Source organism: Tropicimonas sediminicola, from assembly GCF_900188335.1.
GTDB classification, from domain to species: Bacteria; Pseudomonadota; Alphaproteobacteria; order Rhodobacterales; family Rhodobacteraceae; genus Tropicimonas; species Tropicimonas sediminicola.
On sequence record NZ_FZOY01000002.1, the window covers coordinates 727390 to 839789 of the forward strand.

A 112400-nucleotide genomic window follows, 5' to 3' on the forward strand; every position below is an offset into this window, starting at 1 on the left:
TGCTCTGCTCACGGTGGCCACGTTCGTGACCGACCCGATCCTGTCCGCCCGCTTCGGTCTGCGATTGGGATGGAATGTCTTCGGGGCGCGCGAACTGACCACCCATTTCGTCATCTTCTGCGCCGGGCTGCTCGCCTCGCTTGTCCCGGCAGTCCGGGTCTATCGCATGACGCTGGCCGACGGGCTGTCGGTTCGGCTATGACAAACCAAGGGGAAGTCTCCATGCCCATGTTTGCTCGTCTCGTCTTGATGCTCTCGCTTGCCGTTCCTCCGGGGCTGGCGCAGGCGGCAGACCCTCAGGAGATCTCCTGGGAGACGCTCGCGCCTCCGGCCGCCGTGATCGAGAACCCGTTCGAGACCATCACCTACCACCAGATGGACACCCTCCGCCAGATCCTGCGGTTCGAGACAGGAGCCGAGCAAAGCGATGACGCAGAGGCGCGCGCCAAGGCGCAAGCGTTACGCGAACAACTGTCCAAGGACGGCCTCGATGTCGACGGATTGTTCGCTGCGCGTGTGGCGATCATGGAGAAACGTGAAGCGGCAGCCTCAGCGGTGAACGAGGACATCGTCGGCACGAGTGTCCGCCTACCGGGATATATGCTGCCCTTGAAATTCAAGGATCGAAAGGCGGTTGAGTTCCTTCTCGTGCCCACCGTCGGCGCCTGCATCCACACCCCACCACCGCCCGCCAACCAGATCGTCCATGTCGTGTATCCCGAGGGCATCGAGGTGGACGTACTTTTCAGGCCCGTCTGGATCACCGGGACCATGGTCGCCCAGAGTTCGGTTCAGGACGTCGGGTACGTCGATGGACGGGCCCCGGTCTCCGTGAGCTATTCGATGCAGCCGGTGCTGGTCGAGAAATATGGCGGGTGAACGACGAGGCATGGGACAGATCGGTATCTCGGCATGGCGGGTTGTACGTGTCGGCGAAGGCGTCGCGTCCACGAGACCTCAGAACGAAATGGGTCGGATGCTGCCCACCCAAGAAGGCATCGTGCGGTGCCAGACGAGTGCGTCCGAAACGCCCACCGACTGAGGGCATGCCCTCAAAAAACACACAATATCAATATATTAAGAGTCTGATGGGGTTAGACGTCAGGCCCACCCCCTCCGGCACCTGGAAGGTTAGCGGTTAGGGGCATCATCCACCTCTAGCCCAGATTCCCAAACGCCTTTCTGAAGGACTCGCCAAACGTTGATGTGGCGTTGATGTAAAACGCGACATCAAAAAACTTGATCGGCCGAATCCGACTTCAGGTCTTTGATATTGTTTTTTATTTTTGGTTGCGGGGGTAGGATTTGAACCTAAGACCTTCAGGTTTTGAGCCAACGGGAGTTTAGCTATGTCCGCCTTGTCAGAGCAGAGACAGTTCTTTCGATCCCCCTCGGGATCGATACACGTTCACAGTGATTGTCTTGGCAATTTGGAGTCTTTGCAACAAACGGGAGGCGGTCGTTCGTACTGGAGCTACCAAAAAACAGCAAACGGCCGCTCTAGCGTTCCTAGGGTTGGCTTGGTTTGCCGGTCGTGTCACCTAAGCGGCGGTTCGGGGTTGTTTTTCATAGGTCGGATGGCCGGATCATTAGTGGCGCAAGACGATCGCCAATGAAAGTGACCTTGGTAGCGTCGGTCATGTTGCCTTGGTACGCCGTGTTGGACCACCGCGATCCCGCCATGCTATCAATTTGCTACCAAACTGGAGGCGAAAAGGATGACATGGGTGAAGGGCCAGAGCGGCAACCCGAGCGGACGCCCGCGCATGGACCCGCAGGTACGCGAGGCGATCCGCCAGAACGGCGTCGCAGGCGTGGAGCGGATGCGTGAGCTGCTGGACGACGACACCGCGTGGGGACCGGACGGGTGGCTCGACCCAAAGGTGCAGGTCCAACTGGCGGAAACCGCAATCGTTCGGGCGTTCGGCAGCCATGGGCTGGCGAACGACGAACACGGACCGACCGGAATGGAACTGGGTCAGTTGATGAGGTCTGTGTATGAAACGATGCGAGAGGACGGAGTGCTGCCCGAACTCCTGAACGCGGAGAAGGCAACCGATGCAAACTGACGGCACGCAGGAGGGTCAATCGACCCTCTCACTGCAATCCGTTCGCTGTCTGCCCGCCCAAAGAGCGGATTGTGACGCGATATCTACCGATCAGCCCCCCTTACCACGCCAGCGTGCGGGAAGACGCCGTAATCCGCCCAAATGTGGCCCCACCGCTTTGAGGGCAGGTCGGCCCTTTTGGGGCCAACAACGATCAGACCCCGGCCAAGCAATGCTGAGCAGAGCTGCCGGGCTGCTCGCGACGAGATGAATGCGGACGTTGTAGTGCCCCAGCTGATTACTCCGGCTTCAGCAACCGACCGGTATCGACGCGACGCAAGCAGATCAACTGAGCCATCTGTGAGCCGACTTCAAGTTTGGAATAAGGTCAGCTTGGAAGCAGGACGGGCGAAGCATGCGTGTAAGCAGCGACAGCTTCCTGCGCAAAGCTGCCGGTCACGGCGCATCAGCGCTTCGCTAGTGCAGCTTCTTCAATTGAACCGGGAGCCGCCATACGCGTCCAGAGCAGCATAGGGGCGGGAAGACGACCTTCGCGGCAGCCGCGAAAGCCGGACTTGGTTTTAATGAAAGCGAACAACCGCCGCTCCGACGTGCGCAGGTTCTCACTTCTATCAAAGGTCTATCGGCGCGCCTGCGTAGACGATGTGTTACGCAGGGTTATCGTACGGGGAAGGTGGGCTGGGTGTCAGACGAATTAGGTGGCGGTTGTTGAGGGTGCCAAGGTCCAGCCAAGGTCGATTTCCGTTTCGCACGTTGGTTCGGCGAAGAGACCTCTCAATCTCGCTTTCTCAAGCCTGTCGTCGACCAATCGATCAATTCCCTTTATCAACCCACGCAGTTGAGCCTTTCGCGGCATGATCGGCTCATCATCCATCTTGACAGAAAGCCTATTTGCAACGCTTTGCCACCAGGGGCCTTCGGTCAAAATCAACTCTGGCACTTGATCATATCGGTCTTCGAAACAACCCGCAAGCGCGCGCTCATATTCCCTGTCCAACGACAACCATGCATTCACGAAATCATCCTCTTCAATGGTTTGAAGAATTGGCTCTCGGAGAAACCTCTGAGTACCCTTACCATTGACAATTTTAAGCTCACCGAGAAACTCGAAGTAATCTGACTTCAAAGCCTCGATTAAGTGCTTAGCCACTGATTGTGCCTTCCATTGGGAGTACCAATCATGTGCAGCTTGCTGCAGATGAGAAAGCACTTCCATAAAATCCTCTTTCTCGCGGCGAATATAGCCGAGTCCTTCATAGCCTGAGTCAAAACTCCAACGTGTTGCACCAAAGCTGTCGAGATCAAGCGAGGGGATTACAATCTCATCAATATAGCGCTTGAACCTCTGAACCCAGCCGCTCTCGACGTCCTCGATCAACCCTTCGTCAAGTAGCATCAATACGACGCCAACAACGTGCATCACAACAAGAGGATTCTCATAACGGCCCTCTTCAATTCCGTTGCGAATATCGGCAATGTCGGCATCAAACTCTGTCACCGAACCGTCTGAAAAATCCCAGCTCGAAATATGCCAGAGCCGTTTCCAAGAAGGCCAGCTATCCGGGCCGTTGACTTCTGGGGCGCCAGCCAGTTCAGCGTTGAACCGCTTCGCATCGACGACTCCGCTATTGAGGATGTCAACCCATTGACGAAGTGTGATTGCCGTCCGGATGCCATGGATGAGGTTGTATTTCAGAATTACTTTCCGAGTGGGAGTGTCAGGATCGTCTTTATTCATCTTGAAGGCATAGAATGTTCGTCGTTCAGGGTCGTCGCGCCCGATTTCCGGCACTAGATCTGAAGGGGTCAGAGGATTTTCTGGGCCGCCAAGGTTCAGTCTGAATTCTATGAAGAAAATGAAAGCCTGAGTGATGAGGCTATCTATCAGCTCACTATTTTCCCGAAATCTCCGATCTGTAGCTTCAAGCATGCCTGCCAGGAACCACAAGAACTGTCGGATAGCACGGAGATTATTGAATCCAGAGAGACGATAGAGTTCTTCAATCCTATCGCTTCTAGAAGCGATTAATGTTCTTGCAACGCCCTCCGATATCTCCGCAATGAACGCATCGACCGCAGCCTTGGGGTCAGGTGGAATCTCGAAAGTTTGGCCGATAACCTTCTCCCGAAACTCTCCAAACTTTTCGTCGTTAATCCGTTGTGTGTTTGCCACTAGAATGATACGACAGTTGCCATGCTCGATGTAGCGGTTAAGGACGCCGAGTAGTTCAGATTGATTAAAGCCGCACCGTTCGAGGTCGTCAATTATAACCAAAGCCTCATTGATTGCATCAGACGCTTTGGTCACTTGCTTCAAAGTGCTTTCAACGGCTTGTCCGATGTCTGCCGATCCTGAAAACACACCTCCAGAGCCAACCGAGATAGCACCAGAGAAAAGGGAGGAGGCGAAGCCAAGCCCTTGATGCATAATCTTGATGGCTTTGGACGATGCGGCATAAAACAGCTGCCTTTCAAAATCTTGCAAGTTGCTGATGCCGAACAACGATAGATATATGGTCTTTCGCATTGTAAAGTCATCTTCACTCACGAGGCTTTGAATAAAGTGCGTCTTGCCGCAACCCCATCGACCTTCAATCATTACCGCGAACTTTGGATTGTCAGGAGAATTGACCCAACGCAATAGGAATTGTCGAATTTGATTTCGGGCCGCGTCGTGCATGAAAAAAAAATTTCCGCCTAGATGCTCTTCGTTGCGACCATAGTCGATAGGGCGGCATCGTCTATCTGATTTTCGGGAATGTCTGACCGCACCATACACGCGGGGTGGCCGCTTAGGGGCTCGGTGTGTGTTCGAAGTGGACTAAGGTTACCGCGTGATGGCTGCAAAATTTGCACACGTAGCGAAAGGCAGGTTCAACGGGAGAACTGCAGCATCCCAGAACACCGAAGAGTGGCCGCAACCGGCCGGTTGCGCGCCTTCGAGCGATCTGGCCGATGGCCCGTTTTGTCCCGCTGACTTGACGTTGATGTGAGCCACCGCGAACGTCCGGTCCGTTCCCGCTTCATCGATGGTCTGGTGAGCGCAACGTTCGATGTTTCGGCCGCAGCCAAGGTTCGGCAAGTCGGCAAAGTACCCGCCTAGGAGGTCTACTTGTCTTCGTCGCCGGTTCGGGCGGTACTGAAGCTGCAATTTCCTTCTGCCTAAGGACCAGAACCTTGGCTGCCTAGCGGCATCAGCACTGCGGTGTGTCGGCGCCCCCTTGGGGGACACAGGAGCGGTTGGTGGCCAGGAGTTGGCGCGACGGCACCCCTTACCAAGCCGTAACTCTGAAAGTCTCTGCAAACCGCTCTTTCCGGTCCTACGGCTGCCCGACAAGACGGAGGCAGAGACGCTGTTGGGTCGCTTGATCCGGAGGAAGGATGTTTGGCGTTCTGGGAGTGGGCGACGACTGAGTTCCGCTGCCACGCAACGGGCTAGGGCTTGCCGCGCCGTCGAAAAAAATCTCGAAAAAAACTTGAGGGGTCGGCTGTGTATGGCTCTGCCTCGTCCGCCGCCCCCGAGAGCCTCATGGGTAGGGGGTGGGGGGTGTTTCGCTTCCGGCGCGACCCGACTAGGCCAACCGCAGCCCAGCGCCGCGAGGTATCACTTGCATCCTCCGCCGTCTGGCGGCACAACCCAGTTCCGAAAATAAATCCACCCCGCTGAGCATTTCAGTGACGACCACTGAAAGAATGAAATGTTTTCAATGGGGGCATCGCAACCGGGCGTTCCGTGGGCGCCGAACCGACGAGGAGAGCCGACATGGCCGATATTTCCCTCACATTCCCCGATGGCGCGAGCCGAGACTTCCCGCGGGGCGTTACGCCCGCCGAAGTTGCCGCCGCCATTTCCACCTCGCTGGCCAAGAAGGCGATCTCCGCAACCGTGGACGGCCAGCACTGGGACCTGCAATGGCCGGTCGAAGGCGACGCCACCATCGCCATCAACACGATGAAGGACGAGGCCCCTGCCCTTGAGCTGATCCGGCACGACCTCGCCCATATCATGGCGCGCGCCGTGCAGGAAATCTGGCCCGAGGTTAAGGTCACCATCGGCCCGGTGATCAAGGATGGCTGGTATTACGACTTCGACCGCGAGGAGCCCTTCACGCCGGAGGACCTCGGCGCCATCGAGGCCAAGATGAAGGAGATCATCAACCGCCGCGATCCGGTGACCACCGAGGTCTGGGAGCGCGACCGCGCGGTGAAGTATTACGAGGCCAACAACGAGCCTTACAAGGTGGAGCTGATCGACGCCATTCCGGGCAGCGAGCCGATCCGCATGTACTGGCACGGCCATTGGCAGGATCTCTGCCGCGGCCCGCATCTCCAGCACACGGGCCAGGTGCCCGCCGACGCCTTCAAGTTGATGAAGGTGGCAGGCGCCTACTGGCGCGGCGACAGCGACCGCCCGATGCTGCAGCGGATCTACGGCGTGGCGTTCCAGAACCGCCAGCAGCTCAAGGATTACCTGACCTTCCTCGAGGAGGCCGAGAAGCGCGACCACCGGCGGCTGGGCCGCGAGATGGAGCTGTTCCACTTCCAGGAGGAAGCGCCGGGCATGGTGTTCTGGCATCCCAACGGCTGGACCATCTATCGCGAGATGGAAGACTACATGCGGCGCAAGCTCGACCGCGCGGGCTATCGCGAGATCAAGACGCCGCAGGTGGTCGACCGAAAGCTCTGGGAAGCCTCGGGTCACTGGGACAAGTACCGCGAGAACATGTTCATCACCGAGATCGATGAAGAACATGCCAACGAAAAGCGGATGAACGCGCTGAAGCCGATGAACTGCCCCTGCCACGTGCAGGTGTTCAACCAGGGCATCAAGTCCTACCGCGACCTGCCGCTGCGGCTGGCCGAATTCGGTTCCTGCCACCGCTACGAGGCGCATGGTGCGCTGCATGGCCTGATGCGGGTGCGCGGCTTCACGCAGGATGACGCGCATATCTTCTGTACCGAGGACCAGATCGAGCAGGAATGCGCGAGCTTCATCGAACTGCTGTCTGACATCTACCGCGACACGGGCTTCTCGAAGTTCGACATCAAGCTCAGCACCCGCCCCGAGGTGCGCGTGGGTTCCGACGAGGTTTGGGACAAGGCCGAGGCGGCGCTGGAGAAGGCGATCCTCAACGTCCGCAACGACTTCGAGATCGACCCGGGCGAAGGCGCCTTCTACGGACCGAAACTCGACTTCAAGCTGACCGACGCGATCGGCCGCGAATGGCAGTGCGGCACCTTCCAGGCCGACTTCAACCTGCCGGAACGGCTGGATGCGAGCTACATCGGCGCCGACGGCGAAAAGCACCGCCCGGTCATGCTGCACCGTGCGATCCTTGGCTCCTTCGAGCGGTTCATCGGCATCCTGATCGAGAACTATGCCGGCCGGATGCCGATGTGGCTGGCGCCGCGGCAGGTCGTGGTGGCCTCGATCGTCTCGGATGCGGATGAGTTCGTGCTGGAGGCGACGAAGACCCTGCAGGACGCCGGGTTGCGCGCCGAGGCCGATATCCGCAACGAGAAGATCAACTACAAGGTGCGGGAGCACTCCGTGGGCAAGGTGCCGGTGATCCTCGCCATCGGGCAGCGCGAGGTGGAGAACCGCACCGTCACCGTGCGACGGCTGGGCGAGAAACAGACGGCGACCGTGCCGCTCGACGAACTCGTCGCACAGCTCGCCGACGAGGCCCTCCCCCCCGATCTGCGCTGACCGGAGCAACGGCCGACAGAAACGCGACGGGCGCCCGAAGGCGCCCGTAAGCATCTGGGAAGAATGCTTTACCAGCGCAAGAGCCGGTTCCCGAGGACGGCGCCGAGCCCGGTGACGATCAGGATTCCGAGGCTGTACCAGACGCCATAGAAGAGCGGCGTATCCTCGATGCAGAACAGCGAGTAGATCGCCGTCGCAAGGCCGGCCGACGCCAGGCCGGCCAGCGCGCCGCAGCGCACCGGGTTCACCGGGGCGCCCTGGCGCAGGGCCATCAGCAGTCCACCGAGGATCGGGAGCGACAGCGCCGTGATCGACGGCAGGCAGACGTGGATCGAATGCCCAACGAAGTCTGCCAGCCGCTGACCGGCAGGGGTCGTGACAAACGCCCAGACGAAGAGCCCAAAAACAGCCGCCGGCACCGCCCAGATGATCCTGGAAGCCGCCCCGGACGGCACGGCCGGGCGCGATGCGCGCAGCACCAAGCCAAGACTCAATACGGCCAGAACGAGCGGCAGCACCGTCTTGGCAAGGGTCACCGGATCCGACACGGCGATGCCCAGCCCGGGCCGGGGGCCCAGGACGACGGCAAAGAGCGCCAGCGTCACGAACGCGCCCGCCGCCAGGCCCCCTGCCGCCCGCCGCTCCAGCGACGGGCCGGCGGGCGGCAGGGGCTCCGCGGCCAATGAGGCTATCAGGTCTTCGGTCTTCATTTCCTCGTCTCGTCCTCTTTCTCGTCTCCTGCCGCCAGCCGGCGCAGGCGGGCCAGCGCACGGTGATAGGCTACCCGCACGGCCCCTTCGCTCATTCCGAGCCCGCCAGCGACATCGCCGGCACTTTGTCCTTCCAGACCGACGGCGCGCACGATCTGCGCGGAACGGTCATCTATTCCGTCCAGCAGGCGTCCAAGGTCGCGCGCGGCGGTCGGGTCGACCTGCGCTTCGTCCGGCAACTGCTCGGCCAGATCCTCGATCGGGACCTGGTGTCCACCGCGCTTCATGCGGCGGAATGCGTCGGCGGTCTTGTATCGCGCAATGGCATAGAGCCACGGCGCCACCGGGTCGGTCTCTCGCCAGGTATGCCGCCTGGCGTGAACCGCCAGCAACACCTCCTGCACGATGTCCTCGCTCCCCGCATCCCTTCCGGAACGCCCGAGAACGATGGTTCGTATCGCCGGTGTGACCTCGGTGAGGAACTGCGCGTAGGCCTTTGCCTCGCCCCTGTTCGCCCTCCGAAGGAGATCTCTCCACCGGTCGTTGCGATCCGTCATTGATCCTCCATTCGCGCGAAACAGCGAAACGTTACAGCCGGGCGGCGATTTTGGCGATTTCAGTAACCTGTTCGTGAGGTCCGTAACATCCATGCCCGGAGCGACGAACAGGTATGCACGGACGCCAAGACGGCGCCGATCAACCGAAGGATACAGTCATATGAAATCGACCAACAAGACCGTTCTCGTCTCTGCCATGACCGCCGCGCTCGTCAGCATCAGCGCCGGCCACGCCACCGCGCAGGAAGCCGGCAAGGAGAAGTGCTTCGGCGTTTCGCTCGCCGGTCAGAACGACTGCGCGGCCGGCCCCGGCACCACCTGCGCCGGCACCTCGACGGTCGATTACCAGGGCAACGCCTGGACGCTCGTCGACGCCGGCACCTGCGAGAGCATGGAACTGCCCGACGGCCGCATGGGCTCGCTCGAAGCCCTCGACCGCGACCTGCCGGCGTAAGCCGCCCCGCCAGGTGCCCGGCGCGCGAACCGCCGGGCACGCCCCCTGCCCATGACCGCTCCGGAGACCTGACATGCTCGACAGCACCGCCCACGAGACCCTGCCACTGGCGCCCGGGGTCGGTTACAAGCCGCAGCATTTCGCAGCGATCATGGCGGATCCGGGCCCGGTCCGCTGGCTGGAGATCCACGCCGAGAACTACATGGGCGACGGTGGCCGCCCGCTGGCGCAGCTGCGTCACCTGGCCGAACGCTTCCCGATCTCGGTGCACGGCGTCGGGCTTTCGATCGGCGGCGAGGCGCCGCTCGACAGGGACCACCTCGCCCGCCTTGCTCACCTGGTGGGCTGGCTGAACCCCGCAAGCTTTTCCGAACACCTGGCCTGGTCGACGCACGACACGGCCTTCCTGAACGACCTGCTTCCCCTGCCATATACCGAGGCCACCCTGGCCCGCGTCGCCTCCCATATCGACCAGGTGCAGGAGGCGCTCGGCCGGCGGATGCTGCTGGAGAACCCCTCGACCTATCTCGCCTTTGCCGAAAGCGAGATGTCGGAGACCGATTTCCTGCGGGAGATTGCCCGCCGCACCGGCTGCGGCCTGCTGCTCGACGTCAACAACGTCTTCGTTTCCGCGACCAACCAGAAGACCGACCCGCGCGACTATATCGCCGAGTTCCCGCTGGAGCACGTGGGCGAGGTGCACCTGGGCGGACATGACGAACAGGAGGACGAGCATGGCGCGCCCTTGCTGATCGACAGCCACGGCGCCGAGGTCGTGGACCCCGTCTGGACGCTCTATGCCGAGACCATCGCCGCCATGGGCCCGCGCCCGAGCCTGATAGAATGGGACACCGACGTGCCCGAGTGGCCGGTACTGGCCGCCGAGGCCGAGCGCGCCGCCGCCATTCTCACCCCGGCGCGGCAGGCGGTGTTGTCATGACCGTGAGCCAGACAGATTTTCGCGCCGCGGTCCTCGATCCGGTCCGCCCGGTCCCGGAGGGGCTGGTCGACCCGGAGGGCCGTGCGGCGGGCAAACGCTTCGACGTTTACCGCAACAACGTGGTCGTCAGCCTGTCGAACGCCCTCGGCGAGGCCTTCCCGGTGATCCGCAAGCTGCTGGGAGAGAACAACTTCCGCATCCTTGCCGGGCATTTCGTCCGGGCGCATCCGCCCGTCTCTCCGCTGATCGCGCTCTACGGCGAGGCCCTGCCCGGCTTTCTCGAGCAGTTCGAACCGGTGCGCTCACTCGGCTACCTGCCCGACGTGGCGCGCCTCGAACTTGCGCTGCGCCGCGCCTATCATGCGGCCGACACCCTGTCGCTGCCGCCCGCGGAACTGCAGGCGCTGCCGCCCGACGCGCTGGCGGAAGCCCGGTTCCGCCTCGCGCCCGCGCTGCAGCTTGTCGAGTCCGACTGGCCGATCGTGTCTATCTGGCGCTTCAACATGGAAGACGGCCCCAAGCCGCGCCCGGTACCGGAAACGGCCCTGATCACCCGGCCGCAGTTCGACCCCGAAATCGCCGCGCTGACACCCGCAGCCGGCACCTTCGTTTCCGCCATCGCTGCCGGTGGCAGCCTGGGCGAGGCATTGTCCTGCGCGTCCGAAATCGACGCCGGTTTCGACCTGACGCCGACCCTTGGCGCCCTGATCTCGGGCGGCGCCCTTATCGCCATCGAGGAGGACTGACCCGATGACCGCCACCACAACAGACACCGCAACCTCGCAGAAGCGCGCCGTATTCAACCGCATCGTCGCGATCCACGACCGGGTGTTCTCCGCCCTCGAAACCGCCCTTGCCGGCTGGGCCATCCCGACCCTGGCGCGGTTCGCCTTTGCCGCCGTGCTACTGATGTATTTCTGGGCGTCCGCGATGACGAAGCTCGGCGATGGGATCTTCGGCATCTTCGTGCCCTCCACCGGCGCCTATGCCCAGATCTTCCCGCAAAAGGCCGAGGCCGTTCTCTACGACCCGAGCCAGTTCTCGATCTTCGAGAAACTGGTGATCCTCGCCGGCACCTGGGCCGAGTTCCTGCTGCCCCTGCTCATCGTGATCGGGCTGTTCACACGCCTCGCCGCGCTCGGCATGATCGGTTTCGTCACCGTCCAGAGCCTGACCGACATTCACGGACACCACGCCGACGCTACAACCATCGGCGCCTGGTTCGACCGCGCCTCGGATTCGCTGATCATGGACCAGCGGGCATTCTGGATGCTGCTTCTGATCACGCTGGTGCTGCGCGGGGCAGGTCCGCTGTCGATTGACCGTTTGATCGGCATCGGACAGCCCCACAAACAATGATTTTTCAAAGAGGGTTGTTTTATTTCACAAGTGAGGCACCCTCTAGGCGTGACGACGCCACTACGACTCACTGGCCCTGCCCCCAAGAGAAAGTCCGGCTGCGTGACCACGCCGCCGCAATCTCGCGGGCGGATCAAGTTGAGACGAAGGAGACGCGGGATATGCCGACCGGCACCGTGAAATGGTTTAACACCACCAAGGGTTACGGGTTCATTGCCCCCGATGACGGCGGAAAGGACATTTTCGTTCACATCAGCGCGGTTGAGCGCGCTGGAATGACGGGCCTCGCCGACAACATGAAGATCGAATACGAGCTGCGCGAAGGTCGTGACGGGCGGTCTTCGGCAACAGACCTCAAAGCATTGTAAAAATTATCATTTTCCGACAGCCACGCGCCTCAGGACGCGTGGCTGTCATTTGCGGCACACGCATTTCCGCATTGCAGCAACGAAGGTTTCCCTTGTGCTGCTCCGTGCTATCATTCCCGAAACAACGCCAATTGGGAGGAGGCGCGGCACCGTCAGCTGCATCCTGCCATGACGACGCGTCTCCTTGCACAACTTGCAGGTACGCACGCATCATGCCCGATCTCGTCGCCATTCTCTCGTTCTACAGAGCCCTCGCCCGGTTTGCCGTCAGCGGTGCCCTTCCAGACGAGGCGGCGATGATGGCCCAACCCGAACGAGAGATCGTGCTGCGCCGATTCCTGAGCCCGGCTGAACGGGATGCGCTGGCAAAGGTGCCGGCCTGCGACCGCCAGCTCCGACTTCGAAAGGGCGCGCTGCGCTTCCAGGCCTGGGAAGCCGCCAACCCGGATATCGCCGCCCTGCTCCGCCGGAAAGCCGAGCGCCAGGTGTTCGACCGGGCGAGCTACGCCTGATTATCGGACAACAGCGGTCTCGCGACGCTCAAATCCCCGGCCCCGCTGCACGAGCGCCGGGCGGCCACCGGTTCGGGATGAACGATCGCTCGATTCGTGGTATACTTGCTCAAGCGTTGCCGGAGGGCACGCATCTTGATGGGAGGCAGTGACGCAGTGGCGCTCCGCTTCCCCGTGCGCGACTGACAAGGTTCTGCGTCCACTGTCTCCATGCATTTTTGGAGGCGTTACCATGACCGAATTTCTCGCGATCCTGGCAGTTCTTTACACGTGCAATGCAGCGGCCGAAGTGCGGGTCCTGTCCTCGGACGAGGCGGTCGCCTGCAGTGGGGTGTTCGAAGTCGTGAAGGCCCAGTTCATGGACGATCCCGAGGCAGGAAGCAGCGATCCGATGTCCGGCACGCGGCAGAACGTCGACGCCTATCTCGCCTTCAAGCAGTGGGAGGCAGACAACCCTGACCTGGTGGACGAGATGCAACGCGCCGCCCGCCATGAGCTTCTGGAAACGCCGGCCTAGCCTACGCTGTCGAACGGCCGCCCTAGACGTTCCACTCCGCGCGAGTCGCCTCATCCCATCCCAGCGTCAGCCGGTTCCCCTCCTGCACCACCGGGCGCTTCATCAGCGTCGGATGGGCGGCCAGAAGTTCGGAAACGCCGCACGCCCTTTCCGCCTCCGAAAGCTCCCGCCAAGTGGTCGAGCGCCGGTTGATCAGGGCATCGCCGAAGGCCGTGATGAGCGGCTCCCACTCATCGGATGTCAGCGGCTCCTGCCGGATATCGCGGAAGGTCACCGCATGGCCCGCCGCCTCGAGCGCCTTGCGCGCCTTGCGGCAGGTGTCGCAGGTGGGAATGCCGAAAAGGATCATCGCTCTACTCCGGGTTCGCTCCAGTCACCCCCTCGCTTCGCATGGCGACCCGTGAACGGCAAGCGTCAGCCGATGGCGCGAGCCGCCATCACCCCGCACCAGGCCGAGACCCCGGTGAGCACCGCGCCCCAGCACATGTCCACCGCCGCCATGGAGACATGCCAGTCCCGCATCACCGCATAGCTGGTCAGCTCATAGGTGCCATAGGCGACGAGGCCGAGGATCGCGCCGTTGATCAGCGCCTGGGTCGGCGCATCCGCTCGCAACGCGGGGAGCGATACGAAGTACATCACGCCCCCCATGTAGAGCAGGTAGAACAGGATCGCGGGCCCGAGCCGCAACCCGTCGAGCAGCCCCTCGCCCAGATGGCGTTCGAAGAGCGGGCGCATCACCGTGCTCAGCATCACCGCATCTAGCGCGAGAAAGACCAGTCCAGTGGTCAGCAAAAGAACGAGAAAGGGCATCGTCACCTCCGGTTGGGGCGGAGGTAGCGCCGGGGCATGGCCCGGCAAGGGGTCAGGCGCCGCGTGTGCATTCCGCGCACCGGGCAAGGGCCGGGTCCAGTTCCAGCCGCTCCGCCGGGATCGGCTCGCCGCAATCGGTGCAATAGCCGTATTCCCCCTCGTCGAGGCGCGCGAGCGCCGCACGGATCCGAACCCGCTCAGCCGCGCGCCGGCGGGCCTGTGCCTGCGCCATCGCCTGGTGTTGCAGCGCGTCCATCCGGGACAGGCGGCCTGTGGCGGCCTGGTCGAGCTCCACGACCGAACGCGCCCCGGCCGAGGCGGCATCCTCCTCATCGAGGGTCTGCAGGCGCTCCATCAAGCGCTTTCGGATCGCGGGCTCCTCCATGAGCCGAGCGTGGCAGGCAGCGGGCGCGGGCGCAAGCGCGGGGCGTTGCGATCCCGCGCGCCGCCACCGAACGCTGCCCGCCTGTTTACGCAACGGTGACGAATTCGGCGTTATACCGGCAACGCAGCGGGGCGCGAGGTGTATCAGTTGGCTCCTGACCGTCACGCGTCCCGCCTGCAATCCCCCTGATTATCGGCACAGAACGGCATCGCGAACGGGCGATGTCTGCGCGAGGCAAACGCCCCGAACCGGACCGGATGACCGCCGTTCCACATGCACATTTTGATCTGGGAAGGTTGCCATTCCGGGGCGCCGGACGGCGGCCCCTAGGGGATCTGGTGCGGTCGAGAAGACTCGAACTTCCACGGGAGTTACCCCACAGCGACCTCAACGCTGCGCGTCTACCAATTCCGCCACGACCGCACGTGATCAGGTAGGCTCGGCGCTTCTAGCGAAGCCGCGCGGGGATGAAAAGGGGTTTTTTCGGCTTTCGCAAAGCTTCTTTCACAAATCGCGCGGGCGGGCGCCCGAGGGATACTCCGGGCGCCCGCACCACCCCTGGTTTGCAAGGGTCACTGGCTGATCTGGAAGCTCGGCATCGCCGTCGAGGAGGCCGCCTGCGGCTGCATCGCCCTCGGGGCGCCTCCGGTTCCGTTGATCTCGGACGCCGCCGTAAGGATCAGCTCGTTGCGACCCTCCTGCCCCGGCGCAAAGACCGGCGTGGTCCCCCGGGCGATCGCGTCTGCGCTGGACTGGTACCAGGCCAGCGAGAGATCCGGACGTTTCGACGCGCCGAATCCCTGCGAGAGGTGATGGCCGAGCAGCTCGCCATAGACCGGCTCGCCCAGCACGACGAGAATCAGCGCCGAGCCCAGAGCGACGTTCAGATCATCGACCCGGTAGCCGTCGCCGAGGCAGATTTTGGCCGTCTGCACCATCTGGGCCGGCGACATTCCCGTCGAGAGCACGAATTGCGAGACCTGCTGGACGACCGCCTCCTTGTCGTTCACCGACATCGCGGCAACCTGGTCCTTCAGAAGCGGCGCAAGCTGCTTGCACTGCGCGGTGATCTCGGCCGCCGAGACACCCTGCACCTTGCCGATCAATTGCTCGCTCTGGGCGATGGCATAGGTCCGCGCGAGGCAGAACTGTTCGTTCAGCGCAACCGCGGGATCGGACATGGAGGCGAGGGTCGCAAAGCCGCCGTTGGCGTTGGTCATCAGGTTGACCGCGTTGCAATGCGAGGCGAGCGAGGCCTCGCTGGCTTCGCCGAGGAAGCTGGGCATCTTCGGCCCCTCGTCCACGGCTGCCTCGGTCACGGGCGCGGCAGGCTCCGCGGCCGCCGGGACCGGCGCCGGCGCGGCAGGTTGCGCGACGGCGGGGTTTACGACAACGGTTGTGGTTGCCGGCGGCACGACGCCCGCCATGGCCCCGCCCGCCAATTGGTCGCGATAGGTGATCAGCAGCCCCTTGGGCCCCATCGGGTTCGCCGCGATGAGCTGGTTCGTCGTCGGCCCGCCGGCGAGCACACGGTTGTGCGAGGTCAGCAGGAAGTCCTTCTCGTACTGGGTCAGCTGGCCCGTCGCCGGGTAGCCCATATGCGCCTGGTAACCGGAAATGGCTGCACGGGAATTGCGCCCGAGCACGCCATCGGCGCCGCCGGCGTTGAACCCGAAATAGTTGAGCGCGTGCTGAACCGAGCGGTTCTCGGCCCGTTGCGCCGAGGATATGCCGGAACTGTACGTCTTCTTGGAAGGCGCCGCCTGGCGGTAGACGGTGGTGGTCCGGCGCTGCTGATCGCGGGCGATGGCGTTGCCGATGATGCCGCCGACGATCGCGCCGGCGATGGCGTCCCCCGCATCTGCGGCCGCCCGGTGGGCCGGGCCGATGGCGAGGTTTCCTGCAAGCAAGGTCGAGACGAGGATGCGTCCTTTCATGTCAATCTCCTGATGTATTCACGGTCGAAAAAAGAGGCTTGGGCCATGGCGGCCCCAATAACGTTTGGCTAATGGTCATGGCCGACACCGATTCGAGTCAAGCTTGGGGGCCAGCATGGTTGAGTGGATCACGTCCGACGGGCTCGTCCCCTACGAGACGGCCGTATCCGAGATGGAGCGGCGCGTGGCGGAGATCACGGCCGGAACGGCTGGCGAAGCGGTCTGGCTGCTCGAGCATCCGCCGCTCTACACCGCCGGCACGTCGGCCCGGCCCGACGACCTCAAGCAGCCGGACCGGTTTCCGGTCCACGAAAGCAAGCGGGGTGGCCAGTACACCTACCACGGCCCCGGTCAGCGGGTGGTCTACGTGATGCTCGACCTCAACCGGCGCGGGCGGGACGTGCGCGCCTTTGTCGAGCAGCTCGAGACCTGGGTCATCGACACCCTCGACACGTTCAACGTGAAGGGCGAGATCCGTCCCGGCCGCGTCGGCGTCTGGGTGACGCGCCCCGAGAAGCCCCCCCTGCCCGACGGCTCGCCGCGGGAAGACAAGATCGCCGCGATCGGCATTAGGCTCCGGAAATGGGTGAGCTTCCACGGCATCTCGATCAACGTGGAGCCGGACCTGAGCCATTTCGATGGAATCGTGCCCTGCGGCATCACCGGCCACGGGGTTACCAGCCTTGTCGACCTCGGGCTCCCGGTGACGATGAACGACCTCGACGTCGCGCTCCGCAGCACCTTCGAGGACGCGCTGCCACTTCGCTGAGCGTTCCACAGGCAGCCCTCGACACGCCCCCGCCCAGCCATAGCGCGATTCGTGGCCGAGGGGGCTCGCATGGGGCACTCCCCGCCGCCTCGTCCCGCTTCGGGACAGACTGCCGCAGTATGGACCCGGAATTGCATTCCGCAAACTGCATATAGCCCATGTTCTGAGCGCATTGCTGGTTGCTGGCGCCCACCTAACACCCTAATGTGAGCGTCGGACGCGGGGGGCGCCGATCCAACGATGCTGCCCCCGGAAAACAGGACACACTTCATCCGGAGGGAATGCATGGCCGATGCAGCCATTCACGGGCATGACCATGAGGACAATCGGGGTTTCTTCACCCGTTGGTTCATGTCCACCAACCACAAGGACATCGGGATTCTCTACCTGGTGACCGCGGCCGCCATGGGCTTCATTGCGGTCTTCTTCACCGTTCTGATGCGCATCGAGCTGATGACGCCGGGCGTGCAGCACATGTGCATGGAGGGCTTCCGGCTCTTCGCCAGCTCGACCGATGGCTGTACGCCGAACGGCCATATCTGGAACGTGCTGATCACCGCCCACGGCATCCTGATGATGTTCTTCGTGGTGATTCCGGCGCTCTTCGGGGGCTTCGGCAACTACTTCATGCCGCTGCAGATCGGCGCGCCGGACATGGCGTTCCCGCGGCTGAACAACCTCAGCTACTGGATGTATTTCGCCGGCTGCTGCCTTGCGGTGGCCTCGGTGTTCAGCCCGGGCGGCAACGGCCAGCTGGGTTCGGGCGTGGGTTGGGTGCTCTATCCGCCGCTGTCGACCAATGAAGGCGGCTACTCGATGGACCTGGCGATCTTCGCCGTCCACGTCTCGGGCGCCTCGTCGATCCTCGGCGCGATCAACATGATCACCACCTTCCTGAACATGCGCGCCCCGGGCATGACCCTGCACAAGGTGCCGCTCTTCGCCTGGTCGATCTTCGTCACCGCCTGGCTGATCCTGCTCAGCCTGCCGGTTCTGGCCGGTGCGATCACCATGCTGCTGACCGACCGCAACTTCGGGACGACGTTCTTTGACCCGGCCGGCGGCGGCGACCCGGTGCTCTATCAGCACATCCTGTGGTTCTTTGGCCACCCGGAAGTCTACATCGTGATCGTGCCGGGCTTCGGCATCATCAGCCAGGTGATCGCGACCTTCTCGCGCAAGCCGATCTTCGGCTACCTGCCGATGGTCTATGCGATGGTCGCAATCGGCGCGCTCGGCTTCGTGGTCTGGGCCCACCACATGTACACCGTGGGCATGTCGCTCAGCCAGCAGAGCTACTTCATGCTGGCGACGATGGTGATCGCGGTGCCGACAGGCATCAAGATCTTCAGCTGGATCGCCACGATGTGGGGCGGCTCGATCGAATTCAAGACACCGATGCTGTTCGCCGCCGGCTTTGTGGCGCTGTTCACTTTGGGCGGTGTCACCGGCATCGTGCTGAGCCAGGCCGGCGTCGACCGGGCCTATCACGACACCTACTACGTGGTGGCACATTTCCACTATGTCATGAGCATCGGCGCGGCCTTCGCGATCTTTGCCGGGGTATACTTCTGGATCGGCAAGATGTCGGGCCGGCAATACCCGGAATTCCTCGGCAAGGTGCATTTCTGGCTGTTCTTCGTCGGCGTGAACGTGACGTTCTTCCCGCAGCACTTCCTTGGCCGCCAGGGCATGCCGCGCCGCTACATCGACTATCCGGAGGCCTTCGCCACCTGGAACTACGTCTCGTCGCTCGGTGCGTTCCTGTCTTTCGCCTCGTTCGTGCTGTTCTTCTACATCGTCTGGGTCACGCTCCGCCGGGGCGAGAAGATCGCAGAGGCGAACTACTGGAATGAATACGCGGACACGCTGGAGTGGACCCTGCCCTCGCCGCCGCCGGAGCATACCTTCGAGACGCTCCCCAAGCAGAGCGACTGGGACAAGGGCCACGCGCACTGATCCCGCTTCCGGCGCGGCGACGCCCGCATCGGAACACGGACGACATCGACCTGCCGCGCACCGCGCGGCAGGTTTTTTCTTGCCTGAAGGTTGGCTGGAGGCCCGAGCGATCGACGGTGGAAAAGAGCCCACCAGAGCCACGACCTGAAGCGCCCTTCGAGTCAGTGCATCGAGCAAAAAGAAAGACGGGCCGGCTGTGTCGGCCGGCCCGTCTTCGGGGGATTGTGTCGTCAGTGGCAGGCCGCTAGGCGCCCTGCGCCGCCTGCCCCTTCTCCAGTTCCAGCCGCTGGGCCGCCGCACCCGGTTCGCCGCCGAGCGGCGCGAGCAGGCGATAGAAGACCGGCGTGAGGAACAGGGTGAAGACGGTGGCAAATCCGAGCCCACCGACGATGACCCAGCCAACCGCCTCGCGCGCCTCAGCGCCCGCGCCGGAGGCCATCACCAGCGGCAGGCCACCGACCACGGTGGACACCGCCGTCATCATCACCGGCCGCACCCGCAGGCGCACCGCGTCGCGGATCGCCGTGTCGATGTCGAGCCCGCGCTCCCGGAGCTGGTTGGCGAACTCGACGATCAGGATGCCATTCTTGGCCATGATGCCGATCAGGATCACCAGGCCGATCTGGCTGTAGTAGTTGAGCGTGCCGCCCGTCAGCCAGATCGCCATCACAGCCGCGCCGAGCCCGAAGGGCACGGTCAGCATGATCACCACCGCCGAAGCGAAGCTCTCGAACTGCGCCGCCAGCACCAGCAGGACCACCAGCAGCGCCACGCCGAACACCAGCGCGGTGCCTGACTGGCTTTCCTCCAGCGTCGCCGCCTCGCCCATGAAGATCAGGCGTGCGTCGTCCGACAGGATCTCCGCGGCCAGTTCCTCGGCCCGCGCGGCTGCCTCGCCGAGGCTCACGCCGTCGCCGAGGTTGGCCTCTCCCGGCACGGCGCGAGAGCGCTCCTCGCGGGACAGCCGGGAAGCTGTCGAGGAGGAGGACAGCGTCACCACCGAGGAGAGCGGCACGAAGACGCCGTCCCGGCTCAGCGACCATACGTTCTCGATATCGGACGGGTCCTGGATCGGCTTGCCGCCGGGCACCATTCGCACATCCGTCTCCTCGCCATTGGCGAAGACTTCCGTCGCGACGACGCCCTGGGTCAGGGTGTTGATCGTGGTGGCGATGCTTTCCGGCGAAAGGCCAAGCTGGGTCGCCATTTCCCGGTCGATATCCACCGAAAGGAGCGGTGTGGTCGTGTCGTAGGACAGCCGCGGGTTGGCAAAGGTCGGGTCCTGCTCCATCGCCGCGATCAGCGCGTCGCCCTCAGCGGCCAGCGCGGTGTAGTCGTTGCCGAGAAGCGCGAACTGAAGCCCGCGCCCGGCGCCGCGGATCCCGAGACTGTTGGGCGAGACCGCAAAGACCGAGATGCCGGGAACGTTGCGCAGCAGACGATTCAGCTCGCCTAGCAGTTCCTGGGCCGTCCGATCGCGCTCTTCCCAATCCGACAGGCGCACGATCACCGCCGCCCCGGAGGAACCGCCCCGACCGATCAGCGACTGCACGGCGGCGATCTCGCCACTCTCCACGTACGGCTCGATCAGTTCTTCGATCTTGCTGACCTGTGCATCGGTGAAGCTCAGGCTCGCCCCGGACGGCGCCGAGCCGACGATGAAGAACGCGCCCCTGTCCTCGGACGGTGTGAGGGCCGACGAGAGGTTGGTGAAGGTCCCGTAGCCGACGATCGCAAAGGCAATGGCGACCCCGATCGCGATGGCCGGCGCGGCCAGCGTGCCGTCCACGATCCGCAGGTAGAGCCCGGAGAGCCCGCGGCGGCTGCGCGCCTCTTCCTCGGCCTCCGTGACGTGCTTGTCTCCGCCCGGATCCAGCTTCGAGGCCAGCATCGGGGCGAGCGTCAGCGCCACGACCGAGGACAGCATCACGCAGAAGGCCAGCACAAACCCGAACTCGGCAAAGATTCCACCCGCCTGCCCCGGCAAAAAGGAGATCGGCACGAAGACCGCGGCCAGCGTCGCCGTGGTGGAGACCACGGCAAAGAACACCTCGTTGGTGCCGGTCGCGGCGGAAACGCGCGCGCCCATGCCCTGGTGGCGGCGGCGCACGATGTTCTCGACCACGACGATGGCATCGTCGACCACCATGCCGGTGGCCAGCACCAGCGCCAGGAGCGTGATCGTGTTGATGGAGAAGCCCGCAAGCCAGATCGCCGCCACCGAGCCGAGCAGCGAGACCGGAATGGTCACCGCCGGGATCAGGACCGCCCGCCAGGACCGCAGGAAGGCAAAGATCACCGCAACGACGATCAGCACGGCCATGCCGATGGTCATCGACACTTCCTCGATAGATTTCTCGATGAAGACGCCGTCGTCCGACACCACGATCAGCCGCACGTCGTCCGGCAAATCGGATTCGAGCTCCGCCACGGCGGCCCGGACGCCCTGCGAGATCGCAAGCGTGTTGCCAAGCGACTGGCGCACCACCGACATGCCGACCGAGCTCTGCCCGTCGACGCGGGAGAAGATCTCGCGTTCCTTGGCCGTGAGCTGAACCAGAGCGACATCGCCCACGCGGGTATGCGCATTGACCCGGAGATCGGCGATGGTCTCGGCGGTGATCTCGGGGTTCGCGCTGCGCAGGAGCACGGACTGGCTGCCCGAATCGAGGTCCCCAAGGGCCGTGTCGATCCGGAGCGTGCTGAGCGCGTCGCCGATATCGTCGAGTTCGAGGCCGCGGCCCACCAGTGCCGTCAGGAAGACCTCCACGCGGAACTCGTTCTCCTGCCCGCCCATGACCTCGATCTCGGCAATGCCGTCGATCGAGGACAGCCGGTCGGTCACCAGCCCCTCGGCCAGTTCGGTCATCTCCGCCATCGGCGCTTCGCCGATCAGGGCGAGACGGATGATCGGGTCGGAATCCGAATCGTTCTTGGCGATGGTGGGATCGTCGATGCCGTCAGGGAGCTGGCGTTCGGTCTGGCTGATGATCTCACGCGCCTCGTTGGCGGCGGTATCGACATCGGTGCCGTCATTGAGCTCCAGCGTCAGCCGGCTGCTGCCGTAGCCGGAGTAGGAGGAGATCGATTTCAGCCCGTCGAGCTGCGCCAGCGCGTCCTCGACGACCGAGGTCACCTCGGCATCGACCGTCTCCGGCGCGGCGCCGTCCCAGTTGATGCGGACCGACACCACCGGCTGGTCTACATCGGGCATCTCGCGAATCTCGACGCTCGTCAGGGCGGCGAGACCGGCGATGGCGATCAGCAGGTTGAGCACGATGGCGAGGATGGGGCGCGACACGAAGAGATCGGCGAACCCGGAACGGATCAGACGGTGCGCCATCAGTTGGCGCTCCCCTCGGCGGAGGCGCCCGGCGCGGCCTCGGCGGAGGCGACCCTGGCCGGTCGCGGGCTTTCAGCGGCGGACGCCGCCCCTGCCCCGGCCTCGCCCGCGCTGCCCGTCGGCGCCTCGCGGCGCGGGGCCGCCATGTCCGCGGCGGTGCCGACCTCGGCCCCTTCACGCATCTTCTGGACGCCCTCGACCACGATCTGCTGTCCGGCCACAAGCTCGGCGTCGAGCCAGACCCGGTCCTCGCTCCGGTGGCGAATGGCGACGCTCTGCGAACGCGCCACGCCGTTCTCGACCACCCAGACGGAGGCCCCGTCCCGGCCCCAGGTGATGGCATTTGCCGACACGCTCGGCAGCGGTTCGTTCTGGGTGTCGAGGATCACGTTGAAGATCATCCCCGGCAGCATGTAGCCGTCCGGGTTCTCGACCCGCGCGCGCACCTTGATGGTGCGGGTGGTGCTGTCGATCTGCCGGTCGAAGCCCTCGATCACGCCCTGGAATACCCGGCCGGGAAGCGATCCGGTGGTCAGGCGCACGGTCTGGCCGACCTCGACGATCCCCGCCGCACGGTCCGGCAGGCCGAACTCGATGGTCAGGACCGACTGGTCGGTGATCGTCACGATGGACGTGCCGGCCCCGAGAAAGGCGCCGGGCTCGACATCGGTGAGGCCGAGCATGCCGGAGATCGGGGCCCGGATCGTCTTTTGCTCGAGATCGTATTCGGCGCGGGCGAGGTTGGCTTCCGCGATCTCCAGTTGCGTGCTGGCCTCGGTCTCCGCCACGGCCGAGACCACGCCGCTGTTGGCCTGCCGCAGGGTGGTGTAGCGCTCCAGCGTGGAGCGCGCCTCCGAGAGGCTCGCCATCGCCGAACGCAGGGCGATCTGCTCCACCCGGTCATCGAGCGAAATCAGGGGATCGCCGGCCGCAACCTCCTCGTTCGCCCCGAAATGGACCTGCCGCACCTGGCCGGAAACCTCGCTTTCGACCCGGACGTTCGCCTTGGCCTTCGCGGTGCCGACGGAGCGGAAGGTATCGACGAAGGGCGACACCTCCACATCCGCAAGGGTCACCACGGTCGGACCGCCACCGCCCCGCGGACCGCCACCACCGGACCGCGCGCCCGCGGCCTGCTGGCTGCCCGCGCCCGCAACGCGCTCGGCGTCGGTCTCTACGGGCAGGCCAAAGGTGTAGATCCAGGCCGCAGCCACGATGGCCACCCCCAGCAAAAGGGAAAGAATCCGTTTCACGCGTCGTTCTCCGTGGATTGTCGCCGGCAGAGAATCCTGCCGTCCTGTCGCCTCGCTTCCAGGTTCAACGAAGCACTACCGCGTTTCCGTCGCGGGAAATCAGAATTTCCGCCGGTCTCGCGGATGCGTGATCCAACCCGCACTCAAGGCTGCGAAATCAGCTGGTTCGGAAGGCAGCACGAGGGGCCGCCGCGCAGTCATTGTGCGCCTGTGAGCTCAGGTCTCCTGCGGGGGCGCTTCCGGGACCACGCCGCCGTCCGGACCGATGGTCCAGAACGGATTGTGCGCAACTTCCCACGCATGACCGTCGGGATCCCGGAAATAGCCGGAATAGCCGCCCCAGAACACCTCCTGGGGCTCCTTCAGGATGTCCGTTCCGGCCGCGCGCAGCTTTTCGAAGATCGCATCGACCTCGGCACGGCTGTTGGTGTTGTGCGCCAAGGTCACACCGCGGTAGGCGGGCAAGGCACCGTCGAATGGCAACGTGGCATCCTCGGCCAACGCCTCGAGACCGTAGAGCGAGAGCACGACCCCGCCGAGGTCGTAAAACACGATCTCGCCCTGATCGCTCATCGGCGTCCAGCCCAGCACGCCGTTATAGAATGCACGCGCGGCATCGAGGTCCCGCACGCCGAGGCCGACCATGGTCATATGCTGCTTCATCCCGCTCTCCCGAGGCATAGGTGCAGGGACACCATGGACCGGGGCGCGGGTGGCGTCACCGGGAAATCTGCCGCCCGAGGGTTCCGGCCGCTTTCGGCAGCCGATAAGATCGGCCGATCGGATCTTGGATGCCTGACTTGCCTTACGAATGGATCACCCCGGACCTCGGCGACGCGACGTCTCCGCAGCACGAGCTTCACCTCTGGCCGCACCGCTCGCTGCCCAAACGCGGCTTTGCAGGCTTTATCGGCGGGACCTTCCTGCTGCTGCTCCTGCCGCTCTACCCGGCCATCGGCTCGCCGGTGCTCTGGGGGCTGTTGCCGTTCCTGATGGGCACGCTCTGGTTGCTCTACTGGGCGATCCAGCGCAGCTATCGCGACGGCGACGTGCTGGAGGAGCTGCGGATCTGGGAGGACCGGGTGCGGCTGGAACGGCATGCACGCCACCGGGCCACGCAGGACTGGGAGGCCAACCCGCACTGGATCGAGGTCGTACTGCATGCGACGGACGGCCCGGTTCCGAACTACGTCACCCTGCGCGGCGCCGGGCGCGAGGTGGAGATCGGCGCCTTCCTCAGCGACGAAGAGCGCGTTGACCTCTACCACGATCTGTCGCGATATCTGCCCGCAAGGGGGTAGTCTCATGGCCCAGGTACCGGCAACACCCAAAACGCGGCGGCTGCTGCGGCGGCTGGCAGCATCGACCCTCGGGGCCCGCTGGACCTTTGACCATTGTGTCCTCCAACCCTCCGAGCAGGAGGCACTGGAACGGCGCGTCAACGGCCGCCCCAGCCCGATCGAGCGTCCCACGGTCGTGTTCCTCCTTCCCCTCGTCGGGCGCCACCATGTCGGCAACTGGCACGAGGTGGAGGCCCGGCTCGCCGATACCGTGGCCAGCTTCCGTGGGCAGACATCGGATCGGTGGATGGCCGTGATCTGTGGGCAGGACCGTCCGGAGAGTATCGATTTCGACGGCCAGGTCCGCTTCCTGCCCTTCACCCGCGTGGTCGAGGGCAACGACAAGTGGTCCAAGCTCGACATGCTTTGCCGCCACCTGCCGGAGCTTGGGATCAGCACCGGCTATGCGATGAGCTTCGATGCCGACGACCTGCTGAACCGTCGCGCCGTGGCCGAGATGGTCTCGCGGCGGGAGCCCAACGGGTACCTCGTGACACGGGGGCTGGTCTTCGACGCCAAGAGCCGGGAGGTTGGTCTCTGCGCACCGCAGAGCCTGCTGCATCCCGGGCGCAAGCCATTCTGGAAGATGTGCGGCAGCTGTGCGGCCTTCCGTTTCGACCTGAGCGTGGAGGCGCATCGCGACGCGGAATTCCTCGCCGCCGCCACAGCGCACGAGCACCGCATGTTTCCCTATCTCGCTTCGCTGGCGGGCAGACCGCTGGCTCCACTCCGGCAGGAGGCGGCGATGTATATCGTCAACCACGGCGAGAATTTCGGGGTCCGGCGTGGCCGCGTGGGCTTCAAGACCCGCTACGTCGCCCGCTTCAAGGTGACCGACGACGCCGCCCTGGCGCGAATCGAGGCCGATTTCCCCATGGCATGAGCGACCGGCCCCGGGATGCGAGACAGGCGCTCAGCCCAGGCGGTTCTTCACCGCCGGTCCGACGGCGCCGAAATCCATCTGGCCGGTGTAGCGGGACTTGAGCGCTCCCATCACCTTGCCCATGTCGCGGATCCCCTGCGCGCCGGTCTCGGAAATGGCCGCATCAATCGCCTTCTCGACCTCTTCGTCGCTCAGCTGCCGCGGCAGGAACTCCTCGAGGATCACGATTTCCGCGCGTTCCTTCTCGGCCAGTTCAAGCCGGCCGCCCTCTTCGTAGGCGCGGGCGCTTTCCTGGCGTTGCTTCACCATCTTTCCGAGGATCTGCAGCACGTCCGCATCGGTCGCGCCTTCGGTCGAACCCTCCCCCCGGGTCGCGATGTCCCGGTCCTTGATCGCGGCATTGATGAGCCGCAGGGTCGAAAGGCGGTCTGCCTGCTTGTTGCGCATGGCATCCTTAAGACCCGCGTTCACACGTTCTCTCAGCTGCGTCATCGATTTTCCTTCGGGTTCCCCAAACTCGAACGCGCAACTTAGTGCGTGTGCCCGGGCCTGACAAGCTTGGCTTGACGCCCCCTCTCCTCCCCCATAGTTTGCCGCCGATTTGCCCGCAGGAGTTGACCGATGCCCCAGCCCACCCCCACCGCATGCCTCGCCCTCGCAGATGGCACGCTGTTCTACGGCACAGGTTTCGGAGCGACCGGCCAGACGGTGGCGGAGCTTTGCTTCAACACCGCGATGACGGGCTACCAGGAGATCATGACGGACCCGTCCTACGCGGGACAGGTCGTGACCTTCACCTTCCCGCATGTCGGCAACGTCGGTGTGAACCCCGAGGATGACGAGACGGCAGACCCGGTCGCCGCCGGCATGGTGGTGAAGTGGGATCCGACCACGCCGTCCAACTGGCGTGCCGCCGAGCCGCTGAAGACCTGGCTGGAGCGGCGCGGCCGGATCGGCATCGGTGGCATCGACACCCGCCGCCTGACCCGGGCGATCCGCCGGCAGGGCGCGCCGCACGTGGCCATCGCCCATGATCCGGAGGGCAAGTTCGACATCGAGGCGCTGATCGAGTCGGCCCGGGGCTTCTCCGGCCTCGTCGGCCTCGACCTTGCCCGCGACGTGACCTGCGCCCAATCCTACCGCTGGGACGAGATGCGGTGGGCCTGGCCGGAGGGTTATGCCCGGCAGGAGGCCCCCAAGCACAAGGTCGTGGCGCTGGACTACGGCGCCAAGCGCAACATCCTGCGCTGCCTCGCCTCCGCCGGCTGCGATGTGACCGTCCTGCCCGCCACCGCGACCGCCGAGGAAGTCCTCGCGCACAATCCCGACGGCGTGTTCCTGTCGAACGGTCCGGGCGATCCGGCCGCGACCGGCCAGTACGCCGTGCCGATGATCCGCGAGATCCTCGACAGGACCGAGTTGCCGCTGTTCGGGATTTGCCTCGGCCACCAGATGCTGGCGCTGGCACTTGGCGCCAAGACGATCAAGATGAACCACGGGCATCACGGCGCGAACCACCCCGTGAAGGACCTCGAGACGGGGAAGGTCGAGATCACCTCGATGAACCACGGCTTCACGGTCGACAGCCAGACCCTGCCCAAGGGCGTCAAGGAAACCCACGTCTCGCTCTTCGACGGGTCTAACTGCGGTATCCGGATGTCCGAACGCCCGGTCTTCTCGGTGCAATATCACCCCGAGGCAAGCCCGGGCCCGCAGGACAGCTACTACCTGTTCGAGCGCTTCGCTGCGGCCATGGCGGCACGGACGGAGCTCGCCTGACACTCTCGCTCCGCCGGTTAACGTACTGTTAACCAAGGACTAGGCAATGTTGCCCCCAATTCCAGTGGGGGCAGCTTGCCAGTTACATGACCGCGCCGACACGACAGCCGCTCAAGCCCGTCCCGGCGCAGTCCTTTCTGCGGCGCGCCCGCACCCTGCCCGACAGCGGGCCGCAGCTCGTCCGCGTCAATCCCGCACCGCATGTCCTGATCGGGCAACGCCTCGTCGATCGCGGCGCGCTCGATCCCGGCGATCTCGTCAAGGCGCTGGCCATGCAGGCCCGGCAGGACGCGCGGCTTGGCGACATCCTGCTCTGCAATCGGATGGTCAGCGAATCGGAGCTGATGGAGGCGCTGTCGGAGCAATGGTCCGCCGCCATCGCCGATCTGGATGCCACGGCGCCGGATGCCCGGCTGATCGACGCGCTCGGTGCGGCGCAATGCCTGCGCGACCGGTTGCTGCCCTGGCGTCGCAGCGGCAGCGCCGTGGTTGTCGCCACCACCCACCCCGAACGCTTCGCCGCAATGCGACCGGACCTGGAGGCCCGGCTCGGCCCCGTGGTCATGGCACTGACCACGGAGGCGGCACTGCACCGCGCCTTGATGCAGGTGCGCAACCCGACCTTGGCCATGCGCGCCGAACATCGCGTGCCGTCCTTCTATTCCTGCCGTGGCTGGGGAACGCCGGCGGCGGCCAGGCTGATGCTCGCCGGTGTCCTCGCCGTGACCGCCGCCGCGCTGGTGTTTCCCGCCACGATCTTCTCGGTTCTCGCCAGCTGGGCCGTGTTCACGCTGGTCGCCACGGCGTCCCTCAAGGGCGCGGCGCTCGTCACCACGGCCCGGCACCTGCGGGGAATGCGCCGGGCGCTCTTTTCCCCCGCGCCGGACACCCGCCCGGCGATTGCCCGGCTGCCGACCGTTTCGGTCATGGTGCCACTGTTCCACGAAGAGGACATCGCCGGCCGCCTGATCCAGCGCCTGACCCGGCTGGCCTATCCCAAGGAGCTGATGGACATCCTGCTCGTCGTCGAGGAATCCGACGAGGTCACCACGGAGGTGCTGTCCCGCACCAGCCTGCCGGTCTGGATGCGGGTCGTCACCGTCCCGTGCGGCGGCGTCCAGACCAAGCCGCGCGCGCTGAACTACGCACTCGACTTCTGCCGCGGGCAGATCGTCGGCGTGTGGGACGCAGAGGACGCCCCGGAGCCGGACCAACTGCACAAGGTGGTGCGTCATTTCCACGAGCGCGGGCCGGAAGTCGCCTGCCTGCAAGGCGTTCTCGACTACTACAACCACAGCACCAACTGGCTCAGCCGCATGTTCACCATCGAATACGCGAGCTGGTTCGGCGTGGTCCTTCCCGGCCTGCAACGCCTCAACCTCGCGCTGCCGCTCGGCGGCACGACGCTCTACTTCCGGCGCGAGGCCCTGGAAAAGATGGGCGGCTGGGATGCGCATAACGTGACCGAGGATGCCGACCTCGGCATGCGGGTCGTGCGTCATGGCTACCGGACCGAGATGGTCGAGACCGTGACACAGGAGGAGGCGAACTGCCGCGTCGTGCCCTGGATCAAGCAGCGCTCCCGCTGGCTCAAGGGCTATGCAATCACATGGGCGGTCCACATGCGCTCGCCCAGGCGCCTCTGGCGCGACCTCGGTCCCTGGAAATTCCTCGGCTTCCAGATCCTGTTCCTCGGCACCCTCACCCAGTTCATCCTCGCGCCGGTGCTCTGGTCCTTCTGGCTCCTCACCCTCGGCTTGCCCCACCCGTTGACCGGCCTGATCCCGGTGCCGCTCTACTGGGGCCTGATGGCCATCTTCGCGATCTCGGAACTGGTCAACCTGTCCGTCAGCGCCTTCGCGGTCCGCAAGCCGGGACGTCGGTTCCTCATGCTCTGGTTGCCGACGCAGCACTTCTACTATCCCCTTGCCGCCGCCGCGTCCTACAAGGCCGTCTACGAAATCCTTGCCCGACCCTTCTATTGGGACAAGACGCAGCACGGCCTGCACGACGAACCCGAAGAACTGGAAACCGAGGAGGCGCCGGCGCCACTGCAAGAGGATCTGGCAGTCACGCCTTGCGAATAGCGGGGCAGCCTGACGGGACCGAAGCCGGCTGCGCTCCACTGGCCTTCGCAGCGACTGACGCCTTGCGCCGGCGTCAGGGGGAGGTGTTGGCCGCGCTGTCCTGGGTAAGGCGCTGCACGAAAGCGCTGGAGATATGGGCCTTGAGCGCGTCGTAGGCCTCCTGCTCCTTGTGTCCCCGGATCGCGTCCACGATCACCTGGTGCTCGTTGAGCGCCGCGGCGCCCCGGCCCTCGGCGGCCAGCGAGGTCGTCGCCATCAGCGCCATGGAGCGGTAGACGAGGTCGAGCTGCTGCACGAGGTAACGGTTGTGCGAGGCCAGGTGGATCTGCCGGTGAAAGCGCCGGTTGGCGCGGGCCAGCGCGGCGGGATCCTCGACCAGCTTGCGATCGGCGTCGATCATGTTCTGGAGAACCTGCACCTCCTCGACCGCCGCATGCCTGGCCGCGAGCCGCGCCGCGAGTCCCTCGAGTTCGGAGCGCACCACGTAGAGTTCGGCCAGCTGGTTATGGTCGAGCGAGGCCACGATCAGGCTGCGTCCGTCACGGGCCAGAAGCGATTGGGTCTCGAGCCGCTGCAAGGCCTCCCGCACCGGCGTCCGGGACACGCCGAACCGGTCCGCCAGCTCGCTCTCCACGAGGCGATCGCCCGGCTTGTAGATCCCCACGTCGATCGCCTCGAGAATCATCTCGTAGGCATCTTTCTGGGCAGGCTTGTCGCTGGGCATCGGTCATTCCTCGGTTCGCGGCAGGTCGCGGGGGAACACGCTACCCGATACCGACCGAAACTCAAGAAGTTGGGCGCCACGGCGAACGGCCGGAACGTCGCATGGCCCTGCTTGCACGCCAGCCGGCACCGCCCTAGGGTCCGCGCATGATCCATTCCAGCTTCTCCCACGTCCAGACCTGGGTCTTCGACCTCGACAACACGCTCTATCCGCCGGAGATGCGCCTGTTCGATCAGATCGAGGTCCGCATGACGGCCTGGGTGATGCGCGAGCTGGGGGTCGAGCGCGACGAGGCGGACCGGCTGCGGCAGCACTACTGGAGCCTCTACGGCACCACGCTGGCCGGGCTGATGCGCGAGCACGGCACCGACCCGTCGGGATACCTGCACGAGGTGCATGACATCGACTTCGGGCACCTGGTTCCGGATCCGGACCTGGCGCGCGGCATCGAGGCGCTGCCCGGGCGGCGCATCGTCTACACCAACGGGTCGCGGCCCTATGCCGAGCGGGTGATCGCGGCACGCGGGCTGGAGGGGCTGTTCGACGCCGTCTATGGCGTCGAACACGCGCAGTTTCATCCCAAGCCGGAACGCATCGCCTTCGAGACGGTCTTTGCCACCGACGGGCTTGAACCCGACAAGGCGGCGATGTTCGAGGACGACCCCCGCAACCTCGCAGCGCCGCACGAGATGGGTCTGCGCACCGTGCACGTGGCGCCAGAGCCGACCGGCGCGCCCCATATCCATCACCATACGGACGACCTCGCGGCCTTTCTCGGCGAGATCGCCGGGCGCTGAGACACGCCCGGCCCTGCCCTCCGGCTGCGGCAAGATGGGCGCGCGCGTCCCCGCGTGATATGCGATAGGGTGAATGGACGTCGAAATCCGGAGCATTCAGATGAGCGAAGACCACACCCCACCGACCGAAAGCCTCGAACCCTATACCGGAGAACGCGGCTGGAAGGGCCTTTCCCGCAGCGAGGGCGAAGGCGCGGCCTTTGCGCTCGTGGCGCTGCTGGTCGTGATTGCCGTGCTGGTCGGGCTGACCATGGGCGCGGCCGGTGTCGGCGTGCTCTTCGTGCTGCTGACCTTCGTCTCGCTGGCCATTCTCGTCGTCATCTCGATGGGTGGCTAGGCACAGGATGCGCCCCGGACGATGGCCGGGGCCCTTTGCCGCTTGCGACTTCCCAGCCATGCGCCCTACATCCGCCTGCAGGAGGGTCCGACCATGGCACGCACCGAAACCGAAATCCTGATCGCCGGCGGCGGGATCGCCGGCCTCACCGCGGCGCTGGCCTTTGGCCGCGCCGGGTTCCGCACCATGCTGGTCTCGCCGGAGCCGCCGGTGACCGACGGCGAGGCCGACGGCTCCGACCTGCGCTCGACGGCCTTTCTGCAACCCGCAAGGGCGCTGTTCGAGGATATCGGCCTGTGGGACGATCTCTCCGAGACCGCGACACCGCTGAACGTGCTGCGTGTCGTCGACACGGTGGGCTGGCCGCCGCAGATCCGTGACAGCCGGGAGTTCATGGCAAGCGACCTTGGCGAGCAGAGCTTCGGTTGGAACCTGATGAACTGGCGCGTTCTCAAGGGATTGTCGCGGGTTCTTGACGGGTTCGAGACGGTCGATCTCCGCTTCGGCACGCGTTTCAAGTCGATGGTCGCCCGCGACACCGGCGCCATCGTGCGGCTCGACAACGGGGAATCGGTCGCGGCGAAACTCGTCATCGGCGCCGACGGCCGTAACTCCGCAGTACGGGAAGCTGCCGGGATCGGCGTGAAGACGACGCGCTATGGCCAGAAGACCCTCGCCTTCGTCGTCGGCCACACCAAGCCCCACGCCAATGTCTCGACCGAGATCTACAACGAGGGCGGCCCTTTCACACTGGTGCCCCTGCCCGATCTCGACGGGCAGCCGGCCTCGGCGGTGGTCTGGATGAACCCGGGACCGCGGGCCGAGACGCTGGCCGGCATGGACCAGGCCGCCTTCGAGGCCCGGATGTCGGAGCGCTCCTGCTACATCCTCGGGCCGCTGCACCTGAAATCCGAACGCCGGCTCTGGCCGATCATCAGCCAGCGCGCCGAACGCCTCTCGGCGCCGCGGGTGGCGATCATGGCCGAGGCCGCTCATGTGATCCCGCCGATCGGCGCGCAGGGCCTCAACACCTCGCTGAACGACCTGATCCTGCTGCGCGACCTTGCGCTGATGGCGGGGCGCGAGGGTCTGGGCGAGGCAAAGATGCTGGACGCTTATGACCGGCAGCGGTCGGCCGACATCCGGCGGCGCGTGGGCGCCATCGACCTGTTCAACCGGGTGACGCGCTCACCCAATCCCCAGGTGCAGATGCTTCGCCTGACCGGGATGAAGGCGGTGCACGACCTGACCGGGCTGCGCCAGGCGATCATGCGGGCCGGCATGGGCCACTAGGGGCACCACCGGGGGGCCAGCCCCCCGGGGTATTGTCGTCAGGAAGACGTGTCAGAGCACCTTGTCGACAGCGGCCTGCAGGCGGGCAAGCGCGCCGGGCACGTCGTAGAGCTTGTCGAGTCCGAAGAGGCCGAGGCGGAAGGTCCGGAAGTCCTCCGGCTCGTCGCATTGCAGCGGCACGCCGGCGGCGATCTGCAGCCCTTCGGCGGCGAACTTCTTGCCGTTCTGGATCTCCGGATCGTCGGTGTAGCTCACGACCACGCCGGGCGCGCCGAAGCCGTCGGCAGCGACCGAGCGGACGCCCTTTGCAGCCAGCATCCGGCGCACGCCGTCGCCGAGCGCCCATTGCGCCTCCCGCAGGCGTTCGAACCCGTGCTCGCGCGTTTCCAGCATCGTGTCGCGGAAGGTGCGGAGCGCATCCGTCGGCAGCGTGGCGTGATAGGCATGGCCGCCGTTCTCGTAGGCGGCCATGATCGCGCGCCATTTCTTGAGATCCAGCGCGAAGCTGGAACTCTCAGTTGCCTCGAGCCGTGCCACGGCGCGGGAGCTCATCATCACCAGCCCCGCACAGGGCGACGCGGACCAGCCCTTCTGCGGCGCCGAGATCAGCACGTCGACGCCGGTGGCCTTCATGTCGACCCAGGCGGCGCCGGAGGCGATGCAGTCGAGCACCATCAGCGCGCCGACCTCGTGAGCGGCCTCGGCCAGCGCCGTGACGTAGGTGTCGGGCAGGATCAGTCCCGCCGCGGTTTCGACGTGGGGGGCAAAGACGACGTCGGGCCTGGCCTCGCGGATCTTTGCGGTGACTTCCTCGATCGGCGCGGGCGCGAACGGGGCGCGCGTGTCATTGCCCGCCTGGCGCGCCTTCATCACTGTGGTCTGCGAGGTGAAGCGGCCGGCGTCGAAGATCTGGCTCCAGCGGAAGGAGAAGAAACCGTTGCGCACGACCAGCGCATGGGCGTCGGTGCCGAACTGGCGCGCCACGGCCTCCATTCCGCAGGTGCCGCCGCCGGGCACCAGAGCCACGGCATCCGCATTATAGACCTCGCGCAGCATTTCGCTGATGTCGCGCATCACCTGCTGGAAAGTCGCGCTCATGTGGTTGAGCGAGCGGTCGGTGAAAACGACGGAATACTCCAGCAGCCCGTCGGGATCTACGGTGTCGAGCAAAGCGGCCATAGGTGCCTCCCCTGATGCGTGTCGTTCCCTGCTACCGCGCGCCCATCGGTTTGGCAAATGGGGGAATCACCCTTCGGGGTCGTAACCGTAGCGGGCACAGGCTGCTTCCAGCCTCGACCGCGCCGCGCCTGACAGCACCGCCCAATCCACCGCTTCGCCGCTTGGCGGACGGGTGTTGGTGTCCCGCGGGACGGTGGCGAAAGCGGCATCGATGGCCTCGGGCGCCGCAGTGACGCCGACGTGGTCGAGCATCTTGCCGAAAGCGGCCGGATCGAGATCCTCGACCCGGAGCCGCATGTAGCTCCCGCGGGCGTTCTTCTCGACCAGGTCGTTCCAGACCACCCAGAACTCCGCGAGGTAGCGCACCTTGTCGGCAAAGGCCGCCTCGTTGACCGCTTCCGCGCCCCGGTTGTTGATCTTGATGCGGGTGTACCGGTTCCTGAGATCGGCATGGGTCATGCCCTTGGAGATCCGGGAAAGGACAAACCGCCGGGGGTGGCGCAGCTGGTGCACGACCGGAATCGAGGGGTGTAGCCAGGCCAGGAATGGCGCCGCCTGCCAGGCGATCTCGGCCGCGTAATCGCCCCAGTCGAGGCCGAACAGGTGGTGACGGTCGGCCTTGCGGTCATAGAAGACGCCGGGCCAGCGGCGCTTGATGTAGGGAAAGAATTCCTCGTGACGGGCGTCGACACCGACCTGGCGAAAGAGATGCGTGGTGAAGGTCGTGCCGGACCGGCCGCACCCGGTCACCACGAATTTGCCCTGCATGATCGCCTCCCAGCCAGCCTCCCGCGCAGCTATGACACGTCAGACGGCGGCATCCAACCGGATCAGCCGAGCGGACCCGGCAGCCGTTCCTCGCTGAGCATCACGTTGGCCTCCACGTTGCCGGCGCCCGGAAGGGTCATGATGCGGCGACGCAGGACACGTTCGAAATCGGCAAGGTCGCGCGCCACGACCTTCAGCCGGTAGTCGAACAGGCCGAGCACGTGTTCGATCGTCTGGACCTCGGGAATGGCCGAGGCCGCACGTTCGAACTCGTCAAGCGACACACGCCCCTTGGTGGCGAGTTTCACGCCGAGAAAGACCGTGACGCCGAAGCCGAGCGCCTCGCGATCGAGCACGAGCCGGCGGCCGGAAATCACGCCGCTCTCGGTCAGCCGGCGAATGCGGCGCCATGCAGCGGGTTGTGACAGGCCCAGCCGACGGCCCAGCTCGCCGGCGCTGAGCGCGGCATCGGCGCGAAGCGCGCGCAGGATCGCGCGGTCGGTCTCGTCCAGGTCGATCACAGCGGCAGGATCTCCCGGGACTTGATGGTCGCCACGTGAACCAGCGCCTCGACGTCGGCGATATGCGGCAGGGTCAGGATCCTCGTCCGGTAGAGATGCTGATAATGCGCCATGTCGCGGGCGATGATCACCAGCCGGAGGTCGACACGCCCGAGAAACGTCTGGATTTCAAGCACCTCCGGCACCTTTCTCGCCTCGCGAATGAAGACATCAAAGGCGTTGGACTGGGTCTTGTCGAGCGAAATGCGAAGAGAGACATGCACCTGGTAGCCGAGCGCGTGCCAGTCGATCACCGCCTCCTGTCCCTTGAGAATACCGCGGTCACGCATCCGCGTGAGACGCCGGGAACAGACCGAGGGCGTGGTGCCCGCGGCGCTCGCGAGATCGGCAATGGCGATTCCCGGGTCGGGCTGAAGGTGGCGCAGCAGGCGGCGGTCGAGGTCGTCGAGCATGAATTCACCGAATTTGGTTAGAAACACTTATAGAATGCACCGCCTTTTCCGCCAATCCGGGAAATTCGAAACGTCCATGCACGCCTTTTGCCTAGAATGCCGCCAGCAACACCGCTCAAGTCAAGACTGAAGGAAAACACCATGCGCGTGTATTACGACCGCGATTGCGACATCAACCTGATCAAGGACAAGAAGGTCGCCATCCTGGGCTACGGCTCGCAGGGCCACGCCCACGCCCTGAACCTGCGCGACAGCGGCGCCAAGAACGTCGTCGTCGCCCTGCGCGAAGGCTCCGCCTCCGCCGCCAAGGCCGAGGGCGAAGGCCTGAAAGTGATGGGCATCGCCGAAGCCGCCGCCTGGTGCGACCTGATCATGTTCACCATGCCCGATGAACTGCAGGCCGAGACCTACAAGAAATACGTGCATGACAACCTGAAGGAAGGCTCCGCGATCGCCTTTGCCCACGGTCTGAATGTGCATTTCGGCCTGATCGAGCCGAAGCCCGGCGTCGACGTGATCATGATGGCCCCCAAGGGCCCCGGCCACACCGTGCGCGGCGAATACACCAAGGGCGGCGGCGTGCCCTGCCTCGTCGCGGTGCATAACGACGCTTCCGGCAAGGCGCTGGAGATCGGCCTCAGCTATTGCTCCGCCATCGGCGGCGGCCGCTCGGGCATCATCGAGACCAACTTCCGCGAGGAATGCGAAACCGACCTGTTCGGCGAGCAGGCCGTTCTCTGCGGTGGCCTGGTCGAGCTGATCCGCATGGGCTTCGAGACACTGGTCGAGGCGGGATACGCCCCCGAGATGGCCTATTTCGAGTGCCTCCACGAGGTGAAGCTGATCGTGGACCTGATCTACGAAGGCGGCATCGCCAACATGAACTACTCGATCTCGAACACCGCCGAATACGGCGAGTACGTCTCCGGGCCCCGCATCCTGCCCTACGACGAGACCAAGGCCCGCATGAAAGCCGTCCTGACCGACATCCAGACCGGCAAGTTTGTGCGTGACTTCATGCAGGAAAACACCGTCGGCCAGCCGTTCTTCAAGGGCACCCGCCGCCTGAACGACGAGCACCAGATCGAACAGGTCGGTGAGAAGCTGCGCGGCATGATGCCGTGGATCTCCGCCGGCAAGATGGTGGACAAGGCGCGCAACTGAAGCCGCCACCCCGTTGAAAGAAAAGGGCGCTCCGAGGAGCGCCCTTTTTGTTTCGGAAGCCCGGTTTCGGCCTCAGGCCGCGGCTTCCACGGCGGCCACCACCGCCGCGACGACTTCTTCCATCAGCGTCGCATCCTCGCTTTCCGCCATGACACGGATCAGCGGTTCGGTTCCGGACTTGCGGATCAGAAGCCGGCCGTTGCCGGAAAGCTGCGCTTCGGCCGCCGCGATCGCCTTCTGGACCGACAGCGTTTCCAGCGGCGTCTGGCCTTCCTTGAAGCGGACATTGCGCAGCAATTGCGGCACCGTCTCGAAGGTCATGGACAGGGCCGAGGCCGGCAGCCCGGTATCCGCCATCCCGGCCAGGAACTGCAGCGCGGCGATCAGACCGTCGCCCGTCGTGGCGTAATCCGTGAACACGATGTGCCCGGATTGCTCGCCCCCGAGGTTGAACCCGCCGGCACGCATCCGCTCGACGACGTAGCGGTCGCCAACCGGCGTCCGCTCCAGCCGTAGCCCGCGGCCCTCGAGGTAACGCTCCAGCCCGAGGTTGGACATCACGGTCGCGACGAGCGCACCGCCCCGCAGCCGGCCCTCCTCGGCCCAGCGGGAGGCCATCAGCGCCATGATCTGGTCACCGTCGGCGACCCGGCCCTTCTCGTCGATGATCATCAGCCGGTCGGCGTCGCCGTCGAGGCAGATGCCCACATCGGCGCCATGTTCCAGCACCGCGGCCACGGCCGCCTCGGTATGGGTGGAGCCGCATTCCTTGTTGATGTTGAGTCCGTCCGGCGAGACCCCCAGCGGGATCACCTCGGCCCCCAGTTCCCACAGCACTTCCGGCGCCGTGCGATAGGCCGCGCCATTGGCGCAATCGACCACCACCTTCATGCCGGTCAGCCGCAGATGGGTGGGAAAGCTCGCCTTGGCGCGTTCGATATAACGGAAGCGGCCGTCGTCGATCCGGCGGGCGCGGCCGATGTTCTCGGCCTTGGCCAGTTCGACCCCGTTCACCACCAGCGCCTCGATCTCGGCCTCCGCCTCGTCCGAGAGCTTGAAGCCGTCCGGCCCGAAGAACTTGATGCCGTTGTCGTAATGCGGGTTGTGACTGGCCGAGATCATGATCCCGACGTCGGCCCGCATGGACGAGGTCAGGAAGCCCACCGCCGGCGTCGGCACCGGGCCGAGCAGTAGCACGTTCATGCCGGTCGAGGTCAGCCCCGCGGTCAGTGCGTTCTCGAACATGTAGCCCGAGAGCCGGGTGTCCTTGCCGATCACCACCCGGTGGCCGGACTTGCCGTCGCGGCGGAAATACCGACCGGCCGCAGCGCCGAGCTTCAGCGCCATTTCGGCGGTCATCGGGTGCGCGTTGGCGCGCCCCCGCACGCCGTCGGTTCCGAACAGGTTCCTGCTCATCTTCCCCCCTCGGGTTGTTTCCCTGACCAGGCAGCCCGCGCGAGGCGTAGCGCCTGCGCGGTTTCCGCGGTGTCGTGCACCCTCACTATCTGCACCCCTTGCGCCACGGCCGCAAGCGCCACGGCGATGGACCCAGGTGCCCTGTCGCGCGCCTCGGCCGCACCGCCGACAGCGCCGACGAAGCGCTTGCGCGATGCCCCAAGCAGGACCGCGCATCCGAGGGTGTGGAACAGCGACAGGCGGGCAAGCAGCGCGAGGTTGTGCTCCAGCGTCTTGCCGAAGCCGATGCCCGGGTCGACGATCACCCGCTCCCTCGGCAACCCGCCGGCCTCGGCACGGATCAGGCGCTCTTCGAGGAAGTCGTAGACGTCGAGCAGCACGTCGTCGTAGCGCGGATCGTCCTGCATCGTGGCCGGCGTGGCCACCGAATGCATCAGGCAGAGCGGCGCGCCGGTTTCGGCCAGAAGCGGCAGCATCGCCGGGTCGAAGCCAAGCCCGGAGACATCGTTGACGAGATCGGCGCCCGCCGCGAGCGCGGCACGAGCAACCTCTGCCTTGCGGGTGTCGATCGAGATTGGCGACGCCACGCCCGAGGCCCGGAGTTCGGAAATCACCGGCACGGTGCGGGCGATCTCCTCCGGTACGGGCACCTCGTTGGCGCCGGGCCGGGTGGACTCGCCGCCGATGTCGATGATCTCGACCTCCTGCGCCATTTCCCTGGCCCGACGCAGTGCGGTGCTCCGCTCCTCGTGCTCGCCGCCGTCGGAAAAGCTGTCCGGGGTCACGTTCAGGATGCCCATGATCGCGGGCGTCTCGAAGCTCAGCCCCGCGAGGGCCGGCCGGGGCGCGGTGAGCCGGGCCAGAACCGCGGACGGAACGGCGTCGCAGCCCATCACCATCGGCGCGGCTCCGCGCCGAAGCAGCTCGACACGATCGAACCATGCCCAGCCGCCGGCCAGTGTCACCGCCCCGTCCGGGCGTGCCGGATCGCAGCTCGGGATCGGGCGATAATAGTCGGTCATTGGACCCCTGCTCAGGTTCTGACGAGGTGCCGCAGCTATAGCGCCAGTTCGTCCTCGAGTGCCAGCAGGTCGCCCCGTGGCACCTCCGCCCCCAGGCCGATGAAGCGTTCCGCCTCGAGCGAGCGCGCGAACCAGCCCGAGAGCGCGGCGGCCTCGCGCGGCCCGGCGTCAGGCCCCTCCACGGCATCCAGAACGATCTTCGACGGGGCCCAGACGACGATTCGCCCGGCATGGATGGCATGGGTGATCTCTGTGCGGCTGTTGACCACGATGCACCGGCGGTCGCGCGCGGCCAGCACCCAGGCGTTCTGCTCCAGCGCCAGAAGATCGATCCGGCGCTGCGGCATGGACGCGCCCGCAACCGGCGTGGCGGCGTCGGGCATCCCGACGGTCAGCACAACGGGGCGCTTCAGGCGCTCGATCTGGTCGAGCCAGCCCGGAAGCCGCTTGTCCGCAATCGCCGCGTTGGACAGGTGCAGCACCAGCGGCCGGGAATAGCGGTCGGGCTCCGGTTCGGCCGGTCGCACGACGGCGCGGGAGCGCTCGATCTCGACACCGAGCGCATAGGGCCCGCGGTCGAGCTTCTCGATCCGCACGAAGACCCGGCGCGCCCGCGGCTCGCCAAGAAGGCGTTCGGCGATCCGCTCCGCCAGCGTCTCCAGCAGGCTCAGCCGTTCGGCCGCGAGCGAGGCGTCGATCGCCTCGGTGATCGCGTCATAGCTGAGGATGCGGTCCACATCGTCGGCCAGCGGCGCCGCGGCATGACCAACCTCGACCACGACGTTGAAGCGCAGGCGCTGCTCCACGCCGCGCTCCTCCTGGAACGCACCGATCTCGACGGTGCGGATATAGTCGCGCAGGGAGATGCGGTCGCGGGGAGCATCCGCGGGCGCCGTCGCGGAGGCACGGCTTTCGGGATGGGCGAAGGCGAGTGTGATGTCGGTCGTCATGCCGGCTTCATGACACGTTCCGCCGGCAAAGCCACGCGGCAAACGACGAATTCGGACCACATGCGACCCCTGCGGCCTGCCGGACGCGCCCGGGGAACGTATCCGACGTTCCTTTCAGGCGATCGGGCATCAGGAGCGTCGCGGGCTTACGAGCGCGGGTGGCGGTAGAACCGATGCACCCCGATGTCCGCCGTCCGCGGGAATTTCTTCGCCCAGGACGGGCGCACGGCGGTGGTGTGGTAGTGGGTGGCCCCACCGGTCAGCAGTCGCGGCGCGCCGTTCAGCATCAAACGCGCCACCTTGCCGACCCGGCGGAAGGCGGAGGGCTCGTTGATGTTCTCGGGATTGCCATCGCAGGTGTAGGTGAACTGGCACTGGTACCGCTTGCCGGTGCCCTGGTTGACCACGCCGCAGACGGTGTTCGGGTAGAGCGGGCTCTTGACGCGGTTGAGGATCACTTCAGCCACCGCGAACTGGCCCTTCACGCTCTCGCCGCGCGCCTCGAAATAGAGCGCCTCGGCCAGGCATTCCCATTCCTGCCCGCCCTCGACGAAGGGCTGCTTGTCGATCCAGCCCCGGGTGTAGCTCACGGACTTGAAGGTGCGCGGGCGCGATTTGGCACGGAGGGAGCTGCTCGGGGCCAGACGCCCCAGATGGTCGTCGCTGAGCGAATTCAGCACGCGGCTTTCCATTCCCATCAGGCTCTCCAGCCGGTCAGCCCCAGACCCTGACGGGTCCGTGGAGGTCGACAGACGGACTTCGGCTTGTGCTGCACCGGAGAGCGAAATACCGAAAACAAGAGACAGAACGGTTGCACGCAAAAACGACATAAGACTTTCCCACCCAGCGACGCGTCTGGCCACGTCGAGCCGTCGGGGGCGATAGCGCACGACGGCTTCGGGTGTAAATGCCACAATCCGCCCGAATCGGCAGGGAAGCTGACCCAACGGCAGAATCGTGGCCAAAATGTGACGGATCTGGGCGGATTTCCGCCAGAAATCGGCAGAAAACTGCGCGTTTTCAATCTTCTGAGTCTGGCACTCCCGGCGGTTGAAGCGCCAGATGCGCCGCAGCGAGTCGCGCGACGGGCACCCGGAAGGGCGAACAGGACACGTAGTCGAAGCCCGCGTCCCGGCAGAATCCGATGGTGTCCGGATCGCCGCCATGCTCGCCGCAGACCGACAGAACGACGTCCCTGCGGGTCTCCCGCCCGCGCTCCGCGCCGATCAGCAGCAGCTCCCCGACGCCGTCGCGATCGAGCGAGTGGAACGGGTCTTCGTGGAACACGCCATTGCTGACGTATGTTCCCATGAAGCGCCCGGCGTCGTCGCGGGACAGCCCGTAGGTCATCTGCGTCAGGTCGTTGGTGCCGAAGCTGAGAAAGGCGGCGTAGCCCGCGATCTCGCCCGCCCGCAGCGCCGCGCGGGGCGTTTCGACCATCACGCCGAGCCGGTAGTCGAAGCCCTGCCCCGTCTCAACACGCACCGAGGCGGCCACGGAGTCGATCCGCGCCTTGACCAGTTCCACCTCGCGCTTGGCCGAAACCAGCGGGATCATCACCTCCGGCACCACCGCGGCGCCGGCCTGCCGGCTCGCCTCAACCGTGGCCTCGAAGATCGCGCGGACCTGCATGTCGTAGATCTCGGGCATGGTGACGCCGAGCCGCACGCCGCGCATGCCGAGCATCGGGTTGAACTCCGACAATGCGTCGACGCGCCGGGTGACGTCGCTCAGCGGCAGGTCGAGGGATTCCGCCAGCGCCATGAGGCCCTCGCGATCGGACGGAAGGAACTCGTGCAACGGCGGGTCGAACAGGCGGATGCAGACAGGTTGGCCCGCCATGATCCGGAACAGCTCCACGAAATCCTCGCGCTGCATCGGCAGCAGGCGATCCAGCGCCGCCTGCCGGTCGACCTCGCTGTCGGCAAAGATCATCTCCCGCATCACCGTCAGGCGGGCGGGCTCAAAGAACATGTGCTCGGTGCGGCAGAGGCCGATCCCGTCGGCCTCGAAGGTCTCGGCCATGCGCGCGTCGTCGGGCGTGTCCGCGTTGGCACGGATGCCGATGTCGCGCACCTCGTCGGCCCATCGCATGAGCGTCCGGAACGGCCGGTCGAGCGCCGGTTCCAGCATCGGCACCGCCCCGGCCAGCGCCTCGCCCGTTGTGCCATCCACGGTGACGATGTCGCCCTCGTGGAACACGCGCCCATCGGCGGTGGTCACGGTCTTCTCGCGGCGTGAAATCCGCATCCGCGACGCGCCCACGATGCAGGGCAGCCCGAGTCCGCGGGCAATCACCGCGGCGTGGCTGGTCATGCCGCCGCGCTCGGTGATGATACCCTGCGCCGCATGCATGCCGCGGATATCCTCCGGCGTCGTTTCGCGCCGCACCAGGATGCAGGGCAGCTCGTGGCTGGCCGAGGTCTGCGCGGCGCGGGAGGAGAAGACCAGCCGCCCGGTGGCGCCGCCGGGGCTGGCGGCAATGCCCTTGAGGATAACGTCCCGCTTCGCTTCCGGGTCGACCTGCGTGTGCAGCAACTCGGTCAGCGACATCGGCTCCACCCGCAGCAGCGCCTGCTCGGGCGAGATGATCCCGTCCTCGGCCAGCGCCACCGCGACCTTCACATCGGCCCGCGCGCTGCGGACGACCTTGACCGCGTCGAGCACCCGCAGCTCGCCGTGCGAGACGGTGAACTTGATCTCCATCTCCTCGCGCAGGTTCGTCCGGCAGGTGTCGAGGATGCGCGTCAGCTGCGCGAAGAGCTCAGGCGCCTCCTCCTCCATCGAGGCCCCGCGCGGATCGGCGGCAAGGAACATCTCCTGGCGCTTGCGCCCTGATCGGCCCTTGCGCTTGTAGCGACCGGTGATCTGGCGGTCGCCGGTCACCTTGTCGATCATCCGGATCACCCCGGAGCCGCTTTCGCCGGTGCCGAGCCCCGGCGCCATGTCCTGCACCACCAACCCCAGCCCGGCATCGACCGGCGCGCCCCGCGCCTGCCGCAGCAGCCGGGCACTCACCCCTTCCCAGGCGCGCGCCATCGAGCGCAGCACTTCCTGCATCTGCTCCGCGGGGTCCTGCGGGAAGGGCTCGTCCATCTCGATCTCGAAGGCCGCCAGCGCCGCTCGGACCGGATCGTCGTCCTCCGCGGCCTCCTCGAAGGGCTCCGGGTCGAGCCGCGCGACCTCGATCGCATAGGCCTGGATAAACTTGACGTATTGTGCGGAGGCCGCCTCGCGGCCGATCGTCTTGCAGAGTTCCGCGTAGCGCTCGTTGTTCATCCCGATGTTGAGCACGGCCCCGGGCCCGCCCCAGTCGGGATCGGCGCTCGACGGACGCACCGAGACCAGCGGCGTCCGCCCGAAGGCGGAGAGCAGCCGCGGCGTGTCCGGCCGCGCGCCTTCGGCAATCTTGTGCACCGCGCCGAACGAGATCGCCACGGTGCGCGGGATCGGGATATCGAGCCGCACCAGGCGCTGAAGGCATTTCGCCCGGCCGCCATGCGTGTCGGTGCGCACGTCCGCCGTGGGCGTGATCAGCGTGAAATCCTTGAGGTCTCCCGGGTTCAACACAGGCGATTCCTTCGTATTGCGCCGGCACCACAAGGATAGCCGAGCCGCCCCCTGCCACAACCGCTGCCGTGCAGCATCGCGGATTGCAGGCATTCGCGCAACAGCGGCCCACCCGGCCGGCGGGCCGGACAGGCCCGTTCCGTCAGCCCTCGATACGCGTCAGGTCGGCCGCCTGCAGGCAGATTTCCCGGATCCGGTGCAGCAGGTTCAGCCGGTTGCGACGCACGATCTGGTTGTCGGTATTGACCTGGACCGCCTCGAAGAATGCGTCGATCGGAGCGCGCAGGGAGGCCATGGCCCCCATGGCCGACGCGAAATCTTCGGCCTCGATGGCCGAAGAGATCGCCCCCTCCGCACGGTCCAGCGCGTCGAACAGCGCCCGCTCCTCGTCGCTCTCGGCAAACTTGCGGTCGGGGCCGAACTCGTAGGAGACCCCGTCGGCCTCCTCGGCCTGGGTCAGGATGTTGTTGGCCCGCTTGAAGCCCTGCAGCAGGTTCTCCCCGTCCTCGGTGCCAAGGAAATCCGACAGGGCCCGCGCCCGCTTCACCACCAGCGCAAGGTCGTCCCTGCTGGGCATGGACAGGCAGGCGTCGATCACGTCGTGTCGCAGCCCCTCGTCGCGCAGGTGCACCTTGAGACGGTCGTGGAAGAATCCGACGAGGTCGTCGCTGGTGTCGGGCGAATGCTCGGTGACCTTCTCGATCCATTCCGGGGCATCGCCCTCGATCTGGTCGATCATCGCCCGCACCGCGCCGCCAAAGACCCCGTGATGCGCGATCTCGCCGAGCAGCGCCTTGCAGAGCGCCTCTTCGCGGTCGCTGGCCGGCTCGATCTTGTGGCGCAGGATCTGCGCGTCGATCAGCCGGTCGAGGTTCAGCCGCAGGCCGTTGGTCAGCACGAGGCGGATCACGCCGAGCGCCGCGCGCCGGAGCGCGAACGGGTCCTTCGAGCCGGTGGGCTTCTCGTCGATCGCCCAGAAGCCGGTCAGCGTGTCGAGCTTGTCGGCCAGAGCCACGGCGACGGAGACCGGCGCGGTGGGCACGCTGTCCGAGGGGCCGAGCGGCGAGTAATGCTCTTCCGCGGCGGCGGCGACCTCCGGGGCCAGCCCCGCGGCCTCGGCGTAATAACGCCCCATCTTGCCCTGAAGCTCGGGGAATTCGTAGACCATCTCGGAGGAGAGGTCGGCCTTGGCCACTTGCGCGGCCTTTTCGGCAAGCGCCTGATCGGCCCCCACCATCGGCGCGATCTCGCGCGCGAGCGCGGCGATCCGGTCGATCCGGGTCTTCTGGGAGCCCAGCTTGTTGTGGAAGGTCACGTTGTCGAGCGCGTCGAGCCAGTCGCCCATCCCGGCCTTCGCCATGCGCAGGTCGTTCTCCCAGAAGAACTTCGCGTCCGACAGCCGGGCTGCGAGCACCTTCTGGTTGCCGGCGAGGATCGTCGCGCCGTTGTCCTCGGTCACCATGTTGGCGACGGTGACGAAGCATTCGATCCGGCCGCTCTTCGGGTTTCTCACCGAGAAGAACTTCTGATGCTCCTTCATCGAGGTCTTGAGCACTTCGGGCGGCAGGCCGAGGAAGTCGGCGCCGATCTCGCCCATCAGAACCACCGGCCATTCGACCAGCCCGGCCACCTCCGCCAGCAGCCCGCGATCCTCGACGACCTCGAGCCCGCGCGCGAACGCCATGTTGGTCGCGTCATGCCAGATCGCCTCGGCCCGCTCCTTCGGATCGAGGATCACATGCGCCCGCTTCAACGCGGCCGCGTAATCGTCGAAGCCCCGCACGGCGAAACGGCCCGGGGCCAGGAACCGGTGTCCCGCGGTGGTGTCTGCGGCCGCAATCCCGTCGACCTCGAGCGGCACGGTGCTGGTGCCGGCCTCGTCGGTCAGCGTGCAGAGGATCGAGTGCAGCGGCCGCACCCAGCGCAGGTTGCCCGCCCCCCAGCGCATGGACTTGGGCCAGGGGAAGTTGCGGATCGCGCTCTCCAGAACCTCGGCCACGATCTCGGCCGCCGGGCGGCCGGCCTTGGTGATGCTGGCAAACCAGACCTGCCCCTTGCCCGCGTCCCGCGCTTCGAGCTGGTCGCGGGTCAACCCGGTCGAACGCAGGAAGCCCTCCAGCGCCTTTTCCGGCGCATCGACCCGCGGCCCCTTGCGCTCCTCGGTCACGGTCGGGCTCTCCGCGCTCAGCCCCTCGACCGTCAGTGCCAGCCGGCGCGGCGTCGCGAAGGCCTCGGCAGAGGCATAGGTGAGCCCCGCCTCGACCAGACCGTCGGTCACCAGCTTCTTCAGATCGGCGCTGGCGCGCGCCTGCATCCGGGCTGGGATTTCTTCGGAAAGGAGTTCGATCAGAAGATCGGGCATGGTTGGTCCTCAGAGCGGCAGGAAGAACTGGATCGCGACACTGTTCACGATATCCACGAAGAAGGCCGAGACGAGCGGCAGGATGACGAAGGCCATCGGCGAGGGGCCGTAGCGCTTGGTCACGGCGGTCATGTTGGCGATGGCGGTGGGCGTGGCGCCGAGCGTGACGCCGCCGAAGCCGGAGGCGAGCACCGCCGCGCGATAGCCCCGCCCCATCGCGGGGAAAAGCACGAAGAGCGTGAAGACGACGGAGAGCAGCACCTGCGCCCCCATCACCACCAGCAGCACCAGCCCCATGCCCTGCAGGGTCCAGAGCTGGAGGCTCATCAGCGACATTGCAAGGAAGGTGCCCAGCGCGAAATCGGAGACCATGGCCAGCGTCGGCGTCCGGCGCACCTCGACCGCGCGCGGCAGCACCGCGGGGATCAGGTTGCCGAGCACGATGCCGGTCAGAAGGCAGGGCACGAAAGGCGGCAGTTCGACCCCGGCATAGCTCAGCGCCTCCCAGAGAGAGATCCCGATGGCGATGGTCACGTGCACCCAGAGCATCACGCGCATGAAGGACAGGTGGTCGATCGTCTCGACCTCCTCGTCCTCGAAGCCGACGCCGATGGTGTTCTCTTCCTCCGGGCGCTCGGGCGTCAGCCCGTGCCGGTTGATCAGGTATTTCGCGATCGGCCCGCCGATCAGCGCCGCGCAGACGAGGCCGATGGTGGCCACCGCGACCCCGAGCTCGCTCACCCCGGCCGCACCGCCGGTCAGTTCCTCGATCCGGGGTGTCCAGGCGATCACCGTGCCGTGTCCGCCGATCAGCGCCGCCGAGCTGAGCAGCACGCTGAATTCCGGCGGCAGTTCGAACAGTCGCGCGCCCGCGACGCCGACGAGGTTCTGCAGCACGACATAGACGATGGTCAGCACCAGCAGGATCGCCAGGGGCACCCCGCCGCGCGCCAGGTCCGAAAGCCGCGCATTCAGCCCGATGCCGGTGAAGAAGACCAGCAGGAAGTAGTCCCGCGCGGCCAGATCGAAGGCGATGGCCCGCCCGAGCAGGCCGTAGATCAGCATGGTGGCGAGCGCGACCAGCAACCCGCCGGACACCGGCTCGGGGATGTTGAAGTCACGCAGGAAGGCGACTTTCCGGGTCAGCTGTGCTCCGAGCAGGTACACGAGAAAGGCAAGCGTCACCGAGGCGAAGCCGTTGATCGTCACGGTCTCGATCATTTGGAGATCTCCTCGTTGACCTGGTGCCAGACATAGCCGCGCCCGTCCTCAAAAATCGCGACGACCCGGTCGACGCCATTCGCCACGTCCTTCTGCCCGAGAAAGGCCAGGGCTTCGCCGCGTTCCAGCGCCTCGCCCACTTCCTGCGCGTCGAAACACCCGAACCAGCGCGGCCCGACCAGCGGCACGGCCTCGGCATAGGGCTCGTAGGTCTCGGTCAGCATCGACAGCGACATCGGCGTGGTGAAGCAGGCGCGATAGCGGATCGGCGAGGACGTCGCGTCGATCGCCTCGATGTTCTCGGCAAGGATCGGCTCCGGAGCGCCGCCGATCAGGGTCAGCGAGATCTCCTCCGGGGAGGCCGCGACCTCCTCGTAGTAGTAGTATTCCTGCAGGTAGTAGACCAGCGCCCCGAAAATAAGCGCGATTGCCACGATTCCGCCCCCGATGATCTTGCCGCTCATGTTGCCCCCGTCCCGGCTGCCCCTGCGCGGTTCCCCGGGGCGATGCCCCGTGCTAGGCCGATCATGGCCGCGACATTGGGGAGCCCACATCCATGGAAGCCGGATTTGCCATCAAGTTCTTCGGAGCGCTCTTCGCCATCATGAACCCGGTCACCAACCTGCCGGTCTTCCTCAGCGTGACGGAGGGCGCCAGCCCGGCCGACCAGCGGAAGATCGCGCTCAAGGTCGCGACCTTCACCGCGGTCATGGGGGTCGCCGCAGCGCTTGCCGGCACCCAGATCCTCAAGCTCTTCGGCATCTCGATCGACGATCTGCGCGTCGCCGGCGGGCTGGTGGTGCTGATGTTCGGGTTCAACATGCTCTCGGGCGACGAGAGCAGTTCCCACCACGGGACCGACAGCGAAAAGTCCGGTTACCCGGATGCGGCGGCGGTCGCCTTCTACCCGTTGACCTTTCCGATCATGATGGGACCGGGCACGATCACCACGCTGATCCTCTTCTCCGGAGAGGCGGAGGGCGTGGCGGGCTGGGCGCTCTATTTCGGCGTCTTCGCCGTGGTTGTCGCCTCCGTCGCGCTGGTCTTCTCGCAGGCGGGCCGTCTCGGCCGGCACCTGTCGGGCACCGCGCGGGTGATCATGAGCCGGCTCATGGGCATGATCCTGGCCGCCATCGCGATCGACATGATCTTCAGCGGGGCCAAGGCCCTGCTGCCGGGGCTGGCGCAATAGCGCGGCCCGGTGGCTGATGGCGGCAGGCCGGGTCACGGCGCGACCCACCCCCCGGCTTCGGTCTGCACGAAGGCATCGGCGCAGCGCTTTGCCAGCGCCCGCACCCGCCCGATATAGGCCTGCCGCTCGGTGACCGAGATCACCCCGCGCGCGTCGAGCAGGTTGAACAGGTGGCTGGCCTTGATGCACTGGTCATAGGCCGGATGCGCCATGACGATGCGCTTGCCGGTCTTGGGATCGACCTCGCCGTGCGAGAGAATGTACTCGCAATGGGCCTCGGCCTCCTCGAACTGCTTGAGCAGCACGTCGGTGTCGGCCACGTCGAAGTTCCAGCGGCTGTATTCCGCCTCCGTTTGCCGGAACACGTCGCCATAGGTCAGCGGGATCGGCGCGTCGGGGCGGTTGAACGGCATGTCCATCACGTGATCGACGCCGAGCACGTACATGGCAAGGCGCTCCAGCCCGTAGGTCAGTTCGCCCGAGACCGGCTTGCAATCATGCCCGCCGACCTGCTGGAAATAGGTGAACTGGCTCACCTCCATCCCGTCGCACCAGACTTCCCAGCCGAGGCCCCAGGCGCCCAGCGTGGGGCTTTCCCAGTCATCCTCGACGAAGCGGATGTCATGCAGCGCCATGTCGATGCCGATCGCCTCCAGCGAGCCGAGGTAGAGCGCCTGCAGGTCCGGCGGGCTCGGCTTGATGAGCACCTGGTACTGGTAATAGTGCTGCAACCGGTTGGGGTTCTCGCCGTAGCGCCCGTCGGTGGGCCGGCGGGAGGGCTGCACGTAGGCGGCGGCCCAGGCATTGCTGCCGAGCGCCCTGAGCGTCGTCGCCGGGTGGAACGTGCCCGCCCCGACCTCCATGTCATACGGCTGGAGGATCGCGCATCCCTTCTCGGCCCAATAGGTTTGCAGCCGCAGAATCACCTCCTGGAAACAGGTCGGTCGGGTGGTGTCGGTCATGGCTCGGCCCTGCTCGGTTGTCGGTCGCACTTGGCGGTGTCGCGCCTCAATAGGCGGCAGGCGGGCAAGGGTCAATCGCACCCCGGGCCGCCGGCGATGCAGGACGGCCACGCTCCGCCCGCTCAGCCAGAATTGAGGTGCGCCCGCATGCGCCTCTGCTATTTTCCCGCGAAACGCCGCGTGGTCGGCAGAAACAGGCGAATTTCCGGGGAACCGAGCAGTGAAGCGCATTCTTTTGATTTTTTCGATCATGTCATTCTGGATCGTCGCGACGGGCGCGCGGGCGCAGCAGGACACGGCGTGGGTCCAGATCGAGGCCGTCCGCACCCTGGCGCTGGCGCAGGACAGGGCCCGCGCCTATGCCGGTGCGCTTCCCAATGTCGCCGGCTTCCGCACCGGGACGACCTGGTACGCAGTTGCGCTCGGCCCCTACACGGCGGCAACCGCCGAGGCCGAGCTGGCCGCGCTCAAGCGCGACGGGTTGATCCCCGCGGACAGCTACATCGTAACCTCCGACACCTATGTGCAGCAGTTCTGGCCGGTCGGCACCGACCTTCTCGGCGCGGCGCCCCGCCCCGGAACCACCGGCACGCTGCCGCTCGCACAGCCCGAAACGCCGCCTGCCCAGCCCGAGTCCGAGGCGGAGAGCCCCGAGGTGCTGGCCGTGATCCCCGACGAGACACCGCGCGAGGCGCTGGCCGGCGAACGCAGCCTGCTGCCGGCGGAGCGCCAGGAACTGCAGGAAGCCCTGCAATGGGAGGGCTTCTATGCCGGCGGGATCGACGGCGCCTTCGGCCCCGGAACCCGCAACGCCATGGCCGCCTGGCAATCCGCCAGGGGCCACGAGCCGTCTGGCGTGCTCACCACCCGCCAGCGCGGCGAACTGGTCGATGGCTACCGCAGCGTCTTTGCCGATCTCGCGCTCGCCTCCGTCCGCGACGACACCGCCGGGATCGAGATGATCCTGCCCACCGGCAAGATCGAGTACGGCGAGACCGAAGCGCCCTTTGTGCACTACGACAGCAGCGACGATGACGGCATCCGCGTCGTGCTGATCAGCCAGTCGGGCGACGAGGCGACGCTGTTCGGTCTCTACGACATCATGCAGACGCTCAACATCGTCCCGCCGAGCGGCTTTCGCGAGCGCCAGCAGAGGAGCTTCGTGCTGACGGGCCAGTCCGATACCCTGAGCTCCCACACCTATGCCCAGCTCTCCGACGGCGAGATCAAGGGGTTCACCGTCGCCTGGCCCCCGGCCCAGGACAAGCTCATGCAACGCGTCGTCCAGACCATGCGCGACAGCTTCACGCCGATCCAGGGCACCGTCCTGCCCGACACCGCCCTGAGCGGCGACGGCGCCGACCAGCGGATCGACCTGATGTCGGGCCTCGAGATCCGGCGGCCGGAACGCAGCCGCAGCGGCTTCTACATCGACGCGGCCGGGTCCGTGCTGACCACGACCGATGTGCTCGCCCAGTGCAGCCGCCTGACCCTTGGCGAGGAGGCCGAGGCCGAGATCACCGCCCGCGACGACCGCCTTGGCCTCGCCCTGCTCAAGCCGCGCGAGCCGCTCGCACCGATCGCCGTCGCCGAGTTCCGATCCGACGTCCCGCGCCTGAACTCCGAGGTTGCGCTCGCCGGGTTCTCCTTCGGGGACGTGCTCGACCTGCCGGTGATGACCTATGGCACGCTGGCCGATATCCGCGGCCTGCAGGGCGAGGACGATCTCGACCGCCTGTCGCTCGAATCCCGCCCCGGCGACGCGGGCGGGCCGGTTTTCGACGGCACCGGAGCGATTATCGGCATGCTGCGCGCCCGCTCCGACAGCGACGGACGGCAATTGCCCCCCGATGTGAACTTCGCTGTCGATGTGCCGGCGATTGCGGAGTTTCTGGACGGGGCCGGCGTCGCGCTGCGCGCCTCCGACCGCGACGCCGCCCTGCCGCCCGAAGACCTCACGACGCTGGCTGGCGACCTCACGGTCCGGGTCAGCTGCTGGAACTGAGCCTGTACCCCGCGGCTCCGGCCGCGGGCTTCACTTGCGCCAGAAGGTCACCGTGAAGAGCGCGTAGACCGCCAGCAATTCCAGCCGCCCGACCAGCATAGCCGCCGAGAGAATCCACTTCGCGGTGGCGTTCAGGCTGGAGAAGTTGCCCGAGGGGCCGATGATCTCGCCCAGCCCCGGGCCGATGTTGCCGAGCGTCGCCCCGGCGCCCGACACCGAGGTCGTGAAATCGAGCCCGGTCATCGCCAGCGCCACGGAAAAGCCGCCCAGCGACACCGTGAACAGCACGAAGAACGACATCACCGAACTCAGCGTGGAGACATCCACTTCCCGCCCGCCGTAGCGCAATGGAAAGATGCCGCGTGGCGAGTGCAGCAGGCGGATCTGCTGCACGATCGCTCCGAACAGGAGCTGGTAGCGGAAGATCTTGACCGAACAGGCGGTCGAGCCGGCGCAGCCGCCGACCAGCCCGAGAAAGAAGAAAACCGTAGCGGCGAAGGCGCCCCATTCCTGGTAGTCGACGCTCGCATAGCCGGTACCGGAGATGATCGAGGTCACGTTGAACAGCGCCTCGCGAATGCTCGGCTCCAGCCCGCGCCGGTCGTAAAACACCTGGAACAGCGCCAGCGTCACCGCGACGACGATGATCACCGCCAGGTAAGTGCGGATTTGTGTGTCGCGCAGAATTGGCCGCGCGGTGCCGGCAAGCAGCTGGATGTAACGGACGAAGGGAAGGCTCGCGAGGAGCATCAGCAGCGAGGCGAAGTATTCCGGCGCCCCCTGAAACGCCCCGAAGGAGGCATCGCGGGTGGAGAAGCCTCCGGTCGAAACCGAGGTCAGCGCATGGTTCGACGCATCGAAGAAGTTCATGCCGAGCGCGAGATAGCCCACGATCGCAAAGATCGTCAGGGCCACGTAGATCCAGGTGATCTGCGCGGCGATCTCGGCCGCCCGGGGAAGGATCTTGCCCAAGGTATCGAAGGCCTCGGAGCGGAATATCTGCATCCCGCCGACCCGGAGCTCGGGCAGGAAGACCATGGCCATCACGATCACCCCGATACCGCCCAGCCATTGCAGCAGCGACCGCCACAGCAAGAGCCCCTGCGGCAGGTGATCGAGACCGGAAAACACCGTGGCGCCGGTGGTCGTCAGCCCCGACATCGCCTCGAAATAGGCATCGGTGAAGGTCGCGTCGGTCGCGCCCAGCATGAAGGGCAGCGCACCGAAGAGCGGCGCGGCCGCCCAGACCCCCGTCGTCAGCAGGAAGGTCTGGCGCAAACTCAGCCCCTCCTGAACGGCGTTTCGGCAGGCCAGGGCCACGAGCCCGCCGGTCAGGATGGTCAGGATCGCGCTTTCGGCAAACGCCGGCCAATGCCCGTTGCCCGCCACGAGGTCGAGCCCCAGCGGCAACAGCATCGTCACCCCGAGCGTGGCCACCAGCAGGCCGATGACATATCCCACAGGGCGAATGTCCAACATGGCCGCAGCGTTGGCGCGTGGCATCGCGACTGTCAAGCGCCCCAAGCACCTTGCCGCTAGGTCCGATGCTGCACCCGCACCGATTGCTCCATTGTGAAGCAGCCCCGGGTGCAAGCCCGGTCAACCCTCGCACGCGAGGTACAAACCGCCCGCCTGCCGACGTTGGCGCCCCCTAGCGGGCGTGGATCATGCTGGTGAAGAGATGCGGCTCCAGCCCGACGCCGTCGAACGTCGGCCCCTCTGTCAGCACGCTGATCGCATCATGGCTGTGCAGGCTCTCCTGGTGGCTCGCCACCACCCGGAAATCGCCGATCCGTGCATCGGCCTGCAGCGCCTCGGCGAACAGCCGCGCCGCGTCCTCGACGAAGATCGGATTCGCCGCGTTCAGTTCGGCAAAGGCCTGTTCGTCCTCGCGCTTGACCATCACCTGCGTCTCGGTCGGCACCGCCCGGCGGCACATCTCGACGATGTCCTCGAACCACAGGCAGCCGGCTTCCGGGTCCACCACCATCGAGATCCTCGCCACGGAGCGCTGCGAATGCGGCGTCGCAAGTTGCCCGCGGGTCCGGCGGGCGTGTTCCGACAGTTCCAGGGAACAGGGGCAGGTCGAAGAGTAAACGTAGTCGAGATGCAGGATCTTGGTGCGCACGCCGTCGCGGTCCACCACCTCGAGCGCCATGTCGTAGTATTGGTAGCCTTCGAGGCCGGAGCGCAGCGACTGCACCTTCATCGGGAAGGCGAAGCGCATGATGATCCGAGCGTCAAAGCTCTCGAGGTCGCTCTTGTAGGCTTCCAGCGTCTCCTCGATCACCTCGAAGCTGAACGTGCGCTCGGCGGAACGGTAGAAGCTCCGCATGATGCGCGACATGTTGATGCCCTTCTTGTCGGCATCGAGGCTGACCGAACCGGTCACCGACGTATCAAGCGCGACGTCGGCCCCTTCGCGGCTGTGGAACCGGATCGGCAGGCGGAAGTTCGAGATCCCCACGTGTTGGATCTGCCGGCGGGCGCCGCGGATCAGGCTCTCGGGACCGTTCTGAAGGTCGGGCATGCCTGCCTTGTAGGCCGCGTCCGCTTCGAAATCGGCCGGGTAGCTGCGGCTGAGGTCCGGATAGGCGTCCACCGCGCCGCCCGCTTTCAGCCGGACAACGGCAGGATCGAGATCGGAGATCTCGACATCGGAGGCCGCGTCCGCCCATTGGCGCAGGATTTCCAGCGCCCGGCGCGCGTCCTCGCGTGTCGGATCCCTGTCGAAATCGGCGGTAATATAGTTCATCTCGGCCCCCCGCGGGTTTGTCCGGCGCTCACCCAAGGTCGGTATCAGCGGCCGGTTTGTCCAGTGCAGATCACGGAATAATACGCACGCGGTCGCGATGCGGATCACTTCGGGATGCCGAGATCACCGATACCGGTCCACGAAATTGCGCAGGATGATCGGCGCGAGATCCACGTCGCTGGCAAGGACGCGGTCCTTGAGCGCCTGTGCCTCCTGCGGCGGAAAATACCCCCGCTCCTTGTAGATCTCGATCCGCAGAGCAAATACGGCGCCATCGGCCTCGGGGTGAAACTGCGTGGCATAGACGTTCCGGCCATGCCGGATCATCTGGAACGGGCACGGGTCCGACCTCAGCAGGTGGACACAGCCCGGCGGCAGGGCCTGAACCGCCTCCTTGTGGCCGACCAGCGCGTTGAACCGTTCCGGCAGACCGGCAAGCACCGGATCGCCCTGCCCCTCCGGCATGACCTCGCAGGCCACCGCCCCCACGTCCTCGCCATAGCGCTCCTTGGAGACCTTGCCGCCAAGATGATGCGCGAGGATGCCGATGCCGTAACAGCAGCCCATGAACGGGATGTCCTGCGCCGTGATCTGCGGCATGAGCCCGAGGATCTCGGCCTCGATATGCCGCTCGATCACCGGCTTGGTCTCGTCCGGGTCGGAAACGCAGCCCGGCCCGCCGCCGACGATCACCCCGGCATACGCCGTGAGGTCCAGATCCTCCGGCACCTCTTCCCGCTCCAGGCGAATGCGGTGCGTTTCGGCCACCGAAAGACCGCCCTTCTCCAGAAAGGCCTGGTACTCGTTGTCCGACGCCTCAGGTTCGGGGCGCAATTGCAGGATCAGGAAGGGTTTCATCGGCTCGGGTCCTCGTTCGCCCCCGCATCTGCCGCACCAGCGGCCGCGAGGTCAAGCCGCGCGGATGCCCGAGGCCAGCGCCTCAAGCCATTCCGGCACGTCGCGCGCGTCCACCTCGGCCTCGCGGACCAGCCAGTCGAAATGCTCCGCCAGCGACCGCACCCGCTCCCGCGAGCGGAAGGCGAGGTAGAATCGGCCGACATAGATCACCCCGAGGAAGCTGCCGAAAACCGTCACCGGAGCGCTGAACACCCTACGGGCGTCGTAGAGAAACAGCCGGAGGCCCGGATAGAGATCTCGCGTCGCCCGGATCATGGCCTCGATCTGCTCCCGCCGAATCTCGACGTCGAGCCCGCTGTAATAGCCCTCGCCCGCGGCAAAGGCACGGAGTTCCCCCATAGACAGCGCGATCTCGTAGTCGGTCAGGTGATCGTCCAGCAGGCCGAGACGGTCCTGCGAGGCCCCGATCGCCTGTTCGGCGGTGCGGCTGAGGGCGTGGCTGTATTCCCAGGTCAGCATGGCCTCGGTCTTGAGCACATCGGGCAGCGTCGCCGGGACATGGCGGATCTTTGCGCCGGCCGCTTCCCGGTGCCAGTCGTGCAGCTGCGCGTCAGCGGTGCTGCGCGCCGCCTCGGTCACCGTCATCGCCGAGGCCAGCAGATCGCCGGACCGCTCCGGCCGGTCGGCCAGCCCGAGGAGCCAATCGGACGAGACACCGAGCGCCCGGGCGCATTCCGCCGCGAGGTGCGCATTTGGCAGCCGCGCGGTTCCGTCGGCCAGCAGTTGCGCCACGGTGGACCGGTCCACCCCGGCCGACCGCGCCAGCTCGCTGCGGTTTATACCCGCCGCGATCATCTGCCCGGTCAGCCGTTGCCGAAACAGCTCGGCCCGTTCGCGCTTGTCCATTCTTGTCATTGAAGGTGATATTTATCACCAATGCAGGCAAAAGAAAGAGAATTCCCGAAATTCCCCTCCCCGTCCCAGGGCGCGATAAGTGCCGAAACAGAAACGGTTTTGGAGAGAGGCATGGGAGAGACAGCACTGCGCAGCATCGTCAAGGCAACCACCTGGCAGATCCTCGGGCTCGTCGTGATGACCCTGATCACCTGGGCCATCACCGGATCGGTTGCCACCGGCGGCGCCATCGCGCTGGCGGGCGCGGCCTGCGGGATGCTGACCTATGTGCTGCACGAACGTGTATGGGCCCGCATCCGCTGGGGCCGCCGTCCGCTCTGACGCCGGCCCGTGAGGTCAGGCGCTCAGACCGCGTCCAGCGCCTGTTTCACATCCGCGATCAGATCCTCGGTGTCCTCGATGCCGAGGCTGATCCGCACCAGGCCCGGCGAAATCCCGAGCGCCGCCTTCTGATCGTCGGGCAGTCGCTGGTGGGTCGTCGTTGCCGGATGGGTGACAATCGACTTGGCATCGCCAAGATTGTTCGAGATCACCATGATTTTCAGCGCATTCAGGAAGCGGAACGCTGCCTCCTGCCCGCCCTTGATGTCGATCGACAGGACCGTGCCCGGCTTTTCCATCATCTCGGTGGCAAGCACATGCTGCGGATGCTGCTCGAGACCCGGGTAGATCACCCGCTCCAGCCGCGCGTCCCATTGCAGCGCCTCGGCCATCGCCTGCGCCGACGCCGCCTGCGCCCGGACCCGCAGGTCCAGCGTCTCAAGCCCCTTGAGCATGACCCAGGCGGTGAACGGGCTCATCGAGCCACCGGTATGCTTCATGTAGGGCTCGACCGTCTTGCGGATGAACTCCTTCGTGCCGAGGATCACCCCGCCAAGCGCCCGTCCCTGCCCGTCGATATGCTTGGTCGCCGAATAGACCACCACGTCGGCCCCCAGTTCCAGGGCGCGCGAGAACACGGGCGTCGCAAACACGTTGTCGACGATCACCTTCGCGCCGACGCGATGCGCCAGCTTGGCCACTGCCGGCAGGTCCACAACTTCCAGCGTCGGGTTCGACATGGTCTCGAAGAACACCGCCTTGGTGTTCTTGTTGATCGCCTTCTTCCACTGGTCGAGATCGGTGCCGTCGACGAAAGTGACCTCCACGCCGTAGCGGGCAAGCACCTCCTCGAGGATGTAGAGGCAGGAGCCGAAGAGCGCGCGGGCCGAGACCACGTGGTCGCCGGCCTTCAACATCGAGGTCAGCGCGCCGTTGACCGCCGCCATGCCCGAGGCCGCGGCAAAGGCATCCTCCGCCCCTTCCAGGGCCGCGATCCGGTCCTCGAACATCCGGACGGTCGGGTTGCCGTAGCGGGCATAGATGAACTCGTCCGGCCCGGCCTCGAGGAACCGTGCCTCCGCCTGCTCGGCACTGTCATAGACGAAGCCCTGGGTGAGAAAGATGGCCTCGGCCACTTCCCCGTACTGGCTGCGTCGGATGCCCGAGTGAATGAGTTTGGTGCGTGTCTTCCAGTCGTCCATTCCGAGGACCTCCAAGCAAAAGCCCCACCGCGAGCCAGCGGCGGGGCGTCCCGCTCCTGACCTCTTTAGCGGCATGTTTATCGTGGCCCGCAATCCGGTGAACAAATCGCCACGCGCCCCACGTATCGGTTTCGCGGCGGTTTCGTCAAGCAACCTGCCGGGTTTTACCTGCACGTTACGTACGCGTCACCCCGACGTAACCTGACCGTCACCCCGATGAAGCAGAGTCGCGCTACCCCCTCCACTAGATCTTGTGGACCGATGCGATGCCCCTGTGCCGGATCAACGTTGCTGGAGCCGACCTCGCCGCCCCCGGGCAGGCAAGGGCCCGGCTGCGCGCGGCGCTGGAGCGGACCGCGCCGGGCGCCCCGGTGGTGGTTCTGGTGCACGGCTACAAGTTCTCCCCCTCCAACGATCGCACCAGCCCGCACACCCATATCCTGTCTCTCGCCCCCGCAAGGGCCTGCCGAAAGGCGCTGTCCTGGCCGCGCGAACTCGGTCTCGGGACGGGCGAAACCGCCGAACCGCTCTGCATCGCGCTTGGCTGGGAGGCGCGCGGCTCGCTCTGGAAGGCCTACGGGCGCGCGCCGCACACCGGGCTCGCCCTGGCCCGCCTAATCGCCCTGATCCGCGACCTGCGCCCGAGACAGCGCGTCGACGTGCTGGCGCATTCGCTGGGCTGCCGCGTCGCGCTTTCCGCCCTGCCCCACCTGCCGGCCGGCGCGATGGGCCGCGCGGTCCTGATGGCTCCGGCCGAGATGCGCTCGGTCGCCCGCGCCCGGCTGGACTGCCCGGCCGGGCGGGCGGTGGAGGTGATCAACGTCACCAGCCGCGAGAACGGGCTCTACGACCGCGCGCTGGAATGGCTGGTCGCGCCCCACCGCTTCGGCGACCGCGCCCTCGGCGCCGGGCTGAGCCGGCTCGCCGGCAACTGGACCGATATCAACATCGACGACCGCGCGACCCGCGACCTGCTGGCCGCCCAAGGCTACCCGGTCGCGGCCTCGGACCGGCGCGTCTGCCATTGGTCGGTCTACCTGCGGCCGGGGCTGTTCCCGTTCTACCGGGCGGTACTCGACCGCAAGATCCCGCTCGCCGCGTTGCGCATTCCGGATGCCTCCCCCGCTCCGTCGCCGTTCTGGTCACGGCTGGCACAACTCGCCGGACGCCCGCTGGAGATCGGCGACCGACAGCCCTCCTGATTTACGCGGGCGCGACCGGCTTCTTCTGTCCGGAAATATCCCCGCCGGAGACAGCGCCGCCCCGGCGGCGCTTCAGCAAAGGACCAAGGGCTACTCGCCCGGCTTCTCGCCCTCGGGCTCCATGTATTTCTGCAGCGTCATGATCTGCGCCCAGAGATAGATCATCAGCGCGATCGGGAAGGCGAAGGTCTCGATCTTCACCCAGGCGTCGGTCGACATCGTCCGCCAGACGATCTCGTTGGCGACGGCCAGTGCGGCGAAACCCGCCGCCAGGCGCGACGTGAGCTTCATCCAGCCCTCCTCCGCCATCGGCATCAGGTCGCCCAGAACCCAGGACAGGTAGCTCCGCCCCTGCAGCAGGCCGATCCCGAGAATCGTCGCAAAGAGCCCGTAGACGATGGTCGTCTTCATCTTGAAGAAGGTCTCGTCGTTGAACCAGACGGTGAGGCCGCCGAAGAAGACCACCATGAAAGCGGTGACGACCTGCAGGCGCGATATCTGCCCGGTCAGCTTCCAGAGGGCCGCGATAGAGGCTAGCAGCACCGGCACGAAGAGGCCGGCGGCGACGATGAAACCGCCGTATTCCGTCCCGCCGATCGTGTAGGTCTGATCGCGCATGTAGATGTAGGCCACGAAGAACAGCAGCGGGGGGCCCAGCTCCAGCACCTGTTTCAGGATCGGGTTGACCGTCTTTTCTTCCATGCTGTCCTGCAAGCCTCCATCGGGTTCGATGCCCGATGGCACACCGCGTTTCGGCGCGGGAGTCAACCGCCAAGCTCGACAACGACGGCCCCGGCCGCGATCGTCGCCATCAGCAGCATCCGCCGCGGACCCACCGGTTCGCGCAGGATCAGCCACCCGATCAGGGCGGCGAAGACCGTCGAGGTCTCGCGCAGCACCGCCGCCTCGCCCACCTTGTCCAGCCGGGTCGCGAGCATCACCGAGCCGAAGCTGCCCCAGGCCACCAGCGCCCCCACGAAACCGCGCCACAGCAGCGGACCGGCCGCGGGGCGGTAGCGCATGTTCTTCCAGCGCAGCGCCGCGATCACCGGCATGTCGAAGGCGGTGACAAAGAAGAACCAGGCGAGGAAGGTGAATGGATCGGGCGTGGCGCGGATGCCGTAGGCGTCATAGGTGGTGTAGAGCGCGACCATCGCCCCGGTGAAGAGCGCCAGCCAGAGCGCGGGGACCAGCGTCTCGCGGGCGACCTCGACATGGATCAGGTTGTAGACGGCCAGCCCGAAGATCCCGGTCAGCAGCAATGCCATGCCGAGCCACTGGGTGGGTGTGAAGGTCTCGCCGAAGATCAGCCAGGCGCCGATCACCGCGAAGAGAGGCCCCGAGCCGCGCACCACGGGATAGACCACGGTGAAGGCGCCGCGGGAAAAGGCCAGCGCCATGCCGATCTTGTAGATGAAATGGATCACCATCGCGCCGAGCAGGAGCAGCCAGACATGGCCCTCGGGCCAGGGCACGACGAAAAGCGCGATCGGTGCCGACAGCAGCGCCAGCCAGCCGTCGATTGCCCCGCGGCTCAGCCAGGGATCGTGCCGCCCCTTCTGAAGCGCCCCGAAGACGGCGTGCAGGAAGGCCGCCGCGAGCGCGAGCAAGGTTGCGAGGTCGTGGCCGGCGGCGGTTCCTTCGAGCGACTGGATCCACTGGGACATGGCGGTGCCTCGGTGCAAGCGGCCCGCGCATGGCGCCCGGCCGGGGGTTTTCCACCCCCGGACCCCCGGAGGATATCTTGAGACAGGAGCTCGGGTGCCTGCGTCAGGCGCGTTTTCGGAGTTTCCAGACCTGTTCGCAAGGGTATAGCTTCGCCCAGTCCGCAGGAACGCTGAACCTTGTGCCCTCGGCCGTGTCGGGCGCGTAGAGTTCGAGATATCCCTCGATGTCGAAGCCGATCTCTGAAAAGACCGCGATCCAGCCCGCCGTGGTGCGGGTGAATTCCACGCCTCCAGGGTCGATTTCCACGCCGGTCCAGTCCAGCCGCCCGAGGCCGCGGTAGGGCCGGTGCAGAATGGCCTCGCTAGGGGCGCCGCTGTCGGGCGCGGTCACCAACGCCAGCGGGTGATTTCCGAGGAAAACCAGCGCTCCCCCCGGGCGGAGCAGCCGCCAGGCCTCGCGCAGCCAGAGATCTGGGTCGCACCAGATCGCCGCGCCGTACTCGGAGATGGCGAAATCGTAACTGCCCGCAGGCAGGCCGGTCGCCTCGGCATTGGCTTCGAGAAAGGCGATGTCCGCGCCGTGGTCCCGGGCCAGCCTGCGCGCGGTGGCGAGCTGTTCCGACGAGACGTCCACGCCCGTTACGCGGGCGCCGCGCCGCGTCATCCAGCCCGAGACATACCCGGTGCCGCAGCCCAGCTCGATCGCCGCCTTGCCGTCGAGATCCTCCGCCAGCAGACCCAGCTCGGCCTCGGGCAGGCCCCAGATCCCCCAGACAGGCGCCTCGCGGCGCCAGTTCCTCTCGCCCGCAGCGACCCAATCGGCGGCCATGCCGTTCCAGTAGTCGCGGTTGATCGCCACGTGGGAACCGGTCATGCGGGCCTCCTGAAACGGATCAGGCCGCCGCGCCGGTCAGCGCCTGGGCGAATTCCTCGGGGTCGAAAGCCTGCAGGTCGTCGATCTGTTCGCCCACGCCGATGGCATGGATCGGCAGCCCGAAGCGGTCTGCCAAGGCCACCAGCACGCCCCCCTTGGCGGTGCCGTCGAGCTTGGTCATCACGAGGCCGGAGACGTCGGCAAGCTTCTGGAAGGTCTCGACCTGGGAGAGCGCGTTCTGGCCCGTCGTCGCGTCGAGCACCAGCAGCGTGTTGTGCGGCGCGTCGGGGTCCTTCTTGCGGATCACGCGGACGATCTTGGCCAGCTCCTCCATCAGGTCGGCGCGGTTCTGCAGGCGGCCCGCGGTGTCGATCATCAGCAGGTCGGCGCCGTCGCGCTGCGCCTGCTCCATCGCGTCCCAGGCGAGACTGGCGGGATCGGAGCCCTGCGCGGCCGTCAGCACGGGCACACCGGCACGCTCTCCCCAGACCTGAAGCTGCTCCACCGCGGCAGCGCGGAAGGTATCGCCTGCCGCGATCACCACCTTCTTGCCGGCGGCGCGGAACTGGCTGGCGAGCTTGCCGATGGTGGTCGTCTTGCCCGATCCGTTGACACCGACCACCAGCACCACCTGAGGCTTCTTCGGATAGAGCGGCAGCGGGCGGGCCACCGGCTCCATGATCCGCGCAACCTCCTGGGCCAGCAGACTCTTGATCTCCTCGGTGGAGAGCTTCTTGCCGAACCGGCCCTCGGCCATGTTGGCGGTGACGCGAAGCGCCGTGTCGACCCCCATGTCGGAGGCGATCAGCAGCTCCTCGAGCTGCTCCAGCATATCGTCGTCGAGGGTCCGGCGGACCACCGTCTTCGGCTCGCCGCGTCCGAGCAGCCGGCCGAGGATGCCGGGCCGCGCCGTCTGGCCCATGGGATCGCCGGCGGGGATTTCCGGGAACGGGTCCATCGGCATCGGATCGGCCGGTTGCGGCGCCTCGGCGGGCGGTGTCACCGGCTCCGGCTCCGGCGCCTCGGGCACTTCCTCGGGGTAGTCCGGCGATCCGGGGACAGGCTCGGCAGGCTCCGGGATCGGATCCGCCGGCACCGGCTGCGGGGTTTCCGGGCGGTCCGGCACACCGGGGGGCGCCGGGGCGGGTTCGGGCTCTTCGGCGGGAGGGACGGGCTGCGGTTCGGGTTCCGGCTGCGGATCGGGCTCATCGGGCGCTGCCGCCTCGACGAGTTCCTCCTCGCCGCCCTCCTGCACGATCGCCTCCAGCCCCTCCTCGAGCTTGGAGGACGACTTGAAGAGCCGGTCCTTCAGTTTCTTGAAAAATGCCATGGCAGGGCCTTTCGCTTTGCCGCAGGTATCACCTAATCCCATGGCCACGGGTTTGGAAGCCTGCGCGCTCAGGTTAACCCCGCGAAGGCGCCGAGGAAAAGCGCCTGTGCGAGCCAGTAGGACGTCCAGACCGCGTAGGGCGAGATGCGGCGCAGCCGGTGCGTGGCAGGCAGCAGGAAGAGTTCGAAGGCGAGAATGGCGTCCGACAGGATGAACAGGGCGGCGGCGGCGATCGCGACGAGCGGATCGTAGGGCCCTGTGGGCGGGATCGGCAGGCTCAATGCGGCCATTCCCATCACGACGATGATCCCGACATAAACGAGCACCGGCCAGCGCAACGCCCCGGTGACCGGCCAGAGACGCCAGCCCATGGCGATCCCGAGCGCCAGCAGGGCAAGGGCGGCGGGGTTGCGCTCCGGCGCCATGAGACGCGCAGGGGCGGCTCCGATGGTCAGGAACAGGGCGGTGTAGGCCAAATGGGCGATGGCGAAGGCGGCAAGCCCGGCCAGGAAGGCGCGCGCGCCGGAACGCGACAGCATCAGGTCTCCGACGGCCCCGAGCGCAAGGCCGGCCACCAGCAAGCTCGGCGCGCCCGCGACAAGCGCGGAGGCGGCGAGCAATCCGGTCGCGAGGGTCTTGGTCGCGCTGCGGGCGCGGCTCTCCGCCTCCCCGCAATGGCGCAGGAGGTAGACGACGGCGAAACCGGCAGCCAAGACGGCAAGGGCGAAGGCGATCGAGGACATTCCCCCGCGATAGCCGCGACGGGCAGGCCTGTCACCCACCGATGCAGCGACGCCCTGACGGGATGGTGACTGGCCGCGATCCTGACGATCTGCCATTCTGATCCGGGCTCCGAATGGCGCCCGCTCGGCGATCGCAAGGAGTGACCATGCCGCTGCGCCCCCTACTGACCTGCCTGCTCCTGCTGCTTCCGGCCCTTGCCGCCGCCGAAACGCCGCTCACCGCGGAGGAATTCGACGCACGCACGCAGGGACGCACGCTGTTCTTCTATTCCGAGGGGCGGGCCTATGGTGCCGAGCGGTATCGCGAGAACGGGCGGGTCACCTGGACCTTCCTCGATGGCCAATGCAAGGAAGGGCGCTGGTATCCGGAGGGGCGTTTCATCTGCTTCGTCTACGACGACACGCCGGATCCGCAATGCTGGACCTTCTTCGATTCCGGCAACGGGCTGCGGGCGCTCTTCGAGGACCGGGAAGGCGCGACCGAACTCTACGAGGCCGGCGAGGCGGAGGAGCCGCTGTTCTGCCTCGGCCCGGAGGTCGGGGCCTGACGCCCGGCAAGGGCATGTCCGAATGGGCGATGGGGCTCAGAAAAGGCTGCCCTGGTCCGGCTTGGTGTCGCGGGCCGCGGATTTGCGCGGCGCGCCGCCCAGCTTCACCCTTCCGTCATGGAATTGCAGTTCGAGCGCCTGCGCCTGTTCGGCAGCCGCACGTGTGGTGACGATGTGCCCGTCACCGCGCACCACGGCGAAACCGCGCTTCAGCGTTTCCTCGTAGTTGAGGGACTGCAACATCCGGTCGATCGCGCTGAGCTTGGTCCGACGGCGGGCTTCCTGCGCGGCTGCGGCATTGCCGAAGCGGCGAACCAGACCGCCGAGCCGGTCTTTCTGGCGTGCGATCTCGCGCTGGACCGGGGCCGGCTTCACCATGCTGGCCGAGCGGTCGAACCGGGCGCGGGCGCGCTCGGTGGTTCGGGTGAGCGCCGGATCGAGCCGCGCGGCTCGGGCATCAAGCCGCTCCCGCGCACGGTCTGCCCGGTCCGTCAGCAAAGCGGGGCGCAGGAGCGCCGCGAAGCGCACGAGCCGCGGCCTGCGGGCCTGCACCCCGGAGCGGAGCGCCGCCGGCAGGCGATGGGACGTGTGGTCGAGCCGCTGGCGGGCGGTGGCGAGCAAGGCCTCGGCGCGGGGCAGCGCCCGCCCCAGATCGCGCAGCCGCTCACCGCGCCGGGACATGCCGCGCGCCAGCGCTGCGGAGGCGCGCGCGCCCTGCCCTTCCACGTGAGCCAGCAGGTCGAGCCGCACGGGCACCGCGATCTCCGCCGCGGCGGTCGGGGTCGGCGCGCGGCGGTCGGAGACATAGTCGATCAGCGTCGTGTCCGTCTCGTGCCCCACCGCGGAGATGAGCGGGATCTGCGAGGCCGCCGCAGCGCGGGCAACGATTTCCTCGTTGAAGCCCCAGAGATCCTCGATGGAGCCCCCGCCCCGCGCGACGATCAGAACGTCGGGCCGCGGCAGTGCGCCCCCGGGCGAGAGCCGGTTGAACCCCTCGATGGCGGCCGCCACCTGCGGCGCGCAGTCCCGGCCCTGCACGGCCACCGGCCAGACCAGCACCTTGCGCGGGAAGCGGTCGCGCAGGCGGTGCAGGATGTCGCGGATCACCGCGCCCGAGGGCGATGTCACCACGCCGATCACCTCTGGCAGGAACGGCAGCGGACGCTTGCGTTCGGCCGCGAACAGCCCCTCGGCCTCGAGTTGCTTCTTGCGCTTCTCCAGCATCGCCATCAGCGCCCCGGCGCCGGCGGGCTCCACCTGATCGACGTTGAGCTGGTACTTGGACTGGCTGCCGAAGGTCGTGAGCCGCCCCGAGGCCACCACCTCCATCCCCTCTTCCGGAATCACCGCCAGCGCCTCGAGCTGGCCCTTCCAGCTCACCGAGGCGAGCACGGACCGGTCATCCTTGATGTCGAAGTAGAGATGCCCGGAGCGGGCCTTGAACACCCGTCCCACCTCGCCGCGCACGCGAATCCGCCCGAAAGCGCCCTCCAGCGTCTTCTTCACGGCGCCGGAAATCTCCGAAACCGTGTATTCGGGGGCATTGCTGCCCGGGCCGGGCGCGTCGAATTCGTCGTCGATCAGGTCGGACATCGGGGCTCGCTTGTGTCGGATCGGCGCCGACCTTAGAACGCGGGACGACGAAGGCCAAGCGGAGGCGATCAAGGCGATGAACATTCTGGTGCTGGGCGGCGGCGGCCGCGAACATGCCCTGGCCTGGGCGATCCTGCAGAACCCGAAATGCGACCGGCTGATCGTCGCACCGGGCAATGCCGGGATCGAGCAGATCGCCGAATGCGCGAGTTTCGACATCTGCGACGGCGGGGCGGTGGTGGAATTCGCCGAGGCCGAAGCGATCGACTTCGTGGTGATCGGGCCGGAGGCGCCGCTGGCCGCGGGCGTGGCGGACCGGCTGGCGGAGGCGGGCATTCCGGCCTTCGGCCCGTCTGCGGCGGCCGCACGGCTCGAGGCCTCCAAGCGCTTCACCAAGGAGATCTGCGACGCCGCCGGCGCTCCCACGGCCGCCTGGGCCCGCTTCGACGACGCCGAACCGGCCCGCGCCTACATCCGCCAGCAGGGCGCGCCGATCGTGGTGAAGGCTGACGGACTGGCCGCCGGCAAGGGCGTTATCGTGGCGATGACCGAGGACGAAGCCCTCGCCGCGATCGACGAGATGTTCTCCGGCACCTTCGGCGCGGCCGGCGCCGAGGTGGTGATCGAGGAATTCATGGAGGGCGAGGAAGCGAGCTTCTTCGTGCTCTGCGACGGCGAGACAGTGCTGCCGGTCGGCACGGCGCAGGACCACAAGCGCGTGGGCGAAGGCGACACCGGCCCCAACACCGGCGGCATGGGCGCCTATTCGCCCGCGCCGGTGATGACGCCGGAGGTGACCGAGGCGGCGCTGGAGCGCATCGTGAAGCCCACGATGGCAGAGATGGCACGGCGCGGCACGCCCTATCGCGGGGTGCTTTATGTCGGCCTGATGATCAAGGACGGCGCGCCCCGACTGGTCGAATACAACGTCCGCTTCGGCGATCCGGAGTGCCAGGCCCTGATGATGCGGCTCGGCGCCCAGGCGCTGGACCTGATGCTCGCGGCCGCCGAGGGGCGCCTGGCGGAGCGCAAGGTCAACTGGGCCGAAGATTTCGCGATGACGGTGGTCCTGGCGAGCCGCGGCTATCCCGGCGGCTACACCAGGGGCAGCGTGATCGGCGGGCTGGAGGACCTCCCCGAAACCAGCTGGGAGATGATGTTCCACGCCGGCACGACCGAGGTCGACGGCAAGATCACCGCGACCGGCGGGCGGGTGCTGAACGCCACCGCTCGCGGCCGGACCCTGCAGGAAGCCCGCGACCGCGCCTATGCGATGGCCGAGGCGGTGGACTGGCCCGAAGGGTTCTATCGCAGCGACATCGGCTGGCGGGCGCTCTGAAACCGGAGCGGAGTGCTCCCGCCCGTCTTCGTGGCCTTGCGGCCCCTCATCCCGTTGGGCCGGGCGCGTGCTTGCGCACGCGGGGCCGATTGGCAGAGCTTGGATATCAGCCCAAAGGGCTTGCGCCTTGCCAGCCTCATTTGCCCGCGGGATGGATCGAAGCCCCCAGGCTCGGTCAACGACGATCAGCCCCGCCCGTCCACGCCGCCGAAGGCGGCGCCCGGCCCAACGGGAAGGGTCGCATCTTCGATGCGGCTCTGACGGGCGGGAGCGCTCCGCCGCGATACGATCAGGCCCGGCTTTTCTGACGCTCCGGTGGAACGTTCTGGGGGCTGTTTGCGTCGCGCAGCAGCCGTCCGTGCTTGCGCACCGCGGTGATGACCTCGCCGAACGTGCGATAGCCCTGCCCCTCCAGCATCGGGATCATCATCTCGAGCGCCGCCGCGGTGGCGATGGTGTCGCCCATGGCGGTGTGGCGGGCCTCCGGTGGGATGACGATGCCGAGGCGCTCCGTGAGGGCGTCGAGCGTGTGTGTCTCGGATTGCCCGAAGACCACCGCCGAGAGCAGCACCGTGTCGAGCACAGGATGGTCGAAGCGCGCCCCGATCTCCGCCTCGTTGAGCCGCAGGAATTCCAGATCGAAGGGCGCGTTATGCGCGACCAGCACGGCATCCTGCGCGAAGGCATGAAACCGGCGGCCGACCGTCGCGATCGTGGGCGCATCGGCGACCATCTCGTTGGTCACGTGATGCACCTCGATCGCGGAGGCCGGGATCGGGCGTTCGGGGTTCACCAGGCTCTCGAACTCCTCGCCCGGGATCCGCTTGCCGCCAAGCAGGCGCAGCGCGGCAATCTGCACGATCTTGTCGCCGGAAGACGGCAGCAGCCCTGTCGTCTCGGTGTCGAACACCACGCAGGTCAGCTCCCGCAGGGGCGTCTGGGCCAGCTCCCCGCTGGGCTCGCGGTCCATCAGGTCGAAATCGTAGACCGCCGAGCGCCGCACCGTCGCCGGCTGCGCCGAGACCGGCCAGGCTTCGGGCAGCGGCAGGCGGATCAGGTTGCGCCCGACCGCACCGGCCTCGGGCCAGGCCTCGGTGGCATGGGCGGAGAGCACCGTGCGGCCGGTGACGTTCGCAAGCCCCACCTCGAGCGCCACGTCGAGCCAGCCGTCGAGCAACCCGACCTGCAGCAGACTGCCTTTCCAGCCAAGTGTGATCAGGGCGCCGCCGTTGCTGTCCTCCGAAATGCGGAGCGACAGGGCCGAGGCGCGGATCACCGAAACCAGCCGCTCGCAGAGATGCCCGAGCAGGGCGACAAGCTGGAAGGCGTCGCAGCGCAGGATCAGCCGCTCCGCCTCGCCGGTCAGCCGGATGCCGTCCAGCGCCGCCCGGGCGACGACGCTGTCGACGAGTTCGCTGGCGCGGATCTCGTCCATCGGCCACCAGCCGCCACGTGCGCGGTCGTAGCGCGTGCCGAGATCGGTGATCGCATGGGTCAGCGCCGACACTTCGGACAGAAGCGCCGCGCGCCCGCCTTCGGCCGCCTCGGCCTCGCCCGCATCCAGAACAGTCTGCAGGTTGGCGGCCGGGCGGCGCACCTTGTCGAACACGTCTTCCAGGAGCGCCTCGCGCTCGGCATGGAGCGCCAGGTCGGCGGTGACATCGCGCAGCGTCAGCACGTAGCCCGGCGCTTCCGCCCCGCGCTGCGGCAGTTTCACCAGGCGCATCCGGCCGGCCATCACCTCGCCGGACTGGCTGGAGGCGCAGAGCACGTTGCAGGCGGCATCTGCGTCCTCGCTCTGCATCAGCCGGGCAAAGGCGTTGCGCAGCGGCGCGGGGCGCAGGTAGTCGAGGATCGACCGGTCGAGCCCGGCCGAGACCTCGCCAGACAGGAGCTCCTGCGCATGGGCGTTGTAGAACACGATCTGGTGGTCGGAGGAGCAAAGCACCACGCCCGCGGGCACGTCGGCCAGCAGCGCCTGCAGACGCGCGTTCTCCACCGCGAGCCGCGTCGTCTCGCGCTCGACCGCCTCGGCCAGCGCGTTCTTGGTCTCGGTCAGCGTGCCGGTGATCGCCTTGGCTGCGGGGGCGAGGTCCCCCAGATAACGCGCCGGTTCCTCGTCCAGTTCCTCCGCGATCTCTGCATGGGCGCGGGCCCGCATGCCGCCGGCGAGTTTCTGGATCGCCTTGGCGACGTGTTCGTCGAAGAGGATCCAGATCCAGGCCACCAGCCCGAGAATGCCGAAGCCGGCCACAAGACCGGCAAAGATGAACCCCGCCTTGATGCCGCTCTCCTCCACCCGGCGATAGCCGAGGATCTCGCCGAGGATCACCGCTCCGATGCCTCCAACCGCGAGCAGGGCGAAGAACAGGAAGACGCGCAGGCGCAGGCTGAGCCGTGTTGCCAGCCAGTCATGCATTGCTCGACTCCGCCTCGCCGGCCAGCAAGGCGCGGGTCCGTTCCAGCAGCTTCGAGAGATCGAAGGGCTTGGCGATGAACCCATCGGCGCCGAGCGCGAGCCCCTTGCGCTGCTCCATGGCGTTGCCTCGCGCGGTCATGATCAGGATCTTGATCCCGGCGAGTTCGCGGTCGGCGCGCACCGCCTGGCAGACCTCGTAACCCGACATGGTCGGCAGCATGACGTCGAGCAGCACCAGGTCGGGGCGCGTGTCGCGGATCGCCTTCAGGCCGGCCTCGCCATCGGTGGCGCGGCTCACCTCCATCCCCTCTCGCTTCAGTACATGGCTCAGCGCAAGCGCGATGTTGTCCTCGTCCTCGACGATCAGGATGCGGTCGGGTGCGTCGCTGGACATGGTGGTCAAGCCTCCTTGCAAACGATGGAGAAGGTAGGGTCGTCGTCGGGCACCGGCCCCCAGTCCGCCTCGGCGACTGCGCCACTTTCGTCGTAGTCGACGGTGTCGAGCAGGGGGGCCATGCGCCGCTCGGCGCAATCGTAGATCACCGGCACCACCTTCGGCCCCGACCAGCGTGCGAACAGCAGAAGGTTGACCATGCGTTGTTCCGGCACGGCGTCGTTGGTCCGGATCGAGGCGAGGTCGACGGCGGAGAACCTGTCGACCAGCGGCCAGAGATAGGTCCAGGGCCGCCAGGGCGCGCGGGCCTCATGGGTGAAGGTCACCTCCACGCCTTCCGGGAAGTCCGAGGTCGTACGGTCGAACCAGTTGTATTCCATGAAGATCGTGAAGCCGATGATCGCGGCGCCCGCCGCCGCCGGCATCGACCAGCGCGGCAGGCGCCCGCCGCTGATCCGGTTGAGCAGGAGCACCCCGCCCGCGGCGGCCAGGCCGGCAACGATGGCAGCGATCAATTCAAAGAACATGGCCTCTCCCTGGCTCACCCGGAACTTGACGCTCTGCCGACGCATTGGGTCGTCGGCCACTCTGCGGCCACGCCTCGGCGTGTCTAGCTCAAAATGCCCTTACCCTGCCCGACCGCCGATTGCATCGTCCGAACGACCACAAATGCATCACGCAGGTGGCTGCGTTCGAGGTCGCTCAGGTCGGAGGGCGGCATGAAGTTGTCAGGCTTCTGCCCGGCGCGGATCTCGTCCGCCTGACGGTTCAGACGGGTTTCGGCGATCAGATCGTAGGCGTCGAGCAGGTCGTGCGCGCCGGAACGCGAGATCGTGCCGTTGGCCTCCGCCGCCTCGAGCCGGGCACGGGTGTTGACCTCGCCCAGCCCGCCCTGCAGCGCATAGACCCGCCCGAGATCGACCACCGGCACCACGCCGTTCATCTTCAGGTCGATCTCGTTCTTGTGCTCACCGGAGCGCACCGTGGCAAAGCCGCGGAACAGGCCCAGCGGCGGCGTGTGCTTGAGCGAGTTGGCGATCATGTGGCTGACGAAGATCGAGTTCTTGCGCGCCTCGGCCAGCGTCTCTTCCTTGAGATCGTCGAACAGATGCATCGCCCCGCCGATCGGCCGCAGGTCGAACATCACCGAAGCCAGCATCTGCGCCTCCGGGTCGGGCTTGGCAATCCAGCCGCGGAAGTAGCGGCGCCAGACGGCGGCCGGCTGCCGCCAGCGCGGATTGGTCGCCATCATGTCGCCGGGGCAGTAGAAATACCCGCAGGTGTCGAGCCCGTCGGAGACGAACTTCGCCAGTTTCTCGAAATAGGCGGCGTCGCCGGAACGGGCATTGTCGGCGATGATCAGGCAATTGTCCTGGTCGGAAACGCCGGTCTGCTCCTGCCGGCCCTGGGAGCCGCAGGCAAGCCAGAGATACTCCACCGGCGGCGCGCCGAGTTCCGCCTCGGCCAGCACCAGCAGCCGGCGCGTGACCGCGTCTGCGACATCGGTGATCAGCCGGGTGACGACCTCGTGGCGATTGCCGCCACCCACGAGCTGGGCCAGCAGCTTCGGCAGCCGCGCGGTGACCTTCGCCATGTCCGCGGCGGAGGCGGCCTCGGCAATCTCGTGGACCATCGAGGCCGAGCTGATCGCCTGGAAGCGGGTCAGGTCGGTCTGGGTGAGGATGCCGACCACGCGGTCGCCCTCGGTCACCGTGACATGGCCGACCTTGCGTTCCAGCATCATGTTGAGCAGGTCGGAGCCGAGCGCCGACGGTGGCAGGCTGGCCGGGTCCGCGGTCATGATCTCACGCACCGGGGTGTCGCCGGCGAGGCCCTCGGCAACGGCCTTGGTCGCCATGTCGCGCAGGGTGACGATGCCCACGAGCCGGTCCTCGGCCTCCGTCACGGCCAGGCAGGACACGCGTGTGTCGCGCATCATCCCGGCGGCGGCGCGGATCGGCGTGGCCGGGTCGACGGTGATCGGGTTGCGCGCCATCAGGTCGCCCACCCGCTGGGTGGCGAGATCGCCGCTGCGCTCCCGGGCGGGACTGCGACCGCGGTCGAAGAACCGGGCGAAGCTCGGCGCCTCGGCAATCAGGTCGTGGAAGGTGGCGGCGGGCAGCAGCAGAAGCCGGGTCTCCTCGGCGGCGCGCGCGTTGGTCAGCGCCCGGCCGTCGCGGGTCAGCCCCCGCTCGCCGAAGGAATTGCGGCCATGCAGGATCGAGACCGGAGCATCGTTCTCGTCCGTCACTTCCACGGTGCCATGTTCGATAAGGTAAAGCCCGTCGAGCGGCTCACCGGCGCCGTAGATCGGGCTCCCGGCCGCGACAAGCTTTTCTACAAAGACAGTTGCGATCCGTTTCTGCGTCTCGCGGTCGAGGCTGTCGTACGGGTGAACGTGTTCGATGAACCTCAGGATTCGGGTGTCTCGGTCGAGCGGGGAATCGGTCATCGTCGTTCCGTCGGAATGAGGTTGGACAAAGCAAATGGCGCGCCCCTTCAGGGCAAAGGGACGCGCCGGCGTTCTGGAGCGGACAGGACCGCAAGGCCCTGCCCGATGCCTTCGGATCAGTGATCCGCGGCGGCGGCGCCTGCACCACGCGGGATGCGGACACTCTCGACCAGTTCCTGGATCTCCTTCGGCGGCGCGGCGGTCGCGTTGGAGACGAGGATCGCGGTGGCGAAGTTCAGCAGCGCCCCGACGGCCCCGAAGGAGGTCGACTTGATGCCGAGGAACAGCGGAGCCGCATCGGTGTAGCTGTTGGTGTCCGGGATGAAGAACCAGCCCTTGTGCAGGAAGATGTAGATCACCGTCACGATCAGGCCGACCAGCATGCCGGCAACCGCGCCGGTGTTGTTCACCCGCTTGGAGAAGATCCCCATCATCAGCGCCGGGAAGATCGACGCAGCCGCGATACCGAAGGCCAGCGCAACCGTCTGGGCGGCGAAGCCCGGCGGGTTGAGACCCAGGTAGGTGGCGACAGCGATGGCAACGGCCATGGCAATCCGGGCCGACAGCAGCTCGTTGGCTTCCGACATGTCCGGGGTCAGCTGGCCCTTCATCAGGTCGTGCGAGACGGCCGAGGAAATGGCGAGCAGCAGACCGGCGGCGGTGGAGAGCGCGGCGGCGAGACCACCGGCGGCCACCAGACCGATCACCCAGCCGGGCAGGTTGGCGATTTCCGGGTTGGCGAGAACCAGGATGTCGCGGTCGAACTTGGTCAGCTCGTTGCCGGTCCAGCCGCTCGACTCGGCGCGGGCCTGCATGTCCGCGTTCGCGTCGTTGTAGTACTGGATCTTGCCGTCGCCGTTCTTGTCTTCCCAGTTCAGCAGACCGGTTTTCTGCCAGGTCAGCATCCAGTTGTACTCGGGGCTGGTCTCGATGGTCTCGAGAGAGACAGCCTCGCCCTGCGTGCCTTCCGGCCAGAACTGGTTGGTGATGTTGAGCCGCGCCATCGCGCCCACGGCCGGGGCCGTCAGGTAGAGCAGCGCGATGAACACCAGCGCCCAGCCGGCCGACCAGCGCGCATCGGCCACGGTGGGCACGGTGAAGAAGCGCATGATGACGTGGGGCAGACCGGCGGTGCCGATCATCAGCGACAGGGTGAACAGGACCATGTTCAGGGTGTCGCTGTTGCGGGTGGTGTACTCGGCGAAGCCCAGCTCGGTGACGATCTGGTCGAGCTTGGCAAGCAGCGGCTCACCGGAGGCGACCTCGTTGCCGAACAGGCCCAGGCCCGGGATCGGGTTGCCGGTCAACTCGAGCGAGATGAAGATCGCCGGGATCGTGTAGGCGGTGATCAGCACGACGTACTGGGCCACCTGGGTGTAGGTCACGCCCTTCATGCCGCCGAACACGGCATAGGCGAAGACGACCGCGGCACCGATCAGCAGGCCGGTGGTGTTGTCCACCTCGAGGAAGCGGCCGAAAGCCACGCCCACGCCGGTCATCTGGCCGATCACGTAGGTGATCGAGGCGACGATCAGGCAGATCACGGCCACGAGGCGCGCGGTCGGGCTGTAGAAACGGTCGCCGATGAACTCGGGCACGGTGAACTTGCCGAACTTGCGCAGGTAGGGCGCGAGCATCAGCGCCAGCAGCACGTAACCGCCGGTCCAGCCCATGAGGAAGGTCGAGTTGTCATAGCCGACGAAGGCGATGAGGCCGGCCATGGAGATGAAGGAGGCGGCGGACATCCAGTCGGCGCCGGTCGCCATGCCGTTCAGGACGGGGTGAACGCCCCGGCCGGCGGCATAGAATTCGGAGGTCGAGCCCGCGCGGGCCCAGATCGCGATCCCGATGTAGAGCGCGAAGCTCGCACCGATGAAGATCCAGTTGAGTACGAATTGATCCATCTGTCCCTGTCCCCTTACTGCTCGTCGACGCCGTGTTCACGGTCGAGAGCGTTCATCCGCCAGGCGTAGAAGAAGATGATCGCCAGGAAGACGAGGATCGAGCCCTGCTGGGCGACCCAGAAGGCAAAGCCCGGCATGACGGGCTGCAGCAGGATGCCGAAGCCGAAGGGCACGATGGCCCAGATCACGAGGCACCAGGTGACGATACGTATATTCGCCGCCCAGTACGCGTTGTTTTCAGGTTTGTCCGACATGCGGTCCTCCCATTGGTTTCTCACTCCGCATCGTGCCTCCCGCGCGATGCGTCCCTTACCTTCCGGGCCTTGACCGGCCCGGCCCGGTTGCGGGCAAGGGGAGGCGTCCCCCTGCCCCGCCGTTCAGGTTTTCGCCTGTTCGACGATTTCGTTGAGCTTCGCCGCGATCTCGGGAATGGCGCCCATCGCAGCCACTTCCTGCAGTTGGCCCCGCTCCTGGTAGAAGGCGATCAGCGGCGCGGTCTGCGCATGGTAGGCCTCCAGCCGCGAACGGACGGTCTCGGCATTGTCGTCGGCCCGGCGCTTGAACTCGGTGCCGCCGCAATTGTCGCAGACGCCCTCGACCGCCGGCTTCTTGAAGCTGTCGTGATACCCTTCGCCGCAGGCGGCGCAGGTGTAGCGGCCCGAAACCCGCGCCACCATGGCCTCGTCCTCGACCTCGAGGCTGATCGCGGCGTTGATCTTCTGCCCGCGCTCGGTGAGCAGCGCATCGAGCGCCTCGGCCTGCGCGGTCGTGCGCGGGAACCCGTCGAGAATGACGCCGTTCTTCACGTCGTCATCCGCAAGGCGATCCTTCAGCACCGCAATCACGATTTCGTCGCTCACCAGCTGACCGGCCTCCATCACCGCTTTCGCGGCCTTGCCGGCTTCAGTGCCCGCCGCGACAGCCCCACGCAGCAGGTCGCCTGTGGAGAGCTGGACGAGGCCGAACTTCTCCTCGAGCATCCTCGCCTGGGTGCCCTTGCCGGCCCCCGGAGGGCCGAGAAGGATCAGGACGGGTGGGGTTCGTGCGTCGCTCATGACGTCATCCCTTGTTCATTCTGTTTTCAATCAGATCCTCGACGACAGACGGGTCGGCGAGGGTGGAGGTGTCTCCAAGGGATCCGTAGTCATTCTCGGCGATCTTGCGCAAGATGCGGCGCATGATCTTGCCGGAGCGTGTCTTTGGCAGGCCAGGGGCCCACTGGATGAGATCGGGGCTGGCGATCGGGCCGATTTCGTGCCGCACCCACTGCCGCAGTTCCTGGTAGAGTTCCTGGGTCGGCTCGACGTCGTTCATCAGGGTGACGTAGCAATAGATGCCCTGCCCCTTGACGGGATGCGGGTAGCCGACAACCGCGGCCTCGGCGACCTTGGCATGGGCGACAAGCGCGCTTTCCACCTCGGCGGTGCCCATCCGGTGACCCGAGACGTTGATGACGTCATCGACCCGGCCGGTGATCCAGTAATAGCCGTCCGCATCGCGGCGGCAGCCGTCGCCGGAGAAGTAATAGCCCTTGTAGTCCGAGAAATAGGCCTGCTCGAAGCGGCCGTGATCGTCCCAGACGCCGCGCATCTGACCGGGCCAGCTGTCCTTGAGGCAGAGGACGCCCTCGGCCTCCACGGAATCGATCTCCAGCCCGGACTGCGGGTCGAGGATCACCGGCTGCACACCGAAGAAGGGCTTGGTGGCCGAGCCGGGCTTGGTCGACATCGCGCCGGGAAGCGGCGTGATGAGGTGCCCGCCGGTCTCGGTCTGCCACCAGGTGTCGACGATCGGGCATTTCCCCTTGCCGACCTTCTCGTTGTACCAGTTCCAGGCCTCGGGGTTGATCGGTTCGCCGACCGAGCCCAGCAGCTTGAGCGAGGAGAGGTCGTGCTTCTCGACCCACTCGTCCCCCTGCCCCATCAGCGCACGAATCGCGGTCGGCGCGGTGTAGAACTGGTTGACCTTGTGCTTCTCGCAGACTTCCCAGAAGCGGCCCGGATCGGGATAGGTCGGAACGCCTTCGAACATCACGGTCGTGGCGCCGTTGGCCAGCGGACCGTAGACGATGTAGCTGTGGCCGGTGACCCAGCCCACGTCCGCCGTGCACCAGAAGACATCGCCGTCATGGTAGTCGAAGGTGTACTGGTGGGTCATCGCCGCATAGACGAGATAACCGCCGGTGCTGTGCACGACGCCCTTCGGATGGCCCGTGGAGCCGGAGGTGTAGAGAATGAACAGCGGATCCTCGGCGTTCATCTCGATCGGGTGCTGGACGTCGGAGGCCTCCAGCATCATCTCGCCGTAGTCGAAATCGCGACCGTCCACCCAGGTGGTCTGCTCGCGGGTGCGGCGCACCATCAGCACCTTGGGATCGTGGATGCAGTGCAGCAGCGCGGCGTCGGTGTTGGACTTCAGCGGCGTCTTGCGGCCGCCACGCGGCGCGTAGTCGGCGGTGATCACGAGCTTGGCGTCGCAGCCGTTGACCCGGGCGGCCAGCGCATCGGGCGAGAAGCCGGCGAAGACGATGGAATGCACCGCGCCGATCCGGGCGCAGGCGAGCATCGCATAGGCTGCCTCGGGGATCATCGGGAGATAGATCACCACCCGGTCGCCCTTGCGAATTCCCAGCTGTTCCAGAACGTTGGCGAGCTTGCTGACCTGGTTGTGCAGCTGGCGGTAGGTGATGTACTGCGCTGGTTCGTGGATATCGTCAGGCTCGAAGATGATCGCGGTCTGGTTGCCGCGCTTCTTGAGATGCCGGTCGATGCAGTTGGCGGCGACGTTCAGGGTGCCGTCCTCGAACCATTTGATCGAGATGTTGCCCGGCTCGAAAGACGTGTCCTTCACCTTGGTATACGGCTTGATCCAGTCGAGGCGCTTGCCGTGCTCTCCCCAGAACGCTTCCGGGTCGCTGACAGAGGCGGCATACATCTTGTCGTAGGCGGCGGCATCGATATGCGCAGTGGCTTTGAAGTTCTCGGGAATCGCGCCGACTTCGGGCGTGGCGGCGGCCTTGGCTTTTGCGGACATGGGTCTCCCTCCCTGTAGCTGTCTAGCTGTACTGCGCAACGCTAGGAGAAAGGCGGCCTCTGGTCAGCAAAACTGTTCGCCCCGCCTCCTCCCGAGAAGCGAATTGCCCGCACCATAACCCATCCGTCAAAAAACACGTAACCCTTTTTTTAATAAGGTTTTTTCTGTAAATATTTTGACGGCAGATCCGATTCTGTTGTAAATTATTTATCTGTAGGCGAAAAAAAATCACGCTTTGACAAGCGGTTGCGCAATGTCTTGCGGGCGAAAATTTCGGTCCGGACGGCCGCAGACGGACGCAGCAATCCTGCGCCATTCGCCCCAGCTTACGCTGCGACAAATACGCCTGCCCCGCCCTCAAGTGGAAGATTGTTGCGCCAGGCCGACTCGCCTCGGGGAATCGGATCACCCGATTCTCTCGCGCGCGTCCCCCTGGGGCCGCGCTGCGAGGTTGCCCGGCGCGCGTGTCAGACTGCCTGCCAGCGGCCCTCGAAGCCCTCGGGGATCAGCAGCACGCTGCGGTCCAGATCCTCGATCCGCTTGCGCCCGCACAGCGCCATGTTGGTGTCCAGCTCCTTGCGGATCACCTCCAGGGCGTCCATCACGCCCTGCTCGCCATTGGCGCCGAGGCCATAGACGAAGGCCCGTCCGATGTAGGTGCCCTGCGCCCCCATCGCCATCGCCTTCAGCACGTCCTGGCCGGAGCGGATGCCGCTGTCCAGGTGGACTTCGATCTCGCCGCCGACCTCGTCGAGGATCGGCCGCAGCATGCGGATCGAAGACAGAGCGCCGTCGATCTGCCGTCCGCCGTGGTTGGACACGACGATTGCATCGGCACCGACCTTCACCGCCATCCGGGCGTCCTCGGGATCGAGGATACCCTTGAGGATGGTCTTGCCGCCCCACATCTGGATCAGCTTTTCCACCTTCGCCCAGTCGAGCGCGTGGTCGAACTGCTTGGCGGTCCATTCATAGAGTCGCGAGGGATCGTCGAGCCCCTTCACATGGCCGATGATATTGCCAAAGGACCGCCGCTCGGTGCCCAGCATCCCCAGCCCCCAGGACCATTTGGTGGACAGGTCCATCCAGTTCTTCAGAGTCGGCTTGGGCGGAGCGGACAGCCCGTTCTTCAGGTCCTTGTGACGCTGGCCGATCATCTGCAGGTCGAGCGTGATGACCAGCGCGGAACAGCCGGCATCCTTGGCGCGCTGAATCAGCCGGCGGACGAAATCCTCGTCGGTCATGGTGTAGAGCTGGAACCAGAACGGCTTGCGCGTCTTCTCCGCCACGTCCTCGATGGAGCAGATCGACATGGTCGAGAGCGTGAACGGCACGCCGAAACGCTCGGCCGCGCGGGCGGCGTGGATCTCGCCATCGGCGTGCTGCATGCCCAGCAGGCCCACAGGGGCCAGCGCGACGGGCATCTCAACCTTCTGGCCGGCCATCTCGGTCGCCGTGGATCGGCCGGTCATGTCGACGGCCACGCGCTGACGCAGGCGGATCTGCTCGAAATCCGAGCTGTTCTCCCGGAAGGTCTGCTCTGTCCAGCTGCCGGATTCGGCGTAGTCGTAGAACATCTTCGGCACGCGGCGGCGATAGATGCGCTTGAGATCTCCGATATTGGTGATGACGGTCATAAGCGGCACCCTCCCCGCGCGATATTGGTTAGGTTCGCTTACCAATTCAGCGCGGATCGCACAACTGCGCGATTGCAGGACTCATTGTCCCGGGGGCCCTCAGCCACCGACGGCCCGAGCCCCGAGGGTCTCGACGCCCTCGGGGATCTCTTTCGGCAAATGAGGACGATCAGGCGCGGTGCGCGCCGTCCGCCAGCCCTTTCACGAAATCGAGGATCTCGGGCACCGGACGCCCCTCCCCGATCAGCTTGACGATCGCGGAGCCGACCACGGCGCCGTCCGCGACGGAGGCGATGGCCTCGGCCTTCTCCGGCGAGTTGATGCCGAAGCCCACGATCACGGGAATGTCGGTCGCCGCCTTGATGCGCGCCACTTCCGGGCCAACGTCGGTCGCCTGGGCCTCGGCGGAACCGGTGATGCCGGTGATCGAGACGTAGTAGAGGAAGCCGGATGTGTTCTGCAGCACCTTGGGAAGGCGCTTGTCGTCGGTGGTGGGCGTGGCGAGGCGGATGAAGTTGAGCCCGGCCTTCTGGGCCGGAATGCACAGCTCCTCGTCCTCTTCCGGCGGCAGGTCGACCACGATCAGACCGTCGATCCCGGCGGCCTTCGCATCCTCGAGGAAACGGTCGACCCCACGGTTGTAGATCGGGTTGTAATAGCCCATCGCGACGATCGGCGTGGTCTGGTCGGTCTCGCGGAAGGCGGCGGCCATATCGAGCGTCTTCTGCAGGGTCTGGCCGCCGTCAAGCGCGCGCTGGCCCGCAAGCTGGATCGTCGGGCCGTCGGCCATCGGATCGGTAAAGGGAACACCCAGCTCGATGATGTCGACCCCTGCGCCCGGCAGGCCCTTCACGATCTCCAGCGAGGTCTCGTAATCCGGATCGCCCGCCATGACGTAGGCGACAAAGGCTTTCTTGCCCTCGGCATTCAGGCGCTGGAAGGTATCGTCGATCCGGGTCATGGCATCCTCGCAAGTGGTCCGGCCCCACTTGCAGAATGCGGAAGGGAAAATCAAGGCGCGAGCGGCGACCGCCCCACGTCGGGTATTTGCCAAGTTGGCTTGCGGCACACCGCGCGGGACACTAGAAGGCGGCGAGTTTTTCCGAAGGGGACCGCCATGGGCTTCAAGACCGGTATCGTGGGCCTGCCGAACGTCGGCAAATCCACCCTGTTCAACGCGCTCACGCGGACGGCGGCCGCCCAGGCGGCGAACTTCCCGTTCTGCACCATCGAGCCGAACGTGGGCGAGGTTGCCGTGCCCGACCCGCGGCTCGAGAAACTGGCGGCGATCGCCAAGTCCAAGCAGATCATCCCTACCCGCATGACCTTCGTCGATATCGCGGGCCTGGTGAAAGGCGCCTCCAAGGGCGAGGGCCTCGGCAACCAGTTCCTCGCGAACATCCGCGAATGCGATGCCATCGCCCATGTGCTGCGCTGTTTCGAGGACGGCGACGTGACCCACGTCGACGGCCGCGTCGACCCGGTGGCCGACGCCCAGACCATCGAGACCGAGCTGATGCTGGCCGACATGGAAAGCATCGAGAAACGCCTGCAGAACCTGGTGCGCAAGGTGAAGGGCGGAGACAAGGACGCGCTGCAGCAGGAACGGCTGCTCAAGGCCGCGCTCGCCGCGCTGGAGGATGGCAAGCCGGCACGCGCCGTGGAGGTCACCGAGGAGGACGCGAAGGCCTGGAACATGCTGCAGCTCCTGACCACCAAGCCGATTCTCTACGTCTGCAACGTCGCGGAAGACGAAGCGGCGACGGGCAATGCCCACACTGCGGCGGTCGAGACGATGGCCGCCGAACAAGGCGCCGCAACGGTGGTGATCTCGGCCAAGATCGAGGAAGAGATCAGCCAGCTCGACCCCGAGGAAGCAGAGATGTTCCTCTCCGAACTTGGCCTCGAGGAAGCCGGCCTCGACCGGCTGATCCGCGTCGGCCACAACCTTCTCGGCCTTCAGACCTATTTCACCGTCGGCCCCAAGGAAGCCCGCGCCTGGACGATCCACAAGGGCGACGCCGCCCCGAAGGCCGCTGGCGTAATCCACGGCGATTTCGAGCGCGGCTTCATCCGCGCGGAAACCATCGCCTATGACGACTACGTCGCGCTTGGCGGCGAACAGGGCGCCAAGGAAGCCGGCAAGATGCGGGTCGAGGGCAAGAGCTATATCGTCAAGGACGGCGACGTCCTGCACTTCCTGTTCAACGCCTGACCCAGGCCATGCCGGCCCGCCCGAGGCGCGGGCGGACCGGCTTTTCTTCGGATCAAAGTTCCGGCTTGACCACACCGCACGATACGCTTAGGTCGACGTCACCCTTCGGCGAGTTGGCGGAGTGGTGACGCAGCGGATTGCAAATCCGTGTACACCGGTTCGATTCCGGTACTCGCCTCCACATCTTTTCCATAGAATTCATGGGCCTCAGCTCGAACGCGAGAGCTGGTGTCTGGAAGGCTGGCTTACGGGAGCTGTGCTCCCCATCCGACGGTCTTCGCCCAAGAACAGCCGCAAATCCGATTGCCTCCCTGGGCCCGTGCATCGCAGGTGTCTCGTGCGGGTGGCGACGGTTGTCGGTTTGGGACGGCCTCTGTTGAACCGTTCAGCATTCCGGTCGCTTTCCGGGGAACGTGCCGAGGGTCTTCAATTGCCCCTAGAGCCTTGCTCTTCTGTCTCTAGACAACCAGATCCGCCAGCGACCGGCGCCGGCCCACGACGCGGGCGCCCCCTTATTATTCTAGTTGGCCTGCGGCCCCATCCAGAAACACGTACCCGATTCCGTGCACCGTGATTATCAGCTCCGGGTTCTTCGGGTCGCGCTCGATCTTCTTGCGCAGACGCCCGACAAGGACATCGATCGTCCGATCGAAGGGGTCTCTTTCCCGTCCGCTCAGCGCGTCGAGCAGGGCGTCGCGCTGCATCACCCGACCGCGATGGCGCACCAGCGCGAGAAGCAGTTCGAACTCGCCGCGCGTCAGGTGCACATCGCGGCCATCGGGGGCGGTCAGCCGACGTGAGGCCGGTGTCAGCGCCCATCCGTCAAACCGGAGCACTTGATCCGAGCTGTCCCGGGCCGGCTGTGCGCTGCGTGCGACCCGGCGCAGGATGTTGTTGGCGCGGGCGAGCAACTCCCGGGGATTGTAGGGCTTGTCGAGGTAGTCGTCGGCGCCGATCTCGAGCGCGACGATCTTGTCGATGTCTTCGGTCTTTGAGCTGATGACGATGACGGGAATATCGGAGGTGCGCCGCAATTCCCGCAGTAGGCTCAGGCCGTCCCGGCCTGGAAGCCTTATGTCGAGACAGAGCAGGTCGACATTGGCCTTGCGCAGGGCGACGTCCATCTCGTCCCCGTTGCTTGCCCGAAGCACCCGGAACCCTTCGACCTCGAAATAGCTGGCCAGCAGCTCGAGGCTGGTCAGGTCATCTTCGACGATAAGCACGCGCTTTGGCGCATCCATGCAGCCACCCCTCCCCGTTCACAACCCGTTTACAATTTTCTACAGCCCGTTCAAATATGGAAAACAGCGGATTTACAGCGATCCTTTATCCAGTCCCCGACGTAAGCGCAGACGGACGTTCCGTCGCACTGTTTTCGGGAGAATTGCGGTATGAGACGGATCTGGAACTGGCTGAGGACACCTTCGGGGTTCCTTTCGAGCGGTTTCCTTCTCTTGATCGGCGGGTTCGTCGCGGCGGTCCTGCTTGTCGGCGGACATACCGCGATCAAATCGACCGAGACGACGGAGTTCTGTGTCTCCTGCCATGATCTCGCGCCGGCCTACGAGGAATACAAGCTCTCCGTGCACTATTCCAACGCGTCCGGCGTCCAGGCCGGCTGCCCGGATTGCCACGTGCCCGAGCCCTTCGTGCCCTGGGTTGTCGACCACTACAAGGCGCTCGGCGAGGCGTACAGTTCCTGGACCGGCAAGATCGACACCCCGGAGAAATACGAGGAACATCGGCTCGAAATGGCCGAACGTGTCTGGGGCGAGATGAAGGCGAGCGACTCGCGGGAATGCCGGTCGTGCCATGTCGATCATGCGATGGATTTCGCGAAACAATCTCCCGAAGCCGCCAAGACGATGCAGGCGGGATTCGCCAATGGTGACACCTGCATCGACTGCCACAAGGGCATCGCCCACAAGCTGCCGGACATGTCGCAAGGCTACAAGAAGACCTTCGAGGACCTGACGGCGAAAGCACTGGGTCAGGGGGCGGAAGCCCAGGAGCTCTACGTGCTGCAGACCAAGCCGTACTTCGGCAGCGCCGACAACGCGAAGTCCGGTGAAGACTCGATCGGTCAGATCCTCGCCGCCACGCATCTGAAAGTGCTGGAACGCGAGGGCGATGCGCTGAAGGTCCGGATCGACGGCTGGCAGCAGGACGGCGTGGACAAGGTCATCTATGAACTGCGTGGACAGCGGATCTTCACCGCGACCGCAAAGGCCAGCGCCGCCGAACAGATCGAACGTCACGCGACCGAGACCGACCCGGATACCGATCTGGTCTGGCACCAGGTCAGTCTGGATGCCTGGGTGGACAAGACCGATCTGCTCGACAATATCGACGACCTCTGGGCCTACGGTGCGGAAATGAACAACGCCAGCTGCGGGATCTGCCACTCTGCCGTGCCGCCCGAGCACCTGCTGGCCAACCAGTGGATCGGCACGCTGAAGGCGATGGAACGGTTCATCGCGCTGGACAAGGAACAATACCGGTTCCTGCAGAAATACCTGCAGATGCATGCCAGCGACACCGGCGGCGCGGGCGCCAGCCACTGACCGCCACACAGGCGAAGTACGCTGAAATAGAGGGAACGAGCAGCAGTCGGCCGGCGGGCATCCCGCCGGCCGATTTCCTGTTCGTCCGCCCCCAGGGCCGCGCCGTTTACAACCCGTTCACAGAATTTTACAGCCGGTTCACCGCCTTCCGGAACGCTGTTTACACCCCCGCAATATGCTCCTCGCGTGCGCGCGGCCGTGGAGTCGAACCAGAAGGCTCCCCTGGCGAGAACCCCGGGGCCGCGCGGGAGAAACATACCGTACAAGCGGAGGGCGGATCATGTCCGGACACCATCGAACAGAAATCTCGAGACGCGGCGTTCTGAAGGGCGCGACGGCGCTCGGCGCGCTCGGGCTGCTGGCCCCGTCGGCCTGGGTGAACCCGGCCCGGGCCGCAATTGCCGATGGCGAGGTTCTGACGGGCTCGCACTGGGGCGCCTTCTACGCCAAGGTCGAGGGCGGCAAATGGGTGGACGTGCGTCCCTGGGAAGGCGACCCGCACCCGTCGCACCAGCTTCCGGGCGTCATGGATTCAGTCATGTCGCCCACGCGGATCCAGTACCCGATGGTTCGCCGCGCCTTCCTTGAAGAAGGCCCGGGCGCAAAGCCTGAAACCCGCGGCATGAACGACTTCGTGCGCGTGACCTGGGACGAGGCGCTCGAACTGGTCACCGGCGAGCTGAAGCGCGTCTCCGACACCTACGGGCCCACCGGGATTTTCGGCGGTTCGTATGGCTGGAAAAGCTCCGGCAAGCTCCATAACTGCCAGAGCCTGCTGCGGCGTATGCTGAACGTGGGCCTGAACGGCGCCTTCGTGAACTCGTCGGGCGACTACTCCACCGGCGCCAGCCAGATCATCATGCCGCATGTCATGGGCACGCTGGAAGTCTACGAACAGCAGACGGTGTGGCCGGTGGTCGTGGAATCCACCGATCTGCTCGTCTTCTGGGGCGCGGACCCGGTTCGCACCAACCAGATCGGATGGACCGTCGCCGACCACGACGGCTACATCGGCCTGGAGGAGTTCAAGAAGACCGGCAAGAAGGTCATCTGCATCGACCCGTGGCGGTCGCACACCGCGAAGTTCTTCGACGCCGAGTGGATTCCGATCCGGCCGCATACCGACGTGGCGATGATGCTCGGCATCGCGCACACGCTCTACACCGAAGAACTGCATGACGCCGACTTCCTCGACGAATACACCACCGGTTTCGACAAGTTCCTGCCCTACCTGCTGGGCGAGACGGACGACACACCGAAGACGGCCGAATGGGCCGCCGAGATCTGCGAGGTTCCGGCCGAGAAGATCAAGGAGCTGGCCCGTCTCTTCCAGTCGAACCGCACGATGCTCAGCTCCGGCTGGTCGATCCAGCGGCAGCACCACGGGGAGCAGTCGCACTGGATGCTGGTCACGCTCGCCTCTATGCTCGGCCAGATCGGTCTGCCGGGTGGCGGCTTCGGCCTCTCCTACCACTACGCCAACGGCGGCGCGCCCTCTGCCAACTCGATCGTGCTTCCGGGCATCTCCGATGGCGGCGCGGCGGTCGAAGGCGCGGCCTGGCTCACCGAAGCCGGTGCGGCTTCCATCCCGGTGTCGCGCGTTGCCGAAATGATCCTGAACCCCGGCAAGGAGTTCAACTTCAACGGCAAGACGCAGACCTTCCCCGACGTGAAGATGGTCTACTGGGTCGGCGGCAACCCGTTTGCCCACCACCCCAGCACCCAGGAGCTGATCGAGGGCTGGAAGCGGCTCGAAACCGTCGTCGTGCAGGACTTCCAATGGACGCCGACCGCGCGCATGGCCGACATCGTCCTGCCCGCGACCTCGGCCTACGAGCGCAACGACATCGAAAATGTCGGCGACTACTCGGCCCGCGCCATCGTGGCGATGAAGCAGGTCATCGAGCCGATGTACGAAGCCCGCAACGACTTCGACATCTTCGCCGATCTGGCCGAAAAACTCGGCGCGCGGGACAAGTTCACCGAGGGCAAGGACGAGATGGCCTGGATCAAGGGCTTCTACGAGTCCGCTGCCGAGCAGGCACCGGCACGCGGCATCGAGGTGCCCGGGTTCGACGCGTTCTGGGAGGTCGGGATCGTCGAGTTCGAGATCCCCGAGGAGAACAAGCAGTTCGTGCGCTATTCGGACTTCCGCGAGGATCCGCTGCTTGAACCGCTCGGCACGCCCTCCGGCCTGATCGAGATCTACTCGAAGAACATCGAGAAGATGGGCTATGACGATTGCCCGCCGCACCCGATGTGGCTGGAACCGATCGAACGGCTTGGGAACGGGTCGAAATTCCCGTTCCACCTCGACACCGCTCACCCGAACTCACGCCTGCACTCGCAGCTTTGCGGCACGAAACTGCGCGACACCTACACGGTCGCGGGGCGTGAACCCTGCCTGATCAACCCGGCGGACGCCGAAGCTCGCGGGATTGTCGACGGCGATATCGTCCGGGTCTTCAACGATCGCGGGGCGATCCTTGCCGGCGCCGTCGTCACCGACGAGATCCGGCCGAACGTGATCCGGGTGTCCGAAGGCGGCTGGTACAGCCCGGCGGCCGGCAGCGAGGCCGGAACGCTCTGCGAATACGGCGACGTCAACATGCTGACGGTCGGCGTCGGCACTTCCAGCCTGGCCCAGGGCAACTGCGGCCACACCGCGCTGGTCGATGTCGAGAAGTACACCGGCGAAGCAGGCGACCCGGTGGTCTTCACGACGCCCGCCGAAGGCTGACAGGCCCAATCGCGAGGGCCGGGACCGGCCCTCGCAAACACGGCAAGGCGCATGGGCTTCCCTGCAAAAACGGCAACCTCCCCGGGCTTGGTCGCGCTTCGGCGCGGCCTTGCCTCGTTCGCGCTCGGCGTCCTGGCGGGCGCAACCATGGCCCTGGCCGACCCTCTCTTTCTCTCTTCGTCCGCCGCGTTGTCGGCGGCCCCGTCGGGCCAGAGCTCCGAACTCGCCACGGTTTCGGTTGCCGCCCGCGTGGAGCGATTGGAGACCACCGACGGCTTTCACCGCGTCGCGCTGGAAGGCTGGGCGCGCGCCGGGGCGTCCCGCGTGCTCTTTGCCCTGCCCGGCAAGAGGATCCTCGTGGCCAGCATCGCGAAGGACCAGGTCGACACGCTCGAGCAGACGGGTGAGGTCGTCGATGCGGATACCGGGATCACATGGAACCGCATGCGCATCGAAGGCTGGATACCCGAAGCGGCGGCGGAACCGCAGATAGACCCGATCTGGTCCGCGGCCTGGACCTTCTTTACCGAGCGCTGCACGGCCTGCCATCAGCGTCGTGTTCCGGACCACTACACGGCCAACCAGTGGCGCAGCCTGATCAAGGTCATGGGACCCCGAACCGGGCTGCCCGAGGAGGAGCAGATGCTGATTCTGGCCTTCCTCCAGCACCACGCCAGCGATACCATCGCCCAACGTCCGAACACCCGAACCGGCGCGGTCATCGCCCCCGGGAGGTAATCATGCGCAAACTTGAAGCCCTGATCCAGGAGAACGAGGACTGGCTCGTCGACCGGGTTGTCTACTACGCCGTCTCCGAAGGGTTCTCCGATTACACCTCGACCCTGCGGGAAGCCTGGCGTGCGTCGATCTGCGGCCTGTCCACCCCGATCCTCGGAGCAATCGCCGCTGCCGGCGACACGTCGAACTCCCGGAAAGGCTTCGGGAAAGCCCGCGAGACCATCGTGGCCTTCGGGGTGGATCAGGCGCTGAAGCATCGCGCCCGCGGCATTCAACTGACGGACTTTCTCGGCCTGCTGAAATACTATCGACGCGCCTATCTCGATCTGATCGACGAACACCCGATGCCGGAATCCGATGCCCGGCGCCTGCGCGGATGGATTCTGGATTTCTTCGACCAGGTGGAAATCGGCCTGTGCGGCGAATGGATCTCGGCCTCCGACGCGCAACGCCTGCGCGACCTTCAGGACCGGGCGAAAAGCCTGACCAACGAGAAAAACAAGTACCTGACGATCTTCGAGAGCATCCGGGAACCGGTCATCCTGCTGGACGCCAACCATCATCCGACCCATCTGAACCACGCGGCCCACCTGCTGTTCTGCGGCGAGGTCACCCCGGGTGCGTCCTACTACGGCGCCTCGAACAGCCCGCTGCTGAATGCACAGATCACCTCGATGCTCGAAGGCGCCACCGACGGCGGGCACGACGCGGTGATCAAGACCCTGTCGGGGCCGCGGGAATTCAACGTCAACACCCAGAAGATGCTGGATGTCAGCCACAAGTTCGACGGAACGGTCATCATCCTGAACGACGTCTCGGAATACAAGCGCGCCCTGCGCCGTGCCGAAGCGGCCGACCAGGCCAAGTCGACCTTCCTTGCGGCGATGAGTCACGAAATCCGGACCCCGATTGCCGGCGTGCTCGGGCTCGCGCGCCTGTTGCGGGACACCGAGCTCACGCCGGGGCAGTCCCGTCATGTCGAAGGCATTCTCTCCTCGGGAGAGCTGCTGGCCGGGGTTGTCAGCGACATTCTCGATTTCTCGCAGGCAGAGATCGGCGGACGGAAACCCGTGCCGGAGAATTTCGACGTGGCCGGCGTGGTCCGGCAGATCTTCATGGTCGTGGAGCGGGCAGCGACCGACAAGGGGCTTCGTCTGGTCTCGCAGATCGCCCCCGAAACGCCGGCACAATTGCGTGGTGACACCTCCATGATCCGGCAGGTGCTGCTCAACCTTGCCCACAACGCGGTCAAATTCACCGAGCAGGGCGAGATCACCGTGCGCGTCGCCCCGCTGACACGGGATGACGGTTCCGAACGCATCCGTTTCGAAGTGCGCGACACAGGCGTGGGCCTTCCGGACGGGCCATGCGAATGGCTGTTCGATCCGTTCACCCAGCACGATCGTGACAGGGCCTCTCTCAAGGGAGGTGTCGGCCTCGGCCTTGCGATCTGCAAGAAGATCGTCTCCTCCCTTGGCGGCGAGATCCGGTGCTTCGCCAACAGCCCCGGCGGCAGCGTGTTCCAGGTCGATCTTCCCCTGGAACCGGGCGTCTCGGTCGTCGAACCGGCCGGAAACAAGCCGCATCCCGTCGGGGCAAAGGTCCTTGTGGTGGATGATGATGACGTCAACCGAGCGGTTGCAGAGGGCTTTCTCAGCAAGCTCGGGCATGTCGCAGTCTCCGTTCCCTCTGCGGCCGACGCCCTCGAAATGCTCTCGTCACAGCCCTTCGACCTCGTCCTCAGTGACAACCGCATGCCCGACATCACGGGCCTGGAGCTCTTGACGAGGATCCGTGCGCTGCGGACCGGCCCCAACCGCGAGGTTCCCGTCGTCATCGTCACGGCGTCGGTCGGTGACGTCAAAGCAGGCGCTGCCGGCGCGATGGCTCCGGACGGGGTACTCGGCAAACCATACGACATGGACGATCTGGCGCGGGAGCTTGGAACGCTCTTGTCTGACCGCGGCATTGCCCCCGCGCATGGCAACGCGTCGCCCCGCACGACACCGCCCCCCTCCGACGCGGATCTGACCACGCTCCTTCAGCACATGTCGCATCTCGGCCCCGAACGGAGCCAGCGCATCCTCAAAGCCTTCGCGGACACCGCACCGGCCCGCTTGGAGGCTATCGACAAGGGCGTCTCCGAAAGGGACTGGGACGAGGTCTCCGCGGCCGCACATGCCCTCGCCGGAGCGTCGGGAATACTTGGGCTGGAGTCCATTTCGCACTGCGCGAGAGAGATCGTGTCCAAGGCCGAGAAAGGCGACCGGAGCCGGATCGCGGAAGACCTGTCTCACCTGAAGCAACAGGTCGTCGACGTCCAGGGCAAGCTCCTCGCCCTGGCAGAAGGCGCGTCGACCAGCCCAAATGGGTGACTCCGGATGAGAGCAGGCACCCGTTGCCGCGGGGGCTGACATACGGGCGAAATCCCACCCTGGCACGTGGTTGAAGGGGACGATGTCCGCCCCCTTCCCCGGTTCTCGACGTTCGTAAGCGGCGGGATCGTCGCGCCCCGCCGCCGGTGCGAACTACAGACTGCCTGCGGCCGCGTGCTGGATCGACGGCCAGGTCTCTTCGGCCTTGCGCAGGGTTTCCTCGGGGTTCTCCTTGTACTTCGCGAAAACGGCAGCGTTCACGAAGAGATACAGCTTGCCGTCGACGATGTCGGCATAGCGCGGATCGCCGTCGAGCTTCTTGCCGATGGCAACGGCGAAGGCGCAGAAACCGCCGTACTGCGGGATGTAAGCCTCAGGATCGGCGGTGAACTTTTCGGCCGTGATCTCGGAGGCGAAGTAATAGGCCACCCCGTCATGCTCGACGACGTGCGCCGCATCACCCTGGGCGACGGCATTCAGCGTCGAGAGCGCGACCGTGTCCACGCCGCGCAGGGCAAGCGGTGTTCCCTCCAGCGAAAAGCCGGTGGAGACGTTGTATTCGTCCTCGGCAAAGCTGGGAGCCGCAAGGCTGGCGAGGGCGATGGAGGCGAGCAGGAGTGTGGTTTTGCGTTTCACGATTTTGGTCCTTGGATTGTGCCAAAGTCTGGCGGTTGCCCGGAGCGGAGCGCATCCGGGATTGGGGAGCCCGGACGGAACCGCGCTGCGGTCCGGCCGGGGGTCGGGAGTGAAGACAGGGCGCCCGACCCCGGTGGGGACATTGCCCTTGTGGGACAGCCGGGGTCGGGCATGGCGGCCGACACCTCGCGTTCGGGGATGTGGCGAGGCCTTCCGTCGGCCGCGGGACGAACTGGCGCGGGAGCGGCGCCGAACGCCCCGGGTTACATGCCGTAGGCGGCCTCGATCGCGCGCACGGTATTCTCCGTGTTGTCCACGGCGCTGGCGATCATGCGGAAATTCGTGAGCGAAGCAGCGTAGCCGTCATAATGCGCGGTGATTGCGCCTGCGGTCGCATCGGTGACCACCATGACCTCGAAGCCGGCCTCGATCAGCGACCGCATATGGGATTCCGTGCAGAGGTTCGACGACATGCCGCCGAGGATCACCTTGTCGATGCCGGCCTTGCGCAGTTGCAGCGCCAGGTCGTTGCTGTCGGGCCCGTAAACCTTGTGCGGACTGGTCACCACCACGTCCTCGCGTTCGAAGTAGGGCTTGTAGCTTTCGAGCCAGTCGGCGCCGGAGCCGTCGAACCCGTCGAGCGTGAGCGCATGCGGCCGGTCGAACATGCCGATGGAATGCATCAGCGTCTCCAGCGTGCCCTCGAAATGCCACTCGTGGTCATGCTCGAAGTAGTAATGCGGCGAGACGAAAACCGGCATGTCGACCCTCTCGGCCACCGCGAAGAGCGCGTCGAGGTTCTCGACCGTGCCGTTCTCGGTAATGCTCTGGCCGACAACGCCCCAGGTGACACCGTCGGGCGAGAGGAAATCGTTCTGCGGATCGGTGATCACGATGGCGGTGTTGGCAGGCGTGATTTCGAAGCCCGGCATCGGCAGGCCATCATTCACCGGCGGCAACTTGGCGGTGGCGGCGCGGGGCTCCACCTCCTGTGCGATGGCCGCGCCACTTCCCAGGCCAAGGATGGCGATGCTGGACGAAAAGGCCATGCCGGCACCCAGAAGGGCGGTGGCGACGGTCAGGCCGAGGTTGTCATGCGTGTTCTTCATGGTCGTTTCCTCTCATTTTTTTCTGCGCGTTTCGCGGTTTGAACTGGCGTTCTCCGAGGCGGGGCTGGCGGGTTCCGGCGGGGAATGCGTTGGCCTGTGGCTGCGTCATCGAACACGTACTGAATAGGTCCGAGGCGGCCGCGCGGTCTTGACCGGGCGTGTCAAAGCCTTGACCGGTCGCGTCAAAACGGGAGACAAGCGTTCACGGCGGCGTTACCTTCCGCGGAGCGCGGCCGCTCCGAAGGCGGGCTAGCCACAGTCTTCGGGAGGATCCATCCGGTGTTGTCGGCTCTCTATGCCCGAAAGCAGATCGAACAGGCGATCCATGTTGCGGACGCCTCGGCGCTCTACGAGATCGTGGGGCACACGCCCGAAAGCATCCAGGAGCCCGACGCGGTGGTCAGGCCGGAGGCCTATCACGCGCTTCTGGAAGCCATAGCAAAGAGCGAATGGCCCGACCTGCGCTTTCACATGCGCGTCTGCGCGGGGATGCGCTGCGAGGCCTTCGGCGCCTTCGGGCTGGCGTTCAAATCCGCGCCGACCCTGCGCCACGCGTTCCAGCGCCTGAGCCGCTATACACGGCTTCACAACGGGGTTTCCGAGTTCTCGGCGGTCGACCGGGGAGCCGTCTTCTGCTGGACGCATCGGCAGCCCGTCCTGCCGCGGCTGGGCGTCTACCTGTCGAACGAAGCGGCCATGGCCACCACGCTGACGCTCTGCCGGGAAACGACGACCTCGGATCTGACGCCGGTGCGGGTCCAGTTCACGCATCGGCGCGACGGGTCCAAGGACGCACTGGTGGAGCATTTCGGCATCGAGCCGGTTTTCGGGGCGGAGGTCGACGGGCTACAGCTCGCGATCGAGGAGGTAGACCGGCCGACGATCATCGGGGACGCCAGCATCTGGCGGTTCTTCACCGACCACCTGGAGAGCCTGCTACAGGCCGAGGATCCGGCGGAACTGTCCCTGGAAACACAGGTGGTGGAAGAGGTTGCCAAGCTTCTCAGCGGCGGCGTGCCTCCCCTTGCGGAGGTCGCCATGACGCTCGGAATGGGCACGCGAACGCTGCAGCGGCGGCTTTCCGAGCGCGGTACGACATACCAGGCGCTGGTGGACGAGGCGCGGCGGCACCTCGCACAGCAACTTGTCAGCGACAAGCGCTATTCCCTGTCGGAGATCGCCTTCCTGACCGGCTTTTCCGAGCAGAGCGCCTTCACACGGGCCTTCAAGCGATGGGAAGGATTGTCCCCGCGGGCCTTTCGGCAAGCAGGGACGCAGGTCTCGGGCGCCGGGTGACCGGGCGCCGCGTTCGGCCTTGAATGCCGCCATAGCGGCGACGTCGGCCCGGCGGTCGTCAGAGGCCCAGATCGCTGAGCGAGGGATGGTCGTCCGGACGACGGCCCTGCGGCCAGTGAAAGAGACGGTCGGCATCGTCGATGGCGAGGTCGTTGATGCTGGCGTGGCGCTCTTCCATCAGACCGTTCGCGTCAAACTGCCAGTTCTCGTTGCCGTAGGAGCGGACCCACTTGCCGGCCGGCCCGAGCCATTCATAGGCGAAGCGGACGGCGATGCGGTTCCCCTCAAAGGCCCAGAGCTCCTTGATAAGGCGGTATTCCTGCTCCTTCTGCCACTTCTCGGCGAGGAAGGCGACGATGTCGTCCCGGCCGGTCACAAAGGTGCTGCGATTGCGCCAGCGGCTCCCGGGCGTGTAGGCCCGCGAGACGGTCTCCGGGTCGCGGCTGTTCCAGGCATCCTCGGCCATGCGCACCTTCTGAGCGGCGGTCTCGGCGGTGAACGGCGGAAGCGGTGGGCGCTGCATGTCGGTGTCCTTTCGTTTGGCGAAGCGGCGGCGCGCGCAGGGCGCGCCGCCTGGGTCAGCTGAGGCAGGCAGTCCCTGTCACCAGAGATGGCGAAGGAAGACCGGCGCCGGTCCGGGGCAGGCTTTCAGGCCGACATCGCGGAGTTGCTCGGGGGAGAGGTGGCGCGCGACCCGCCAGGGAAGACAGGTCTCGCGCCTTTCCTCCATGCGGCGTTTTCTGAGAAACATCGGGATTTCCTCCTGTTGCCGGGATCAGGCGGCGACGCCGTCGGCGACGGGGAAATCGATATCGGTCTTCGCGACCTCGTTCATGTAGTTGGTCCAGGTGTTCAGGGCCACGTGCAGGACGATCTCGATCACCTGCGCATCGTCGTAACCGGCGTCCCGAACGGCCTGCAGTTCGCCATTTGTGACATGGCCGCGGGCCTCGGCGATCTGGACCGCGAACCGGACGGCGGCGCGTGCCTTGGCGTCGGTCGAGTCGCCGCGACGGTTGGCGGCGATCTCTTCGGGCGAGAGCTTGGCAAGATGCGCGCCGACATAGCTATGGGCCGACAGGCAGTATCCGCAGCCGTTGAACTCGGCGATGGCCAGCGCGATCCGCTCGCGCGTGGCAGCCGGCAGGCGGCCCTTGCCGAGCGCACCGGACAGCCCGAGATACCCTTCGAGGGCCGCCGGGTTCTGGGCGACAAGACGGAACATGTTGGGCGCGCTGCCGAGCTGTTTTGTGACGGCTTCCAGCAGCGGGCGGGAAGCTTCGGGGGCGGCGTCGATGGTTGCAGGAATTGCGATCCGGGACATTGGGTTTCTCCTTGAACTCTGAAGTGTCTACTCTTTTCGAGCGGTTGACTGATGTTCGCCCGACAGCGGGACCTCTGATTTCCGGAACGGCGGTGACATGCGTTCCCGCGTCGACGAACAATTTCGAGATAGGCGGAGGGGGCGAAACGGTCTTGACCGGCCGTGTCAAAGACTTGACCGCGCACGTCAGGGCAGGCCGCGGGCGATCACGGATGCGTCAACCTTCGGAAGGGTCACAGGCATCGCGATCGCGCCGATTGCCGATGCCCGGGTCGGCTCCCATCTCACGGGCGGTCGCCACGAAACCGCATGCCGCTCGTCCTGGCCTCGGCGCCTTGAAACCGGCGACGACGGCGTCCGAGAGATTGGGCGCCATGCACAGGGCACAGGCCGAGAAACGCCGCGGCGTCGTGGCCGGGCGCATCGGCGGCCGAGTCTGGTCACCAGTTCGGCAGGATCGCTCCGACAACATACATGCCGTCATCGCCCTTGATCAGCATCGTCGTGACCTCGTCGCCGGACGAGACCCCGCCCGTGATCCCCGTGCCCTCCAGAAGCCGCAGATGCATCGTCATGGCCTGCCAGCCGAGGAGGTCCGGTATCGGACCATGCTCGAGCGGCAGCTTGCCATCGGGCGTGACCGCCAGCGCCATGCCGGTCTCGGTGGCGGCGACACCATGGTCCAGCAGTCCGAGCCGTCCGTCAGCGCCAAGCGCGGTCGCGAAGGCACCCGCCCGGCCCCGAAACCGGGAGGTCATCGCGGGCCAGTCGAGGCTCTCCAGCACGTCGTGGGTGGCAGTGGCCATGCGGTCGCCCCAGTCGAGCGCGACCGAATATGGTGTCCCCGGCTCGTCGAGGCCGTTCTCGGTCGCCGGATCGAGGCAGGGCCTCTCAAGATTCGCTCTACCTGCCGTGTCCGCGTCCGGGGCAGGAACACGGAGCACCGCATAACCTCCGCGCTACGTTCGAGGATCTCGGGAGCCGGAAGATGCGCGGGCTGAAGCCCGGAAGGGCAGCATCCCGCGATATGGCACCCAGATGCCTCCCCTTTGCCTGACGGGCAGTGCTCCGAGCCAACATCCGCAACCGCCGAATGATGCGCGTGAGCGGCGGGCTGCAACCCGCCGCTGACCAGGGAAAGACGGCCGATCACCCGCGAGAGGCATGGGATCAGTGCGATGGTACGGTGTGCGGCGGTCCAAACTGTCCTCTTGGTCACGCGAGTCCCGTGTTTCGAGCAGGGCGATCCGACTCTCTGCGATCTTGGCGATCTTGCGATCAACCCGTGGGAAACCCTTGTCCCGGAGGTGTGCGCGGAGTCTGGCAAGCCGGTTCCGAAGGTGCGCAATGCGGGCTCCGCTGGCCATGGCTTTCCCACGGAAGCATTCATTCGGAATCGAGCAGATAGGTCGCCATCGCGGTCAGATCCGCGTCGGTCAGGAAGGCTGTGCCGCCCTGAACCACTTCGCCCATGCTCCCTCCAAAGGCGTCGCCGTCGGGCATCACCCCGGTCCGGAGTGCGAAGGCGAGGTTTGCGACCGTCCAGCCCTCGGCGCGCAGGTCGGCAGGCTTGAGCGAGGGCGCGGTGCCTCCCCCCGGAAGATCCCCGCTGCCGGCAAAGACCGCGGCCCTCAGACGTGCACCAGCAAGGTTTCGGGGCGTATGGCAGGCCCCGCAATGCGCCGCGCCCCGAACCAGCTCACGTCCCCGGTTCCACGCGGCACTCCGGCCGTCGACCGGGGCGGTTTCCGGGCGGGTCAGGAACGCCGCCCTCCAGAGCTTGAGGCCCCATCTCTGGCTGACCGGAAACGGTGCCTCGTGCTCCGGAGCGGGGACCGGCACCGGTGGCACGGTCCGGAAGGCCGCCCAGAGATCCGCGATCTGCTGATCGGAGAAGTTCGCGTAGAACGGGTAGGTGAAAGTGGGGAAATAGGGCTCGCCGTCCGGCGAGATCCCTTGCCGCACGGCCCTTGCGAAGTCCTCGACCGTCCAGTCGCCGATGCCGTGGACGGGGTCCGTGGTCAGGTTGGGCGGATAGAAAACGCCGAACCGCGTTTCCAGCGGCGCCCCTCCGGCCAGCGGCACGCCGCCACCCGTGGCATCGGTATGGCAGGCGATACACCCGCTGGCCCGCGCCAGGTACGCGCCGCGGTTCACGTCTCCGGTCAATGTGATCGGGGCAGGCTCCCGTCCGACCGGCCAGACCATCAGGCCGACCACGACGGCCCCGCCGACCATGGCGAAGATGGCCGCAACGCGCAGCAGGGCCAGCATGTCACTTCTCCTCGGCGCGGAACCTCGTGTGGCAGGCCGTGCAGGCCTGACTGACCATGGCAAAGGCCATGCCTGCGGGCATCTGGCCAATGTGCTCGGCGCTCATCATCGGCGCGCCACCGCCCATCATTCCTTGGCCACCCATCATGCCCTGGCCGCCCATCATGCCCTGGCCGCCCATCGTCCCTCCCTGCGCCGGCATGCCGCCGACGCCGTTGTCCGCGGCACGTTCCAGGCCCTCGGCAAATATCTCAAGCTGCTGCGCAAGCCCGGTGAAGGTTTCCCAATCCTGCCAGATCTCGGGCCGCGCTTCCGAAGGGGCGTCGGTGCTGCCTTCGGGGAACTTGGAGGTCATGGCCTCGCCCGCGTGGCTGGCGATCGTAGCCGCCCCTGTGCGCACTGCATCGGCGTCATAGGGCTCGGTGCCCTGCATCATCGGGGCAAGCGCCTTCACCGCATCCGCCATGGCGGTCATCCCGTCCATGCGTTCCTTGACCACGCCCATCGCCCCGCTGTGGGCAAAGGCCATGGCCGCAATCAGAGAGATACCGGCCGCAAGGCTCAGATTTCGTGTCGTTTTCATCGATCTCGTCCTGTCTGGTCCTGTCGTTCGAAAGGTCGCGGATCAGGACCTGACGCGCGGCGGCGGTGGATCAAAGCCGTGCTCGAGACCCGGCTCCGAAAGGCCATCGGGCAGAACCGCCTGACCGTCAAGTCGGGCAATCAGAACCGGCATTCCGTTGATCTCGACGATGGCCTGGAAATGGCAATCGATCCCCGGATGGCAATGGTCGGTCGCCTCTGGATGGTGATGGCCTGTGTCGTGGTGGGGATCAGCGGGCGCCGAAACGTGATGCTCGGCAGCGTCAGTGGCCACGGCAGGGACCACTTGCGGTACGATCAGGACGCACATGAGCACCAGCACAAGGCCGCGGTTCCAGACTGCCAATCTCAGGTTGCGGCCCATCAGTCGATCCCGTTCTCCCTCTGCAACTCCCGGATGTAGAGCGTAACCCGGGCGATCTCGGAGTCCGAGACACCCTCGACCGGCGGCATGCTCCCGAAGCTCCAGTGATGCGCCCGCACGCCCGTTCTGACCGCAAGTTGGAACGCCATGTCGCCATGGTGGCCCGGCTCATAGATCTTGTGAACCAGAGGCGGCCCCACCCCGTGCCGGCCGGCTGCGTTCTCTCCGTGGCAATCGGCGCAGATTGCATCGAAAACCGCCTTCCCGAGCTGCGCATCCGCCGAGAGCTCGACAGGAAGTTGCACCTCGACCATAGGTCCGCCGCCCCCATCGGAGACCAGTCCTGCCGGTATCCCGCCAGTGGGTTCCCTGCCACTCGACATCAGCATCGCGGCCGCAATCAGCGCGACGGCCAGAATGGGAACGGCAATCAGTCTATTCACGAGGTCGAGCGTCTTTCGCAGCCATCCCCTATTTGCCGACCCTCCAGCGCTGGAGGGTCAACAGTGGATTCGTGAAGAATCGCCGAGTCCGGCGCCGGCCTCCATTCGTGTCGGACCATTTGGCGGCAACGAAGGGCACGCCTCCAACCAGGCGGACGGGCGCGGCATCTTTGACGGCATCCCGCAGACGTGGCCGAAAAGGCAGCACGACCTCAGCGGCACCCCCGTCAGCTTCCGATCATTCGTCACAGATGCATCGTGAAGGCTTGGGTCCGTCCAGGCCCAAGTTCGTTTCCGTTGAAACGTTCTTGACTTTCATCTCGGTTGCAATGATACGGTTTCAAATGAAACGTTATCTGCGAACGTGCAGAGAGCCCATCGATTCGACCGGGATCCGGGAAGGTCGGGCAACGGGCAAAAGGAGGAACAGATGACCAAGGCATTCGCATCCCAGGGCGACACCGCTGAAAAGAAGATCAGCTTCACCGAGGTGGGCGATGGCCTTTGGGCTTTCACGGCCGAGGGCGATCCGAATTCCGGCGTCATTATCGGCGATGACAGCGTGATGATCGTCGAAGCGCAGGCGACTCCGCGACTGGCGAACAAGGTGATCGAGAAAGTCCGCGAAGTGACCGACAAGCCGATCACCCATCTGGCGCTGACCCATTACCATGCCGTGCGGGTTCTCGGCGCGTCGGCCTATGGGGCCGGTCAGATCCTGATGTCCGAGAAGGCGCGGTCGATGGTTGTCGAACGCGGTCAGGAGGACTGGGACAGCGAGTTCCAGCGCTTCCCGCGCCTCTTCGAGGGGCACGAGAGCATTCCCGGCCTGACCTGGCCCACCACCACCTTCAAGGACCGGATGACCGTCTATCTCGGCAATCGGCAGGTCGACCTTATGCATCTGGGCCGGGCCCACACGGCCGGGGACATCGTCATCCATATCCCCGATCAGAACGTCATGTTCACCGGTGACATCGTGGAATACCACTCCGCCTGCTATTGCGGCGACGGCCATTTCAACGATTGGGGCGGCACGCTCGACAATATCGCGGCCTTCGACGTGGATGCCATCGCGCCGGGTCGCGGCGACGCGCTCATCGGAAAGCAGATGGTGAACGCCGCCATCGAAAGCACCCGCGATTTCGTCGAAAGCACCTATCGCCCGGCGGCGAAGATTGCGGCACGCGGTGGCTCCCTGAAGGAAGCCTGGGACGCGGTGCGCGCGGAATGCGACCCCAAATTCGCCGACTTCGCGATCTACGAGCACTGCCTGCCGTTCAACGTCGCCCGTGCCTTTGACGAGGCCCGCGGCATTGACACGCCGCGGATCTGGACCGCCCAGCGCGACCTCGAGATGTGGGAGCAACTGCAGGGCTGAGACGGCGCTCAAGGGGAGGAGGCAGCCATGTTCGATGACCGTTACACGCTGGCCTACAGGGCCTATCCATACGAGAAATCGCCAGATCAGGCGCTGGACCAAGCTGTGCGCCACCCTGTCGTGGTGATGGGAGGCGGCCCGATCGGGATCGCCACCGCGCTCGACCTCGGCCGCCAGGGCATTCCGGTCCTTGTGCTGGACGACCACGAGGGCGTCGGCATGGGCAGCCGGGCGATCTGTTTCGCCAAGCGCAGCCTTGAAGTGGCTGACCGCTATGGCTGTGCCGCGCCGATGCTGGAGAAGGGGATCGTCTGGAACCTCGGAAAGGTGTTTCACCGCGACGACAAGGTGTTCGAGTTCAACCTGTTGCCGGAGGAAGGCCACCAGTACCCGGCCTTCATCAATCTCCAGCAGCCCTATTTCGAGCAGTTCCAGATAGAACGCCTGCGCGCGTTGCAGGCAAAGGGCGCGCCGATCCAGCTGCGTGGCAAGAACCGGGTCGATACCGTCGAGGTCAAGGACGATCATGTCGTCCTGACGGTGACGACCCCGGATGGCCCCTACACGGTCGAAGCCGACTGGCTGATCGGCTGCGACGGCGCCAACTCGGCCCTGCGCCAGATGCTGGGGCTCGATTTCACTGGCCGTGTCTTCAAGGACAGCTTCCTGATTGCCGATATCCGGATGAAGGGTGAAGTGGATTTCCCCACCGAGCGCTGGTTCTGGTTCGAACCCTCGCATGGTTCGGGCGCCTCGGCGCTTCTGCACAAGCAGCCCGACGATGTCTGGCGGGTCGACTTCCAGATCGGCTGGGATGTCGACCGCAAGGAGGAAATGAAGGAGGAGAACATCCGCCGCCGTCTCGACGCCATGCTTGGCGGGGTCGAGTACGAGATGGTCTGGTCCTCGATCTACACCTTCCAGTGCAAGCGGATGGAAAGCTTCCGGTCCGGCCGGGTGCTCTTTGCCGGGGATGCCGCGCATCAGGTCTCGCCCTTCGGGGCACGGGGCGCCAACTCGGGCATTCAGGATGTCGACAACCTTGGATGGAAGCTGGGGCTGGTGATCCGCGGCAAGGCACCCGAGAGCCTGCTGGACAGCTATGACGAAGAGCGCATCCACGGGGCGGATGAGAACATCCTAAACTCGACCCGTTCGACGGATTTCATCACGCCGAAATCGGAGATCAGCCGGATCTTTCGCGACGCTGTTCTCGGCCTGAGTGGCAAGTATGAATTCGCCCGCCCCATGGTGAATTCCGGCCGCCTCAGCGTGCCCTGCACCTATGATGGCTCGCCCCTGAACACGGCCGATGCGCTGGACGGCGGCCCGGACCGGACCCGCCCCGGATCCCCCTGCCCCGATGCACCGATGGGCGACGACTTCCTGCTGCGCCAGTTGGGCGACGATTTCATCCTGCTGAGCATCGATGCCGACGCGCCCGAGATGGTCGAGGAGGACGGGATCACAGCCCGACGGCTGGCGCTCTCGGTAGCCGACGACCCGACCGGCGCGCTGAGGGATCGGTACCTGGGCGAAGCCGGCAAGGCTGTCTACCTGATCCGCCCCGACCAGCATGTCGCGGCCCGTTTCGACAGCTTCGACGAACCCCGGATCCGTGCCGCGATCCGTCGCGCCACCGGCAAGGAGATCGCCCAATGAACGCGTTGACCCTGACCCCGAACATCGACGGCCCCGACGATTTCTATGCCGAGCTTCTGGCCAGCCACGACGGCAAGTCCAAGGCCGAAAGCGACGCGATCAACGCCCGGCTCATCCTGATCCTGGCCAATCACATCGGCGATCGTGCCGTGCTGAGCCAGGCCCTCAAGGCCGCGGAACTCTGAGACTACCAAGGGAGGACCCACCATGAATTTCAACCTGAGCGGCAACGCGCTGCTTTTCGCAGGCGTTGCAACGGCCGCCTTGTCTGTCACTTCGGCGGTCGCCGCGGAAACCACCCTGGCAATGTCCAGCTGGCTGCCGCCGCGCCACCCCATTGTCGTCGGCGCCATGAAGCCCTGGGCCAAGCAGGTGGAGGAGGTCACCGATGGCCGCGTCACCGTCCGCGTGCTCGCCAAGCCGATGGGCGCGCCGCCGGCGCATTACGACATCGCCGCCGACGGGGTAGCCGACATCACCTACGGCCTGCATTCCTTCACCACCGACGACCGCTTCACCCGCTCGCGGATCGGACAGTTCTCCTTCATCGGCGATGACGCGGTGGCAGGGTCCAAGGCGTTCTGGAACGTCTATTCCGGCCCGCTGGAGGCGCAGAAGGAGCACGAAGGCACCAAGCTTCTCGGCCTCTTCGTTCATGGCCCGGGCGTTCTGCACAACAATGTCCGCAAGATCGAGTCCACCGGCGACATCGAGGGGCTCAAGATCCGGGTACCGGGCGGCTACATCTCCGACCTGATGGCCGACCTCGGAGCGACGACGCTCTTCATGTCCTCCGGCGAAGTCTACGAGAAGCTCTCGCGCGGGGTCATCGACGGCGCCACCTTCACCTTCGAGGCGCTGACCGCGTTCAAGCTGACCGACGATCTCAAGTATTCGATGAAGGTGCCCGGCGGCATCTACAACACCACCTGGTTTTTCGTGATGAACGAAGACAAGTGGAACGAGATCTCGCCCGAGGACCAGGCCGCCATCGAGGCGATCTCCGGCGAGGCCTTTGCCGAATCCGTCGGCGCGGCGTGGAACGGCGCCGACGAGGCCGCGCTCGAGGCGATCGAGAAGGCCGGCATCGAGATCTACGACGCCCCTGCCGAGGTGCTCGACACGATCAGATCGAGCGCGGAGAAATACGAAGCCGCATGGTCCGAAGCCCTTGCCGCCGATGGCTATGACGGCGCCGCGGCACTGGAAGAGCTTCGCAAGCAGGCCGGCGTGGACTTCTGATCCATGGAACGGCTTCGCCACAGATTCCCCGACCAGCCCCCCGACGAGGGGCTGGACATCGGGCTGCTGCTCGACCGGTCGCTGGGTGTCGGAGCCGCTCTGATCCTGTTCAGCCTCGTCCTGATCACCTGCGCAGACGTGATCGGGCGATACTTCCTGAATGCGCCGCTGACCGGCGCGTTCGAGCTCACCGAGATCCTGCTGGCCGCCCTGGTCTTTCTCGCCCTGCCCCTGACGACGGAACGGCGGGAGCACGTCGAGGTGGACCTGCTCAACATGGCGCTTGGCCGGAAGGCGCAGCGCCTGCTCGCCGCCTTTGCCGGGCTGTTCTCGGCGGCGCTGCTCGCCACCTTTGCCTGGCGTCTTTTCACCCATGCCGCCAAGGCGGGCCATGATGGCGCCGTAACCAACGCGCTGGAGATCCCGCTGGCGCCTTTCGGCTACCTCGCGGGCGCCTCCTGCATGGTCTCGGCCTTCATCGCCTTCCTCCGGGGGCTGCAACCGCCGGTCGAACACGAGACCGACAAGGGCCACCTGGAGAACGCGCCATGATCGAATCCCTGATCGGCTTTGCCGTCCTCCTGACCCTTATCCTGCTGCGTGTCCCGATCGCCTTTGCCATGGCCGCGGTCGGCGGCTTCGGCTTCGCCTTCCTGCGCGGCTTCGAGCCCGCCTGGGCGATGACCGGCCAAGTGGCCTTCGACACCGCGCTCTCCTACAGCCTGTCGGTCATCCCGCTGTTCATCTTCATGGGCAACGTGCTGGCGGGCTCGGGCGTCGCGCACGGGCTCTTCGCAGGGGCAAACCGGCTCTTCGGGCAGATGCGCGGCGGGCTGGCCATGGCCTCGGTCTTTTCCTGCGGCGGCTTCTCGGCCGTCTGCGGCTCGTCCCTCGCCACGGCGGCCACCATGTCCAAGGTCGCCATGCCCTCGATGCGCCGCTTCGGCTATGACGACCGGCTCGCCACCGGCTCCATCGCCGCCGGCGGTACGCTGGGTATCCTGATCCCGCCCTCGGTGATCCTGATCATCTACGGTCTTCTGACGGAGACCAACATCGCCAAGCTGTTCATCGCAGGCATCATCCCGGGCGTGATCGGGGTGGGGCTCTACCTCGGCGCGATCATGGTCGCGGTTCGGGTGAACCCGCACCTCGCGCCCGAGAAGGAGGACGCCGAGCCGATGAGCCGGACCGACATGATCGGCGTCGTCTGCGTGCTGGGCCTGTTTCTGTTCATCATGGTCGGCATCTACGGCGGGTTCTTCACCCCGACCGAAGCGGCCGGCATGGGCGCCGGCGCTTCCGTGCTGATCGCGCTTGCGCTGCGCACCATGAGCTGGACCGGTTTTTTCGCCGCGACGCTCGATTCCGTCCGCGCCACGGCGATGATCTTCGCCGTCATCATCGGCGCCGAGCTCTTCACCAATTTCATCAACTATGCCGGCTTGCCGGACGCGCTGTCGGGTTTCATCATCGACCACGAGATGCCTGTCTGGGCGGTGATCGGCTTCATCATTCTGGTCTACATGCTGCTGGGCTGCGTGCTGGAAAGCCTGTCGATGATCCTGCTGACGGTGCCGGTCTTCTACCCGCTGATGTTCGAGCTGGACTTCGCCAACGAGCTGCTGCTCGACCCGGAGAACGCGTTGATCTGGTTCGCCATCGTCGTGGTGGTCGCCACGGAGATCAGCCTGATCACGCCGCCGGTGGGCATGAATGTCTTCGTGCTCAAGGGCGTTTTGCAGGACGTCTCGCTTGGTACGATCTTCCGCGGCGTGCTGCCCTTCTGGATCGCCGACATCGTGCGGCTGACCCTGCTCATCCTCGTTCCCGCGCTCTCGCTCTGGCTTGTCGGCCTGATGTGAGCGGCAGGGCACCCGTACCAGCCCCGGGCCTACATCGCCCGGACAAACGAACCGAACCGCCCCCTGCCCCGGCAGGGAGACACCACCAGGGAGAAATGCCATGACGGACAAGACCATCAGCGGCCTCACTCAGGCCCCTTCGATCCCCGGCCCGCATGCAGGCTACATGCCCGGTTTCGGCAACGATTTCGAAACCGAAGCGTTGCCCGATGCCCTGCCCCAGGGCATGAACTCGCCGCAGAAATGCAACTACGGCCTGTACGGCGAGCAGCTTTCCGGTACCGCCTTTACCGCGCCGAGCCATCAGAACGAGCGGACCTGGTGCTACCGCATCCGTCCGTCGGTGAAGCATTCCTCGCGCTACCGGAAGATCGACGTTCCCTACTGGAAATCGGCGCCAAACGTCCTGCCCGATGTCCAGTCGCTCGGCCAATACCGCTGGGATCCGGTGCCGCACACGGATGCGCCGCTGACCTGGATCACCGGCATGCGCACCATGACCACCGCGGGCGACGTCAACACCCAGGTCGGAATGGCGAGCCACATCTACCTCGTGACCGAGTCCATGACGGACGACTATTTCTTCTCCGCCGACAGCGAGTTGCTGATCGTGCCTCAGGAAGGCCGGCTGCGCTTTGCCACCGAGCTTGGCGTCATCGACCTGGAGCCGCAGGAGATCGCCATCATCCCGCGCGGGCTGGTCTACCGTGTGGAGGTGCTGGAGGGTCCGGCACGCGGCTTCGTCTGCGAGAACTACGGCCAGAAGTTCGAACTCCCCGGCCGCGGCCCGATCGGGGCCAACTGCATGGCCAACCGCCGCGATTTCAAGACCCCTGTGGCGGCATTCGAGGATCGCGAAGCCCCCTCGACCGTCACCATCAAGTGGTGCGGCCAGTTCCACCGTTGCGAGATCGGCCATTCGCCGCTCGACGTCGTGGCCTGGCACGGCAACTACGCGCCGGTGAAATACGACCTGAAGACCTATTGCCCGGTGGGCGCGATCCTGTTCGACCACCCGGACCCGTCGATTTTCACCGTCCTGACCGCGCCCTCGGGCGTGCCCGGCACCGCGAATATCGACTTCGTGCTGTTCCGCGAGCGCTGGATGGTGATGGAAGACACCTTCCGCCCGCCCTGGTACCACAAGAACATCATGTCCGAGCTGATGGGCAACATCTACGGCCAGTACGACGCCAAGCCCAAGGGCTTCGTCCCCGGCGGCACCTCGCTGCACAACATGATGATCCCGCACGGGCCGGACAAGAACGCCTTCGAGGGCGCCTCCAATGCCGACCTGAAGCCCGAGAAGCTCGACAACACCATGTCGTTCATGTTCGAGACCCGCTTCCCGCAGCACCTGACCGAATTCGCCGGCAAGGAAGCACCGTTGCAGGACGACTACATCGACTGCTGGGCCGACCTGGAAAAGAAGTTCGACGGCACGCCGGGCGAGAAATGAGGCTCTACACCTACTGGCGATCCACGACCTCCTACCGGGTGCGGATCGCGCTGAACCTCAAGGGGCTGGCTTTCGAGCCGGTTCCCGTCAACCTCGTGGCCGGAGAGCAGTGCTCGCCCGAATACACGGCGCTGAACCCCGGCCAGGGCGTTCCGACGCTGGTGCTGGACGATGGCAGTGTCCTGACGCAATCGCTTGCGATCCTGGACTACCTGGACGCTGTGGCGCCGGAGCCGCCGCTTCTGCCCGGCGATCCGATCGCGCGGGCCCATGTGCAGGCCGCCGTGCAGACCATCGCGGTGGATATCCACCCGGTCAACAACCTCAAGGTCTTGGGGCGTTTGAAGGCCGAACATGGGCTGAGCGCCGAAGACGGCGTTGACTGGATGCGCCACTGGATGGAGCGGGGGCTCCAGGCCTATCAGGCGCTTCTTCCGGAAGGCCCCGCCTTCAGCTTCGGCGACCAGCCTGGACTCGCCGATATCTGCCTTGTCCCGCAGCTCTACAATGCGCATCGCTGGGGCGTCGACCTCACCCGGTTCCCGCGGCTTCTCGACATCGAGCAGCGTGCCCTGCAACTCCCGGCCTTTGAGGCCGCCCGCCCCGAAAACCAGCCCGACGCAGCCTGAAGGACCTCCGATGACCAAGCTCCTGCGCTCCTGGGTCGAGAGCGCCAATGCGCCCCAGACCGATTTCCCGCTCAACAACCTGCCCTACGGCGCCTTCCGCTTCGCTGGCGGGCCGCTGCATTGTGGCGTCGCCATCGGGGAAATGATCCTCGATGTGACCCGGCTGGAGGCGGACGGAAAGCTATCCCTTCCCGCAGGAACCTTTGCCAGCGGAATCTGGAACGATTTCATGGACCTGGGCCCCAAGGCCTGGGCCGATTTCCGGACGTTCCTGACCGAGGCGCTGGCCGAGGGCTCGCCCCGTCAGGCCGAGTTCGAGCCTTATCTCGTCGAGAGTGGAAAGGTATGTATGGAGATGCCGTTCCGCGTGTCGGAATACACCGACTTCTACGCCGGGCGTCACCACGCGTTCAATGTCGGCACCATGTTCCGAGGTCCCGAAAACGCACTGCCTCCCAACTGGCTGCACATTCCGATCGGCTACAACGGGCGCGCGTCCTCCGTGGTGATCAGCGGCACCGATATCCGCCGCCCCTGGGGCCAGCTCAAGGGGCCGGACATGGAGGCGCCAATCTTCGCCCCAAGCAGGCGGTTCGACCTTGAGCTCGAAATGGGCGCCATCGTGGGCCGCTCGTCTTCCGGGCCAGTCAGCGTGCAGCAGGCCGACGACATGATCTTCGGCTACGTCCTGCTGAACGACTGGTCGGCGCGCGATATACAGGCTTGGGAGTACCAGCCGCTCGGACCGTTCCAGGCCAAGGCGACCGCGACGTCGATCAGCCCGTGGATCGTGACGCAGGCGGCGCTCGGGCCCTTCCGAACCTCCACGCCCGCGCGCGAGAAGGAGCTTCTGCCCTATCTGCGGGAACCCGGCCCGATGCTCTACGATATCGACCTCGAGGTCGGACTCGCGCCCGAGGGCAAGCCCGAGACGATCCTGTCGCGTACGAACTACAACGAGATGTACTATTCCGCCGCCCAGCAACTGGCGCATCACACCACGAGCGGCTGCCCGATGCGTGTGGGCGACCTGCTTGGCTCCGGCACGATCTCGGGCCCGGAGAAGGCCAATCGCGGGTCGTTGCTGGAACTCAGCTGGGGCGGAAAGGAGCCGCTGACCCTCGACACCGGCGAGACCCGCAGCTTCCTTGAAGACGGCGACACGCTCACACTGCGCGGCGCTGCCATTGGCGATGGGTACCGGATCGGGTTCGGCAGCTGCTCCGGCAAGATCCTCGCGGCAACCGAAACGCCCTACGGCTGAACGACATCCCGGTGCGCGACTTCGTCCCCCTTCCAGGGGTACCGGGTCGCCCCGCGCTCGGGAGTCAGGTCTCCGTCGCCGCGCGCAGCAACGCCGAGACGCCGCGTTCCAGCGCCATGCGGTCTTCGTCGGACATGGCTGACAGCATGGCCTGCGCGCGCGCCTCGACCTGCGGCAGCAGACTGGCGAACAACGCGCGGCCTTCGGGCGTGCATTGATACACCCGGATCCTCCTGTCTTCGTCGAGGATCGCACGGGAAATCAGCCCCTTGTCCTCAAGCCGCTGGGCCGCGCGCGTCACCTGTACCTTGTCCAGCGTCCCGCGGCTCGTCAGTTCGCGCGAGGTCAGGCTCTCCGCATTGGACAGCAGGAACAGCAACCGCCACTCCTCGCGCGACAGGCCGAATCCCTGCTGGTAAACCTCGGTGAGTTTCCGCGAGAAGGTTTCGGACGCGACGGCCAGGCGATAGGGAAAGAAGGAATCGAGCTGCATATCGCTGGCAAGAATAGAGTTTCTCGTTTCAATTGCAATGAACTGCTCGGGCGGCCCCCGAACGAAACGACGCGCTTGCCGCCCCTTCGGACGACATGCGCTTGATCGTCACGCTCAGTTCGTTTCGAGCACGCCGCGGCGGATCTGGTCGGCCTCGATGGATTCGAACAGGGCCTTGAAGTTGCCTTCGCCGAAACCGTCATCTCCCTTGCGCTGGATGAACTCGAAGAAGATCGGGCCAACAACCGTCCGCGAGAAGATCTGCAGCAGGATGCGTGTCTCGCCGCCGTCCACCACGCCTTCGCCGTCGATCAGGATGCCGTGCTTCATCATCCTGTCCACGGGCTCGTCATGGCCCTTCACCCGCTCCTGGCTCTGTTCGTAGTAGGTCTCGTTGGGCCCCGGCATGAACCGCACCCCGCGCTCCGCGATGGCCTCGACGGAGGTATAGATATCCTCGGTCCCGACCGCGATATGCTGGATGCCCTCGCCGTTGTACCGCTTGAGATACTCGACGATCTGTCCGGTCTCGCCCCGGTCCTCGTTGATCGGGATGCGAATGCGGCCGCAAGGCGAGGTCAGCGCGCGGCTGAAAAGACCGGTATACTTGCCCTCGATGTCGAAGAAGCGGATCTCCTTGAAGTTGAAGATCTCGCCGTAGAACCGGAACCAGACGTCCATGTTCCCCTTCTGGACGTTGTGGGTGAGGTGATCGAGGTAGTAGAAGCCGACGCCCGGCGGATGGGCACTCGCCTCCCAGCGGAACTCGGCGTTGTAGGGGCTGGCCTTGCGGGCCCCTTCGATGAAATAGATCAGCGAGCCGCCAATGCCGACGATGGCCGGTGCGTTGATGACCTTGTCGTCGCCCTCATAGGGCGTGGCGCCTTTTGCGACCGCATGCGCAAAGGCATGGGCCGCATCAACGACCCGCCAGCCCATCGAGGGACAGCAGGGTCCGTGTGCCTCGACAAAGCGCATTCCCATGGAGCCGGGTTCGGCATTCAGCAGGTAGGTGATGTCTCCCTGCTGCCAGACCTCGATGGCCTTTTCGCGGTGCGTCGCCGTGCGGGCATAACCCATGCGGGTGAAAAGCTCGCGGAGCTTCTCCGGCTCCGGGTGCGCAAACTCGACGAATTCGAAACCGTCGGTGCCTGCTGGGTTCTCATCGCTGATGGTCGCCTCGGGGGCGTCGTGGGGGAAGGGTCCCATGGTTTTCCTCTCCTGTTCGCTGAGCATCAGGATAGGCGCAAACCCGCGCCGACGTTGCGCGATCGACTGGCAAATTCCGCGGAACTTTGCGAGAGTTGCGCACCAAATCAGGAAAAAACGCGGAGAACGCGCACGAAATGGACCAAGCGGACAGACGCCTTCTCAACGCGCTGCAGCGCAACGCGCAACTGACCGCCGAGAAACTCGGGGAGTTGCTGAATCTGTCTCCCAGCCAGGCGGGGCGGCGGCGGCAACGGCTGGAGAGCGAAGGGGTCGTGACCTCCTATGTCGCGCGCCTCGACCCGGCAAAGCTCGACCTCGGCGTTCAGGCCTTTGTCCAGGTTCAGATGGCCGGGCATTCGCCGAAGGAGGCCAAGGCGTTCCAGCGGCTGCTGGACCATCAGCCCGAAGTGATCGGCGCCTGGACCTTGACCGGCGAGGCCGACTACCTGCTGCGCGTCTACTGCCGGGATCTCGCGGCGCTGAACAGGTTGGTGCATGAGGTTCTGCTGCCCGAGCCCTCGGTGGCGCGGGTTCACAGCCAGATCGTCATGGCCGAGGCAAAGGCCGACAGCCCGCTTCCCACGTGACGTCTATCCGGACTGAAGCTCCGACAGGATCTCGGCGGCGATCTCGACCGAGCGGAGCTGGGCCGCGGGATCGTGGATCATCCCGGTCACCATCAGTTCGTCGGGCTGAAGCCGCTCGATCATGGCGCTGAAGCGCTGCCGGATGGTCTCGCGCGAGCCGGTGGCCGCGAAGCCGAGCGCCGCCTTGGCGCTGGAAAGAACATGATCGGGAACCAGCGTCTCAAGATCGTCGGTCGGCGGCGGCAGCTGCCCCGGCCGCCCCATGGTGAGCCGCGCGAAAGCCAGGAGCTGCGAGGACCGGAGATGCTCCGCCTCGGCATCGGTGTCGGCGGCGCAGACGCCCGCGGCGACCATCGCATAGGGCTCGGAGAGCTGCTCCGATGGCTGGAAATGCGCCCTATAGACGGAGAGCGCCCGCTCCAGCATCGTCGGCGCGAAATGCGAGGCAAAGGCATAGGGCAGACCGAAATGCGCCGCCAGCTGCGCCCCATAGAGGCTCGAGCCGAGAATCCAGACAGGCACGCCGGTGCCCTCGCCCGGGATGGCTCGGACGGTCGCGCCCGCACGCGGCTTGCCGAGATAGGCCATGAGTTCCTGAACATCCGCCGGAAAGCTGTCCTCCGGGGCCATGTGGCGGCGCAGCGCGCGGGCGGTGCCGCCATCGGTACCGGGCGCCCGCCCCAGGCCGAGATCGATGCGCCCCGGGAACAGCGTCGCCAGAGTGCCGAACTGCTCGGCAACCACCAGCGGCGCATGGTTTGGCAGCATGATGCCGCCGGCGCCCACGCGAAGGGTCGACGTGTTGGCCGCGACGTGGCCAATCAGGAGCGGCGTCGCCGCGCTCGCGATGCCGGGCATGTTGTGATGCTCGGCCAGCCAGTAGCGGTGATATCCCTTCGCCTCGGCCAGCCGGGCCATCGCCACCGTGGTGGCAAAGGAATCCGCAGCGCTTCCGCCTTCGGTGATCGGCGACAGGTCGAGCAGGGAGAAATGTTTCATGGGGCACCTCTTCGGCCGACCTAGGCACGACGTCACAAGACTGCCAGAGGGGACGTGACGTAGCCCCCTGCCCGCTTCGGAGCCGGTGCCGGACCGGCTCCTTCAATGTGGCCCGCGGGCTCAGGCCCAGGCGACGACCTCGTCGAGGTCGCGGCGGGTCTGCGGATAGGCAGGAGCACCGGCGCGGTAGCCGAACGCGACCATGACCGCCGGGTAGAACTCCTTCGGATCGATGCCGAAATGCTCTTGCAGGGTGGCCTGGGTCTGCTTCACGTCGAAGCCTTCGATCGGGCAGCTGTCGATGCCCATCAGCGCCGCGGCGGTCATCATGTTGCCGAGCGCGATATAGGCCTGACGGGCGGACCATTCGGTGAGCAGCCGGTCGGAGGTCAGGCCGAAATCCTCTTCCTGGAACTTCCTCAGCACGGCTTCGAAGCCGTTGGCGACCTCGTCGGGGAACTTCTTCACCTCGCGCATGTGGCGGGCGAGGTAGTCGCTGCCGGCCTTCATCGTCTCGGAGGTGCGCGCCAGGAACAGGCCGAAATGGCTGGCGCTGCCGAGCTGCCCGGTGGTGCCGTGCATCATGCCGTTGGCGCCCCAGGCGAAATCACGGAAAAGCTCCCGCTTTTCCCGGGTCTGGATCATCAACAACTGCCATTGTTCGGCACCGAAAGAAGTCGGCGACAGGCGGCCCGCTTCGAGGATCGTGTCGAACTCGGCCTCGGGGATCTTGCGCGTTTCGTCAAAGAGCTTGGTCGCGTGACGGAAGCTGAAGGCTTCCAGGATCTGGCTCTGAACGTCAGCGATTTCAACGATATCTTTCATGGGTCTCGGCTCCAGGATTGTTGCCGAGACAGCTATTCCCCCCGCGGTCGCGCGACTATCCACGCAGTTCGGAATTCACATTCCCGGAATTCTGCATAACCCCAAGTTCGATCCCCTCGGTGCGCTCGCGTCCGGTGGCGACGATCCGGTCGCGCATGAAATCCAGGAACGCCTTCACGCGGGCATGCATCAGCCGCCCCGGCGGCCGCACGGCCCAGATCCTGGTCTCCGGCCAACCGCGGTAGTCCGGCAGGACGCGCACCAGCCGGCCGGCACGAAGGTCCGGCCCCGTGGCCCAGAGCGAGCCGTTCGCGATCCCCATTCCGGCCAGGGCCCATTCGCCGACCGCTTCGCCATGGGTGACGGTGACGGGCCCGGAGACGCGGATTTCGTGGACCTCTCCTGCCGTGTTGGCGAGCTTCCAAAGGCTCTGGTCGCCGAAGTTCAGGCAGGCGTGCCGGGTCAGGTCCTGCGGCCTCTGCGGTGCCCCGGCGCGCTCGAGGTATTCCGGCGAGGCCACCAGCACGCGAGGATTCTCGTCGATCTTCTGCGCCAGCAGGCTGGAGGGCGCCAACTCGCCAAGCCGGAAGGCAAGATCGTATCCCTGATCGACGATATCGACCAGCGCATCCGTCAGGTGGAGGTCGAGTTGCACATCGGGGTAGAGCCGCAGGAACTCCGGCACAAATGGCACGACGAAGGACATCCCGAAGGTCGCCGAAGCGGTGACCCGTAGCCGTCCCGAGACCGAATGCGCCTTGTGGGACAGCACGGTCCGGGCGTCCTGTACGTCCTGCACGATGCGCCTGGCATGTTCGAGGAAGATCTCGCCATCCGGCGTCAGGGAGACGGAGCGCGTGGTCCGGTTCAGCAGCTTCACCCCGAGATCGGCCTCGAGCGACTGGATCCGCTGCGAGGCGTTGGTGGCGGACAGGCTGAACTCGGCGCCGGCCCGGCCAATCGCGCCAAGTGCGGCCACGCGGACGAAGAGTTCGAGGTTCTTGAGGTCGAAGGACATGGGACAGGCTCCGGCGGTCGGGACGCCCCTCATTATCGTCCATTCTGGGATAATGCATCCAGAATCCAGCAGATAGCGCCGCCTGGCTTCATACTTATCCTGTGTTCCGGACACGATAGCATTGGAGACCCCATGAAAGCCGTAGGCTTCAAGACCCCCGGATCGCTGGACCGCGAAGATGCGCTGGTCGATATCACGCTCGACACGCCCGTGGCCGC

The 112400-nt window shown here is 66.0% G+C and carries 106 protein-coding genes, 2 tRNA genes and 1 riboswitch (2 of these 109 only partly in view); of the genes, 45 read left to right on the plus strand and 63 right to left on the minus strand.

Features of this window, described 5'->3' with window-relative positions:
- The 3 genes from CHB86_RS07690 to CHB86_RS07700 all read left to right on the plus strand — a co-directional run.
- Window positions 1-202, plus strand: partial view of an ABC transporter permease gene (locus tag CHB86_RS07690; protein ID WP_089232408.1) — the final stretch only. It extends 1130 nt beyond the left edge of the window; 202 of the gene's 1332 nt are visible here — the last part of the coding sequence; its start codon lies off the left edge, out of view; its stop codon occupies window positions 200-202.
- Window positions 203-222: 20 nt separating this feature from the next.
- Window positions 223-879 (plus strand): DUF3299 domain-containing protein, encoded by a 657-nt coding sequence (locus tag CHB86_RS07695; protein ID WP_245837808.1) that lies wholly within the window; start codon window positions 223-225, stop codon window positions 877-879.
- A gap of 839 nt (window positions 880-1718) precedes the next feature.
- On the plus strand, window positions 1719-2069 hold the full coding sequence (locus CHB86_RS07700) for a hypothetical protein (RefSeq protein ID WP_089232410.1): 351 nt from the start codon (window positions 1719-1721) through the stop codon (window positions 2067-2069).
- 694 nt (window positions 2070-2763) lie between these two features.
- On the opposite strand, the gene CHB86_RS07705 is transcribed toward CHB86_RS07700, so the two are convergent.
- Complete coding sequence (locus CHB86_RS07705; protein ID WP_141134841.1) at window positions 2764-4749, minus strand: P-loop NTPase fold protein; 1986 nt, start codon at window positions 4747-4749, stop codon at window positions 2764-2766.
- Window positions 4750-5832: 1083 nt separating this feature from the next.
- On the opposite strand from CHB86_RS07705, the gene thrS reads away from it, so the two are divergent.
- Window positions 5833-7779 carry a threonine--tRNA ligase gene (gene thrS, locus CHB86_RS07710; RefSeq protein WP_089232412.1) on the plus strand — a complete coding sequence of 649 codons (1947 nt, stop codon included), beginning with the start codon at window positions 5833-5835 and terminating at the stop codon, window positions 7777-7779.
- A 68-nt stretch (window positions 7780-7847) separates the two neighbouring features.
- On the opposite strand, the gene CHB86_RS07715 is transcribed toward thrS, so the two are convergent.
- Window positions 7848-8489: an NrsF family protein gene (locus CHB86_RS07715; RefSeq protein ID WP_089232413.1), complete on the minus strand. Its 642-nt coding sequence runs from the start codon at window positions 8487-8489 to the stop codon at window positions 7848-7850.
- Window positions 8486-9046, minus strand: a complete 561-nt coding sequence (locus CHB86_RS07720; RefSeq protein WP_089232414.1) for a sigma-70 family RNA polymerase sigma factor — start codon at window positions 9044-9046, stop codon at window positions 8486-8488. The genes CHB86_RS07715 and CHB86_RS07720 overlap by 4 nt, the downstream gene beginning before the upstream one ends.
- Before the next feature lie 160 nt (window positions 9047-9206).
- Here CHB86_RS07720 and CHB86_RS07725 point away from each other — a divergent pair, with 160 nt between their 5' ends.
- The 7 genes from CHB86_RS07725 (at window position 9207) to CHB86_RS07755 (ending at window position 13196) form a co-directional block, all read left to right on the plus strand.
- Entirely contained in the window at window positions 9207-9500 is a 294-nt protein-coding gene (locus tag CHB86_RS07725) for a BufA1 family periplasmic bufferin-type metallophore (RefSeq protein ID WP_089232415.1), read from the plus strand.
- A 73-nt stretch (window positions 9501-9573) separates the two neighbouring features.
- The gene (gene bufB, locus CHB86_RS07730) at window positions 9574-10440 is read left to right on the plus strand and encodes an MNIO family bufferin maturase (RefSeq protein WP_089232416.1); all 867 of its coding nucleotides are present in this window, start codon (window positions 9574-9576) and stop codon (window positions 10438-10440) included.
- Window positions 10437-11186: an HvfC/BufC N-terminal domain-containing protein gene (locus CHB86_RS07735; RefSeq protein ID WP_089232417.1), complete on the plus strand. Its 750-nt coding sequence runs from the start codon at window positions 10437-10439 to the stop codon at window positions 11184-11186. Before bufB ends, CHB86_RS07735 begins: the two co-directional genes overlap by 4 nt.
- Window positions 11187-11190: 4 nt before the next feature.
- Window positions 11191-11799, plus strand: a complete 609-nt coding sequence (locus tag CHB86_RS07740; protein ID WP_089232418.1) for a DoxX family protein — start codon at window positions 11191-11193, stop codon at window positions 11797-11799.
- Between the two features lie 161 nt (window positions 11800-11960).
- Entirely contained in the window at window positions 11961-12167 is a 207-nt protein-coding gene (locus CHB86_RS07745) for a cold-shock protein (protein ID WP_089232610.1), read from the plus strand.
- A 212-nt stretch (window positions 12168-12379) separates the two neighbouring features.
- Entirely contained in the window at window positions 12380-12679 is a 300-nt protein-coding gene (locus CHB86_RS07750) for a hypothetical protein (protein ID WP_089232419.1), read from the plus strand.
- A 232-nt stretch (window positions 12680-12911) separates the two neighbouring features.
- Complete coding sequence (locus tag CHB86_RS07755) at window positions 12912-13196, plus strand: hypothetical protein (RefSeq protein WP_089232420.1); 285 nt, start codon at window positions 12912-12914, stop codon at window positions 13194-13196.
- A gap of 22 nt (window positions 13197-13218) precedes the next feature.
- Here the strand turns inward: CHB86_RS07755 and CHB86_RS07760 are convergent, their stop codons facing one another.
- The 5 genes from CHB86_RS07760 to CHB86_RS07780 all read right to left on the minus strand — a co-directional run bounded on the left by CHB86_RS07760 (window position 13219) and on the right by CHB86_RS07780 (window position 16331).
- Window positions 13219-13545, minus strand: a complete 327-nt coding sequence (locus CHB86_RS07760) for an arsenate reductase family protein (protein WP_089232421.1) — start codon at window positions 13543-13545, stop codon at window positions 13219-13221.
- A 65-nt stretch (window positions 13546-13610) separates the two neighbouring features.
- The gene (locus CHB86_RS07765; protein WP_089232422.1) at window positions 13611-14009 is read right to left on the minus strand and encodes a DUF2177 family protein; all 399 of its coding nucleotides are present in this window, start codon (window positions 14007-14009) and stop codon (window positions 13611-13613) included.
- 52 nt (window positions 14010-14061) lie between these two features.
- Window positions 14062-14364, minus strand: coding sequence for a TraR/DksA family transcriptional regulator (locus tag CHB86_RS07770; RefSeq protein ID WP_245837809.1), 303 nt, complete (start codon window positions 14362-14364; stop codon window positions 14062-14064).
- Between the two features lie 366 nt (window positions 14365-14730).
- A tRNA-Leu gene (locus CHB86_RS07775) sits at window positions 14731-14817 on the minus strand.
- Between the two features lie 149 nt (window positions 14818-14966).
- On the minus strand, window positions 14967-16331 hold the full coding sequence (locus CHB86_RS07780) for a peptidoglycan-binding domain-containing protein (protein ID WP_089232424.1): 1365 nt from the start codon (window positions 16329-16331) through the stop codon (window positions 14967-14969).
- A gap of 103 nt (window positions 16332-16434) precedes the next feature.
- Between CHB86_RS07780 and lipB the strand changes: the two genes are divergently transcribed.
- Complete coding sequence (gene lipB, locus CHB86_RS07785; protein WP_281251211.1) at window positions 16435-17100, plus strand: lipoyl(octanoyl) transferase LipB; 666 nt, start codon at window positions 16435-16437, stop codon at window positions 17098-17100.
- 285 nt (window positions 17101-17385) lie between these two features.
- On the plus strand, window positions 17386-19059 hold the full coding sequence (gene ctaD, locus CHB86_RS07790; RefSeq protein ID WP_089232426.1) for a cytochrome c oxidase subunit I: 1674 nt from the start codon (window positions 17386-17388) through the stop codon (window positions 19057-19059).
- Window positions 19060-19303: 244 nt separating this feature from the next.
- Here ctaD and CHB86_RS07795 read toward each other — a convergent pair whose 3' ends face one another.
- From CHB86_RS07795 to CHB86_RS07805, 3 genes are all read right to left on the minus strand, one after another.
- The gene (locus CHB86_RS07795; RefSeq protein ID WP_089232427.1) at window positions 19304-22402 is read right to left on the minus strand and encodes an efflux RND transporter permease subunit; all 3099 of its coding nucleotides are present in this window, start codon (window positions 22400-22402) and stop codon (window positions 19304-19306) included.
- Entirely contained in the window at window positions 22402-23655 is a 1254-nt protein-coding gene (locus CHB86_RS07800; protein WP_176442803.1) for an efflux RND transporter periplasmic adaptor subunit, read from the minus strand. Before CHB86_RS07800 ends, CHB86_RS07795 begins: the two co-directional genes overlap by 1 nt.
- Window positions 23656-23871: 216 nt before the next feature.
- Window positions 23872-24318: a VOC family protein gene (locus CHB86_RS07805; RefSeq protein WP_089232429.1), complete on the minus strand. Its 447-nt coding sequence runs from the start codon at window positions 24316-24318 to the stop codon at window positions 23872-23874.
- A 137-nt stretch (window positions 24319-24455) separates the two neighbouring features.
- Between CHB86_RS07805 and CHB86_RS07810 the strand changes: the two genes are divergently transcribed.
- Both CHB86_RS07810 and CHB86_RS07815 read left to right on the plus strand, forming a co-directional pair.
- Window positions 24456-24956, plus strand: coding sequence for a DUF2244 domain-containing protein (locus CHB86_RS07810; protein ID WP_425445415.1), 501 nt, complete (start codon window positions 24456-24458; stop codon window positions 24954-24956).
- 4 nt (window positions 24957-24960) lie between these two features.
- A complete protein-coding gene (locus tag CHB86_RS07815; protein WP_089232431.1) occupies window positions 24961-25878 on the plus strand; it encodes a hypothetical protein in 918 nt (305 codons plus the stop codon).
- A gap of 30 nt (window positions 25879-25908) precedes the next feature.
- Here CHB86_RS07815 and CHB86_RS07820 read toward each other — a convergent pair whose 3' ends face one another.
- A complete protein-coding gene (locus CHB86_RS07820; protein WP_089232432.1) occupies window positions 25909-26370 on the minus strand; it encodes a GatB/YqeY domain-containing protein in 462 nt (153 codons plus the stop codon).
- A gap of 129 nt (window positions 26371-26499) precedes the next feature.
- Between CHB86_RS07820 and carA the strand changes: the two genes are divergently transcribed.
- On the plus strand, window positions 26500-27657 hold the full coding sequence (carA, locus tag CHB86_RS07825) for a glutamine-hydrolyzing carbamoyl-phosphate synthase small subunit (RefSeq protein WP_089232433.1): 1158 nt from the start codon (window positions 26500-26502) through the stop codon (window positions 27655-27657).
- 86 nt (window positions 27658-27743) lie between these two features.
- Window positions 27744-29744, plus strand: coding sequence for a glycosyltransferase (locus tag CHB86_RS07830; RefSeq protein ID WP_089232434.1), 2001 nt, complete (start codon window positions 27744-27746; stop codon window positions 29742-29744).
- 73 nt (window positions 29745-29817) lie between these two features.
- Here CHB86_RS07830 and CHB86_RS07835 read toward each other — a convergent pair whose 3' ends face one another.
- Window positions 29818-30468: a GntR family transcriptional regulator gene (locus CHB86_RS07835; RefSeq protein ID WP_089232435.1), complete on the minus strand. Its 651-nt coding sequence runs from the start codon at window positions 30466-30468 to the stop codon at window positions 29818-29820.
- A gap of 146 nt (window positions 30469-30614) precedes the next feature.
- On the opposite strand from CHB86_RS07835, the gene CHB86_RS07840 reads away from it, so the two are divergent.
- The 3 genes from CHB86_RS07840 to CHB86_RS07850 all read left to right on the plus strand — a co-directional run bounded on the left by CHB86_RS07840 (window position 30615) and on the right by CHB86_RS07850 (window position 32895).
- Window positions 30615-31265, plus strand: coding sequence for a pyrimidine 5'-nucleotidase (locus tag CHB86_RS07840; RefSeq protein WP_089232436.1), 651 nt, complete (start codon window positions 30615-30617; stop codon window positions 31263-31265).
- Window positions 31266-31365: 100 nt separating this feature from the next.
- Entirely contained in the window at window positions 31366-31602 is a 237-nt protein-coding gene (locus tag CHB86_RS07845; RefSeq protein ID WP_141134842.1) for a hypothetical protein, read from the plus strand.
- Between the two features lie 93 nt (window positions 31603-31695).
- Window positions 31696-32895, plus strand: a complete 1200-nt coding sequence (locus tag CHB86_RS07850) for an FAD-dependent monooxygenase (protein WP_089232438.1) — start codon at window positions 31696-31698, stop codon at window positions 32893-32895.
- Window positions 32896-32946: 51 nt separating this feature from the next.
- Here CHB86_RS07850 and CHB86_RS07855 read toward each other — a convergent pair whose 3' ends face one another.
- The 4 genes from CHB86_RS07855 to CHB86_RS07870 form a co-directional block, all read right to left on the minus strand.
- Window positions 32947-34074 (minus strand): aminotransferase class V-fold PLP-dependent enzyme, encoded by a 1128-nt coding sequence (locus CHB86_RS07855; RefSeq protein ID WP_089232439.1) that lies wholly within the window; start codon window positions 34072-34074, stop codon window positions 32947-32949.
- A gap of 66 nt (window positions 34075-34140) precedes the next feature.
- Window positions 34141-34842: a hypothetical protein gene (locus CHB86_RS07860; RefSeq protein ID WP_089232440.1), complete on the minus strand. Its 702-nt coding sequence runs from the start codon at window positions 34840-34842 to the stop codon at window positions 34141-34143.
- A gap of 62 nt (window positions 34843-34904) precedes the next feature.
- Entirely contained in the window at window positions 34905-35363 is a 459-nt protein-coding gene (locus tag CHB86_RS07865; RefSeq protein ID WP_089232441.1) for an Lrp/AsnC family transcriptional regulator, read from the minus strand.
- Window positions 35360-35815, minus strand: coding sequence for an Lrp/AsnC family transcriptional regulator (locus CHB86_RS07870; protein WP_089232611.1), 456 nt, complete (start codon window positions 35813-35815; stop codon window positions 35360-35362). The genes CHB86_RS07865 and CHB86_RS07870 overlap by 4 nt, the downstream gene beginning before the upstream one ends.
- 141 nt (window positions 35816-35956) lie before the next feature.
- Here CHB86_RS07870 and ilvC point away from each other — a divergent pair, with 141 nt between their 5' ends.
- A complete protein-coding gene (gene ilvC / locus CHB86_RS07875; RefSeq protein WP_089232442.1) occupies window positions 35957-36979 on the plus strand; it encodes a ketol-acid reductoisomerase in 1023 nt (340 codons plus the stop codon).
- A 72-nt stretch (window positions 36980-37051) separates the two neighbouring features.
- Here the strand turns inward: ilvC and glmM are convergent, their stop codons facing one another.
- The 8 genes from glmM to CHB86_RS07915 form a co-directional block, all read right to left on the minus strand.
- Window positions 37052-38395 carry a phosphoglucosamine mutase gene (glmM, locus tag CHB86_RS07880; protein ID WP_089232443.1) on the minus strand — a complete coding sequence of 448 codons (1344 nt, stop codon included), beginning with the start codon at window positions 38393-38395 and terminating at the stop codon, window positions 37052-37054.
- Window positions 38392-39417 carry a dihydropteroate synthase gene (gene folP, locus CHB86_RS07885; protein ID WP_089232444.1) on the minus strand — a complete coding sequence of 342 codons (1026 nt, stop codon included), beginning with the start codon at window positions 39415-39417 and terminating at the stop codon, window positions 38392-38394. The genes glmM and folP overlap by 4 nt, the downstream gene beginning before the upstream one ends.
- 35 nt (window positions 39418-39452) lie before the next feature.
- Entirely contained in the window at window positions 39453-40367 is a 915-nt protein-coding gene (locus tag CHB86_RS07890) for a dihydroneopterin aldolase (protein ID WP_089232445.1), read from the minus strand.
- 146 nt (window positions 40368-40513) lie between these two features.
- Window positions 40514-41065 (minus strand): cell wall hydrolase, encoded by a 552-nt coding sequence (locus tag CHB86_RS07895; RefSeq protein ID WP_245837811.1) that lies wholly within the window; start codon window positions 41063-41065, stop codon window positions 40514-40516.
- A 322-nt stretch (window positions 41066-41387) separates the two neighbouring features.
- The gene (locus CHB86_RS07900) at window positions 41388-44030 is read right to left on the minus strand and encodes a putative PEP-binding protein (protein WP_089232447.1); all 2643 of its coding nucleotides are present in this window, start codon (window positions 44028-44030) and stop codon (window positions 41388-41390) included.
- 49 nt (window positions 44031-44079) lie between these two features.
- Complete coding sequence (gene glyS, locus CHB86_RS07905; RefSeq protein ID WP_089232448.1) at window positions 44080-46299, minus strand: glycine--tRNA ligase subunit beta; 2220 nt, start codon at window positions 46297-46299, stop codon at window positions 44080-44082.
- 9 nt (window positions 46300-46308) lie between these two features.
- Window positions 46309-47520: a sodium/glutamate symporter gene (gene gltS / locus CHB86_RS07910; protein WP_089232449.1), complete on the minus strand. Its 1212-nt coding sequence runs from the start codon at window positions 47518-47520 to the stop codon at window positions 46309-46311.
- A complete protein-coding gene (locus CHB86_RS07915) occupies window positions 47517-47984 on the minus strand; it encodes a DUF6446 family protein (protein WP_089232450.1) in 468 nt (155 codons plus the stop codon). The genes gltS and CHB86_RS07915 overlap by 4 nt, the downstream gene beginning before the upstream one ends.
- Before the next feature lie 92 nt (window positions 47985-48076).
- Between CHB86_RS07915 and CHB86_RS07920 the strand changes: the two genes are divergently transcribed.
- Window positions 48077-48712, plus strand: a complete 636-nt coding sequence (locus CHB86_RS07920) for a MarC family protein (protein WP_089232451.1) — start codon at window positions 48077-48079, stop codon at window positions 48710-48712.
- 32 nt (window positions 48713-48744) lie between these two features.
- Here CHB86_RS07920 and CHB86_RS07925 read toward each other — a convergent pair whose 3' ends face one another.
- Window positions 48745-49674: a glycine--tRNA ligase subunit alpha gene (locus CHB86_RS07925; RefSeq protein WP_089232452.1), complete on the minus strand. Its 930-nt coding sequence runs from the start codon at window positions 49672-49674 to the stop codon at window positions 48745-48747.
- Window positions 49675-49924: 250 nt separating this feature from the next.
- Here CHB86_RS07925 and CHB86_RS07930 point away from each other — a divergent pair, with 250 nt between their 5' ends.
- Window positions 49925-51679, plus strand: coding sequence for a serine protease (locus CHB86_RS07930; RefSeq protein WP_089232612.1), 1755 nt, complete (start codon window positions 49925-49927; stop codon window positions 51677-51679).
- Window positions 51680-51709: 30 nt separating this feature from the next.
- On the opposite strand, the gene CHB86_RS07935 is transcribed toward CHB86_RS07930, so the two are convergent.
- The 4 genes from CHB86_RS07935 to CHB86_RS07950 form a co-directional block, all read right to left on the minus strand.
- Complete coding sequence (locus CHB86_RS07935; protein ID WP_089232613.1) at window positions 51710-53158, minus strand: TrkH family potassium uptake protein; 1449 nt, start codon at window positions 53156-53158, stop codon at window positions 51710-51712.
- Between the two features lie 172 nt (window positions 53159-53330).
- Window positions 53331-54434 carry a GTP cyclohydrolase FolE2 gene (gene folE2, locus CHB86_RS07940; RefSeq protein ID WP_089232453.1) on the minus strand — a complete coding sequence of 368 codons (1104 nt, stop codon included), beginning with the start codon at window positions 54432-54434 and terminating at the stop codon, window positions 53331-53333.
- 123 nt (window positions 54435-54557) lie between these two features.
- The gene (locus CHB86_RS07945) at window positions 54558-55292 is read right to left on the minus strand and encodes a glutamine amidotransferase (RefSeq protein WP_089232454.1); all 735 of its coding nucleotides are present in this window, start codon (window positions 55290-55292) and stop codon (window positions 54558-54560) included.
- A 51-nt stretch (window positions 55293-55343) separates the two neighbouring features.
- Window positions 55344-56198: a helix-turn-helix domain-containing protein gene (locus tag CHB86_RS07950; RefSeq protein ID WP_089232455.1), complete on the minus strand. Its 855-nt coding sequence runs from the start codon at window positions 56196-56198 to the stop codon at window positions 55344-55346.
- A gap of 120 nt (window positions 56199-56318) precedes the next feature.
- Here CHB86_RS07950 and CHB86_RS07955 point away from each other — a divergent pair, with 120 nt between their 5' ends.
- Window positions 56319-56528: a DUF2061 domain-containing protein gene (locus CHB86_RS07955; RefSeq protein WP_089232456.1), complete on the plus strand. Its 210-nt coding sequence runs from the start codon at window positions 56319-56321 to the stop codon at window positions 56526-56528.
- Window positions 56529-56551: 23 nt separating this feature from the next.
- On the opposite strand, the gene metZ is transcribed toward CHB86_RS07955, so the two are convergent.
- A complete protein-coding gene (gene metZ, locus CHB86_RS07960; protein WP_089232457.1) occupies window positions 56552-57730 on the minus strand; it encodes an O-succinylhomoserine sulfhydrylase in 1179 nt (392 codons plus the stop codon).
- Window positions 57731-57774: 44 nt separating this feature from the next.
- Window positions 57775-57853: riboswitch (SAM riboswitch) on the minus strand.
- Between the two features lie 143 nt (window positions 57854-57996).
- Here metZ and CHB86_RS07965 point away from each other — a divergent pair.
- Window positions 57997-58932: an alpha/beta hydrolase gene (locus CHB86_RS07965; RefSeq protein WP_141134843.1), complete on the plus strand. Its 936-nt coding sequence runs from the start codon at window positions 57997-57999 to the stop codon at window positions 58930-58932.
- Between the two features lie 90 nt (window positions 58933-59022).
- Here the strand turns inward: CHB86_RS07965 and CHB86_RS07970 are convergent, their stop codons facing one another.
- From CHB86_RS07970 to CHB86_RS07990, 5 genes are all read right to left on the minus strand, one after another.
- Complete coding sequence (locus CHB86_RS07970) at window positions 59023-59634, minus strand: inner membrane-spanning protein YciB (protein WP_089232459.1); 612 nt, start codon at window positions 59632-59634, stop codon at window positions 59023-59025.
- A 62-nt stretch (window positions 59635-59696) separates the two neighbouring features.
- Window positions 59697-60599, minus strand: a complete 903-nt coding sequence (locus CHB86_RS07975) for a DMT family transporter (RefSeq protein WP_089232460.1) — start codon at window positions 60597-60599, stop codon at window positions 59697-59699.
- A gap of 103 nt (window positions 60600-60702) precedes the next feature.
- Window positions 60703-61473: a class I SAM-dependent methyltransferase gene (locus tag CHB86_RS07980; protein WP_089232461.1), complete on the minus strand. Its 771-nt coding sequence runs from the start codon at window positions 61471-61473 to the stop codon at window positions 60703-60705.
- 19 nt (window positions 61474-61492) lie between these two features.
- Window positions 61493-62803 (minus strand): signal recognition particle-docking protein FtsY, encoded by a 1311-nt coding sequence (gene ftsY / locus CHB86_RS07985; protein WP_089232462.1) that lies wholly within the window; start codon window positions 62801-62803, stop codon window positions 61493-61495.
- A gap of 68 nt (window positions 62804-62871) precedes the next feature.
- The gene (locus tag CHB86_RS07990) at window positions 62872-63642 is read right to left on the minus strand and encodes a lysoplasmalogenase family protein (protein ID WP_245837815.1); all 771 of its coding nucleotides are present in this window, start codon (window positions 63640-63642) and stop codon (window positions 62872-62874) included.
- Window positions 63643-63692: 50 nt separating this feature from the next.
- Between CHB86_RS07990 and CHB86_RS07995 the strand changes: the two genes are divergently transcribed.
- Complete coding sequence (locus CHB86_RS07995; protein WP_089232464.1) at window positions 63693-64094, plus strand: hypothetical protein; 402 nt, start codon at window positions 63693-63695, stop codon at window positions 64092-64094.
- Window positions 64095-64130: 36 nt separating this feature from the next.
- Here CHB86_RS07995 and xseA read toward each other — a convergent pair whose 3' ends face one another.
- On the minus strand, window positions 64131-65687 hold the full coding sequence (gene xseA / locus CHB86_RS08000) for an exodeoxyribonuclease VII large subunit (protein ID WP_089232465.1): 1557 nt from the start codon (window positions 65685-65687) through the stop codon (window positions 64131-64133).
- A 76-nt stretch (window positions 65688-65763) separates the two neighbouring features.
- Here xseA and purD point away from each other — a divergent pair, with 76 nt between their 5' ends.
- A complete protein-coding gene (purD, locus tag CHB86_RS08005; protein WP_089232614.1) occupies window positions 65764-67026 on the plus strand; it encodes a phosphoribosylamine--glycine ligase in 1263 nt (420 codons plus the stop codon).
- A gap of 289 nt (window positions 67027-67315) precedes the next feature.
- On the opposite strand, the gene CHB86_RS08010 is transcribed toward purD, so the two are convergent.
- From CHB86_RS08010 to trpA, 10 genes are all read right to left on the minus strand, one after another.
- Complete coding sequence (locus CHB86_RS08010; RefSeq protein ID WP_245837817.1) at window positions 67316-69445, minus strand: 3'-5' exonuclease; 2130 nt, start codon at window positions 69443-69445, stop codon at window positions 67316-67318.
- Window positions 69438-69839 (minus strand): response regulator transcription factor, encoded by a 402-nt coding sequence (locus tag CHB86_RS08015; RefSeq protein WP_089232466.1) that lies wholly within the window; start codon window positions 69837-69839, stop codon window positions 69438-69440. The genes CHB86_RS08010 and CHB86_RS08015 overlap by 8 nt, the downstream gene beginning before the upstream one ends.
- A 5-nt stretch (window positions 69840-69844) precedes the next feature.
- Entirely contained in the window at window positions 69845-70366 is a 522-nt protein-coding gene (locus CHB86_RS08020; RefSeq protein ID WP_089232467.1) for a hypothetical protein, read from the minus strand.
- An 83-nt stretch (window positions 70367-70449) separates the two neighbouring features.
- Entirely contained in the window at window positions 70450-72291 is a 1842-nt protein-coding gene (locus tag CHB86_RS08025; protein ID WP_089232468.1) for a DUF294 nucleotidyltransferase-like domain-containing protein, read from the minus strand.
- 116 nt (window positions 72292-72407) lie between these two features.
- On the minus strand, window positions 72408-74195 hold the full coding sequence (locus CHB86_RS08030) for a sodium:solute symporter family protein (RefSeq protein ID WP_089232469.1): 1788 nt from the start codon (window positions 74193-74195) through the stop codon (window positions 72408-72410).
- A gap of 14 nt (window positions 74196-74209) precedes the next feature.
- The gene (locus CHB86_RS08035) at window positions 74210-74449 is read right to left on the minus strand and encodes a DUF4212 domain-containing protein (RefSeq protein ID WP_089232470.1); all 240 of its coding nucleotides are present in this window, start codon (window positions 74447-74449) and stop codon (window positions 74210-74212) included.
- Window positions 74450-74572: 123 nt separating this feature from the next.
- Complete coding sequence (locus tag CHB86_RS08040; RefSeq protein WP_089232471.1) at window positions 74573-75250, minus strand: adenylate kinase; 678 nt, start codon at window positions 75248-75250, stop codon at window positions 74573-74575.
- Window positions 75251-75254: 4 nt separating this feature from the next.
- Window positions 75255-77228 carry an acetate--CoA ligase gene (gene acs, locus CHB86_RS08045; RefSeq protein WP_089232472.1) on the minus strand — a complete coding sequence of 658 codons (1974 nt, stop codon included), beginning with the start codon at window positions 77226-77228 and terminating at the stop codon, window positions 75255-75257.
- Between the two features lie 467 nt (window positions 77229-77695).
- The gene (locus CHB86_RS08050) at window positions 77696-78865 is read right to left on the minus strand and encodes an alpha-hydroxy acid oxidase (protein WP_089232473.1); all 1170 of its coding nucleotides are present in this window, start codon (window positions 78863-78865) and stop codon (window positions 77696-77698) included.
- Between the two features lie 169 nt (window positions 78866-79034).
- Complete coding sequence (trpA, locus tag CHB86_RS08055; RefSeq protein WP_089232474.1) at window positions 79035-79826, minus strand: tryptophan synthase subunit alpha; 792 nt, start codon at window positions 79824-79826, stop codon at window positions 79035-79037.
- Between the two features lie 156 nt (window positions 79827-79982).
- Here trpA and ychF point away from each other — a divergent pair, with 156 nt between their 5' ends.
- Both ychF and CHB86_RS08065 read left to right on the plus strand, forming a co-directional pair.
- Window positions 79983-81080, plus strand: coding sequence for a redox-regulated ATPase YchF (gene ychF, locus CHB86_RS08060; protein WP_089232475.1), 1098 nt, complete (start codon window positions 79983-79985; stop codon window positions 81078-81080).
- A gap of 107 nt (window positions 81081-81187) precedes the next feature.
- Window positions 81188-81261 (plus strand) — tRNA-Cys (locus CHB86_RS08065).
- Window positions 81262-81595: 334 nt separating this feature from the next.
- Here CHB86_RS08065 and CHB86_RS08070 read toward each other — a convergent pair.
- A complete protein-coding gene (locus CHB86_RS08070) occupies window positions 81596-82321 on the minus strand; it encodes a response regulator (protein ID WP_089232476.1) in 726 nt (241 codons plus the stop codon).
- 150 nt (window positions 82322-82471) lie between these two features.
- Here CHB86_RS08070 and CHB86_RS08075 point away from each other — a divergent pair, with 150 nt between their 5' ends.
- The 4 genes from CHB86_RS08075 (at window position 82472) to CHB86_RS08085 (ending at window position 89497) form a co-directional block, all read left to right on the plus strand.
- Window positions 82472-83644 carry a NapC/NirT family cytochrome c gene (locus CHB86_RS08075; protein ID WP_089232477.1) on the plus strand — a complete coding sequence of 391 codons (1173 nt, stop codon included), beginning with the start codon at window positions 82472-82474 and terminating at the stop codon, window positions 83642-83644.
- 280 nt (window positions 83645-83924) lie between these two features.
- Window positions 83925-86384, plus strand: coding sequence for a trimethylamine-N-oxide reductase TorA (torA, locus tag CHB86_RS08080; protein WP_089232478.1), 2460 nt, complete (start codon window positions 83925-83927; stop codon window positions 86382-86384).
- 51 nt (window positions 86385-86435) lie between these two features.
- A complete protein-coding gene (locus CHB86_RS24575; RefSeq protein ID WP_176442804.1) occupies window positions 86436-87122 on the plus strand; it encodes a hypothetical protein in 687 nt (228 codons plus the stop codon).
- A gap of 2 nt (window positions 87123-87124) precedes the next feature.
- Complete coding sequence (locus tag CHB86_RS08085; RefSeq protein WP_176442805.1) at window positions 87125-89497, plus strand: ATP-binding protein; 2373 nt, start codon at window positions 87125-87127, stop codon at window positions 89495-89497.
- Window positions 89498-89650: 153 nt separating this feature from the next.
- Here the strand turns inward: CHB86_RS08085 and CHB86_RS08090 are convergent, their stop codons facing one another.
- On the minus strand, window positions 89651-90133 hold the full coding sequence (locus tag CHB86_RS08090) for a YHS domain-containing (seleno)protein (protein WP_089232480.1): 483 nt from the start codon (window positions 90131-90133) through the stop codon (window positions 89651-89653).
- A gap of 263 nt (window positions 90134-90396) precedes the next feature.
- Window positions 90397-91242, minus strand: coding sequence for an isochorismatase family protein (locus tag CHB86_RS08095; protein WP_245837818.1), 846 nt, complete (start codon window positions 91240-91242; stop codon window positions 90397-90399).
- A gap of 279 nt (window positions 91243-91521) precedes the next feature.
- Between CHB86_RS08095 and CHB86_RS08100 the strand changes: the two genes are divergently transcribed.
- Window positions 91522-92538 carry an AraC family transcriptional regulator gene (locus CHB86_RS08100; protein ID WP_089232481.1) on the plus strand — a complete coding sequence of 339 codons (1017 nt, stop codon included), beginning with the start codon at window positions 91522-91524 and terminating at the stop codon, window positions 92536-92538.
- 58 nt (window positions 92539-92596) lie between these two features.
- Here the strand turns inward: CHB86_RS08100 and CHB86_RS08105 are convergent, their stop codons facing one another.
- From CHB86_RS08105 to CHB86_RS08135, 8 genes are all read right to left on the minus strand, one after another.
- Window positions 92597-93061 carry a nuclear transport factor 2 family protein gene (locus CHB86_RS08105; RefSeq protein ID WP_089232482.1) on the minus strand — a complete coding sequence of 155 codons (465 nt, stop codon included), beginning with the start codon at window positions 93059-93061 and terminating at the stop codon, window positions 92597-92599.
- 78 nt (window positions 93062-93139) lie between these two features.
- A complete protein-coding gene (locus CHB86_RS24580; RefSeq protein WP_176442806.1) occupies window positions 93140-93289 on the minus strand; it encodes a hypothetical protein in 150 nt (49 codons plus the stop codon).
- Window positions 93290-93313: 24 nt separating this feature from the next.
- Window positions 93314-93862, minus strand: a complete 549-nt coding sequence (locus CHB86_RS08110) for a carboxymuconolactone decarboxylase family protein (protein ID WP_089232483.1) — start codon at window positions 93860-93862, stop codon at window positions 93314-93316.
- Window positions 93863-94302: 440 nt separating this feature from the next.
- Window positions 94303-94806 carry a copper-binding protein gene (locus CHB86_RS08115; RefSeq protein WP_141134844.1) on the minus strand — a complete coding sequence of 168 codons (504 nt, stop codon included), beginning with the start codon at window positions 94804-94806 and terminating at the stop codon, window positions 94303-94305.
- Window positions 94807-95248: 442 nt separating this feature from the next.
- Entirely contained in the window at window positions 95249-96136 is an 888-nt protein-coding gene (locus CHB86_RS08120) for a c-type cytochrome (RefSeq protein ID WP_089232485.1), read from the minus strand.
- A gap of 1 nt (window position 96137) precedes the next feature.
- Window positions 96138-96719, minus strand: coding sequence for a c-type cytochrome (locus tag CHB86_RS08125; protein ID WP_089232486.1), 582 nt, complete (start codon window positions 96717-96719; stop codon window positions 96138-96140).
- Between the two features lie 42 nt (window positions 96720-96761).
- Window positions 96762-97103 (minus strand): hypothetical protein, encoded by a 342-nt coding sequence (locus CHB86_RS24135; protein ID WP_141134845.1) that lies wholly within the window; start codon window positions 97101-97103, stop codon window positions 96762-96764.
- Window positions 97103-97546, minus strand: a complete 444-nt coding sequence (locus tag CHB86_RS08135; RefSeq protein WP_425445412.1) for a c-type cytochrome — start codon at window positions 97544-97546, stop codon at window positions 97103-97105. The genes CHB86_RS24135 and CHB86_RS08135 overlap by 1 nt, the downstream gene beginning before the upstream one ends.
- 430 nt (window positions 97547-97976) lie before the next feature.
- Between CHB86_RS08135 and CHB86_RS08140 the strand changes: the two genes are divergently transcribed.
- The 9 genes from CHB86_RS08140 to fahA all read left to right on the plus strand — a co-directional run bounded on the left by CHB86_RS08140 (window position 97977) and on the right by fahA (window position 107048).
- On the plus strand, window positions 97977-98927 hold the full coding sequence (locus CHB86_RS08140) for an MBL fold metallo-hydrolase (RefSeq protein ID WP_089232488.1): 951 nt from the start codon (window positions 97977-97979) through the stop codon (window positions 98925-98927).
- Window positions 98928-98954: 27 nt separating this feature from the next.
- Window positions 98955-100589 (plus strand): FAD-dependent oxidoreductase, encoded by a 1635-nt coding sequence (locus CHB86_RS08145; RefSeq protein ID WP_089232489.1) that lies wholly within the window; start codon window positions 98955-98957, stop codon window positions 100587-100589.
- The gene (locus tag CHB86_RS08150; protein WP_089232490.1) at window positions 100586-100774 is read left to right on the plus strand and encodes a DUF2783 domain-containing protein; all 189 of its coding nucleotides are present in this window, start codon (window positions 100586-100588) and stop codon (window positions 100772-100774) included. Before CHB86_RS08145 ends, CHB86_RS08150 begins: the two co-directional genes overlap by 4 nt.
- 22 nt (window positions 100775-100796) lie before the next feature.
- Window positions 100797-101831 (plus strand): TRAP transporter substrate-binding protein, encoded by a 1035-nt coding sequence (locus CHB86_RS08155; RefSeq protein WP_089232491.1) that lies wholly within the window; start codon window positions 100797-100799, stop codon window positions 101829-101831.
- A gap of 3 nt (window positions 101832-101834) precedes the next feature.
- Window positions 101835-102383 carry a TRAP transporter small permease gene (locus CHB86_RS08160; protein ID WP_245837820.1) on the plus strand — a complete coding sequence of 183 codons (549 nt, stop codon included), beginning with the start codon at window positions 101835-101837 and terminating at the stop codon, window positions 102381-102383.
- Entirely contained in the window at window positions 102380-103696 is a 1317-nt protein-coding gene (locus tag CHB86_RS08165; protein WP_089232492.1) for a TRAP transporter large permease, read from the plus strand. Before CHB86_RS08160 ends, CHB86_RS08165 begins: the two co-directional genes overlap by 4 nt.
- Window positions 103697-103796: 100 nt before the next feature.
- Window positions 103797-105155: a homogentisate 1,2-dioxygenase gene (gene hmgA / locus CHB86_RS08170; RefSeq protein WP_089232493.1), complete on the plus strand. Its 1359-nt coding sequence runs from the start codon at window positions 103797-103799 to the stop codon at window positions 105153-105155.
- On the plus strand, window positions 105152-105784 hold the full coding sequence (gene maiA / locus CHB86_RS08175; RefSeq protein WP_089232494.1) for a maleylacetoacetate isomerase: 633 nt from the start codon (window positions 105152-105154) through the stop codon (window positions 105782-105784). The genes hmgA and maiA overlap by 4 nt, the downstream gene beginning before the upstream one ends.
- A 10-nt stretch (window positions 105785-105794) precedes the next feature.
- Window positions 105795-107048, plus strand: a complete 1254-nt coding sequence (gene fahA, locus CHB86_RS08180) for a fumarylacetoacetase (protein WP_089232495.1) — start codon at window positions 105795-105797, stop codon at window positions 107046-107048.
- A gap of 64 nt (window positions 107049-107112) precedes the next feature.
- Here the strand turns inward: fahA and CHB86_RS08185 are convergent, their stop codons facing one another.
- Entirely contained in the window at window positions 107113-107541 is a 429-nt protein-coding gene (locus CHB86_RS08185) for a MarR family winged helix-turn-helix transcriptional regulator (protein ID WP_089232496.1), read from the minus strand.
- A gap of 114 nt (window positions 107542-107655) precedes the next feature.
- Window positions 107656-108750 carry a 4-hydroxyphenylpyruvate dioxygenase gene (gene hppD, locus CHB86_RS08190; protein WP_089232497.1) on the minus strand — a complete coding sequence of 365 codons (1095 nt, stop codon included), beginning with the start codon at window positions 108748-108750 and terminating at the stop codon, window positions 107656-107658.
- A 137-nt stretch (window positions 108751-108887) separates the two neighbouring features.
- On the opposite strand from hppD, the gene CHB86_RS08195 reads away from it, so the two are divergent.
- Window positions 108888-109340: an Lrp/AsnC family transcriptional regulator gene (locus CHB86_RS08195; protein ID WP_089232498.1), complete on the plus strand. Its 453-nt coding sequence runs from the start codon at window positions 108888-108890 to the stop codon at window positions 109338-109340.
- Window positions 109341-109343: 3 nt separating this feature from the next.
- Here CHB86_RS08195 and CHB86_RS08200 read toward each other — a convergent pair whose 3' ends face one another.
- The 3 genes from CHB86_RS08200 to CHB86_RS08210 all read right to left on the minus strand — a co-directional run bounded on the left by CHB86_RS08200 (window position 109344) and on the right by CHB86_RS08210 (window position 112182).
- The gene (locus CHB86_RS08200; RefSeq protein ID WP_089232499.1) at window positions 109344-110339 is read right to left on the minus strand and encodes an LLM class flavin-dependent oxidoreductase; all 996 of its coding nucleotides are present in this window, start codon (window positions 110337-110339) and stop codon (window positions 109344-109346) included.
- A 120-nt stretch (window positions 110340-110459) separates the two neighbouring features.
- A complete protein-coding gene (locus CHB86_RS08205) occupies window positions 110460-111164 on the minus strand; it encodes an NAD(P)H-dependent oxidoreductase (protein ID WP_217898280.1) in 705 nt (234 codons plus the stop codon).
- A 55-nt stretch (window positions 111165-111219) separates the two neighbouring features.
- The gene (locus tag CHB86_RS08210) at window positions 111220-112182 is read right to left on the minus strand and encodes a LysR family transcriptional regulator (protein WP_089232500.1); all 963 of its coding nucleotides are present in this window, start codon (window positions 112180-112182) and stop codon (window positions 111220-111222) included.
- A 132-nt stretch (window positions 112183-112314) separates the two neighbouring features.
- Between CHB86_RS08210 and CHB86_RS08215 the strand changes: the two genes are divergently transcribed.
- On the plus strand, window positions 112315-112400 hold the 5' portion of the coding sequence (locus CHB86_RS08215) for a zinc-binding alcohol dehydrogenase family protein (RefSeq protein WP_089232501.1). Its footprint extends 991 nt past the window's final position; the window shows 86 of its 1077 coding nt (coding positions 1-86); it begins with the start codon at window positions 112315-112317; its stop codon lies off the right edge, out of view.

Excerpts from the sequence above, each read along its gene's own strand:
- fahA (WP_089232495.1), top strand. The coding sequence starts at position 105,795 with ATGACCAAGCTCCTGCGCTCCTGGGTCGAGAGCGCCAATGCGCCCCAG.
- CHB86_RS24580 (WP_176442806.1), bottom strand. The coding sequence starts at position 93,289 with ATGTTTCTCAGAAAACGCCGCATGGAGGAAAGGCGCGAGACCTGTCTT.
- CHB86_RS07830 (WP_089232434.1), top strand. The coding sequence starts at position 27,744 with ATGACCGCGCCGACACGACAGCCGCTCAAGCCCGTCCCGGCGCAGTCC.
- CHB86_RS07870 (WP_089232611.1), bottom strand. The coding sequence starts at position 35,815 with ATGCTCGACGACCTCGACCGCCGCCTGCTGCGCCACCTTCAGCCCGAC.
- CHB86_RS08010 (WP_245837817.1), bottom strand. The coding sequence starts at position 69,445 with ATGCATGACTGGCTGGCAACACGGCTCAGCCTGCGCCTGCGCGTCTTC.
- CHB86_RS07755 (WP_089232420.1), top strand. The coding sequence starts at position 12,912 with ATGACCGAATTTCTCGCGATCCTGGCAGTTCTTTACACGTGCAATGCA.
- CHB86_RS07705 (WP_141134841.1), bottom strand. The coding sequence starts at position 4,749 with ATGCACGACGCGGCCCGAAATCAAATTCGACAATTCCTATTGCGTTGG.
- thrS (WP_089232412.1), top strand. The coding sequence starts at position 5,833 with ATGGCCGATATTTCCCTCACATTCCCCGATGGCGCGAGCCGAGACTTC.
- hppD (WP_089232497.1), bottom strand. The coding sequence starts at position 108,750 with ATGGGACCCTTCCCCCACGACGCCCCCGAGGCGACCATCAGCGATGAG.
- CHB86_RS07795 (WP_089232427.1), bottom strand. The coding sequence starts at position 22,402 with ATGGCGCACCGTCTGATCCGTTCCGGGTTCGCCGATCTCTTCGTGTCG.
- hmgA (WP_089232493.1), top strand. The coding sequence starts at position 103,797 with ATGACGGACAAGACCATCAGCGGCCTCACTCAGGCCCCTTCGATCCCC.
- CHB86_RS07990 (WP_245837815.1), bottom strand. The coding sequence starts at position 63,642 with ATGGCAGATCGTCAGGATCGCGGCCAGTCACCATCCCGTCAGGGCGTC.
- CHB86_RS08210 (WP_089232500.1), bottom strand. The coding sequence starts at position 112,182 with ATGTCCTTCGACCTCAAGAACCTCGAACTCTTCGTCCGCGTGGCCGCA.
- folP (WP_089232444.1), bottom strand. The coding sequence starts at position 39,417 with ATGACCGACTATTATCGCCCGATCCCGAGCTGCGATCCGGCACGCCCG.
- CHB86_RS07760 (WP_089232421.1), bottom strand. The coding sequence starts at position 13,545 with ATGATCCTTTTCGGCATTCCCACCTGCGACACCTGCCGCAAGGCGCGC.
- CHB86_RS07725 (WP_089232415.1), top strand. The coding sequence starts at position 9,207 with ATGAAATCGACCAACAAGACCGTTCTCGTCTCTGCCATGACCGCCGCG.
- CHB86_RS08015 (WP_089232466.1), bottom strand. The coding sequence starts at position 69,839 with ATGTCCAGCGACGCACCCGACCGCATCCTGATCGTCGAGGACGAGGAC.
- folE2 (WP_089232453.1), bottom strand. The coding sequence starts at position 54,434 with ATGAACTATATTACCGCCGATTTCGACAGGGATCCGACACGCGAGGAC.
- CHB86_RS08155 (WP_089232491.1), top strand. The coding sequence starts at position 100,797 with ATGAATTTCAACCTGAGCGGCAACGCGCTGCTTTTCGCAGGCGTTGCA.
- CHB86_RS08140 (WP_089232488.1), top strand. The coding sequence starts at position 97,977 with ATGACCAAGGCATTCGCATCCCAGGGCGACACCGCTGAAAAGAAGATC.
- CHB86_RS07845 (WP_141134842.1), top strand. The coding sequence starts at position 31,366 with ATGAGCGAAGACCACACCCCACCGACCGAAAGCCTCGAACCCTATACC.
- CHB86_RS07750 (WP_089232419.1), top strand. The coding sequence starts at position 12,380 with ATGCCCGATCTCGTCGCCATTCTCTCGTTCTACAGAGCCCTCGCCCGG.
- CHB86_RS08050 (WP_089232473.1), bottom strand. The coding sequence starts at position 78,865 with ATGACCGTCATCACCAATATCGGAGATCTCAAGCGCATCTATCGCCGC.
- CHB86_RS07895 (WP_245837811.1), bottom strand. The coding sequence starts at position 41,065 with ATGGGAATGGAAAGCCGCGTGCTGAATTCGCTCAGCGACGACCATCTG.
- CHB86_RS07695 (WP_245837808.1), top strand. The coding sequence starts at position 223 with ATGCCCATGTTTGCTCGTCTCGTCTTGATGCTCTCGCTTGCCGTTCCT.
- CHB86_RS07900 (WP_089232447.1), bottom strand. The coding sequence starts at position 44,030 with ATGCCTGCAATCCGCGATGCTGCACGGCAGCGGTTGTGGCAGGGGGCG.
- acs (WP_089232472.1), bottom strand. The coding sequence starts at position 77,228 with ATGTCCGCAAAAGCCAAGGCCGCCGCCACGCCCGAAGTCGGCGCGATT.
- ctaD (WP_089232426.1), top strand. The coding sequence starts at position 17,386 with ATGGCCGATGCAGCCATTCACGGGCATGACCATGAGGACAATCGGGGT.
- carA (WP_089232433.1), top strand. The coding sequence starts at position 26,500 with ATGCCCCAGCCCACCCCCACCGCATGCCTCGCCCTCGCAGATGGCACG.
- CHB86_RS08200 (WP_089232499.1), bottom strand. The coding sequence starts at position 110,339 with ATGAAACATTTCTCCCTGCTCGACCTGTCGCCGATCACCGAAGGCGGA.
- CHB86_RS07700 (WP_089232410.1), top strand. The coding sequence starts at position 1,719 with ATGACATGGGTGAAGGGCCAGAGCGGCAACCCGAGCGGACGCCCGCGC.
- CHB86_RS08035 (WP_089232470.1), bottom strand. The coding sequence starts at position 74,449 with ATGTCGGACAAACCTGAAAACAACGCGTACTGGGCGGCGAATATACGT.
- CHB86_RS07740 (WP_089232418.1), top strand. The coding sequence starts at position 11,191 with ATGACCGCCACCACAACAGACACCGCAACCTCGCAGAAGCGCGCCGTA.
- CHB86_RS07950 (WP_089232455.1), bottom strand. The coding sequence starts at position 56,198 with ATGGACAAGCGCGAACGGGCCGAGCTGTTTCGGCAACGGCTGACCGGG.
- CHB86_RS07965 (WP_141134843.1), top strand. The coding sequence starts at position 57,997 with ATGCCCCTGTGCCGGATCAACGTTGCTGGAGCCGACCTCGCCGCCCCC.
- CHB86_RS08025 (WP_089232468.1), bottom strand. The coding sequence starts at position 72,291 with ATGACCGATTCCCCGCTCGACCGAGACACCCGAATCCTGAGGTTCATC.
- ychF (WP_089232475.1), top strand. The coding sequence starts at position 79,983 with ATGGGCTTCAAGACCGGTATCGTGGGCCTGCCGAACGTCGGCAAATCC.
- CHB86_RS07890 (WP_089232445.1), bottom strand. The coding sequence starts at position 40,367 with ATGACGACCGACATCACACTCGCCTTCGCCCATCCCGAAAGCCGTGCC.
- CHB86_RS07975 (WP_089232460.1), bottom strand. The coding sequence starts at position 60,599 with ATGTCCCAGTGGATCCAGTCGCTCGAAGGAACCGCCGCCGGCCACGAC.
- CHB86_RS07930 (WP_089232612.1), top strand. The coding sequence starts at position 49,925 with ATGTCATTCTGGATCGTCGCGACGGGCGCGCGGGCGCAGCAGGACACG.
- CHB86_RS07805 (WP_089232429.1), bottom strand. The coding sequence starts at position 24,318 with ATGAAGCAGCATATGACCATGGTCGGCCTCGGCGTGCGGGACCTCGAT.
- CHB86_RS07745 (WP_089232610.1), top strand. The coding sequence starts at position 11,961 with ATGCCGACCGGCACCGTGAAATGGTTTAACACCACCAAGGGTTACGGG.
- trpA (WP_089232474.1), bottom strand. The coding sequence starts at position 79,826 with ATGACCCGGATCGACGATACCTTCCAGCGCCTGAATGCCGAGGGCAAG.
- torA (WP_089232478.1), top strand. The coding sequence starts at position 83,925 with ATGTCCGGACACCATCGAACAGAAATCTCGAGACGCGGCGTTCTGAAG.
- CHB86_RS07915 (WP_089232450.1), bottom strand. The coding sequence starts at position 47,984 with ATGAGCGGCAAGATCATCGGGGGCGGAATCGTGGCAATCGCGCTTATT.
- CHB86_RS08150 (WP_089232490.1), top strand. The coding sequence starts at position 100,586 with ATGAACGCGTTGACCCTGACCCCGAACATCGACGGCCCCGACGATTTC.
- CHB86_RS07995 (WP_089232464.1), top strand. The coding sequence starts at position 63,693 with ATGCCGCTGCGCCCCCTACTGACCTGCCTGCTCCTGCTGCTTCCGGCC.
- CHB86_RS08110 (WP_089232483.1), bottom strand. The coding sequence starts at position 93,862 with ATGTCCCGGATCGCAATTCCTGCAACCATCGACGCCGCCCCCGAAGCT.
- CHB86_RS24135 (WP_141134845.1), bottom strand. The coding sequence starts at position 97,103 with ATGGGCCGCAACCTGAGATTGGCAGTCTGGAACCGCGGCCTTGTGCTG.
- CHB86_RS07765 (WP_089232422.1), bottom strand. The coding sequence starts at position 14,009 with ATGCCCTTTCTCGTTCTTTTGCTGACCACTGGACTGGTCTTTCTCGCG.
- glyS (WP_089232448.1), bottom strand. The coding sequence starts at position 46,299 with ATGCCCGATCTTCTGATCGAACTCCTTTCCGAAGAAATCCCAGCCCGG.
- ftsY (WP_089232462.1), bottom strand. The coding sequence starts at position 62,803 with ATGGCATTTTTCAAGAAACTGAAGGACCGGCTCTTCAAGTCGTCCTCC.
- CHB86_RS07770 (WP_245837809.1), bottom strand. The coding sequence starts at position 14,364 with ATGGAGCGCCTGCAGACCCTCGATGAGGAGGATGCCGCCTCGGCCGGG.
- CHB86_RS07925 (WP_089232452.1), bottom strand. The coding sequence starts at position 49,674 with ATGACCGACACCACCCGACCGACCTGTTTCCAGGAGGTGATTCTGCGG.
- purD (WP_089232614.1), top strand. The coding sequence starts at position 65,764 with ATGAACATTCTGGTGCTGGGCGGCGGCGGCCGCGAACATGCCCTGGCC.
- metZ (WP_089232457.1), bottom strand. The coding sequence starts at position 57,730 with ATGGACGACTGGAAGACACGCACCAAACTCATTCACTCGGGCATCCGA.
- CHB86_RS07815 (WP_089232431.1), top strand. The coding sequence starts at position 24,961 with ATGGCCCAGGTACCGGCAACACCCAAAACGCGGCGGCTGCTGCGGCGG.
- CHB86_RS07835 (WP_089232435.1), bottom strand. The coding sequence starts at position 30,468 with ATGCCCAGCGACAAGCCTGCCCAGAAAGATGCCTACGAGATGATTCTC.
- CHB86_RS07860 (WP_089232440.1), bottom strand. The coding sequence starts at position 34,842 with ATGCAGGGCAAATTCGTGGTGACCGGGTGCGGCCGGTCCGGCACGACC.
- CHB86_RS07855 (WP_089232439.1), bottom strand. The coding sequence starts at position 34,074 with ATGGCCGCTTTGCTCGACACCGTAGATCCCGACGGGCTGCTGGAGTAT.
- CHB86_RS08145 (WP_089232489.1), top strand. The coding sequence starts at position 98,955 with ATGTTCGATGACCGTTACACGCTGGCCTACAGGGCCTATCCATACGAG.
- CHB86_RS08020 (WP_089232467.1), bottom strand. The coding sequence starts at position 70,366 with ATGTTCTTTGAATTGATCGCTGCCATCGTTGCCGGCCTGGCCGCCGCG.
- CHB86_RS08070 (WP_089232476.1), bottom strand. The coding sequence starts at position 82,321 with ATGGATGCGCCAAAGCGCGTGCTTATCGTCGAAGATGACCTGACCAGC.
- CHB86_RS08030 (WP_089232469.1), bottom strand. The coding sequence starts at position 74,195 with ATGGATCAATTCGTACTCAACTGGATCTTCATCGGTGCGAGCTTCGCG.
- CHB86_RS08095 (WP_245837818.1), bottom strand. The coding sequence starts at position 91,242 with ATGAAGAACACGCATGACAACCTCGGCCTGACCGTCGCCACCGCCCTT.
- CHB86_RS08120 (WP_089232485.1), bottom strand. The coding sequence starts at position 96,136 with ATGCTGGCCCTGCTGCGCGTTGCGGCCATCTTCGCCATGGTCGGCGGG.
- CHB86_RS08205 (WP_217898280.1), bottom strand. The coding sequence starts at position 111,164 with ATGAAAGATATCGTTGAAATCGCTGACGTTCAGAGCCAGATCCTGGAA.
- CHB86_RS08195 (WP_089232498.1), top strand. The coding sequence starts at position 108,888 with ATGGACCAAGCGGACAGACGCCTTCTCAACGCGCTGCAGCGCAACGCG.
- CHB86_RS08085 (WP_176442805.1), top strand. The coding sequence starts at position 87,125 with ATGCGCAAACTTGAAGCCCTGATCCAGGAGAACGAGGACTGGCTCGTC.
- gltS (WP_089232449.1), bottom strand. The coding sequence starts at position 47,520 with ATGATCGAGACCGTGACGATCAACGGCTTCGCCTCGGTGACGCTTGCC.
- bufB (WP_089232416.1), top strand. The coding sequence starts at position 9,574 with ATGCTCGACAGCACCGCCCACGAGACCCTGCCACTGGCGCCCGGGGTC.
- CHB86_RS08185 (WP_089232496.1), bottom strand. The coding sequence starts at position 107,541 with ATGCAGCTCGATTCCTTCTTTCCCTATCGCCTGGCCGTCGCGTCCGAA.
- CHB86_RS08040 (WP_089232471.1), bottom strand. The coding sequence starts at position 75,250 with ATGAGCGACGCACGAACCCCACCCGTCCTGATCCTTCTCGGCCCTCCG.
- CHB86_RS08160 (WP_245837820.1), top strand. The coding sequence starts at position 101,835 with ATGGAACGGCTTCGCCACAGATTCCCCGACCAGCCCCCCGACGAGGGG.
- CHB86_RS07720 (WP_089232414.1), bottom strand. The coding sequence starts at position 9,046 with ATGACGGATCGCAACGACCGGTGGAGAGATCTCCTTCGGAGGGCGAAC.
- CHB86_RS07980 (WP_089232461.1), bottom strand. The coding sequence starts at position 61,473 with ATGACCGGTTCCCACGTGGCGATCAACCGCGACTACTGGAACGGCATG.
- CHB86_RS07945 (WP_089232454.1), bottom strand. The coding sequence starts at position 55,292 with ATGAAACCCTTCCTGATCCTGCAATTGCGCCCCGAACCTGAGGCGTCG.
- CHB86_RS07735 (WP_089232417.1), top strand. The coding sequence starts at position 10,437 with ATGACCGTGAGCCAGACAGATTTTCGCGCCGCGGTCCTCGATCCGGTC.
- xseA (WP_089232465.1), bottom strand. The coding sequence starts at position 65,687 with ATGTCCGACCTGATCGACGACGAATTCGACGCGCCCGGCCCGGGCAGC.
- CHB86_RS08165 (WP_089232492.1), top strand. The coding sequence starts at position 102,380 with ATGATCGAATCCCTGATCGGCTTTGCCGTCCTCCTGACCCTTATCCTG.
- CHB86_RS07970 (WP_089232459.1), bottom strand. The coding sequence starts at position 59,634 with ATGGAAGAAAAGACGGTCAACCCGATCCTGAAACAGGTGCTGGAGCTG.
- maiA (WP_089232494.1), top strand. The coding sequence starts at position 105,152 with ATGAGGCTCTACACCTACTGGCGATCCACGACCTCCTACCGGGTGCGG.
- CHB86_RS07920 (WP_089232451.1), top strand. The coding sequence starts at position 48,077 with ATGGAAGCCGGATTTGCCATCAAGTTCTTCGGAGCGCTCTTCGCCATC.
- CHB86_RS07820 (WP_089232432.1), bottom strand. The coding sequence starts at position 26,370 with ATGACGCAGCTGAGAGAACGTGTGAACGCGGGTCTTAAGGATGCCATG.
- ilvC (WP_089232442.1), top strand. The coding sequence starts at position 35,957 with ATGCGCGTGTATTACGACCGCGATTGCGACATCAACCTGATCAAGGAC.
- CHB86_RS07850 (WP_089232438.1), top strand. The coding sequence starts at position 31,696 with ATGGCACGCACCGAAACCGAAATCCTGATCGCCGGCGGCGGGATCGCC.
- CHB86_RS07840 (WP_089232436.1), top strand. The coding sequence starts at position 30,615 with ATGATCCATTCCAGCTTCTCCCACGTCCAGACCTGGGTCTTCGACCTC.
- CHB86_RS24575 (WP_176442804.1), top strand. The coding sequence starts at position 86,436 with ATGGGCTTCCCTGCAAAAACGGCAACCTCCCCGGGCTTGGTCGCGCTT.
- CHB86_RS07780 (WP_089232424.1), bottom strand. The coding sequence starts at position 16,331 with ATGAAAGGACGCATCCTCGTCTCGACCTTGCTTGCAGGAAACCTCGCC.
- CHB86_RS07955 (WP_089232456.1), top strand. The coding sequence starts at position 56,319 with ATGGGAGAGACAGCACTGCGCAGCATCGTCAAGGCAACCACCTGGCAG.
- CHB86_RS08125 (WP_089232486.1), bottom strand. The coding sequence starts at position 96,719 with ATGAAAACGACACGAAATCTGAGCCTTGCGGCCGGTATCTCTCTGATT.
- CHB86_RS08105 (WP_089232482.1), bottom strand. The coding sequence starts at position 93,061 with ATGCAGCGCCCACCGCTTCCGCCGTTCACCGCCGAGACCGCCGCTCAG.
- glmM (WP_089232443.1), bottom strand. The coding sequence starts at position 38,395 with ATGAGCAGGAACCTGTTCGGAACCGACGGCGTGCGGGGGCGCGCCAAC.
- CHB86_RS08075 (WP_089232477.1), top strand. The coding sequence starts at position 82,472 with ATGAGACGGATCTGGAACTGGCTGAGGACACCTTCGGGGTTCCTTTCG.
- CHB86_RS07935 (WP_089232613.1), bottom strand. The coding sequence starts at position 53,158 with ATGTTGGACATTCGCCCTGTGGGATATGTCATCGGCCTGCTGGTGGCC.
- CHB86_RS07715 (WP_089232413.1), bottom strand. The coding sequence starts at position 8,489 with ATGAAGACCGAAGACCTGATAGCCTCATTGGCCGCGGAGCCCCTGCCG.